Origin of the sequence: Phaeobacter sp. JH20_29, assembly GCF_048056175.1 — a bacterium.
Taxonomy (GTDB): domain Bacteria; phylum Pseudomonadota; class Alphaproteobacteria; order Rhodobacterales; family Rhodobacteraceae; genus Phaeobacter; species Phaeobacter bryozoorum.
In genome coordinates, this window is record NZ_JAYMWO010000018.1 from 57,672 (window position 1) to 171,205 (window position 113,534).

Annotated in this window: 107 protein-coding genes and 1 riboswitch (2 of these 108 cut by a window edge); of the genes, 59 read left to right on the plus strand and 48 right to left on the minus strand. The window is 63.2% G+C overall.

Annotated elements, in window-relative coordinates:
- Positions 1 to 3, minus strand: partial view of a translocation/assembly module TamB domain-containing protein gene (locus VWZ85_RS15205; RefSeq protein ID WP_416588909.1) — the 5' portion only. It extends 3,660 nt beyond the left edge of the window; 3 of the gene's 3,663 nt are visible here — the first part of the coding sequence; the start codon lies at positions 1 to 3; the stop codon falls past the left edge of the window.
- Positions 1 to 1,853: the 5' portion of an autotransporter assembly complex protein TamA gene (locus VWZ85_RS15210; protein ID WP_416588912.1), read on the minus strand. 1 nt of this gene lie to the left of the window's left edge; the window shows 1,853 of its 1,854 coding nt (coding positions 1–1,853); it begins with the start codon at positions 1,851 to 1,853; its stop codon straddles the left edge of the window (only 2 of its three bases are visible, at positions 1 to 2). Before VWZ85_RS15210 ends, VWZ85_RS15205 begins: the two co-directional genes overlap by 4 nt.
- Positions 1,854 to 2,082: 229 nt before the next feature.
- Positions 2,083 to 3,315: a urate hydroxylase PuuD gene (locus tag VWZ85_RS15215; RefSeq protein ID WP_340544549.1), complete on the minus strand. Its 1,233-nt coding sequence runs from the start codon at positions 3,313 to 3,315 to the stop codon at positions 2,083 to 2,085.
- Between the two features lie 228 nt (positions 3,316 to 3,543).
- Between VWZ85_RS15215 and VWZ85_RS15220 the strand changes: the two genes are divergently transcribed.
- Positions 3,544 to 4,521, plus strand: coding sequence for a LysR family transcriptional regulator (locus VWZ85_RS15220; protein ID WP_416588915.1), 978 nt, complete (start codon positions 3,544 to 3,546; stop codon positions 4,519 to 4,521).
- A gap of 87 nt (positions 4,522 to 4,608) precedes the next feature.
- On the opposite strand, the gene uraH is transcribed toward VWZ85_RS15220, so the two are convergent.
- Complete coding sequence (gene uraH, locus VWZ85_RS15225; protein WP_340544551.1) at positions 4,609 to 4,980, minus strand: hydroxyisourate hydrolase; 372 nt, start codon at positions 4,978 to 4,980, stop codon at positions 4,609 to 4,611.
- A gap of 155 nt (positions 4,981 to 5,135) precedes the next feature.
- Here uraH and puuE point away from each other — a divergent pair, with 155 nt between their 5' ends.
- The 3 genes from puuE to VWZ85_RS15240 all read left to right on the plus strand — a co-directional run bounded on the left by puuE (position 5,136) and on the right by VWZ85_RS15240 (position 8,629).
- Positions 5,136 to 6,551, plus strand: a complete 1,416-nt coding sequence (gene puuE, locus VWZ85_RS15230) for an allantoinase PuuE (protein ID WP_416588917.1) — start codon at positions 5,136 to 5,138, stop codon at positions 6,549 to 6,551.
- A gap of 28 nt (positions 6,552 to 6,579) precedes the next feature.
- Positions 6,580 to 7,065 (plus strand): ureidoglycolate lyase, encoded by a 486-nt coding sequence (locus tag VWZ85_RS15235; protein WP_340546280.1) that lies wholly within the window; start codon positions 6,580 to 6,582, stop codon positions 7,063 to 7,065.
- Between the two features lie 136 nt (positions 7,066 to 7,201).
- Positions 7,202 to 8,629 carry a uracil-xanthine permease family protein gene (locus tag VWZ85_RS15240; protein WP_340544553.1) on the plus strand — a complete coding sequence of 476 codons (1,428 nt, stop codon included), beginning with the start codon at positions 7,202 to 7,204 and terminating at the stop codon, positions 8,627 to 8,629.
- An 85-nt stretch (positions 8,630 to 8,714) separates the two neighbouring features.
- On the opposite strand, the gene VWZ85_RS15245 is transcribed toward VWZ85_RS15240, so the two are convergent.
- The 4 genes from VWZ85_RS15245 to VWZ85_RS15260 all read right to left on the minus strand — a co-directional run bounded on the left by VWZ85_RS15245 (position 8,715) and on the right by VWZ85_RS15260 (position 12,171).
- Positions 8,715 to 9,704, minus strand: a complete 990-nt coding sequence (locus VWZ85_RS15245; protein WP_416536326.1) for a type I glyceraldehyde-3-phosphate dehydrogenase — start codon at positions 9,702 to 9,704, stop codon at positions 8,715 to 8,717.
- Between the two features lie 145 nt (positions 9,705 to 9,849).
- Positions 9,850 to 10,338, minus strand: coding sequence for a hypothetical protein (locus VWZ85_RS15250; protein ID WP_416588920.1), 489 nt, complete (start codon positions 10,336 to 10,338; stop codon positions 9,850 to 9,852).
- 117 nt (positions 10,339 to 10,455) lie between these two features.
- Positions 10,456 to 11,286 (minus strand): bifunctional allantoicase/(S)-ureidoglycine aminohydrolase, encoded by an 831-nt coding sequence (locus tag VWZ85_RS15255; protein WP_416542525.1) that lies wholly within the window; start codon positions 11,284 to 11,286, stop codon positions 10,456 to 10,458.
- Between the two features lie 114 nt (positions 11,287 to 11,400).
- A complete protein-coding gene (locus tag VWZ85_RS15260; RefSeq protein ID WP_340544559.1) occupies positions 11,401 to 12,171 on the minus strand; it encodes an IclR family transcriptional regulator in 771 nt (256 codons plus the stop codon).
- 406 nt (positions 12,172 to 12,577) lie between these two features.
- Here VWZ85_RS15260 and VWZ85_RS15265 point away from each other — a divergent pair, with 406 nt between their 5' ends.
- From VWZ85_RS15265 to queF, 8 genes are all read left to right on the plus strand, one after another.
- The gene (locus VWZ85_RS15265) at positions 12,578 to 14,029 is read left to right on the plus strand and encodes a glutamine synthetase family protein (protein ID WP_416540622.1); all 1,452 of its coding nucleotides are present in this window, start codon (positions 12,578 to 12,580) and stop codon (positions 14,027 to 14,029) included.
- Positions 14,030 to 14,252: 223 nt separating this feature from the next.
- Positions 14,253 to 14,333: riboswitch (glycine riboswitch) on the plus strand.
- Positions 14,334 to 14,628: 295 nt separating this feature from the next.
- Positions 14,629 to 14,991 carry a glycine cleavage system protein GcvH gene (gene gcvH, locus VWZ85_RS15270; RefSeq protein ID WP_340544561.1) on the plus strand — a complete coding sequence of 121 codons (363 nt, stop codon included), beginning with the start codon at positions 14,629 to 14,631 and terminating at the stop codon, positions 14,989 to 14,991.
- A 142-nt stretch (positions 14,992 to 15,133) separates the two neighbouring features.
- Positions 15,134 to 17,983, plus strand: coding sequence for an aminomethyl-transferring glycine dehydrogenase (gcvP, locus tag VWZ85_RS15275; protein WP_416588921.1), 2,850 nt, complete (start codon positions 15,134 to 15,136; stop codon positions 17,981 to 17,983).
- A gap of 143 nt (positions 17,984 to 18,126) precedes the next feature.
- On the plus strand, positions 18,127 to 19,365 hold the full coding sequence (locus tag VWZ85_RS15280) for an acyl-CoA dehydrogenase family protein (RefSeq protein WP_416588924.1): 1,239 nt from the start codon (positions 18,127 to 18,129) through the stop codon (positions 19,363 to 19,365).
- A gap of 274 nt (positions 19,366 to 19,639) precedes the next feature.
- A complete protein-coding gene (gene queC / locus VWZ85_RS15285; RefSeq protein WP_416537298.1) occupies positions 19,640 to 20,338 on the plus strand; it encodes a 7-cyano-7-deazaguanine synthase QueC in 699 nt (232 codons plus the stop codon).
- Entirely contained in the window at positions 20,338 to 20,691 is a 354-nt protein-coding gene (gene queD, locus VWZ85_RS15290; protein WP_260075073.1) for a 6-carboxytetrahydropterin synthase QueD, read from the plus strand. Before queC ends, queD begins: the two co-directional genes overlap by 1 nt.
- Complete coding sequence (gene queE, locus VWZ85_RS15295) at positions 20,688 to 21,395, plus strand: 7-carboxy-7-deazaguanine synthase QueE (protein ID WP_340546281.1); 708 nt, start codon at positions 20,688 to 20,690, stop codon at positions 21,393 to 21,395. The genes queD and queE overlap by 4 nt, the downstream gene beginning before the upstream one ends.
- 26 nt (positions 21,396 to 21,421) lie before the next feature.
- Entirely contained in the window at positions 21,422 to 21,886 is a 465-nt protein-coding gene (gene queF, locus VWZ85_RS15300) for a preQ(1) synthase (RefSeq protein ID WP_340544567.1), read from the plus strand.
- A gap of 55 nt (positions 21,887 to 21,941) precedes the next feature.
- Here queF and VWZ85_RS15305 read toward each other — a convergent pair whose 3' ends face one another.
- Positions 21,942 to 22,613, minus strand: a complete 672-nt coding sequence (locus VWZ85_RS15305) for a PAS domain-containing protein (RefSeq protein ID WP_416588927.1) — start codon at positions 22,611 to 22,613, stop codon at positions 21,942 to 21,944.
- Positions 22,614 to 22,787: 174 nt separating this feature from the next.
- Positions 22,788 to 23,561: a tRNA pseudouridine(38-40) synthase TruA gene (gene truA, locus VWZ85_RS15310; RefSeq protein ID WP_340544571.1), complete on the minus strand. Its 774-nt coding sequence runs from the start codon at positions 23,559 to 23,561 to the stop codon at positions 22,788 to 22,790.
- Between the two features lie 145 nt (positions 23,562 to 23,706).
- Here truA and VWZ85_RS15315 point away from each other — a divergent pair, with 145 nt between their 5' ends.
- From VWZ85_RS15315 to VWZ85_RS15325, 3 genes are read left to right on the plus strand one after another with little or no spacing between them, the layout of a single operon-like run.
- On the plus strand, positions 23,707 to 25,122 hold the full coding sequence (locus tag VWZ85_RS15315) for a YcjX family protein (protein ID WP_416588930.1): 1,416 nt from the start codon (positions 23,707 to 23,709) through the stop codon (positions 25,120 to 25,122).
- Positions 25,119 to 25,664 carry a GNAT family N-acetyltransferase gene (locus tag VWZ85_RS15320; RefSeq protein ID WP_416588933.1) on the plus strand — a complete coding sequence of 182 codons (546 nt, stop codon included), beginning with the start codon at positions 25,119 to 25,121 and terminating at the stop codon, positions 25,662 to 25,664. The genes VWZ85_RS15315 and VWZ85_RS15320 overlap by 4 nt, the downstream gene beginning before the upstream one ends.
- Positions 25,661 to 26,698, plus strand: a complete 1,038-nt coding sequence (locus VWZ85_RS15325; RefSeq protein WP_416588936.1) for a YcjF family protein — start codon at positions 25,661 to 25,663, stop codon at positions 26,696 to 26,698. The genes VWZ85_RS15320 and VWZ85_RS15325 overlap by 4 nt, the downstream gene beginning before the upstream one ends.
- Before the next feature lie 107 nt (positions 26,699 to 26,805).
- Here VWZ85_RS15325 and VWZ85_RS15330 read toward each other — a convergent pair whose 3' ends face one another.
- Positions 26,806 to 27,216: a group III truncated hemoglobin gene (locus VWZ85_RS15330; protein ID WP_416588938.1), complete on the minus strand. Its 411-nt coding sequence runs from the start codon at positions 27,214 to 27,216 to the stop codon at positions 26,806 to 26,808.
- Between the two features lie 696 nt (positions 27,217 to 27,912).
- Between VWZ85_RS15330 and ileS the strand changes: the two genes are divergently transcribed.
- Positions 27,913 to 30,843 carry an isoleucine--tRNA ligase gene (gene ileS, locus VWZ85_RS15335; protein WP_416588941.1) on the plus strand — a complete coding sequence of 977 codons (2,931 nt, stop codon included), beginning with the start codon at positions 27,913 to 27,915 and terminating at the stop codon, positions 30,841 to 30,843.
- Between the two features lie 245 nt (positions 30,844 to 31,088).
- Here ileS and VWZ85_RS15340 read toward each other — a convergent pair whose 3' ends face one another.
- On the minus strand, positions 31,089 to 31,424 hold the full coding sequence (locus VWZ85_RS15340; protein ID WP_340544580.1) for a hypothetical protein: 336 nt from the start codon (positions 31,422 to 31,424) through the stop codon (positions 31,089 to 31,091).
- A 262-nt stretch (positions 31,425 to 31,686) separates the two neighbouring features.
- Between VWZ85_RS15340 and VWZ85_RS15345 the strand changes: the two genes are divergently transcribed.
- Positions 31,687 to 32,181, plus strand: a complete 495-nt coding sequence (locus tag VWZ85_RS15345; RefSeq protein WP_416588944.1) for a methylated-DNA--[protein]-cysteine S-methyltransferase — start codon at positions 31,687 to 31,689, stop codon at positions 32,179 to 32,181.
- 60 nt (positions 32,182 to 32,241) lie between these two features.
- Here VWZ85_RS15345 and VWZ85_RS15350 read toward each other — a convergent pair whose 3' ends face one another.
- From VWZ85_RS15350 to fsa, 5 genes are all read right to left on the minus strand, one after another.
- Complete coding sequence (locus VWZ85_RS15350) at positions 32,242 to 32,937, minus strand: CDP-alcohol phosphatidyltransferase family protein (RefSeq protein WP_416588947.1); 696 nt, start codon at positions 32,935 to 32,937, stop codon at positions 32,242 to 32,244.
- 169 nt (positions 32,938 to 33,106) lie between these two features.
- A complete protein-coding gene (locus VWZ85_RS15355) occupies positions 33,107 to 33,448 on the minus strand; it encodes a hypothetical protein (protein WP_416588950.1) in 342 nt (113 codons plus the stop codon).
- Positions 33,449 to 33,545: 97 nt separating this feature from the next.
- Positions 33,546 to 34,481: a tyrosine recombinase XerC gene (locus VWZ85_RS15360; RefSeq protein ID WP_416542517.1), complete on the minus strand. Its 936-nt coding sequence runs from the start codon at positions 34,479 to 34,481 to the stop codon at positions 33,546 to 33,548.
- Positions 34,478 to 35,185, minus strand: a complete 708-nt coding sequence (locus VWZ85_RS15365) for a DUF484 family protein (RefSeq protein ID WP_340544586.1) — start codon at positions 35,183 to 35,185, stop codon at positions 34,478 to 34,480. The genes VWZ85_RS15360 and VWZ85_RS15365 overlap by 4 nt, the downstream gene beginning before the upstream one ends.
- A 233-nt stretch (positions 35,186 to 35,418) precedes the next feature.
- Entirely contained in the window at positions 35,419 to 36,072 is a 654-nt protein-coding gene (gene fsa, locus VWZ85_RS15370; protein ID WP_416544227.1) for a fructose-6-phosphate aldolase, read from the minus strand.
- A 192-nt stretch (positions 36,073 to 36,264) separates the two neighbouring features.
- Here fsa and VWZ85_RS15375 point away from each other — a divergent pair, with 192 nt between their 5' ends.
- Positions 36,265 to 38,460 carry a primosomal protein N' gene (locus tag VWZ85_RS15375; protein ID WP_416588955.1) on the plus strand — a complete coding sequence of 732 codons (2,196 nt, stop codon included), beginning with the start codon at positions 36,265 to 36,267 and terminating at the stop codon, positions 38,458 to 38,460.
- Positions 38,461 to 38,588: 128 nt separating this feature from the next.
- On the opposite strand, the gene VWZ85_RS15380 is transcribed toward VWZ85_RS15375, so the two are convergent.
- Entirely contained in the window at positions 38,589 to 39,653 is a 1,065-nt protein-coding gene (locus VWZ85_RS15380) for a YeeE/YedE family protein (protein WP_416588957.1), read from the minus strand.
- 130 nt (positions 39,654 to 39,783) lie between these two features.
- Here VWZ85_RS15380 and VWZ85_RS15385 point away from each other — a divergent pair, with 130 nt between their 5' ends.
- The 3 genes from VWZ85_RS15385 to VWZ85_RS15395 all read left to right on the plus strand — a co-directional run bounded on the left by VWZ85_RS15385 (position 39,784) and on the right by VWZ85_RS15395 (position 42,450).
- Positions 39,784 to 41,019, plus strand: a complete 1,236-nt coding sequence (locus VWZ85_RS15385) for an MFS transporter (protein ID WP_340544592.1) — start codon at positions 39,784 to 39,786, stop codon at positions 41,017 to 41,019.
- 108 nt (positions 41,020 to 41,127) lie between these two features.
- Complete coding sequence (locus tag VWZ85_RS15390) at positions 41,128 to 42,000, plus strand: 50S ribosomal protein L11 methyltransferase (RefSeq protein WP_340544593.1); 873 nt, start codon at positions 41,128 to 41,130, stop codon at positions 41,998 to 42,000.
- A 105-nt stretch (positions 42,001 to 42,105) separates the two neighbouring features.
- Positions 42,106 to 42,450 carry a hypothetical protein gene (locus VWZ85_RS15395; RefSeq protein ID WP_260086218.1) on the plus strand — a complete coding sequence of 115 codons (345 nt, stop codon included), beginning with the start codon at positions 42,106 to 42,108 and terminating at the stop codon, positions 42,448 to 42,450.
- A gap of 206 nt (positions 42,451 to 42,656) precedes the next feature.
- Here VWZ85_RS15395 and VWZ85_RS15400 read toward each other — a convergent pair whose 3' ends face one another.
- Positions 42,657 to 42,875 carry a DUF1127 domain-containing protein gene (locus VWZ85_RS15400; RefSeq protein WP_340544595.1) on the minus strand — a complete coding sequence of 73 codons (219 nt, stop codon included), beginning with the start codon at positions 42,873 to 42,875 and terminating at the stop codon, positions 42,657 to 42,659.
- A 361-nt stretch (positions 42,876 to 43,236) separates the two neighbouring features.
- Between VWZ85_RS15400 and ruvC the strand changes: the two genes are divergently transcribed.
- From ruvC to folD, 17 genes are all read left to right on the plus strand, one after another.
- On the plus strand, positions 43,237 to 43,734 hold the full coding sequence (gene ruvC, locus VWZ85_RS15405) for a crossover junction endodeoxyribonuclease RuvC (RefSeq protein ID WP_340544597.1): 498 nt from the start codon (positions 43,237 to 43,239) through the stop codon (positions 43,732 to 43,734).
- A complete protein-coding gene (ruvA, locus tag VWZ85_RS15410; RefSeq protein WP_416534705.1) occupies positions 43,731 to 44,420 on the plus strand; it encodes a Holliday junction branch migration protein RuvA in 690 nt (229 codons plus the stop codon). Before ruvC ends, ruvA begins: the two co-directional genes overlap by 4 nt.
- Positions 44,421 to 44,531: 111 nt before the next feature.
- Positions 44,532 to 45,563, plus strand: a complete 1,032-nt coding sequence (gene ruvB / locus VWZ85_RS15415) for a Holliday junction branch migration DNA helicase RuvB (RefSeq protein WP_340544600.1) — start codon at positions 44,532 to 44,534, stop codon at positions 45,561 to 45,563.
- 307 nt (positions 45,564 to 45,870) lie between these two features.
- A complete protein-coding gene (locus VWZ85_RS15420; RefSeq protein WP_416588961.1) occupies positions 45,871 to 46,539 on the plus strand; it encodes a hypothetical protein in 669 nt (222 codons plus the stop codon).
- A gap of 40 nt (positions 46,540 to 46,579) precedes the next feature.
- Positions 46,580 to 46,966 (plus strand): tol-pal system-associated acyl-CoA thioesterase, encoded by a 387-nt coding sequence (gene ybgC, locus VWZ85_RS15425; protein ID WP_416588964.1) that lies wholly within the window; start codon positions 46,580 to 46,582, stop codon positions 46,964 to 46,966.
- A gap of 114 nt (positions 46,967 to 47,080) precedes the next feature.
- Entirely contained in the window at positions 47,081 to 47,776 is a 696-nt protein-coding gene (gene tolQ / locus VWZ85_RS15430; RefSeq protein ID WP_416588966.1) for a protein TolQ, read from the plus strand.
- Between the two features lie 3 nt (positions 47,777 to 47,779).
- Positions 47,780 to 48,268 carry a protein TolR gene (gene tolR, locus VWZ85_RS15435; RefSeq protein ID WP_260114293.1) on the plus strand — a complete coding sequence of 163 codons (489 nt, stop codon included), beginning with the start codon at positions 47,780 to 47,782 and terminating at the stop codon, positions 48,266 to 48,268.
- A gap of 13 nt (positions 48,269 to 48,281) precedes the next feature.
- On the plus strand, positions 48,282 to 49,433 hold the full coding sequence (locus tag VWZ85_RS15440) for an energy transducer TonB (RefSeq protein WP_416588969.1): 1,152 nt from the start codon (positions 48,282 to 48,284) through the stop codon (positions 49,431 to 49,433).
- The gene (gene tolB, locus VWZ85_RS15445; protein ID WP_340544609.1) at positions 49,430 to 50,770 is read left to right on the plus strand and encodes a Tol-Pal system beta propeller repeat protein TolB; all 1,341 of its coding nucleotides are present in this window, start codon (positions 49,430 to 49,432) and stop codon (positions 50,768 to 50,770) included. Before VWZ85_RS15440 ends, tolB begins: the two co-directional genes overlap by 4 nt.
- A gap of 121 nt (positions 50,771 to 50,891) precedes the next feature.
- The gene (pal, locus tag VWZ85_RS15450) at positions 50,892 to 51,401 is read left to right on the plus strand and encodes a peptidoglycan-associated lipoprotein Pal (protein ID WP_340544610.1); all 510 of its coding nucleotides are present in this window, start codon (positions 50,892 to 50,894) and stop codon (positions 51,399 to 51,401) included.
- A gap of 6 nt (positions 51,402 to 51,407) precedes the next feature.
- Positions 51,408 to 52,253 carry a tol-pal system protein YbgF gene (ybgF, locus tag VWZ85_RS15455; RefSeq protein WP_416552964.1) on the plus strand — a complete coding sequence of 282 codons (846 nt, stop codon included), beginning with the start codon at positions 51,408 to 51,410 and terminating at the stop codon, positions 52,251 to 52,253.
- A gap of 53 nt (positions 52,254 to 52,306) precedes the next feature.
- The gene (gene tilS / locus VWZ85_RS15460) at positions 52,307 to 53,512 is read left to right on the plus strand and encodes a tRNA lysidine(34) synthetase TilS (protein WP_416537329.1); all 1,206 of its coding nucleotides are present in this window, start codon (positions 52,307 to 52,309) and stop codon (positions 53,510 to 53,512) included.
- Positions 53,513 to 53,589: 77 nt separating this feature from the next.
- Entirely contained in the window at positions 53,590 to 55,503 is a 1,914-nt protein-coding gene (ftsH, locus tag VWZ85_RS15465; protein WP_340544613.1) for an ATP-dependent zinc metalloprotease FtsH, read from the plus strand.
- 172 nt (positions 55,504 to 55,675) lie between these two features.
- Positions 55,676 to 56,254: an MOSC domain-containing protein gene (locus VWZ85_RS15470; RefSeq protein ID WP_416588972.1), complete on the plus strand. Its 579-nt coding sequence runs from the start codon at positions 55,676 to 55,678 to the stop codon at positions 56,252 to 56,254.
- A gap of 211 nt (positions 56,255 to 56,465) precedes the next feature.
- Positions 56,466 to 58,142 (plus strand): formate--tetrahydrofolate ligase, encoded by a 1,677-nt coding sequence (locus VWZ85_RS15475; protein ID WP_340544615.1) that lies wholly within the window; start codon positions 56,466 to 56,468, stop codon positions 58,140 to 58,142.
- A gap of 57 nt (positions 58,143 to 58,199) precedes the next feature.
- A complete protein-coding gene (locus tag VWZ85_RS15480; protein WP_416588974.1) occupies positions 58,200 to 58,505 on the plus strand; it encodes a chorismate mutase in 306 nt (101 codons plus the stop codon).
- Positions 58,506 to 58,543: 38 nt separating this feature from the next.
- Complete coding sequence (folD, locus tag VWZ85_RS15485) at positions 58,544 to 59,446, plus strand: bifunctional methylenetetrahydrofolate dehydrogenase/methenyltetrahydrofolate cyclohydrolase FolD (RefSeq protein WP_416588977.1); 903 nt, start codon at positions 58,544 to 58,546, stop codon at positions 59,444 to 59,446.
- Positions 59,447 to 59,566: 120 nt separating this feature from the next.
- Here folD and VWZ85_RS15490 read toward each other — a convergent pair whose 3' ends face one another.
- The 16 genes from VWZ85_RS15490 to VWZ85_RS15565 form a co-directional block, all read right to left on the minus strand.
- Positions 59,567 to 59,977, minus strand: coding sequence for a PaaI family thioesterase (locus tag VWZ85_RS15490; RefSeq protein WP_340544618.1), 411 nt, complete (start codon positions 59,975 to 59,977; stop codon positions 59,567 to 59,569).
- Between the two features lie 86 nt (positions 59,978 to 60,063).
- Entirely contained in the window at positions 60,064 to 60,750 is a 687-nt protein-coding gene (gene pdeM, locus VWZ85_RS15495; protein ID WP_340544620.1) for a ligase-associated DNA damage response endonuclease PdeM, read from the minus strand.
- A 53-nt stretch (positions 60,751 to 60,803) separates the two neighbouring features.
- Positions 60,804 to 63,239 (minus strand): ligase-associated DNA damage response DEXH box helicase, encoded by a 2,436-nt coding sequence (locus tag VWZ85_RS15500; RefSeq protein WP_416588979.1) that lies wholly within the window; start codon positions 63,237 to 63,239, stop codon positions 60,804 to 60,806.
- A 75-nt stretch (positions 63,240 to 63,314) separates the two neighbouring features.
- Positions 63,315 to 64,622 carry an ATPase gene (locus VWZ85_RS15505; protein ID WP_340544623.1) on the minus strand — a complete coding sequence of 436 codons (1,308 nt, stop codon included), beginning with the start codon at positions 64,620 to 64,622 and terminating at the stop codon, positions 63,315 to 63,317.
- Positions 64,623 to 64,804: 182 nt separating this feature from the next.
- Complete coding sequence (locus tag VWZ85_RS15510) at positions 64,805 to 65,311, minus strand: A24 family peptidase (protein WP_416537316.1); 507 nt, start codon at positions 65,309 to 65,311, stop codon at positions 64,805 to 64,807.
- 18 nt (positions 65,312 to 65,329) lie between these two features.
- Positions 65,330 to 66,178, minus strand: coding sequence for a tetratricopeptide repeat protein (locus tag VWZ85_RS15515; RefSeq protein ID WP_340544625.1), 849 nt, complete (start codon positions 66,176 to 66,178; stop codon positions 65,330 to 65,332).
- A 40-nt stretch (positions 66,179 to 66,218) separates the two neighbouring features.
- Entirely contained in the window at positions 66,219 to 66,821 is a 603-nt protein-coding gene (locus VWZ85_RS15520; RefSeq protein WP_340544627.1) for a tetratricopeptide repeat protein, read from the minus strand.
- Positions 66,822 to 66,824: 3 nt separating this feature from the next.
- Positions 66,825 to 67,805 carry a type II secretion system F family protein gene (locus tag VWZ85_RS15525; protein ID WP_416534694.1) on the minus strand — a complete coding sequence of 327 codons (981 nt, stop codon included), beginning with the start codon at positions 67,803 to 67,805 and terminating at the stop codon, positions 66,825 to 66,827.
- Between the two features lie 10 nt (positions 67,806 to 67,815).
- Positions 67,816 to 68,784 carry a type II secretion system F family protein gene (locus tag VWZ85_RS15530; RefSeq protein ID WP_340544629.1) on the minus strand — a complete coding sequence of 323 codons (969 nt, stop codon included), beginning with the start codon at positions 68,782 to 68,784 and terminating at the stop codon, positions 67,816 to 67,818.
- Positions 68,784 to 70,226, minus strand: coding sequence for a CpaF family protein (locus VWZ85_RS15535; RefSeq protein ID WP_340544630.1), 1,443 nt, complete (start codon positions 70,224 to 70,226; stop codon positions 68,784 to 68,786). Before VWZ85_RS15535 ends, VWZ85_RS15530 begins: the two co-directional genes overlap by 1 nt.
- A 29-nt stretch (positions 70,227 to 70,255) precedes the next feature.
- Positions 70,256 to 71,488, minus strand: coding sequence for an AAA family ATPase (locus VWZ85_RS15540; RefSeq protein ID WP_416542504.1), 1,233 nt, complete (start codon positions 71,486 to 71,488; stop codon positions 70,256 to 70,258).
- A 204-nt stretch (positions 71,489 to 71,692) separates the two neighbouring features.
- Positions 71,693 to 72,319: an OmpA family protein gene (locus tag VWZ85_RS15545; RefSeq protein ID WP_340544632.1), complete on the minus strand. Its 627-nt coding sequence runs from the start codon at positions 72,317 to 72,319 to the stop codon at positions 71,693 to 71,695.
- Positions 72,320 to 72,338: 19 nt separating this feature from the next.
- The gene (locus tag VWZ85_RS15550; protein ID WP_340544633.1) at positions 72,339 to 73,745 is read right to left on the minus strand and encodes a type II and III secretion system protein family protein; all 1,407 of its coding nucleotides are present in this window, start codon (positions 73,743 to 73,745) and stop codon (positions 72,339 to 72,341) included.
- Positions 73,746 to 73,972: 227 nt separating this feature from the next.
- A complete protein-coding gene (gene cpaB / locus VWZ85_RS15555; protein ID WP_340544634.1) occupies positions 73,973 to 74,833 on the minus strand; it encodes a Flp pilus assembly protein CpaB in 861 nt (286 codons plus the stop codon).
- A gap of 156 nt (positions 74,834 to 74,989) precedes the next feature.
- Positions 74,990 to 75,166, minus strand: a complete 177-nt coding sequence (locus VWZ85_RS15560) for a hypothetical protein (protein WP_340544635.1) — start codon at positions 75,164 to 75,166, stop codon at positions 74,990 to 74,992.
- A gap of 90 nt (positions 75,167 to 75,256) precedes the next feature.
- On the minus strand, positions 75,257 to 75,442 hold the full coding sequence (locus VWZ85_RS15565) for a hypothetical protein (protein WP_040172035.1): 186 nt from the start codon (positions 75,440 to 75,442) through the stop codon (positions 75,257 to 75,259).
- 354 nt (positions 75,443 to 75,796) lie between these two features.
- Between VWZ85_RS15565 and VWZ85_RS15570 the strand changes: the two genes are divergently transcribed.
- Together VWZ85_RS15570 and VWZ85_RS15575 are read left to right on the plus strand one after the other, a co-directional pair.
- Entirely contained in the window at positions 75,797 to 76,726 is a 930-nt protein-coding gene (locus VWZ85_RS15570) for a lytic transglycosylase domain-containing protein (protein ID WP_416588983.1), read from the plus strand.
- Positions 76,727 to 76,934: 208 nt separating this feature from the next.
- Positions 76,935 to 77,363, plus strand: coding sequence for a hypothetical protein (locus VWZ85_RS15575; protein ID WP_416588985.1), 429 nt, complete (start codon positions 76,935 to 76,937; stop codon positions 77,361 to 77,363).
- Between the two features lie 71 nt (positions 77,364 to 77,434).
- Here VWZ85_RS15575 and VWZ85_RS15580 read toward each other — a convergent pair whose 3' ends face one another.
- From VWZ85_RS15580 to tldD, 5 genes are all read right to left on the minus strand, one after another.
- Complete coding sequence (locus tag VWZ85_RS15580) at positions 77,435 to 78,064, minus strand: 3-oxoacid CoA-transferase subunit B (protein WP_340544648.1); 630 nt, start codon at positions 78,062 to 78,064, stop codon at positions 77,435 to 77,437.
- Between the two features lie 12 nt (positions 78,065 to 78,076).
- The gene (locus VWZ85_RS15585; protein ID WP_340544649.1) at positions 78,077 to 78,796 is read right to left on the minus strand and encodes a CoA transferase subunit A; all 720 of its coding nucleotides are present in this window, start codon (positions 78,794 to 78,796) and stop codon (positions 78,077 to 78,079) included.
- Positions 78,797 to 79,124: 328 nt separating this feature from the next.
- A complete protein-coding gene (gene topA / locus VWZ85_RS15590; RefSeq protein WP_416588988.1) occupies positions 79,125 to 81,812 on the minus strand; it encodes a type I DNA topoisomerase in 2,688 nt (895 codons plus the stop codon).
- A 113-nt stretch (positions 81,813 to 81,925) separates the two neighbouring features.
- Positions 81,926 to 83,164 carry a DNA-processing protein DprA gene (gene dprA, locus VWZ85_RS15595; protein WP_416588989.1) on the minus strand — a complete coding sequence of 413 codons (1,239 nt, stop codon included), beginning with the start codon at positions 83,162 to 83,164 and terminating at the stop codon, positions 81,926 to 81,928.
- 285 nt (positions 83,165 to 83,449) lie between these two features.
- Complete coding sequence (gene tldD / locus VWZ85_RS15600) at positions 83,450 to 84,871, minus strand: metalloprotease TldD (RefSeq protein ID WP_340544652.1); 1,422 nt, start codon at positions 84,869 to 84,871, stop codon at positions 83,450 to 83,452.
- Positions 84,872 to 85,070: 199 nt separating this feature from the next.
- Here tldD and coxB point away from each other — a divergent pair, with 199 nt between their 5' ends.
- The 10 genes from coxB (at position 85,071) to VWZ85_RS15650 (ending at position 94,107) form a co-directional block, all read left to right on the plus strand.
- Positions 85,071 to 85,910: a cytochrome c oxidase subunit II gene (gene coxB / locus VWZ85_RS15605; RefSeq protein ID WP_416534684.1), complete on the plus strand. Its 840-nt coding sequence runs from the start codon at positions 85,071 to 85,073 to the stop codon at positions 85,908 to 85,910.
- 122 nt (positions 85,911 to 86,032) lie between these two features.
- Positions 86,033 to 86,974, plus strand: a complete 942-nt coding sequence (cyoE, locus tag VWZ85_RS15610; RefSeq protein ID WP_340544654.1) for a heme o synthase — start codon at positions 86,033 to 86,035, stop codon at positions 86,972 to 86,974.
- 1 nt (position 86,975) lies between these two features.
- A complete protein-coding gene (locus VWZ85_RS15615; protein WP_014873724.1) occupies positions 86,976 to 87,155 on the plus strand; it encodes a hypothetical protein in 180 nt (59 codons plus the stop codon).
- Entirely contained in the window at positions 87,155 to 87,742 is a 588-nt protein-coding gene (locus tag VWZ85_RS15620) for a cytochrome c oxidase assembly protein (RefSeq protein ID WP_340544656.1), read from the plus strand. The genes VWZ85_RS15615 and VWZ85_RS15620 overlap by 1 nt, the downstream gene beginning before the upstream one ends.
- A gap of 24 nt (positions 87,743 to 87,766) precedes the next feature.
- Positions 87,767 to 88,582, plus strand: coding sequence for a cytochrome c oxidase subunit 3 (locus VWZ85_RS15625; RefSeq protein ID WP_340544658.1), 816 nt, complete (start codon positions 87,767 to 87,769; stop codon positions 88,580 to 88,582).
- Between the two features lie 120 nt (positions 88,583 to 88,702).
- The gene (locus tag VWZ85_RS15630) at positions 88,703 to 89,377 is read left to right on the plus strand and encodes an SURF1 family protein (protein ID WP_416552625.1); all 675 of its coding nucleotides are present in this window, start codon (positions 88,703 to 88,705) and stop codon (positions 89,375 to 89,377) included.
- 4 nt (positions 89,378 to 89,381) lie between these two features.
- Positions 89,382 to 90,770, plus strand: coding sequence for a threonine synthase (gene thrC / locus VWZ85_RS15635; RefSeq protein WP_416588993.1), 1,389 nt, complete (start codon positions 89,382 to 89,384; stop codon positions 90,768 to 90,770).
- Entirely contained in the window at positions 90,767 to 92,029 is a 1,263-nt protein-coding gene (locus VWZ85_RS15640) for a M16 family metallopeptidase (protein WP_416540593.1), read from the plus strand. Before thrC ends, VWZ85_RS15640 begins: the two co-directional genes overlap by 4 nt.
- The gene (locus tag VWZ85_RS15645) at positions 92,029 to 92,619 is read left to right on the plus strand and encodes a GNAT family N-acetyltransferase (protein WP_260105589.1); all 591 of its coding nucleotides are present in this window, start codon (positions 92,029 to 92,031) and stop codon (positions 92,617 to 92,619) included. The genes VWZ85_RS15640 and VWZ85_RS15645 overlap by 1 nt, the downstream gene beginning before the upstream one ends.
- A 63-nt stretch (positions 92,620 to 92,682) precedes the next feature.
- Positions 92,683 to 94,107 (plus strand): FAD-binding oxidoreductase, encoded by a 1,425-nt coding sequence (locus VWZ85_RS15650; RefSeq protein ID WP_416588996.1) that lies wholly within the window; start codon positions 92,683 to 92,685, stop codon positions 94,105 to 94,107.
- 18 nt (positions 94,108 to 94,125) lie between these two features.
- Here the strand turns inward: VWZ85_RS15650 and VWZ85_RS15655 are convergent, their stop codons facing one another.
- The 5 genes from VWZ85_RS15655 to VWZ85_RS15675 all read right to left on the minus strand — a co-directional run bounded on the left by VWZ85_RS15655 (position 94,126) and on the right by VWZ85_RS15675 (position 98,258).
- Positions 94,126 to 95,346, minus strand: a complete 1,221-nt coding sequence (locus VWZ85_RS15655; protein WP_416543172.1) for a CynX/NimT family MFS transporter — start codon at positions 95,344 to 95,346, stop codon at positions 94,126 to 94,128.
- A gap of 242 nt (positions 95,347 to 95,588) precedes the next feature.
- The gene (locus VWZ85_RS15660; RefSeq protein ID WP_416539348.1) at positions 95,589 to 96,065 is read right to left on the minus strand and encodes a fasciclin domain-containing protein; all 477 of its coding nucleotides are present in this window, start codon (positions 96,063 to 96,065) and stop codon (positions 95,589 to 95,591) included.
- 218 nt (positions 96,066 to 96,283) lie between these two features.
- Positions 96,284 to 96,823 carry an adenine phosphoribosyltransferase gene (locus tag VWZ85_RS15665; protein ID WP_008563170.1) on the minus strand — a complete coding sequence of 180 codons (540 nt, stop codon included), beginning with the start codon at positions 96,821 to 96,823 and terminating at the stop codon, positions 96,284 to 96,286.
- 244 nt (positions 96,824 to 97,067) lie between these two features.
- On the minus strand, positions 97,068 to 97,928 hold the full coding sequence (locus tag VWZ85_RS15670; protein WP_416545171.1) for an S-methyl-5'-thioadenosine phosphorylase: 861 nt from the start codon (positions 97,926 to 97,928) through the stop codon (positions 97,068 to 97,070).
- 162 nt (positions 97,929 to 98,090) lie between these two features.
- Positions 98,091 to 98,258, minus strand: coding sequence for a hypothetical protein (locus VWZ85_RS15675; RefSeq protein WP_416588998.1), 168 nt, complete (start codon positions 98,256 to 98,258; stop codon positions 98,091 to 98,093).
- Between the two features lie 498 nt (positions 98,259 to 98,756).
- Between VWZ85_RS15675 and VWZ85_RS15680 the strand changes: the two genes are divergently transcribed.
- The gene (locus VWZ85_RS15680) at positions 98,757 to 100,397 is read left to right on the plus strand and encodes a SulP family inorganic anion transporter (RefSeq protein ID WP_416535776.1); all 1,641 of its coding nucleotides are present in this window, start codon (positions 98,757 to 98,759) and stop codon (positions 100,395 to 100,397) included.
- A 99-nt stretch (positions 100,398 to 100,496) separates the two neighbouring features.
- On the opposite strand, the gene VWZ85_RS15685 is transcribed toward VWZ85_RS15680, so the two are convergent.
- Positions 100,497 to 101,138 carry a CatB-related O-acetyltransferase gene (locus tag VWZ85_RS15685; protein WP_416539344.1) on the minus strand — a complete coding sequence of 214 codons (642 nt, stop codon included), beginning with the start codon at positions 101,136 to 101,138 and terminating at the stop codon, positions 100,497 to 100,499.
- A gap of 9 nt (positions 101,139 to 101,147) precedes the next feature.
- Positions 101,148 to 101,753, minus strand: coding sequence for a flavin reductase family protein (locus tag VWZ85_RS15690; RefSeq protein WP_416589000.1), 606 nt, complete (start codon positions 101,751 to 101,753; stop codon positions 101,148 to 101,150).
- A 204-nt stretch (positions 101,754 to 101,957) separates the two neighbouring features.
- Between VWZ85_RS15690 and VWZ85_RS15695 the strand changes: the two genes are divergently transcribed.
- The 4 genes from VWZ85_RS15695 to VWZ85_RS15710 all read left to right on the plus strand — a co-directional run bounded on the left by VWZ85_RS15695 (position 101,958) and on the right by VWZ85_RS15710 (position 104,661).
- Positions 101,958 to 102,467, plus strand: a complete 510-nt coding sequence (locus VWZ85_RS15695; RefSeq protein WP_340546284.1) for a GNAT family N-acetyltransferase — start codon at positions 101,958 to 101,960, stop codon at positions 102,465 to 102,467.
- 96 nt (positions 102,468 to 102,563) lie between these two features.
- Entirely contained in the window at positions 102,564 to 103,343 is a 780-nt protein-coding gene (locus tag VWZ85_RS15700) for an EcsC family protein (protein WP_340544674.1), read from the plus strand.
- A gap of 129 nt (positions 103,344 to 103,472) precedes the next feature.
- Entirely contained in the window at positions 103,473 to 104,006 is a 534-nt protein-coding gene (locus VWZ85_RS15705; protein ID WP_416589382.1) for a DUF1178 family protein, read from the plus strand.
- 13 nt (positions 104,007 to 104,019) lie between these two features.
- A complete protein-coding gene (locus VWZ85_RS15710; RefSeq protein ID WP_340544676.1) occupies positions 104,020 to 104,661 on the plus strand; it encodes an SDR family oxidoreductase in 642 nt (213 codons plus the stop codon).
- 113 nt (positions 104,662 to 104,774) lie between these two features.
- Here VWZ85_RS15710 and VWZ85_RS15715 read toward each other — a convergent pair whose 3' ends face one another.
- Entirely contained in the window at positions 104,775 to 106,565 is a 1,791-nt protein-coding gene (locus VWZ85_RS15715; RefSeq protein ID WP_416589003.1) for a serine protease, read from the minus strand.
- A gap of 258 nt (positions 106,566 to 106,823) precedes the next feature.
- Here VWZ85_RS15715 and VWZ85_RS15720 point away from each other — a divergent pair, with 258 nt between their 5' ends.
- From VWZ85_RS15720 to VWZ85_RS15735, 4 genes are all read left to right on the plus strand, one after another.
- Entirely contained in the window at positions 106,824 to 107,753 is a 930-nt protein-coding gene (locus VWZ85_RS15720) for a glycine--tRNA ligase subunit alpha (protein WP_340544678.1), read from the plus strand.
- 32 nt (positions 107,754 to 107,785) lie between these two features.
- On the plus strand, positions 107,786 to 108,319 hold the full coding sequence (locus tag VWZ85_RS15725) for a DUF6446 family protein (RefSeq protein WP_340544679.1): 534 nt from the start codon (positions 107,786 to 107,788) through the stop codon (positions 108,317 to 108,319).
- A gap of 145 nt (positions 108,320 to 108,464) precedes the next feature.
- On the plus strand, positions 108,465 to 110,693 hold the full coding sequence (gene glyS / locus VWZ85_RS15730) for a glycine--tRNA ligase subunit beta (protein ID WP_416589005.1): 2,229 nt from the start codon (positions 108,465 to 108,467) through the stop codon (positions 110,691 to 110,693).
- 192 nt (positions 110,694 to 110,885) lie between these two features.
- Positions 110,886 to 113,465, plus strand: a complete 2,580-nt coding sequence (locus tag VWZ85_RS15735) for a putative PEP-binding protein (RefSeq protein ID WP_416589007.1) — start codon at positions 110,886 to 110,888, stop codon at positions 113,463 to 113,465.
- The last annotated feature ends 69 nt before the right edge of the window (positions 113,466 to 113,534 follow it).

A 113,534-nucleotide genomic window follows, 5' to 3' on the forward strand; every position in this document is an offset into this window, starting at 1 on the left:
CAAAATGCCTGTCCTATCCCGATGTAGAATTGCAAGCCGTCGTCGCTGCCACCGTCTACCGGATAGGCCAGATCCAGACGGATGGCGCCGATCCCGGCCACGTCGTAGCGCAGCCCGAACCCGGCGCCGGCATGGCGGGCCGAGTCCGAGGAGACAAAACTCTCCGCATCCACCAGCCCGACATCGTAAAAGCCGACAAGGGTGAATTTCTCGCCGATCCGCCCGCGCACCTCGCCCGATAGGGCCAGATAGCCGCGCCCGCCGGAGATCCCGCCCGCCGCAGGCACGCCCAGCGACTGGAATTCCTGACCGCGCACCGATCCTGCGCCGCCGGAGTAAAACAGCAGGGTGGGCGAAACCTCAGACAGCGACGGGCCGATCACCGATCCCATCTGCAACCGCCCGGCCAGCACGATGCGGTCACTGCTGCCAAGCGCCTTATAGGCGCGCCCGTCGAATTTCAGCTGAAGCCCGGATTTGCTGCCATCCACGCCGATAAAGGGCAGGGCGCGGGCATCCAGATAATATCCGCTGGTGGCGCTCAGGCTGCTGTCGCGCCCGTCGTATTCCGCCCGCAGCTGCCCGACCAGATATTTGAAACGTCGCTTGCCGAAGACGTCTTCGGCGAGCACGCTCTCAAAGCCAACGGAGGCCTCGGCAAAAAGCTGGTCGGAATAGACCCGGCGCAGACCGACCGCGCCCAGTCCACGGGTGGCGGTGTAATGTTCTTCGTCCAGCCTCTCGGCCTCAAGCAGGTAGAACTGGCTGTCATCGGGACCAAAAGCGGCAGGCCGGTCCAGCCGCAGCGCCACGCGCCCGTCCAGATCATTTGCACTGCCAATGCCCGACAACCGGGCCTCAAATCGCAGGCGCTCCGCACCGCCAAAGAGATTGCGGTGCATCCAGGAACCACTCACCTCCAGCCCGTCAGAGGAGCTGAGTTCAGCCCCAAAGGTAAATCGCCGGGGCGGCTGATCCTCGATCCTGGCGACATAATCCAGCGTACCGTCGGGATTGGCGCGTTCGGCAGGGCGAATGGTGACAGCGGCAAAAGCCCCGGTGCGGCGCAACCGTGTCGCGGACCGCGACAGAAGATCGGGGTGAAACACCTCGCCTGTCGGGAAGCCTGCGATCCGCTGTATCGCCTCTGCCCGCACATTCGAGGGTGTGGCCAGTTTCAAACGACCAAAACGCAGCTGCGGTCCCGGCGCCAGGCGCAGACTCGCATTCAGTCTGGCGGCCACATGGTTGGCGGTGATCGACTGCGCGCCGACCTTGGCCTGCGGGTGACCGGCATAGCGCCAGTTTTCCACACCCGCGTTTGCGGCATCGCGCAGGACTGCGGTGGTGGCGGTGCGACCGGTGGCAAATTCTTCGGGGATCTCAACCGCTCGTCGCTGTGGGAGGGGGGCAATCTCAGCGGTGCCAAAGGTGAATTTCGGACCTGCCTTGACGGTGATATCTATCTTCTTGATCTCACGCGGAAGGTTCAGGGGCTGGATCCGGGCCGCCTCGCGCCCATCGACGCTTATCTGCACCACCGGTGAGAAATATCCCTGATCGTAAAGCACCTGCACCAGCGTGCGATAATCCGAGAGCGCCGCCGCCATCAGCGGCTGCACACCGGTCTCGCCGCGCGCGCTGGTCGCCAGCGTGGCAGAAGCATCCTGCAGGAGGTCGCGCAAATCGCCGTCCGACCCCGGCGCGACCAGCCGGGCGTCCGCCGCAGACAGCGCCAATGTGCCGCCAAAGAACAAGGCCGTTGCCAGGGCGGCCTTGCGGCCCAGCTGAGCAAAACCCCGAGGTTGAGTGACATGGCAAAGGGAGCGGCGGAAGGATCGGCGATAGAACATGGGACGCTCCGGACAGGCTACAAGATCGGTCCCCGGTCTCGGGCGGATCGGCGCTGACGCCACCGAGACATGTGGACCGGGATCAGACCTAACATAGGGCAAACCCGGTGTGTAACGTCAATGTCGCGTGATAGGTTCCCGCGCCAATTCGTGATCAAGCCTCTGACAGATCGGCGACAGATCGGCGCTGATGCGCGCCCCGGGTTGGAGCTGACGGGCTGACGACCGGCTACATCTGCGCGGCGCGGAACCAGGCCCGGATCGCAGCGCGATCCTCGGGCGCCATATAGGTGATATTGGCAGGTGGCATCGCATGGGTCACACCCGCCTGCAGGTAAATCTCACCGGCGCGGCGGGCCACATCCGCTTCGGTCTCCAGCAAGACACCCTTGGGGGCGGTGCGGATCCCGTCCCAGAAGGGTTCGCGGGCATGGCACATGCTGCATCGGCCCAGAACGATTTCATGCACCTCGGCAAAGCCTTCGGTCTGGGCCATGGTCAGCGCGGTGCCGCTCAGCGCCGCCTCCTCAGGGGCATCGTCGCCCTCATGCTCAAGCCCCAGCGACGACAGGATGATCACGCCCAGGAACAACAGCGCCGTCGCCAGCCAGGTCCAGGTCGGATCACCGGCACGGGCGTGGCGTGTGTTGAAATAATGCCGGATGGTCACCCCCATCAGGAACACCAGCGCCGCGATCAGCCAGTTGTATTCGCTGGCAAAAGCCAGCGGGTAGTGGTTCGACAGCATCAGAAACACCACCGGCAGCGTCAGATAGTTGTTATGGGTCGAGCGCAGCTTGGCGATCTTGCCATATTTGGCGTCCGGCGCGCGGCCTTCCTGCAGATCCTTCACCACGATGCGCTGGTTGGGCATGATGATGAAAAACACATTCGCCGTCATGATGGTGGCGGTAAAGGCACCGAGATGCAGCATCATGGCGCGACCGGTGAACACCTGATTGAGACCCCAGCCCATGGCCACGAGCATCACGAACAACAGCACCATCAGCAGGGTCGGGCGCTCAGCCAGACCGGATTTGCACAGACGGTCATAGACCAGCCAGCCCACCGAGAGCGTCGCGGCTGAAATCAGGATCCCCTGCCACAGCGCCAGATCCGCCTTCGACTGGTCGATGAGATACAGCTCGCCACCGACCCAATAGACCACCATCAACAGCGCAAAACCCGAAAGCCATGTCATATAGCTTTCCCATTTGAACCAGGTCAGATGGTCAGGCATCTCGGCGGGGGCGACCAGATATTTGCGGATGTGATAAAAACCGCCACCATGGACCTGCCATTCCTCGCCATGGGCGCCCACCGGCAGATCCGGTGCCTTGCGCAGCCCCAGATCCAGCGCGATGAAATAGAAGGAGGAGCCGATCCAGGCGATGGCGGTGATCACATGCAGCCAGCGGATGGCAAAGCCCAGCCAATCCCACATCATCAACAGCTCAAACATTCAGATCCGGTCCTTTGTCGCCCAATGCGCATTGCTGCGGCCGGGGCTGGGTTAACAGTCAGTCGCTGCGCGTCCTGCGGGCGCCGATGCCGCCCGGTGGTTCGGGCCGGGCGGGGCGCAATCTGGCCTAGCGCAGCCCTGCCACACTAGGCAAAGCGGGGTTTCTTCGGTATTCCCATATACTGCCAAACTGTATCAAAAAATCTGGAACAATCGCAGGCCTCTGTCATGTCTTACCTCGACAATATCCGCACCTTCGTTCGGGTCTATGAACTGGGCTCGATGTCGGCCGCAGGGCGTGACCTCAGGGTGTCGCCTGCAGTCACCTCGGCGCGGATCTCGCAGCTGGAGGAATACCTCGGCGTGCGGCTGTTCCAGCGCACCACCCGCAATCTGACCGCAACCGAGCAGGGGCGTGCCTTTTATGACGGGGCGGTTGCGGTTTTGGATGCGGTGGATCTGGCGGAGGCCAGGGTGATGCATCTGACCGATACCCCGCGCGGCACCCTGTTTGTGGCGGCACCTCTGGGGCTGGGTCGACGGCTGCTGGCGCCGCAGACGCCGGAATTCCTGGCCACCTACCCGGAGATCAACCTGCGTCTGCGGCTGTCGGACCGTGCGGTGGATCTCACCAGCGAGGGGCTGGATCTGGCATTCTTCCTGGGCCAGCCAGAGGACAGCAACCTGCGCATTCGCAAGATTGCGGATTGCCAGCGGGTGCTCTGCGCCGCGCCCGCCTATGTCGCGCGGCGCGGGTTGCCCGCAGATGGTGACGCGCTGCTGCGGGATGGGCATAATTGTCTGAACCTGCGCTACCCCGGCGCCAGCGAGTTTCAGTGGCTGTTGCAGACCGGCGATGGCCCGCGCCGTTTTGCGGTGAGCGGGCGCTACGAATGCGATGATGGCGATGTGCTGACCGATTGGGCGCTGGCAGGGGAGGGCGTGATCCTGAAACCCCTCTTCGAGGTTGCCGAGCATCTGGCGGCAGGACGTCTGGTGCCGGTCGCCGAGGCCACGCCACCGGTGCCCGTCCAGCTGGCCTGTCTTTATACCCATCGCCGCCATCAGGATCCGAAGACCAGATTGTTCATGGAATATATGACCGCGCGGCTGGCCTCAGTGCTGCGTGTTGATGGGCAGCGTGTCGATGGCGCGCAACCGGGGCGTGCTGCCGACCCCGCGCAGGCAGGAACGCCCGAGACCTGAGCGACCCGCAGCAGCTCCCGCCCGCCCCGGCGCTCCTGTCGGAGCGCCGTGTCCGTTGGGAATGGCCGCGCCAGGGCGCGGCGGCGCTCAGCTGCCGCGATAGGTGGAATAGCCGAAAGGCGACAGCAGCAGGGGCACGTGGTAATGCGCGCTCTCATCGGTGATGCCAAAGCGGATCGGAATTTCGTCCAGAAACAGCATCTCGCCGGAGGCCTGGCCATTGGTGCGCAGGTATTCCCCGGCCTCGAACACCAGCTCGTAGAGACCGGTCACAAAATCCTTCTTCGGCAGGATCGGACTGTCGGTCCGCCCATCGGCATTTGTCAGCATCTGCGCGATCTCGGTGCGCCCGCCTGCATCCAGCCGATACAGCCGGATCGGCAGTCCGGCGGCGGGGCAGCCGCGCGCGGTGTCCAGCACATGTGTGGTGAGATACCCGGGCTCTGTCCTTGTGCTCATTCTTAAGTCCTCCTGCTATGGGGCTACCTCTGCCTGATGGCGGCGGGGCCTGCAAACCTGTGCAATCTGATAGTGTATTCGGGAAAATTTGAAAGATAGCCGTGATCTTCTGCCATAGTAATGACTTGGAGTTGTTTGAAAAGAGGCCCCCGGCAATGAACAGATACCCTCGCAACATGATCGGATATGGCGCGACGCCGCCCGATGCAGCCTGGCCCGGCAATGCCAAGGTCGCGGTGCAGTTCGTGTTGAACTATGAAGAGGGCGGGGAGAACAATATCCTGCATGGCGATGCGGGGTCGGAGGCGTTTCTGTCTGACATCGCCGGGGCGGCGCCCTGGCCAGGACAGCGGCACTGGAACATGGAATCGATCTACGACTACGGCGCCCGCGCCGGGTTCTGGCGGCTGCATCGCATGTTCACCGCTGCGGATATCCCGGTCACCATCTATGGTGTCGCCAGCGCATTGGCGCGCTCTCCCGAACAGGTCGCGGCGATGAAGGCTGCGCAGTGGGAGATCGCGTCACACGGGCTGAAATGGGTCGAACACAAGGATATGGCAGAGGCCGACGAACGCGCCGCCATTGCCGAGGCGATCCGCCTGCATACCGAGGTGGTCGGAGAGCGTCCGCGTGGCTGGTACACTGGCCGGTGCAGTGAGAACACCGTGCGTCTGGTGGCGGAGGAGGGCGGCTTTGACTATATCTCGGACACCTACGACGATGATCTGCCCTATTGGCTGGAGGTCGGCGAACGCGATCAGCTGATCATCCCCTATACGCTGGAAGCCAACGACATGCGCTTTGCCACCGCACCCGGCTACATCACTGGCGAACAGTTCTATCAGTATCTCAAGGACGCCTTTGACCTGCTCTATGCTGAGGGTGAAGAAGGTGCGCCGAAAATGATGTCGATCGGGCTGCATTGCCGCCTGATCGGCCGCCCCGGCAAGGCGGCGGGGCTGAAACGGTTCATCGACTATATCCGGGGGTTCGACGGGGTCTGGTGCCCGCGCCGCATTGATATCGCCGATCATTGGGCGAAAACCCATCCACATCAGCGCCGTGAACGCCCCAGCCAGATGAGCCGCGCGCGATTTGTCGAGGCCTATGGCGGGATCTTTGAACACTCCCCCTGGATTGCCGAACGGGCCCATGATCTGGAACTGGGACCAGCCTATGACCGCGCGGCAGGGCTGCATAATGCGCTGTGCCGGATGTTCCGCTCTGCCAGCGAGGCGGAGCGGTTGGGCGTGCTGACAGCGCACCCGGATCTGGCAGGCAAGCTGGCCGCCGCCAAACGTCTCACGGCGGAGAGCACCAGCGAGCAGGCCTCCGCCGGACTGGATGCGCTGACTGATGCGGAACGCACACGGTTTACGCAATTGAACAGCGCCTATGTGGAAAAACACGGCTTTCCCTTCATCATTGCGGTGCGCGACCACGATAAGACATCGATTCTTGCAGCATTTGAACGGCGTATCGCCAATGATCGCGACAGCGAATTTGCCGAAGCCTGTCGGCAGGTCGAACGTATCGCCGAGTTCCGCCTGCGGGATGTGCTGCCGTGAGGGACTGCCAGCTATGCCGGAGACCGCGATGAAGATGCTTGAGATCCAGCCGATCACAGCCGAGGGCTTTGCCCCCTTTGGCGATCTGATCGACTGCACCGGAGCGCCGGACAAGATCATCAATCAGGGGCTCTGCGGACGGTATCATGATCGGGCCACCATGGAGTTCAGCGCCGGTCGTGCGGGTCTCAGCCTGTTCAACGCCGAGCCGCGTGAACTGCCGATGCCACTGCGGATGGTCGAGCGCCACCCGGACGGCAGTCAGGCCTTCATCCCGATGAGTGAAACCGGATTTCTGGTGATCGTCGCCCCGGATCGCGGTGGTGTGCCGGGACTGCCGCTTGCCTTTGAAACGCAACCCGGACAGGCGATCAACTTCCACCGGGGCACTTGGCACGGGGTGCTGACGCCCCTGACGGCGCCGGGCCTGTTTGCCGTGGTGGATCGGATCGGAGAGGGCGCCAATCTGGAAGAACACTGGTTTGAAAGCCCCTATCAGGTGATCCGACCCTGATCTGACAATCAAAGGCGCAGCGACCCAGCGGGTCTTGCGCCTTTTTCTTTCGCAACAGGCACTCCGCCAAATGAGAGTGTCATCACAATACCGACCAAGACCAACAGAATAAGCAACAACAGAGAGGACCAGATCCATGGCCGATGGCTCAATCGGAACGCCGGCGCAGCTGCGCGATCCCAATTACACTCCACCGCTGGCAAAGGCTGTGCCACTGGGCATCCAGCATGTGCTGGCCATGTTTGTCTCAAATGTCACCCCGGCGATCATCGTGGCCGGGGCGGCGGGATTTGGCTTTGGCTCTAATTCCCCCGATTTTCCCGAACTGCTCTATCTGATCCAGATGTCGATGCTGTTTGCCGGGGCGGCGACGCTGCTGCAGACACTGACCATCGGGCCGATTGGTGCGGCGCTGCCGATTGTGCAGGGCACCAGTTTTGCCTTCTTGCCGATCATGATCCCGCTGGTCGCGGGCAAGGGGGTTGATGCGCTGGCGGCGCTGTTCGGCGGGGTGCTGATCGGCGGGCTGTTTCATGCCGCATTGGGGCTGGTGATCGGGCGTATCCGCTTTGCCCTGCCGCCGCTGGTCACCGGGCTGGTGGTCACCATGATCGGTCTGGCGCTGGTCAAGGTCGGCATTCAATATGCCGCCGGAGGCGTGCCAGCGATCGGGACACCGGAATATGGCTCGCTGCTGAACTGGTCGGCAGCGCTGGTGGTGATCATCGTCACCCTGGGTCTGAAGTTCTTTGCCCGCGGGATGCTGTCGATCTCGGCGGTGCTGCTCGGGCTGATTGTCGGCTATCTCTATGCGATGATGATGGGCATGGTCACGGTCGAGGCCATTGGCACCAGCTGGTCGCGCGCCAGCGCCTTTGCGCTGCCGATGCCGTTCAAATACGGGATCGAGTTTTCCTTTGCCGCGATTGTCGGTTTTTGCCTGATGGGGCTGGTATCGGCGGTTGAAACCGTGGGCGATGTCAGCGGTATCGCCCGTGGCGGTGCAGGCCGGGAAGCCACCGACAAGGAGATTTCCGGTGCCACCTATGCGGACGGTTTCGGCTCGGCGCTGGCGGGCGTGTTTGGCGGGTTGCCCAATACCTCCTTCAGCCAGAACGTGGGCCTGATCGCCATGACCGGCGTCATGAGCCGTCATGTGGTCACCATCGGCGCGCTGTTCCTGATCCTCTGCGGGCTGGTCCCGAAGGTTGGCGCGATCATCCGCACCATTCCGATTGAGGTGCTGGGCGGCGGTGTTATCGTCATGTTCGGCATGGTGGTGGCTGCTGGTATTTCGATGCTGTCGGATGTCGACTGGAACCGCCGCAATATGGTGATCTTTGCCATTTCCCTCTCCATCGGATTGGGGCTGCAGCTGGAACCGGGTGCGGTGCAGCACCTGCCGGATACGCTGCGGGTCCTGATGACCTCGGGCTTGCTGCCGGCGGCGCTCATTGCGGTTGTGCTCAATCTGGTGCTGCCGCAGGAGCTTGCCAGCGAGGCTACGGAAGAGGTCTCTGGTGGCCTGTCAGGACAGGGGCGCGGCAGCCTGCCGGGCGAGTAACCGCAGCTCTTGAGTGTGCAACGAACAGGGGCCGCAGCAGATATGCGCGGCCCCTTTGTTCATGGTCGCAGACAGTCGCCTCTTTTCAGCTCTGCCCTGCCATCAGCGCGGCCATATCCAACATCCGAGCGGAGAATCCCCATTCATTGTCATACCAGCCAAACACCCGCAGCTGGTGATTGCCGATCCGACGGGTTTCCGGTCCGGCAAGGACCAGCGATTCAGCTCGGGCACGCAGATCGGATGAGACCAGCGGCTGCTCGGTCCATCCCAGAACCTGCGAAGCCTCGATCGCAGTGCGCAGGGTGGTATCGGCGAAGTCTGCCGCCATCGGGTGGCTGGTCCTGACCACCAGATCCACCGCAGACACGCTGGCGGTTGGCACTCGCACCGCAGCACCACTGATGCGACCAGCCAGATGCGGCAGTACCTCGTCGATCAGATGGGTGGCAGAAGTCGTGGTTGGCACCATCGACAGCGCCCCGGCACGGGAGCGGGCAAAATCGCCGCGCGGTGCGTCCACCATCGGCTGCGAATTGGTGTAGCAGTGGATCGTGGTCATATGGGCGCTGTCGATGCCCAGCAGCATGTCCAGCAGCTTGACCAGCGGGGCCAGCCCGTTGGTGGTGCAGGAGGCATTGGAGATGATCGCGCCATCGCCCAGATCGGCCTCGTTTGCGCCCAGCACAATCGTGCGTTCGGCGGCGGGCGAGGGGCCGGAGATCAGCACCTTGCGCGCCCCGGCCGTCAGCCCCCGTCCCGCCACATCCGATGTGCGCGCGATGCCGGTGCATTCCAGCACCACATCGACGCCTGTCAGATCCAGCGTGCTGAGGTCGGCTGTCTGGTGGAACCGGATCACCCGGTCGGCAATCCGCAGGTTGTTGCCCTCGATCGCAACCGCGTCGGGATAGGGGCCAAAGGTGCTATCGTATTGAAACAGATAGGCGCACATGTCCAAGGGTGCGATATCGTTGATGCAGACCAGCTCAATCCCGGCACCGCGCGGCGTCGTCAGGATCTGGCGCAGAATAGCGCGGCCGATGCGGCCGAATCCGTTGATTGCAAGTTTCATGGCCAAGCTATGACAGGGCGCGGCGCGCGGCTCAATCCGCTAGAACGGCAATCCTGCTCCGGTTTCGGTCACAATTTCCCGCGCGGTGTTTCAAATCGACGCCTGTGCCGCGGGGCGGGGCCACGCGAACCACGGCGGAGTGCGCCTAGGGGCAGGCCAACTGTGCGAAATACGTCCCATTGATGGAGCGCACCATCGTCTCGACCCGGGCCCGGCACCCGGTTGCAGCGTGAAAGGCGTGCACGGCCTGCCGCGCTGTCAGTACCGCAGGCGGGCGAAACGGCTGTAGCTCCGCGTTCTGGCGCTGCGCCATGTAGCGTCCCGTCGCGCTGCCAGTGTTGCGACCTGTGTCTGTCACCTCCGGGGCCACATGCCAGCTGCGCCCCAGCACATTGACCACGGTCACCTGTGCCTCCGATTCGGTGCCAGCATCAGCCGGACCCGGCAGGGTGAGCAGCAACGGTCCCGTCACCACGGCAAAGGCGATGCCAGCCATCTTGCGGCCAGCGGCCCTGCGCGGGGCGGCGGCAGCGGCGGCGATGGTTGCCGGACGACCCGCACGGGTGCTCAGCACCGCCAGCAGGCTCATCAGACCCAGCGCAAGACCTGTGAACACGATAGATATGATCGACATTGGCGCAGGCTCCATGGCTGACCTCGCGGGGCGAGATCGACCCGCGAGACTGTCTTTCAACATGTCACTTACCTTAGCGCAGCTGTGCGTTCTGGCAATGGCGATGCGCCGCCTTGGTTAGCGCGGTGGGCTTAGTGGCATGTGCCGGTTGACGTCCTTGTATAGCAGGTAACGGAAGCGTCCCGGTCCCCCGGCATAGCAGGCCTGCGGGCAGAAGGCGCGCAGCCACATGAAATCACCGGCCTCAACTTCGACCCAATCCTGGTTAAGGCGGTAGACGGCCTTGCCCTCCAGAACATAGAGCCCGTGTTCCATCACATGGGTCTCGGGGAAAGGGATGACGCCGCCCGGTTCAAAGGTCACGATAGTGACATGCATGTCATGCGACAGATCTGCCGGATCGACAAAACGGGTGGTGGCCCAGCGACCCTCGGTGTCGGGCATGACGCTGGGGGCAATGTCGCGCTCGTTGGTGACCAGAACTGCGGGTTTCTCGACGCCGGGCGCCGGTTCCCAGCGTTTGCGGATCCAGTGAAACCCTGCTGTGCTGTCGCTGCTGTTGTGCAGGGTCCAGGCCGCCCCGGCCGGGATATAGGCATAGCCGCCCGGTTCCAGGTGATGCGCGACGCCATCGACGGTCAGATCCAGCTTGCCCTCCGTCACGAACAGCACGGATTGCGCGGCGCTGTCATGTTCGGGACTGTCGGAGCCGCCATCCGGTTGCAGCTCAACGATATATTGCGAGAACGTCTCGGCAAAGCCACTCAGGGGGCGGGCGATGACCCACATCCGCATCCCCTGCCAACCCGGCAGATATGAGGTGGTGATATCGCGCATTGTGCCTTTGGGGATGACGGCATAGGCATCGGTGAACATGGCGCGGTCGGTCAGCAGCTGCTCCTGACCGGGGTGGCCTCCCTTGGGGGTGAAATAACGCGGCGCGGTCATCGGCGATCCTTTCGTGATGGGTGCCGTATTTATGCGGGCTTGCCGATGGGGGTCCAAGAGGGGCGCTGCGGATAACATCCTTCGCGAAATTTTGAATATCGGATGCGGGCAGCGTTACAGATCTGCCAGCGCCTGGCTCTGGCGCAGCTCCGCCGCGCAGAGCTGCAACGCGCGCAGCGAGATTTCGGTGTCCTGTGCCGGGTTCATCCCCCGCGGGGACGAACTGCCAACCACGATAGGCCGTTGATCGGGGCGCGAGACCGGCACGGCGTAACCGATGATCCCGGTTTCGAACTCACTGTCGGTCACCGCATAGCCCCGCTGCCGCGCGGTGCGCACCCGGTCGAGGATTTGATCCACCTCGGTCAGGGATTGCTCGGTGTGGCGGGGGATATCCGCCGTCGCCAACGTTTCGGCAGCCGCGTCGTCCGACAGGCAGCCCATCAGCATCCGCCCCAGGCTGGTATGGACCAGCGGGATATGAGCGCCGGCGGTAAACCCATAGGTGACCGGTGCATGTTCGACCGTGGATTGCGCCAGCAGCAACACCCGCCCCTGATCCAGCGTCGCAAGCGTAATCTCAGCGCCAAGGCTGCGGGCATGACGGTTCAGCACCGGCTGCACCTTGCGGCCAAACTGATTGGCCTGAAGAAACCCGCCGGACAGCGCCAGCACCTGCGGCGTCAGCGACAGGACCCGGCCCTGCTGGCGCAGATACCCGGCCTGTACAAGCGTCAGCGCCCCGCGCCGCGCCGTGGCACGATCCTGACCGGTGCGCCGTGCGATATCTGCCAGCGTCAGCGTCGGAGTAGCCGCGTCAAACGCCGCCAGAACAGCCAGCCCCTTGGCAAAGCTTGAGGAAATATTACGGTCTTGTTCACTCATCTTCTCATCCAAAAAATACTTGTCAGCGCGCCTGCTTGCACCGGGGGAGGGGATCAAATGGATCGTATCCCGGTAGCACCGACCGCAGATCGAACAAGGTACGGCCCGTGTCCGCATCGGTCTGAGACATCATCGGTGTTCTGTCGGTGCGCTTGCCTCCGTCACCCTGGGTTGTCTGTCAGTTCCAGTCTTCGGCCCTGCGCTGTGCCCTGCGTTCAATTCGCAGCTTTATGTGCCTCGCCTCTGATAAGAGACTGGACCTGAACTAGTTTTTTAGTTCAAGCTTAAATTATCCAGTTGCATAACAAAAACATTGCAAAGGGTGTGATATGGGGAAGACCGACGCAACGTCATGAGCGGCGGAGCACATATCGAAGGCGTGGACAGAAGAAGGTCAGATCACAAGATGACGACGTCACTCATCAAGGGGGCGCTTGCGCGCAAGGGGTTGCTGACAGAGCAGGCCTGTCACGCGGGCGAGGCGGTGCTGGCGCAATGCGAAGCCGCGCGCGTGGAAACCGTGCGCGTCCTCTTTGCCGATCAACACGGCATTCTGCGGGGTAAGACGCTGGTCGCCGCCGGCCTGAGGTCGCTGTTTGAGCAGGGAATCGCGGTGCCGTCGACACTGTTGCTGAAGGATACCGCCCATCGCACCGCCTTCCCGGTGTGGAGCGAAAACCCCGAGGAGGTTGTGACGCCGATGCAGGGCGCCAGCGATGTGCTGCTGGTGCCGCGCCCGGAGACCTTTCGCGTGCTGCCATGGTCCCCACATTCGGCCTGGATCTTCTGTCATGTCGCGTTCCACGATGGCGACGTCGTCCCCTTCGGATCGGCCTATGTGCTGGAACGGGCGGTGGAGACATTGGCAGAACAGGGGCTGAAGACCGTGGTCGGGCTGGAGGTCGAATTCCAGATCTTCGAACGTGTGGACCCGGCGCTGGGCCATGCGCAGCAGGGGATGCCCGGGGCTCCGATCGAGACCCGGAACCTCATTCAGGGCTACCAGTATCTCACCGAAACCCGCTACGGCGAGGCCGAGGCGATTCTGGACAGGTTACGACGCAATGCGCAGGCGCTTGGCCTGCCGGTGCGCACTGTCGAGATCGAGATGGGTCCGAGCCAGTTCGAGTTCACCTTCGATCCGGCCGATCCGATGACGCAGGCGGACGCGATGGTGATGTTCCGCACCATGGTCAAGGAAGTCTGTGCCGCTCAGGGATTACACGCCAGTTTCATGGCCAAGCCGCGGCAGGATCACGCGATGGCCAATGGCTGGCACATCCATCAGTCGCTGATAGATCCCAGCACCGGGCGCAATCTGTTCATGCCCGAGGTTGAGGGCGAGCTGACGGAAGAGGCCAGTGGCTGGATCGCCGGGCTGCTCGCCCATGCCGAGGCGGCCTCGCTGCTGGTTGCCCCTACGGTCAATAGCTACAAGAGGTATCTGCCATACCAGCTGGCGCCCAACCGGATACAATGGGGAGAGGACAATCGCGGCGCCATGCTGCGCGGCCTGATGCGCCCCGGCGATCTCTCCAGCCGGATCGAGAATCGCGCGCCCGACAGCAGTGCCAATCCTTATTTCGCGCTGGCCGCGCAGATCATCGCGGGCAGCGAGGGGCTGGCCTCCGGGCGACGCGCGCCGCCGCCCACGGCATCGCCCTATTCCGACGACGCGCAAAAGCTGCCGCGCTCGCTTGGACAGGCGTTGCAGGCCTTCAGCGGATCCGACCTGTTTCGCGTCGCTCTGGGGGGCGATGTGGTCGACTATCTCGCCCATCTGAAAGAGGTCGAATGGTCCCGCTACCTCGATACGGTCAGCGAATGGGAGCAGGCTGAATACTTTAACCTTTACTGATGTTTGACCGGTTCCGGCAGGGCCGTTGCGCGGTCGGCCGGCGGTGCCTGATTGCGGCGGTTCAAATGCGTTCGAGACCGCGATTGCAGCTTGAACGAGACATCCGTTATTGGTACCGTATACAGGCGTATGCGGGAGAACCATTGCAGCAGGAATTGCCTGCCGACACTGGTGCCGAAGGAGCAACCGCCCCGGAAACTCTCAGGCCAAAGGGACCGTAAACGTGACGTACTCTGGAGAGACCCTGATCACACCAGGGCGCCGAAGGGATAACGATCTCAGGCAAAGGGACAGAGGGGGCATCACATTGCGCAGGTTCTGCCTGCGTGACGATTGGATGCCGGGACCATGCCATCATTCCTGATCGGACCGGCCCTGAACTCATGGGATGGATCGGCATGACTGCTGAGACCAGGCAAATAGGAACGATACCGGCGCCAGTCGGGCTGGCCGGGGCAGTTCCCTGCGGGCGGTGCTTGGCTCCGGCGGCTCGTGCCATGCCCGTGATGCCGCAGATTTTGACACCCAAACCGCAGCCGTCCACCAGGGCGCGCTGCCATAAGCGCTGAGATCGGCGCGATCTCCAAAGGAAGAGACTGATGAAATACACCGAAGAACACGAATGGCTGCTGGCCGAGAGCGATGATCTGATCACGGTGGGCATCACAACCCACGCGGCAGAGCAGCTGGGCGATGTGGTCTTTGTGGAACTGCCCGAGGTCGGCACCGAAGTCTCCAAGGATGATGAAATCGTGGTCATCGAATCCGTAAAGGCAGCCTCCGATATCCTGGCGCCGCTGGACGGCGAGATCGTCGAGGTGAACGACGCCCTGATCGACAACCCCGGCAAGATCAACGAAGACCCTCAGGGCGACGCCTGGTTCTTCAAGATCAAGCCGTCCGATCTGTCCCCGATGGACGATTACATGGATGAAGCCGGCTACAAGGACTTCATCGGCTGATCCTTGCACCCCGCCTGCGCCGTTCCGCGCGGCGGGGTTTTTTGATCGCTGTTCCCGCACCTATCGCGGTGCCAATCCGCACCACCGGGCCAGCCCGCAGTATTCCGCTGCCTTAACCTCCTGTTGCTGAAGAGGGCGACACATGTCTTTTGAACCCACGGACTATCTGCCGTATGACTTTGCCAACCGCCGCCATATCGGCCCGTCTCCCGAAGAGATGGACGACATGCTTGCCGTGGTTGGCGCCGAGAGCCTGGATGCGCTGATTGACGAAACGGTGCCTGCCACCATCCGTCAGGCCGCCGCGCTGGAGTTTGGCCGTCCTCTGTCGGAACGCGAGCTGCTGCATCACATGCGTGAGGTCGCAGGCAAGAACGTTCTGAAAACCTCGCTGATCGGGCAGGGCTACCACGGCACCGTGACCCCACCCGCCATTCAGCGCAACATCCTGGAAAACCCGGCCTGGTACACCGCCTACACGCCCTATCAGCCCGAAATCTCCCAGGGCCGTCTTGAGGCGCTGTTGAACTTCCAGACCATGATCTCGGATCTGACCGGTCTGGAAATCGCCAATGCCTCGCTTCTGGACGAGGCCACAGCCTGCGCTGAGGCAATGACCGTCGCGCAGCGGGTCGCCAAATCGAAGGCCAAGGCGTTTTTTGTCGACCGCGATTGTCACCCGCAGAACATTGCCGTGATCCAGACCCGCGCCGAGCCGCTGGGGATCGAGGTCATCGTCGGCAACCCTGACAAGCTGGAGGCGGATAAGGTCTTTGGCGCTATCTTCCAATACCCCGGCACCTACGGTCATGTGCGCGATTTCACCGACCACATCGCGCAGCTGCACGCGCATAAGGCCATCGGCATCGTTGCAGCCGACCCGCTGTCCCTGACCCTGCTGAAAGAGCCGGGCGCCATGGGTGCCGATATCGCTGTCGGCTCGACCCAGCGCTTTGGCGTGCCGGTGGGGGCAGGCGGCCCACATGCGGCCTATATGGCGACCAAGGATGCTTACAAACGCTCGATCCCCGGCCGGATTGTCGGCGTCTCGGTCGATGCGCATGGCAACCGCGCCTATCGCCTGTCGCTACAGACCCGTGAACAGCACATCCGCCGCGAAAAGGCGACCTCCAACGTCTGTACTGCACAGGCTCTGCTGGCGGTGATGGCGTCGATGTACGCGGTCTTCCACGGCCCCAAGGGGCTGAAAGCCATCGCGCAGCGCATCCATCGCAAGACCGTGCGTCTGGCCCGTGGGCTGGAAGGGGCAGGGTTCAGCGTTGATCCCCGATCCTTCTTCGACACGATCACCGTTGATGTGGGGCCGCTGCAATCGGCGGTGCTGAAATCGGCGGTGGACGAGGGGCTGAACCTGCGCCGCGTTGGCGAAACCCGCGTTGGTATCACATTGGATGAGGTCACCCGTTCAGAGACCATCGAAGCGGTCTGGCGCGCCTTTGGCATCCGACGCAAGGACGAAGACTTCACCCATGAATACCGCGTGCCGGAAAACATGCACCGCACGTCCGACTATCTGACGCATCCGATCTTCCACATGAACCGGGCCGAAACCGAGATGATGCGCTACATGCGCCGCCTCGCGGATCGTGATCTGGCGCTGGACCGGGCGATGATCCCGCTTGGCTCCTGCACGATGAAGCTCAATGCCGCCGCCGAGATGATGCCGCTCAGCTGGCCGGAGTTCGCCAATATCCACCCCTTTGCCCCTGCCGATCAGATGCAGGGCTATGCCGAGATGGTTCGCGATCTGTCCGAGAAACTGTGCCAGATCACCGGCTATGATGCGATCTCCATGCAGCCTAACTCGGGCGCGCAGGGGGAATACGCGGGCCTTCTGTCCATTGCGGCCTATCACCGTGCCAACGGTCAGGGCCACCGCAACATCTGTCTGATCCCGATGTCGGCCCATGGCACAAACCCGGCCTCTGCCCAGATGGTGGGGTGGAAGGTTGTTGTGGTGAAATCCGCAGGAAATGGCGATATCGACCTCGAGGATTTCCGCGAAAAGGCAGAGAAACACGCCGAAAACCTTGCAGGCTGCATGATCACCTATCCCTCGACTCATGGCGTGTTCGAAGAAACCGTGCATGAGGTCTGCAAAATTACCCATGATCACGGCGGTCAGGTTTATATCGACGGTGCCAATATGAACGCCATGGTGGGCCTGTCCCGTCCCGGCGATCTGGGCGGCGATGTGAGCCACCTGAACCTGCACAAGACCTTTGCCATTCCCCACGGTGGTGGTGGCCCCGGCATGGGACCGATTGGCGTGAAGGCGCATCTGCAACCGCATCTGCCCGGCCACCCGGAAACCGGCGGTCAGGAGGGTCCGGTTTCTGCGGCTCCCTTCGGGTCTGCCTCGATCCTGACCATCAGCTGGGCCTATTGTCTGATGATGGGTGGTGCGGGGCTGACGCAGGCGACAAAGGTGGCGATCCTCAACGCCAACTACATCGCCAAGCGTCTCGAAGGCGCCTATGACGTACTCTACAAGGGGCCGACAGGCCGCGTTGCGCATGAGTGTATTCTGGACACCCGCCCGTTTGAGGCCAGCGCCAATGTCACTGTTGACGATGTGGCCAAGCGCCTGATCGACAGCGGTTTTCACGCACCGACCATGTCTTGGCCCGTCGCCGGTACCCTGATGGTGGAACCCACCGAGTCCGAGACCAAGGCCGAGCTGGACCGCTTCTGCGAGGCCATGCTGTCGATCCGCGAAGAAATCCGCGCGATTGAGGCAGGCGAAATGGATGCGGAGAATAACGCATTGAAAAACGCGCCTCACACGATGGAAGATCTCGTTAAGGACTGGGATCGCCCCTATTCCCGCGAACAGGGCTGCTTCCCTCCGGGCGCGTTCCGGGTCGACAAATACTGGCCGCCGGTCAACCGCGTCGACAATGCTTACGGTGACCGCCATCTGGTCTGCACCTGCCCACCGATGGAAGACTACGCCGAGGCGGCAGAGTAACCACTTGCGAAACGGGCCCTTCGGGGCCCGTTTTTCTGTCCTGCGATGCCTATCCATCTGTGACGTCCCGTCACGCGGCTGGACAGCGGCACAACCCCCGCGCCATGCTGCCGCCAAGGGAAACAACACAAAGAGGCGCCGGGATGGACATGAACTTGGGTATGCGCAGCGAAAACCGCGCGCTTCTGGATCGGGTGGCGGCGATGATCCGCGACGAGATCATGCCGATGGAGGCCGAGTATCACGCCGAGATCGGCAAGGGGGATCGCTGGCAATACACCGATCGGCAGGCCGAAATCCTCGAAGGCCTGAAAGCCAAGGCCAAGGCCGACGGCCTGTGGAATTTCTGGCTCACCGACAGTGACAAGGGCTTCGGCCTCTCGACCGTCGAATATGCTTACTTTGCTGAGGAAATGGGAAAAACCCCGCTGGGGGCAGAGGTGTTCAACTGCTCCGCGCCCGACACCGGCAATATGGAAGTGTTTGAGCGCTACGGCACCGAGGCGATGAAACAGCAATGGCTGGCGCCGCTCCTTCAAGGCGAGATCCGCTCGGCCTATCTGATGACAGAGCCGGATGTCGCCAGCTCGGACGCCACCAATATCGCCATGTCCTGCCTGCGCGACGGCGATGACTATGTGCTGAACGGCGAAAAATGGTGGGCCTCAGGCGCAGGGGATCCGCGCTGCAAGGTCTATATCGTCATGGTGCGCACCGGCGGCGACGACCTGCCCAAACACAAGCGCCAGTCGATGATCGTGGTGCCTGCGGATGCACCGGGGATCGAGGTGTTGCGCCCGATGGAGGTCTACGGTCACGATGACGCCCCCCACGGCCATATGCATATCCGCTTCTCAGACGTGCGTGTGCCTGCTGAAAACATGCTGCTGGGCGAGGGGCGCGGATTTGAAATCGCGCAGGGCCGTCTTGGGCCGGGGCGCATTCACCATTGTATGCGCGCCATCGGCCAGGCCGAAAGCGCGCTGGAACAGCTCTGCCGCCGCTCGCTGCGCCGCGAGGCCTTTGGCAAGCCGCTGGCCCAGCTTGGCGCCAACTACGATATCATCGCCGAATGCCGGATGGAGATCGAAATGGCCCGGCTCCTCTGTCTCAAGGCGGCATGGTACATGGATCAGGGCGATGCGCGCGCCGCAGCACCCTGGATCAGCCAGATCAAGGTGGTTGCCCCCCGTGTCGCGTTGAAGGTGATCGACGAGGCGGTGCAGATGCACGGAGGGCAGGGCATCAGCCAGGACACGCCGCTGGCGCAGGCCTGGACCCATGTGCGCACCCTGCGCCTTGCCGATGGGCCGGATGCGGTGCACCGCAGGCAGGTCGCCCGCGCCGAGCTGAAAGCCTACAGTCAGGAGAATCTGGGTTAACGCTAGCCCCCCAATCCGGGCTGAGCGGCGAGGCTCCGACCAAAAAAATAGGCCTCCAGAAATAGTCAGGCGCGCTCCCGGTGGAGGGCGCCTTTCTCATGTTAAGCCCAATGCGTTGAAAGAATGAGATTTCACCGCGTGAACCGGTCAGATCATCGGCTGATCTGACGTCGCGGAAAAATACTGTGGATATCTTGCCGTAGTTAACCGCAGTCGCTATACGCACGCCTTTCCGGTCGCAGCCTACCCGGATATCAAAACAAGGACTGAAAACTTGAAAACACTTGTCATCTGCTCGGGCGGATTGGATTCGGTATCCCTCGCCCATGTACTCGCTGCCAAAGGGCAGCTGTCGCGCCTTGTCTCGTTCGACTACGGACAGCGCCACCGCAAGGAACTCGACTATGCTGCCGCCTGCGCAGAGCGGCTCGGGGTTCCCCACGAGATCATTGATATGCGTTCGATCGGCGCGGCACTCAGCGGCTCTGCCCTGACAGACGATATTGATGTGCCGGACGGACACTACGCCGAAGAGACCATGAAGGTTACGGTGGTGCCCAACCGCAATGCCATCATGCTAACCATTGCCTACGGGATTGCCGCCGCCAAGGGCGACACGGCTGTGGCAACGGCGGTGCATGGCGGCGATCACTTCATTTACCCGGACTGCCGCCCGGCCTTCACCGATGCTTTTGACGCGATGCAGCGCATGGCGCTGGACGGCTATGCCGATGTGGCGCTGGTGACACCGTTCGTGCATCGCTCCAAAGGCGACATCGTCACCGCAGGTGCGGCGGTGAACACGCCCTTTGCCGAGACCTGGTCCTGCTACAAGGGTGGCGAACATCATTGCGGGCGCTGCGGCACCTGCGTTGAACGCCGTGAGGCCTTCGATCTGGCAGGCGTTGAGGATCCGACAGTCTACGCGGACCCCGATTTCTGGCGCACAGCCATCAAGGAAGGGGCCGCCTGATGTTCCGCATTACCAAGGAGTTCCACTTCTCCGCTTCACATCAGCTGACCCATCTGCCAGCCGATCACCAATGCGCGCGGCTGCATGGGCATAATTACATCGTCGTGGTCGAACTGGCCGGCGCCAAGCTGAACAGCGACGGTTTTGTCCGCGATTATCACGAGCTGGCACCGCTGAAGAATTACATCGACGGCAGCTTTGATCATCGCCATCTGAACGATGTGATGGACGGCCCCTCGACCGCCGAGAACATGGCCCGTCATTTCTACGAATGGTGTGTCGCGCGCTGGCCCGAAACCGCTGCGGTGCGGGTATCGGAGACGCCGAAAACATGGGCCGAGTACCGACCATGAGCCTGCGCATTGCCGAAATCTTCGGACCCACGATCCAGGGAGAAGGCGCCCTGATCGGGGAGCCAACCGTCTTTGTCCGCACTGGCGGCTGCGATTACCGATGCAGCTGGTGCGACAGCCTTCACGCGGTTGACAGCAAATACCGCGAGACCTGGATCCCGATGACCACCAGCGATGTCTGGGCAGAGGTCACGCAGCTCAGCGGCGGCCAGCCGCTGACCGTCTCGCTCTCGGGTGGCAACCCGGCCATTCAGGACTTTGCCGAGCTGATCGCACGGGGAAAGGCCGAGGGCTATCGCTTTGCCTGCGAGACGCAGGGCTCGATCAACCAGCCCTGGTTTGCCCAGCTGGACACGCTGGTGCTCAGCCCGAAACCGCCCTCCAGCGGCCATAAGGTGGATTGGCAGAAATTTGACCACTGCCTTCAGGCTGCAAAGGGGTGCGGGCAAACCGTGGTGAAGATCGTGATCTTCGACGACCGGGATTATGACTGGGCGCGGGCCGTTGCAAAACGCCTGCCGGACCTGCCGCTCTACCTGCAACCCGGCAACCCGGAGGTGGACCCGGATAAACCGGTGGACCTGACCGCCGCCACAGAACGTCTGCAATGGCTGATTGAAAAGGTAACCGGAGACCGCTGGTTTACCCCCCGTGTGCTGCCACAGCTTCATGTGCTGGTCTGGGGCAACAAGCGCGGTGTCTAGGCCGAGAGACCTGAGGAGAAAAGAAGATGAGTGACGATATCTACAAGGATCTGAAACAGCTGGGCGGCGCGACCGTAATGCCCAGCAACCCCGACGAAGCAGAGCTGGAGCGGGTGCAGAACCCGCAGGCCGACGTCGCCTACAACGTGCGCTTCACCGCGCCGGAGTTCACATCACTCTGCCCGATGACCGGCCAGCCCGATTTTGCCCATCTGGTCATCGACTACGTGCCGGGCAAATGGCTGGTCGAGAGCAAATCGCTCAAGCTGTTTCTGGGGTCCTTCCGCAACCACGGCGCCTTCCACGAAGATTGCACCGTGTCCATTGCGCGTCGGCTGGCCGATTACCTTGAGCCGCAGTGGCTGCGGATCGGCGGCTATTGGTACCCGCGTGGCGGTATTCCGATTGATGTCTTCTGGCAGACCGGACCGCTGCCGGAGGGCGTCTGGATCCCGGATCAGGGCGTGCCGCCCTATCGCGGTCGCGGCTGAAAACGTCGCTCTGGCCGTCAGCCGACGGCCTGATCACTGAATGCGGGCCGGGTCGTCAGACCTGGCTCGCCCGCGGTCCCAGCAGCGGATCGCGGGCCATGGCGGCGGCATCGACATCCTGCGGCTCCGCTCCCAGCAGATTGCCGCGACGGCGATTGAAGTAGAGATCAATCCGGCTGTAGAGCGTGTTGCGGCGCATCTCCAGACAGCGCATCAGCGCCTTGCGGGCATAGTCCAGCAGCTCATCTTTCTGATCCTGAAGGCCAATCACTTCCTCGGCCCGGTTCGAACCACCATCGCCGGCTCTCTCTGCCTCAGCTTGCGGCGCGCCAGCATCCTCGCGGTTGGCCGTCGGCGGCGGTGATGATGACAGCTGCGGCGACAGCGGAAAGTGACAGCCCAGCAGGACCACATTGCCCGGTGAAACGGTGATCGGGTCGATATAGGTCAGACATTCAAAGGGCTCGCCCTCGGCATTGTAGTTCCACAGCGTTTGCGACCCGCGTCTGCACATATCGCGGGCGTGTTTCAGCAGGCTCACCGAACTTTCCTGAACCGCAGGGCCCTGGAACAGCGGGCACGGCCGGTCGATCACATCCTGCGCCCGGTAACCCGTTGCCTGTTCAAAGGCCCGGTTGACAAAAACCAGCTCCAGCTCCTCGGCTTCGGGATTGATCAGCGACAGCGGCAACGTGGAATGCCGCAGCAAAGTACCAAGAAGTTCCATCTCTTTTTCCACGTCATCACCCACCGATTAAGCATATGATCTGTGACGAAACGCGTAACCGAACGGTTGGTTCCCGTAGGGCGCCAAAAAACTGAAAAAAAAATACGCCGCCCTCCGCAACAGCGGACCGCCGCTGCCGTGAAAGGTGATTTCTGATACTTTTACAGCAGTTTGTCAGGTTGCGGAGAAGGGGTCGTCAGGATATCCGACCCGCGCAAGATAGAGCCCATGCCCCGGGCAGACCGGTCCACAGGCAGCCCTGTCCGTCGCCTCAAGCGCAGATTTCACATCCTCAGGCGCCCAGGCTCCGGCGCCGACCCGCTCCAGCGTGCCGACAAAACTGCGCACCTGATTGTGCAGGAACGACCGCGCCCGCACATGGAAATGGATCTCCGGCCCCGAAAAGCCCTGAACCCGCTCGACGCGCAGCTCGTCTAGCGTCTTGAGCGGGCTGGCCGCCTGGCAGATCGAGGAGCGAAACGTGGTGAAATCATGCTGGCCGATCAGATGGTGCGCGGCCTCCTGCATGGCGTCTGCATCCAGATCATGGCTCAGCTGCCAGACCTGTCCGGCGTCATGGGTGGCAGGCGCGCGGCGGATCAGGATGCGGAACAGATACTGCCGCTCAATGGCCGAGAACCGCGCGTGCCAATCGTCGTCCACACGGGCGCAATCCACAATCGCCACTGGCGCAGGCTTCAGATGGTAATTCAGCGCCTCGGACAGGCGGAAGGGATCCCAGTCCTTTTCCATGTCGCAATGGGCCACCTGACCCAGACCATGCACCCCGGTATCGGTGCGGCCTGCTGCGGCAATGGTATGGGGGCCGGGTTCGAGCCGCGCAAGCGCATCCTCGATCGCCCCCTGAACCGAGGGCTGATCCTTCTGGCGCTGCCACCCGGCAAAGGGTGCGCCGTGATATTCGACTTTCAAAGCAAAACGCGGCATGAGCGGGCAAGTAACGCGGCAATCGCGGCGGCACAAGTCCCGGATGGCGGCCTGCCGGGGTGGTATCATACCCGGTCAGCCCTTATCTTGATCAAATCGAACAAGGATCCGACCCCGCAAAGGGTCGGCAAGACGGGGCAAACCTTTGGGATTATCATCACTGGCAGACGGGGTCTTGCGCAGCTTCGAAGGGGCGGGCGCCGCCCTTTCGGAGAGCCTGTTTGAACCGTCGATCCGCCTTGGCGTCACGGGTCTTGCCCGCGCCGGCAAGACCGTGTTCATCACCTCACTGGTGGCCAACCTGATGAACCGGGGGCGGATGGTGCAGCTCTCGGCGGTGCGCGAAGGGCGGGTCGAGACGGCGTTTCTGCAACCCCAGCCCGATGACACCGTGCCCCGATTTGACTACGAAAACCACCTTGGCGCCCTGACCGGGCCGCGCCCCTTCTGGCCCGACAGCACGCGGGCCGTCTCTGAACTGCGCCTCAGTCTGAAAGTGCAGCCAAACGGTCTGCTGTCGGGCTTTCAGGGACCACGCACCCTGCATCTGGACATCGTCGATTATCCCGGTGAATGGCTCCTGGATCTGGCGCTGCTGGACAAGACATACGCCCAGTGGTGCGATGAGGTGCTGACCCGCATCCGCAGTCGGTCGCAGGCGGTGGCGTTTCTGGATCTGGCGCAGAAGGTTGACGCCACAGCTCCCCATGACGAACCGCTGGCGCAGGATCTGGCCGCGGCCTTTGCCGCCTATCTGCAGGCGGCCCGTGCCGCCGGCTACTATGACTGCACACCGGGGCGCTTCCTGTTGCCGGGGGATCTGGCCGGGTCGCCGGTGCTGACCTTCGCGCCGGTCCCGCTTTGCGATAGCGCCCCGCGCCGGTCGCTTCACCGCGAGATGGAACGCCGGTTTGAGGCCTATAAGTCAAAGGTCGTGAAACCCTTCTTCCGCGATCATTTCGCCCGCATCGACCGGCAGGTTGTGCTGGTCGATGCCCTCAGCGCGATCCATTCCGGCCCCCGCGCGGTCGACGATCTGCGCCACGCGATGACTGATATCCTTGCCGCCTTCCGTCCCGGTCGCAACGGGTTTCTGCGCCAGATCCTGCGCGGCAAGCGGGTGGAAAAGATCCTGTTCGCGGCGACCAAGGCCGATCACCTGCATCACCAGCAGCACCCGCAGCTGACCGCCATCATCGAGGCGCTGACCCGCGATGCCCGCGACCGGGCCCGCTTCGCCGGGGCCGAGACGGCGGCGCTGTCGCTTGCCGCCCTGCGCGCCACGACGGAGGAACTGCGCCATCACAACGGGGTCGAGCTGCCCTGCGTGCGTGGCACGCTTCTGGACAGCGGCAAGCCTGCGGCCTTTTATCCCGGCGCATTGCCGCAGGATCCCTCGCATCTGCTGACCCCGGCCCGGCAGGGCGCAGAGACCTGGCTCGACGGCGATTATCAGGCCATGGCCTTCGCCCCGGCTCCGCTCACCCTGCGTCCGGGCGACGGCCCACCTCACATCCGCCTCGACCGGGCGGCAGAATTCCTGATCGGAGACCGCCTTTGACCTGTGTCGCACAGTCTGATCCACCGCCCGCGCTGCGCCCGGCCCGCAGCACTGACGCAGGCAAGATTGCCGAAATCCTGCACGGGTTCGAAGTCGACACGCCATGGATGCCCAAACGCCATACCGGTGCCGAGGCGATTGGCTTCTGCGGGATCATGATTGATCGCGGCTGGGTCACCGTGGTGCAGATCGGCGGCCGGATCGAAGGCTTTCTGGCGCGGGATGGCGCCACGATCTGTGCGCTCTACATCCGGCAGCGCGCACGCGGGCAGGGGCTGGGACGCCTGCTGCTGGACTATGCCAAATCGGTGCAGTCGCCGCTGCAGCTCTGGACCCATCAGGCCAATGAGGGTGCGCAGCGGTTCTACCGGCGCGAAGGCTTCGGGGAGCAGTCGCGCAGCGATGGGGCCACCAATGATGAGCGCCTGCCGGATATCCAGTATCTCTGGCCGACGCCGCAGCCCGCCGCCGGTCCCCGACCGGCGGCGCAGGCCCGGCCGTCCGCCCCATTACCGTCCGCCCCATCAAAGGACAGAGCATGACCCGCAAGGACGCCGTTCTTTTTGACCTCTCCGACAGCGCCACGGCAGATGCCGCACCGGATGTGGCCGCCGCACCACCGGTGCCTGATCTCGATGGCGCCAGCAGCAACCTGCCACAGCCCGCGCTGGCACAGGCGGCGGAGCTGGCCAGCCGTCGCCCCTCCAGGCTGGCGCGCTGGTTCTGGGCCAGTCTGACGGCCCTCATAGGTGCCGTCATCTCCGTCGCGGCCTGGGATTTCACCACCGGGCTGATCGACCGCCTGCCGCTTCTGGGATGGGCCATCAGCGCAGGCTTTGCCATCGCCCTGCTGCTGGCGCTACTGATGGGTCTGCGCGAACTGGCCGCGCTGTCGCGCCTGCGCCGGGTCGAAAGCCTGCGCGCTGCGCAGCCCCTGCTGGCGGCGGATGCCCGGACCGCCGATGCCACCGCCGATCTCAAGGCTGCGCGCAGCTATGTCTCCGGGCTGGAACGGTTCTATCGCGGCCGCAAGGATCTCGCCTGGGGGCTGGCCCGGCTTAGCGAGCGCAAGGCCGATATCATGGATGCCGACGCGCTGCTGCAACTGGCCGAGGCGGAGCTGCTGGCGCCGCTGGATGCCCGCGCCCTGCGCGTTGTCGAAGGTGGCGCACGTCAGGTCGCGACGGTTACCGCACTGGTGCCGCTGGCGCTGGCCGATGTGGTGACCGCGCTTGTGACCTCATTGCGGATGATCCGCCGCATTGCCGATATCTACGGCGGCCGGTCCGGTTTCCTCGGCTCCTGGCGGCTCACCCGCGCTGTGCTGTCCCATCTGGTCGCCACCGGCGCCGTCGCCGTTGGCGATGACCTGCTGGAGCCGGTGCTGGGCGGATCGTTGTTGTCGAAACTCTCGCGCCGCTTTGGCGAAGGGCTGGTGAACGGCGCGCTCTCCGCCCGCGTTGGCATCGCCGCGATGGAGGTCTGCCGCCCGATGGCCTTCTCAAAGGCGCAGAAGCCAAGCACCCGCAAGGTCATCCAGCGCGCCCTGACCGGCCTGTTTTCCAAGGATCAATAGGCAGGCCTGAGCCTCATGCGCAGCATGAGCCACGCCCAAGGCTGCCAGGTGGGTCTGGCCCCGCCAGAGCGCCGCCGCAGAGGCGGGAGAGCCGCCGTCCTCCGGGATCAGAACAGCTTCGGTGGCGCATCTTTGGGCTGGCGCATGGCGACGATCCCGGTGCGAAACCCCTCGCCAATCCGATCCGCCAGCGCGCCCCATTGCAGCGCCGTCCGTTCCGGCAGCTCCGCCTGCAACACCTCGTGAAACAGCCCCAGCCAGAGCGGGAAATGCTCCGCCTTCACATCCGGCCTGCTGACATGCACCCGCATCGGATTGCCGCTATAGCATTTCTCCCGCAGGATCGCATTGCGCCAGAACCGGCTGATCTTCTCCTCATGCTCGGGCCAATCCTCGACATGGGCGGCAAACACCGGGCCGAGCACCGCATGGGTCCGCACGCGGGAATAAAACATATCCACCACATGAGCGATCTGCTCTGCGGTGATGTCAAATCGTGCAAGCGCGGTCTGGGTCATGTCAAAAGCCACCTTTCCATCCCGTCGCTACACCAGAGCACGCCGCCGGTACAGCCGCCCGGACACAGGCTGCGACCAATTGTGCGGCGACTTGGTGTGGCGTATCTCGGTTAAGAGCCGTCGGGCACGTCGTCGTAGGTTTCGCCCCATGCCTCCAACGCATCTCTGCACCGCTCATAGTCGGGTCAAATCTGCCCGACAGCTGCAAAAGCGCGACCAGAGTTTCTAGGAGAAGCAATGCCCAGACGGGCGATAGGGCGAAAGCATAGCCCACAAGAGGGGTGCGGTTCGTCCACGGGCGATGTCGTGAGCGATTGCCCTGCACAGGGATGGCAAGCCATGCCAGCAAAACAAGCGCGGTAAACCCCGCAACAGCCAGAAATGCAGACAACTGATACTGCGTGAAGAGAAGCGAAACCGTGATGGGATCAGTTGCTGACATCTGTTCACTGTTCAATGATATTTTGTAGATGCCGCTACCATCGCGCACGGTTATCCGCGTGCCAACCTCGATCTGCCGCTTTACCCGCCTGCCGCTCCTGCCTATAAGGCCCTCATGTCCCATGTTGCGGCCATCATTATTCGAATTATATCCCCGGCGCTCTGACCACGTGAGCCGCCGGGCAAAGGTGCTTGAGCCATCGCACCGAACCGAATATCCCAAAATACGACCAGATCATCCAAAGGACGCTGCACATGTGTGCCGACACGCCTCAGACGCCTGAGTACAAAGACACCCTCAATCTGCCCAAAACCGATTTCCCGATGCGCGCGGGCCTGCCCAAGCGTGAGCCGGGCTGGCTGGAGCGTTGGGCGCAGATTGGCGTCTATGACAAACTTCGCGAAAAGGCCGCCGCCGCCAAGGGCACCGATGCCGAGCGCAAGCCCTTCACCCTGCATGACGGCCCCCCTTACGCCAACGGTCACCTGCATATCGGCCACGCGCTGAACAAGACGATCAAGGACATGATCGTCCGCTCGCACCAGATGATGGGCTTTGACGCGCGTTATGTGCCGGGCTGGGATTGCCACGGCCTGCCGATCGAATGGAAGATTGAAGAGCAGTACCGCAAGAAGGGCAAGAACAAGGACGAGGTGAACATCGTCGATTTCCGTCAGGAATGCCGCAAGTTCGCCGAAGGCTGGATTGATATCCAGCGCGAGGAATTCAAACGCCTTGGCATCACCGGCAACTGGGCTGATCCCTATATCACCATGGATTTCCACGCCGAAGCGGTGATCGCGGATGAATTCATGAAGTTCCTGATGAACGGCACGCTCTATCAGGGCTCCAAACCCGTGATGTGGTCGCCGGTTGAGAAAACCGCGCTGGCTGAGGCCGAGATCGAGTATCACGACCATAAATCGCACACCATCTGGGTGCCCTTCGGCTTTGCCAATGCGACCGGCGATCTGGCCGATGCCCGCGTGGTGATCTGGACCACCACCCCCTGGACGATCCCGTCGAACAAGGCCGTCGCCTTCAATCCGAAGGTCGCTTACGGCCTCTATCGTGTGGACGCCACCGAAGAGGAAAGCTGGACCAACCCCGGTGATCTCTATCTCTTTGCAAACGCGCTGGCCGAGGATGCGCTTGGCAAATCCCGCGTCACCGAATTCACCAAGGTCCGCGATGTTGAGGCCTCCGAATTTGCAGGGCTGATCTGTAAACACCCCTTCAATGGCATCGACGGAGCAGATGGCTTCTGGGATTATGACGTGCCGATGATCGACGGCGACCATGTCACCGATGATGCAGGCACCGGCTTTGTCCACACCGCGCCCAGCCATGGTGCGGATGACTATGAGTGTTTCGTCGCGCGCAACTGGATCGACCGGATGACCCACAACGTGGGCGAGGAATCCGAATTCCTGTCGCATGTGCCGTTCTTTGCCGGGCTTCAGATCTTTGACAAGAAGGGCAAGGAAGGCAAGGCCAACACCGCCGTGATCGCCAAGCTGGTCGAGGCCGGCGGCATCATCGCCCGTGGCCGCATCACCCACAGCTACCCGCATTCCTGGCGCTCCAAGGCACCGATCGTGTTCCGCAACACCCCGCAGTGGTTTGCCTCCGTGGACCGCGAGCTGGACGACGGCATGGGCGAGATGGGCGATACCATCCGCACCCGCGCGCTGAATTCCATCGACCAGCTGGTTCACTGGACCCCGCAGACCGGCCGGAACCGCCTCTATTCGATGATCGAAAGCCGCCCGGACTGGGTGCTGTCGCGCCAGCGCGCCTGGGGCGTGCCGCTCACCTGCTTCGTGAAGAAGGGCGTGCTGCCGACAGATCCCGACTTCCTCCTGCGCAATAAACAGCTGAACACCCGCATCGTGGCCGCGTTTGAGGAACATGGCGCCGATATCTGGTACACGGATGGCTTCAAGGAGAAGATGCTCGACGGCATCGCGAACCCTGAGGATTACGATCAGGTCTTTGACGTGCTCGACGTCTGGTTCGACAGTGGCTCCACCCACGCCTTTGTGCTGCGTGACCGCGAGGACGGCACCGAGGACGGTATCGCCGACGTCTATATGGAAGGCACCGACCAGCATCGCGGCTGGTTCCACTCTTCCCTCTTGCAGGCCTGCGGCACCAAGGGCCGCGCGCCCTATCGCAACGTGGTCACCCATGGATTCACGCTGGACGAGAAGGGCAACAAGATGTCCAAATCGCTCGGCAACACCATTGTGCCCGAGAAAATCGTCCAGCAGTATGGCGCCGATATCCTGCGTCTCTGGGTGGCACAGACCGACTACACCGCCGACCAGCGGATCGGGGCGGAAATCCTCAAAGGTGTCGCCGACAGCTATCGCCGCCTGCGCAATACCATGCGCTACATGCTCGGCAGCCTTGCGGATTTCTCCGAAGATCAGCGCGTGGATCCGGCCGATATGCCCGAGCTGGAACAATGGGTTCTGCACCGTCTGGCGGAGCTGGATCACAAGGTCCGCACCGGCTATCAGGCCTTTGATTTCCAGGGGGTGTTCTCGGCGGTGTTCAACTTTGCCACCGTGGATCTGTCGGCCTTCTATTTCGATATCCGCAAGGACGCGCTCTACTGCGACGGCGACACGCTGAACGCCCGTGCGGCCCGCACGGTGCTGGATATCCTGTTCCACCGGCTGACCACATGGCTGGCCCCGATCCTGGTCTTCACCATGGAAGAGGTCTGGCTGGAGCGGTTCCCCGGCGATGACAGCTCGCTGCATCTTCAGGATATCCCGACAACCCCGGCCGATTGGCTGAATGAGCCGCTGGCTGCGAAATGGGCCAAGGTCCGTCAGGCCCGCCGCGTCGTTACCGCCGCTCTAGAGGTGCAGCGCGTCGACAAGGTGATCGGCGCCTCACTGGAGGCCGCGCCGGTGGTGCATGTGCGCGACGCTGAGGTTCTGACCGCGCTGAAATCGGTGAATTTCGCCGATGTCTGCATCACCTCCGATATCGTGCTCAGCGGTGATCCGGCCCCGGCCGAAGCCTTCCGCATGCCCGAGGTGGACGGCGTGTCGGTGGTGTTCGAGAAGGCCGATGGTGATAAGTGCCAGCGCTGCTGGAAAATCCTGCCGGATGTGGGCAACCACAGCCATGCGGGCGTCTGCGGCCGCTGTGATGCGGCGCTTGGCTGAGCCGCGCTAAGACTGGGCGCGGGCGGGTTTGATGTCCGCCCGTCTCGCCTGTGGTGATCACAGATCCCGTCAGGGATCTGCGCGCCGCCCGCTCCTAGATGGGGCGGGCGGCGCGCTTCTTTTGGACGTCCGCGACAGGGGCCCCTGTCAACAAACGCCGGGGGTTTCTATGAAATCTCTTTGTGCTGCTGTTCCGCAGTCGGCGCGGCGGGGCGTGGCTTGCCGGGGTGAACCTCCCGGATGCCTCAGCCGATCACCCGCTGGGCGGCACGATACTGGTTCTGGGCGATCACCTCGCTGACCGGAAGCGGCCCGGCGTGGTAGCCCGACTGCAGATCCTGCAGTTTCTGTTGAACCACTGAACGCAGATACTGGGTGCCTGCCATCATGCTTGCTCCTTCGCTCGGTCCGGTCAAAGCTGCCTGTGTCGATGTGGCTGCCGCTTTCTTGGCGACCGATGCGACACTCTCCAGGCCACCCGTCTGCTCACCGGGCTGGCCCGCCTGCGCGGCCTGCTGCCCATTCATATGTCCGCTCAGCATACGGTACACGCTGACATTTGATTGACCGGTGATCTGCATGGTGACTGACCTTCTTAACAACTTGAGACCCATCTTTACTAAAATTTGGCGAAATTGCATGCGCTCCTGTGGGTAGCCGACAGCGCCGAAGGCATAGGTTCCTATCCAAAAGGTTAGGATCCTGACGGCCCCGGATCGGGCATTGCCTTGACGGCGGTGGCCATCGCGCAGAGAGTCGGCGGATGGGATCAGCAGCCCCTGGTGCTGCGATCCGGGCGGCCAGCGACGTTGAGGCGTGCCGCCGCAGCAAAAAGGGATCATCGTGACCGGGCAGCTCACTGCAACCGCGACACAGCATATCGCTCAGGCCGGTCTCGACACGCCGGTCGGCTGGCTCTGTGTGACCGAGCGGGACGGGGCCATTGTCCGGCTGGACTGGTCAACGGCGCCCGCCGGAGCGTCGGCTTCGGCGCTGACGGAGCGGGCGCTTGCCCAGCTGCGCGCCTATTTTGCCCATGAACTGACGGAATTCGACCTGCCGCTGGCGGTGGCGGGCAGCGATTTTCAGCGCCGGGTCTGTGCTGCCATGTCGGCGATTCCGCTGGGGGAGACCCGCACCTATGGTGAAATCGCGCGGGAGCTTGGCGCCGCCGCGCAGCCGGTGGGCAATGCCTGCGGAGCCAATCCGATCCCGGTGATCATCCCCTGCCACCGGGTTCTGGGCGCGGGCGGACTGGGCGGGTTTTCCGGTGCGGGCGGTGTGGAAACAAAGGTGGCCCTGCTGCGCCACGAAGGCGCGGCCGGCCTGCTGATCTGACCACCGCGGTCATTTTTTGCAAGCATCGCAGGGCGGCATGCCCCCGTCAGCGGCTGAGGCTCAGGCCTCGCGCTCCGGCACGATCTGCTGGGCGATACCGACAAAGATCAGATAGACCGAAGTCAGCACCAGCCCCCAATGTGCCCAGCTCTGCGGGTGGAAATCCACCCAGGCGGCCCAACCGGCAAAGAAGGTCCAGGCCAGCGCCACCGGCAGCGACACCTTGCGCCAGCGTTCGGTGCGGACCGGGTGAATGAACTTCAGCGGCAGGAACATGGCAATCGCCAGGAGGGTGACCAGAACCAGGCTGGTCCAATGGCTCGGCTCTAGCGCAAAGATGACCAGCACCAGCATGTTCCAGCATCCCGGAAAACCGGAAAAGGAGTTGTCCTTGGTCTTCATCCGGGTGTCGGCAAAATACAAGGCACTGGCAAAGGTGATCACGATGAGCGCCATCCAGCCGGTCCAGCCTGCCATCAGGCCGGATTTGAACAGGGCAAAGGCCGGAATGAACACATAGGTGAGATAGTCGATGATCAGATCGAGCAGCACGCCGTCAAACTCCGGCGCATAGCGTTTCACCTCATAGTGGCGGGCCAGCGGCCCATCAATACCATCCACGGCAAAGGCCACGACGAGCCAGACAAACATCAGGCTCCACTTGGCATCAGCCGCAGCCAGCATGGCGAGGATTGCAAACACCGCACCGGTGGCGGTGAGCAGGTGAACGGAGAGGGCGCGAAACTGAGGTGTCATCTGCCCCTGATGGCGAATTTCCCGTTATCTCGCAAGTGGTCAATGGGAAAACGCTGCATCCATAGGCGGAAATTCAGGCCTTTGGTGTCCTCGGTGCCACCTGCTGCCACGGATCGGTTCGGCGTCCATCGCTGGCTGGCGTCCTGCTGTCGCGGCACCGCAATTGGCGTCACTCGTGGTCCGGGTCTTCCATCAGTGCCTTGCGAAACAGCGTCTCGGTCAGGTTGCGGCTGTCCACCAGCTGCGGGTAGGCACTGGCCTCCGATGGTCCGGGGCTGGCGACATATTCGCCACGGGCGGCTTTCCCGGCGCGGTAGTCGGCCCATTCCTGATCGGAGATCTGGCGGTCGCCATCGCTGTCCAGATCCGCCAGCAGCTGTTCATAGAACTGGCTGAAATCCACATCACCGATATCGGAGGTCGTGGCATGGGCGGCACTGCGGTTTGCGGGATTATACGGCGCGCCAAGCGGTGCGCTTTCGGAGGTATGGCTTTGGGATACGATACTCATCACTGGGGATCCTTCTGGATTTGACGCCAGTAATTTCTCCCATGGCCGTTACCGCGGGGTTAAGGCTGCTTACGCAGATGCACCTTTTGCGCAGGTCTCACGCTTTGGGGTGGGCGCGGTTGTAGACATCCATCAAATGTGCCGTATCCACGGCCGTATAGGCCTGTGTTGTCGACAGCGAGGCATGGCCCAGCAGTTCCTGAATCGCACGCAGATCGCCACCGGCCTCCAGCAGATGGGTGGCAAAGCTGTGACGCAGCGCATGTGGCGTGGCACTGGCAGGCAGACCCAGCTGCGCGCGGGCCTGTGCCATGGCGCTGCGGATGATACGTGCGTTCAGCGCGCCGCCGCGTACCCCGCGAAACAGCGGTGCCGCGCGCTCCTGCGGATGCGGGCAAAGCCGCAGATAGCGATCCACCGCATCCCGCGCCACGGGCAATACCGGCACGATCCGCTCCTTGCCGCCCTTGCCGGTGATCCGCAGCACCGCAGGCAGCGGCGCGTCTGCACCTGTCAGACCCAGCGCCTCCGAAATCCGCAGCCCGCAGCCATAAAGCAGCGTCACCACCGCCACATCGCGGGCGGCGACCCAATCGGTGGTGGATTGATGTTCCACGGTCTCGATCACCGCGCGGGCGGCCTCCTGCGCCAGTGGGCGGGGCAGTTTCTTCTGGAATTTCGGACTGCGGGCGGACAGCACGGCGGTGGGTTCAAACCCCTGCCGTTCAGCCAGCCAGGTGTAGAAACTCTTGACCGCCGAGAGCTTGCGCGCCAGTGACCGTGCCCCGGTCCCGGTGGCGCGGGTGGCCGCCATCCAGGCGCGCATGTCGCCGGTGGAAATCTCCGCCAGCGCCCCCAGCCCCTGCGGGCCACCAAAATGCTGTGTCATGAAGGCGAGGAATTCGACCACATCGCCGCGATAGGCGGTGATGGTATTCGCCGCCGCCCCCTGTAGCGCCGCCAGACCGGCCAGCCAGTGTTCCAGCGCATCGCGGCAGGCCGGAGAGATCAGCACTGTGGCCGCTGGCGTCACGACAGCCAGTGGCGCATCGAGCGCTCAAAAACGCCGGCAAAAAACGCCAGCAGGTCAGTACCATGCTGCGGGGTGAACTGGTGCGGATCCTCGGCTCCCAGCACCAGCAGGCCGGGCAGGCGGCCTGCGCCCAGTTCCAGTTTCAGACAGGCCTCCGAGCGGATGAACTCGGCCTTTGCCCCATGGGTGCGGGGATTGCCGGATTGCATCTGGCGCAGCGTGACCTGACGGTCCGGCCCGCTCCGCTGCGGGTTGATATACTGTTCGACAAACCCCGGCTCGACCACTTTCAGAACCTGATCCATGCGCTGCACGGCGGCATCCTGTTCCGGCTGCGGCGATTCCAGCACCAGGGTGATCGAATCCACCCGCAGGATTTCCGCCAGCTCACCGCCAAGATTGCCGAGGTAGCTTTCAAAATCCGTCGGATCCAGCAGGCGCAGGACGGCACGGTGGATCTGATTGGTCCCGGCAAGGTTCTCATAAGCCGCCGCAATCACCGACCGATGGGTGTCCTCCAGCCGGTCCAGCCGGGCCTCCATCCGCTCCATTGCAATGCCGCGCAGGTCCACGATATTGGACCCCATCGCGCGCTCATTGGCGCTGACCAGCGCGCTCATCACGCTTTGGTCCTCCAACAGGGCGTCGGGTTTGGCCAGGATCGCCTGGCGCAGGGTGTCTTCCAGTTCTGCCGTCGTGCTCATGCTCTGCTCTTTTTGACCTCTGATGGGTTTTGCCGGTGTTATAACACGGGTTTCACCCAGGGGTGGCAAAATTTTGGACACCCTTTGCAAAACCCTGCCGATGGAACGCCTCAGATACCGGTCGCCCTGCGATCGCCCGCACAGGCCAGCGGCACAAAGAAAAAGGGGCCGCCCGTCAGGCCGCCCCTTGCTGTCTCTAACGTGTCGTGGCCGTCTATCGACGGTCCCCGGCCTTACAGGATCTTGATGTTCGCAGCCTTGATATCGGCGAGGAAGGCATCCAGACCCTTGTCAGTCAGCGGATGGTTGATCATGCCCTTGATCACGGCGGGCGGTGCGGTGATCACATCGGCGCCGATGCGCGCGCTTTCCAGCACGTGGTTGGCGCTGCGGATGGAGGCCGCGAGGATCTCGGTCTCAAAGCCGTAGTTGTCATAGATGGTGCGGATATCCGCGATCAGATCCATGCCATCGAGGTTGATATCGTCCAGACGGCCGATGAAGGGCGAGATGAAGGTCGCGCCAGCCTTGGCCGCCAGCAGCGCCTGATTGGCCGAGAAGCACAGGGTCACATTCACCATATGGCCATCGTCGGTCAGGGTTTTGCAGGCCTTCAGACCGTCCCAGGTCAGCGGCACTTTCACAGCGATGTTTTCGGCGATCTCAACCAGCTTGCGGCCTTCGGCGATCATGTTCTCGGCATCTGTTGCGGTCACCTCGGCAGAGACCGGACCATCGACCAGATCACAGATTTCCTTGGTCACTTCGATGATGTCACGACCGGATTTCTTGATCAGCGAGGGGTTGGTGGTCACACCATCCACCATGCCCAGATCATTCAGCTCGGCAATGGCGTCGATTTCAGCGGTGTCTACGAAGAATTTCATCGGCTAGGGTCCTCTGGATGGGTTGGCCTTGATTGCGCTAGCCTTTACCTGATGGGGCGGGCTTTAAAAACCCCCCGTAACGCCCGGATCGACCTGAGCAGCAGGCCCGGGCTCAGGCACCAAGGCCGGGGCAGAACCAGCAGGGCGGGGAAACACCCGGCCCCGGCGGATGGGCAGAAGAGGCAGAAACGCGTGCAGGAGCAGGCATTTTTTCACCAAGGCGACCGGGTTGGCGTCCTGACGACACAGCCGCTGGACCGCGTCCTTGACTATCGCGCGCCCGAGGGCGGCTGCCATCTCGGCGCCTATGTCGAGGTGCCGCTCGGCCCGCGCCGTGTGCTCGGGGTGATCTGGGGGCCGGGGGCGGGCGATTTCGATTCGGCCAAGCTGCGCCCGGTGAATAGGGTGCTGGATGTGGCCCCGATGCGCGATGAGATGCGCCAGTTCCTCGCCAGATCCGCCGATTACACGCTGACGCCGCTGCCCGCGATGCTGCGGCTTGCGACCCGCGCACCGGGCCTCTCGGATCCCGTTTCCATGCGCAAGGTGCTGCGCCCCACCGGCCAGATGCCCGACCGCATGACCGATGCCCGCGAACGGGTGCTCTCGGCGGTGGCGGAATACGGCGGCCTGGCCTTCACGGCGAAGGAACTCGCGGATCTTGCCGGGGTCACAACCTCGGTGGTCAAGGGGCTGGTGAAACAGGGCGCCCTGCGCGAAGAGGACGCGCCGCGTGATCTGCCCTATCCGCGCCTCGACCCGGACCTGCCCGGCAAGACCCTGACCGACGATCAGGCCGCCGCCGCCGCCACACTTGGCGAGGGGGTCGCCAGTGGCCGCTACGGCACCACGCTGCTGAAGGGCGTCACCGGCTCCGGCAAGACCGAGGTCTATCTGGAGGCGGTCGCCGCAACCTTGCGCGCAGGGCGCCAGGCGCTGGTGCTCTTGCCGGAAATCGCCCTGACGGCAGAATTCCTGAAACGGGTCGAGCAGCGCTTTGGTGCGACGCCCGCCGAATGGCACTCGGGCGCGACGATGACCGAACGTCGCCGGGTCTGGCGCATGGTCGGGCAGGGCAAGGCGCAGCTGGTGATCGGCGCGCGCTCGGCGCTGTTTCTGCCCTATCAGAACCTCGGCCTCATCATTGTGGATGAGGAACATGACACCTCTTACAAACAGGACGAAGGGGTCTGTTATAATGCCCGCGACATGGCGGTGCTGCGCGCGGCCATGTGTTCGGCGCAGGTGGTGCTCGCGTCGGCCACGCCCTCGCTGGAGACCTGGGCCAATGCCGAGGCAGGCAAATACAGCCGTCTGGATCTCACCTCTCGTTTTGGCGCCTCGGTGCTGCCAGAGATGCGCGCGATCGACATGAGGGCGGAAAAACTGCCCGCCTCGACCTGGATCTCACCAACACTGAAACAGGCAATGACAGCCCGCATGGAACGCGGCGAACAATCGCTCCTGTTCCTCAACCGCCGTGGCTTTGCGCCGGTCACCATCTGCCGCGCCTGCGGCGGCCATGTGACCTGCGACCATTGCGATTCCCGCATGGTTGAACACCGTTTCATGAAGCGGCTGATGTGCCACCAATGCGGCGAGACCAAACCCGTACCGGACGCCTGCCCGACCTGTCAGGTCGAGGGCAAAATGGCCCCCGTCGGCCCCGGTATCGAGCGGCTGGGCGAAGAAACCGCCGCGCTGTTCCCAGAGGCCCGGATCGCGGTCCTGTCCTCCGATCTCTTTGCCTCCGCCCGCGCCCTGAAGCAACGGATCGAGGAGATCGCCGCAGGGGAGGCCGATATCATCCTCGGCACCCAACTGGTGGCCAAGGGGCATAACTTTCCCCTGCTCACACTGGTCGGCGTGATTGACGCGGATCTTGGCCTGCAAGGGTCGGATCTGCGCGCGGCGGAGCGAACGTTCCAGCTGATGCGGCAGGTCGCAGGGCGGGCCGGGCGCGCCGACAGGCCGGGCGAGGCGCTGATGCAGACCTTCCAGCCCGAACACCCGGTCATCCGCGCGATCCTCTCCGGCGATGAGGAAGCCTTCTGGAAGGCCGAAGCCGCCGAACGTCACGCCGCAGGCGTACCGCCTTATGGGCGGATGGCGGGCATCATCCTGTCGGGGCCGGATCTGCCTGCGGTGATGGATCTTGGCCTGACGCTGGCGCGCAATGACATGCCACTGCGCCAGATCGGCGCGCAGGTTTTTGGTCCGGCACCGGCGCCCATAGCGCGGATCCGCGGCCGCCACCGGGTGCGCCTGCTTGTGAAGGCCGACAAGGGGACGCCGCTACAGGATGCAATCGCCCGCTGGATTGGTCCAATACGTCTCAAGGCGGATCTGCGTCTCTCCGTCGATATCGACCCGCAGAATTTCTTCTGAGGAATCCGATGGGGGCGCTGCCCCCGGCCTGCGGCCTCCCCGGGGATATTTCCGGCCAGAAGATATCTGCGGCTTGTCATCTTCTGGCGTCAAATATCCCGGAGCGCGAGGCAGCGCCTCGCATGTGGTCAGGCCAGCGCCGACATCCGCCGCTGATCGGTCAGCACATCGGTCAGCACCGCCCCGACCCACATGGAAAACAGCGCAAGCCAGGCGGTGCCCGCAAAGATCGATCCGCCGGTGACACCCGCACCGATGGCGCAGCCACCCGCCAACATGCCGCCAAAGCCCATCAGGGCCGCGCCAATCATCGCCCGGCGCATCGTGGCAGCGTCGTCAAACGCCTGCAGGCGCATCTCTCCACCAACGGCAGCCGCCAGCATCGCGCCGCCAAAGACCCCTGCAACCAACCCGATATCGAACTCCAGAACCGAGGCGCGATCGAGGAAAAACATCAGCATCCGTGCCGAGGGGCCGGTGAAGGTCGCGCTTTCGATCTGCACCGGATCAAAGGCCACCTGTGCCAGCGCCGAGGTCACCGCCCAGCCAAGCGCCACCGCAAAGCCGACGCCAGAGGCAAAGATCAGCCGACCCGCGCCGATGCGGTTCTGTGCGGACAAACCCAGCGCAAGGAGTGCCGTTAGCAGGCCAATGACCAGCCCGGACCACTCCGGCAGACCGGCTGCGGTCAGCAGATCCAGATTGCGCCCGCCAGAGGTGATCCACAGCCCGGCCAGATAATCCCTCAGGGGCGCCAGATGCCCGGAAAGGCTCATCTGGGCGGTCACGGCAAAGATCAGCCCCGACACCACCGAGCGCAGGTTTCCGCTCGCGGCCAGCACCAGCAGCCGACCCGAACAGCCCCGCGCCAGCATCATGCCGATGCCAAAGATCAGCCCGCCGATGATGGCGCCGGACCAGCTGCCCGGCACCGCCATCATCCGCGCCTCATCGGTATTGATCCATCCCAGCAGCCGACCAGCCTGCACCCAGACCAGCGCGGTCGAAAACGTCAGCAGCCAGACCGCTACCCGGTCTCCCATCCGGCCCCGGGCAAATTCCACCGTGGCGGCCCGCAGGCAGAACCGTGAGCGCTGCGCCGCCACGCCAAAGATGCCACCGGTCAAAGCCCCGAGCAGGGCCGCCGCGCCGGGTTCGCCAACCCATTCGACAAATCCGATAAATCCGTCCACCCGCAGCCACCTTTCATGAAATTCCGCTTTGTGAATATGATTTCCGATACACTCGTGCATTGATGCAGATCAGATGTGCGGGCGGCTTTTTTTCTCGCCAGCGGCGGCCGATCGGCGTAGAGCCGTGGGCATGTTCAAACCTGTCCCCACCGAAGCTGCGGCGTCCCTGCCGCTCTGGCGCCGCCCCACGACCTTGCTGTTTGTGATGGCGCTGACCATGCCGATTGCCTTCAACACCTGGAGCGCGCTGCTCAACAACTTTGTGATCGAGGCCGCGAATTTCGACGGGGCTGACATCGGCCTGCTGCATACGGTGCGCGAGATTCCGGGGTTTCTCGCCATCGGGGTGATCGCGGTGATCCTGTTTGTGCGCGAACAGGTGCTGGGGCTGGTCTCGTTGATGATGCTGGGGCTGGCGACCGCCGTCACGGCGTGGTTTCCCAGCCTTGGCGGGCTGCTGACCATCACGCTGCTCAGCTCGATCGGGTTTCATTACTATGAGACGGTGAATCAGTCGCTGCAGTTGCAATGGCTGCCCAAGCTGCGGGCGCCACAGATCCTGGGCTGGCTGGTGGCGGCGGGATCCGCGGCAACGCTGGTGGTCTACAGCCTGATTGCCCTGCTGTGGGAGCCGCTGGGCCTGACCTATAATATCGTCTTCCTGCTGGCGGGGGGCACCACCACTGCGATGGCGCTGTTCTGCCTGCTGGCCTATCCGCAGTTCGACGCGCCGCATCCGCAGACCAAACGCCTGATCCTGCGCCGCCGCTACTGGCTCTACTATGCGTTGCAGTTCATGGCCGGGGCGCGGCGGCAGATCTTTGTGGTTTTTGCCGGCTTCATGATGGTGGAGAAATTCGGCTTTGCCGTGCATGAGCTGACCAGCCTCTATCTGATCAACCTGGTGGTCAATATGATTGCGGCACCGCTGCTGGGGCGCGCTGTCGCCCGCTTCGGCGAGCGCCGCACGCTGATTTTTGAATACACCGGGCTGGCGTTGGTCTTTGCCGCCTATGGCGGGCTCTACTGGTTCAGCTGGGGCGTGGTTCTGGCGGGGGTGCTTTACGTTGTAGACCATATCCTGTTTGGGCTGGCGCTGGCGCTGAAGACCTATTTCCAGAAGATCGCCGACCCGTCAGATATTGCGCCAACCGCTGCGGTGGCCTTTACCATCAACCATATCGCCGCGGTGGTGCTGCCGGTGACGCTGGGGTTGCTCTGGGTGGTGTCTCCTGCCGCGGTCTTTGCGCTGGCGGCTGGGATGGCGATGATCTCGCTGATGCTGTCGCTGCTGATCCCGCGCCATCCCGAACCCGGCAATGAGACGATCTTTGCCAAGTGGCAAGGCACCGCCCCGGCAGAATGACACGCGCGGCCCGCGCCCCAGTCCCAAAGCGGGGCGGGCAGGGTCACGGCTCTTGACCTGCGCCGCCGACGGGCCTAGGCGCTGTGCAACCATTGCCCGGAGACCGCCATGCCCACCTTTACCGCCCTCACCACCCTGACTGGAAAAGCCCCCGCCGAAGCGCTTGGCGAGGCGATGGAGCGCCTGATCCCGGAACCAACCGGTCTGGGCGTGTTCGAGGTCGAGGACGGCTCCGGCCTGTGGGAGGTCGGCGGCTATTTCACCGAGACCCCGGATGAGGCCGGTCTGGCGCTGCTGGCGACCATGTTCGATGCCCAGCCTTTTGTGATCTCTGAACTGCCCGAGACCGATTGGGTCGCCCATGTGCGGCGCGAACTGGCGCCGGTGGAAGCGGGCCGTTTCTTCGTCTACGGCAGCCATGATGCCGACAAGCTGCCCGCTGATCGCATTCCGCTTCTGATTGAGGCGGCGATGGCCTTCGGCACTGGCCATCACGGCACCACCCTGGGCTGCCTGAAGGCGCTGGACAAGCTGATCGACGACGGCTTCGTCGCCGGGAAAGTCGCCGATATCGGCTGTGGCACGGCGGTGCTGGCGATGGCTGCGGCGCGCGTCTGGGATGGGCAGATCCTGGCCAGCGACATTGATCAGGTCGCCGTGGACGTTGCCGAGGCCAATCTGAAGGCCAATGACATGGAAGGCCGTGTGCAATGTCTGGAAGCCGCCGGTTTCGACGCCCCGGCACTGGCCGAGGCGGCCCCTTACGATCTCATCTTCGCCAATATCCTGAAAGGCCCTCTGGTTGCATTGGCCCCGGATGTGGCCGGCCATCTGCGCGACGGTGGCTATGCGATTCTCTCCGGTTTGCTGAACGAACAGGCCGATGAGGTGCAGGGCGTTTATGCACAGAACGGCATCAATCTTGTGGAACGCACCGAGATTGGTGACTGGACGACGCTGCTTTTGCAGAAAAAGGGCTGAATCGCTCAAGTTTGTTGAGCATTTTAATGACCCGCCCCAAAATGGTCCCATTCCCTACCTAAACATTAATATGTGGATGGTGGGAGCCATTGCAGGGTTTTGGTTATGGGTGAACACAGTAACAATTTCTATGCTCGGCTTGACCGGCTGGAACGCAAACACGGGGCCATGGCGCGCGGCTATACTGCCAAAGTGCGCGCGGATGGGTTGATCGTGGTGGCGCCGCGACGGGTGCAGTCGCGGATCTCCGGCCGATCATTGATCCTGTTTGTCGCGGCGTTTCTGCTGTTCAAGGGCTTCTTGATGGCAGCGCTGGGATTTGGCAGCTACGACTATCGTGTCGACCAGCTGCGGGCGGGAACGGGGCTGGAAAAAGCCGGTGCATTTGTCATGCAGCGGGATCCAGTGTCACAGTTCCTGGCCGAGAAGATCGGACCTGTGCTGCGGTAGAGGGACAGGCTGGCGGGCCATGTGTCGGGCGCTGGGGGGCATCCGACACAATCCGGCCGCGCGGTCATGTCCGACGCAGCAGGGTTACGCCTCGGCATCGACGTGCAGACCAAAGCAACCAGAAAACGCCGCACTCCATCAGGAGGCGGCGTTTTTCATGTCTCTCGGATGATAGGCTCTGGATGATCCAGACCGAGGTGCCAACCTCAGAAGACCGGCTTGCCCTCGGCAACGCGATCGATATCCGCGCGGGACAGGCCGATATCGGCCAGTTCGCGGTCGCTCAGCTGACCCAGCGTCTGGCGGGTGGCGCGCGCGTCGTTCCAGTCGATAGCCGCGCCCAGAAGGCCGGTGATCATGGCGCTGAAGCGGCCAAACAGGCTGCTGGTGCCATAGGTGGTGCGGGTGGTGTCAAATGCAGCCATGTCCTCGTCCTTTCGGAGGTTGAATTGAACTCTTCGCCCTGTGGCGATGGACGGCAATTAGTCATCTGCATGACGGCTGACAATCGCTGAAATTGCATGTGTCATATGCGCTTTTTGCATGGCTTATGATCCATAAAAACAAGGGAAAAGGCCGATTTTTTACCTCTTGGAAAGGAATGTCGGTTTCCCCGCCGGAGAGGGTCGTTTTCGGAACAGGATTCACGTGTTTTTGCGCCACAGGTGCCGCGCGGCATCCCCGCAGGGCACATCGCACAGGCCTGTAAAGCAATTGGACATGTTCGCCTTTTGTGCTAATCCTGAGCAAAATCAGACCTCCACACCGGGCAGGGATAGGGCAGACATGCGAATATTGGGCATTGATCCGGGGTTGCGAAACCTCGGTTGGGGGGTGATCGAATCACGCGGCACTCGTCTCAGCCATATCGCCAACGGCGTCTGCACCTCCGATGGCGATGATCTGGGCGAACGGCTGCTGTCGCTCCACAATCAGGTCATCGAGGTGATCGCGGCCTACCGCCCCGATCAGGCCGCCATCGAACAGACCTTCGTGAACAAGGATGGTGCCGGCACGCTGAAACTGGGGCAGGCGCGGGGCGTCGCCCTGATGACGCTGGCGCAGGCCGGTCTTCCGGTGGGTGAATATGCCCCCAACCGGGTGAAGAAAACCGTGGTCGGCGTGGGTCATGCGGCCAAGGAACAGATCCTGCATATGGTGAAACTGCAACTGCCCGGCTGCCTGCCCAAGAATGCCGATGCAGCGGATGCTCTGGCCATTGCCATCTGTCATGCGTTTTATGGGGGCACGCAACAACGCCAGCTGAAGGAGAAGCGCGCGTGATCGGAAAACTCACCGGGCGTCTGGAGTACCGCAGCAGCGATCACGTGCTGATTGATGTGCGCGGCGTCGGCTATATCGTCTATTGCTCCGACCGCACCATGGCCGCGCTGCCGGGCGTCGGCGAGGCGGTCGCGCTCTATACCGATATGGTGGTGCGTGAGGACCTGATGCAGCTCTATGGCTTCCCTTCGCTGGTTGAAAAGGAATGGCATCGCCTGCTGACCTCGGTGCAGGGGGTGGGGGCGAAAGTCTCGCTGGCCATTCTCGGCGCGCTTGGCCCCGATGGGGTCAGCCGCGCGATCGCGCTGGGGGATTGGGCGGCGGTGAAGGCCGCCAAAGGGGTCGGCCCCAAGACCGCGCAGCGCATTGTGCTGGATCTCAAAGACAAGGCGCCGGGTGTCATGGCGATGGGTGGCACCGTCGTCGACGCCATGGATGGGCCGGGGCTGGATGTGGTCGAACCCGCCGAGCCGGTGAGCACGGCCAGGAAACCCCGCAAAGCGCCACCCAAGGCCCCCTCCGGTGCCGCAGCTGCTTCTGCGGGGGCGCTCTCTGCGCTTGGCAATCTGGGCTATGGTCCCTCCGATGCCGCTGCCGCCGTGGCCGAGGCGGCCGCCACCTATCCAGACGCCAATGAGGCCGAGCTGATCCGCGCCGCCCTGCGGCTGCTGGCACCGAAAGGCTGATTGTGTGAGAGTATTGAAAAAAATAGGACAACGCCCGTCTGCGGGTGGACGGGCACTGTCCGGCCTGCCGACCGGAGTAGGGTTTAAAGAAACCAGATTGGAGTCATCAGAATGATTGACGCCGATCCCACCCTGCGTCCCGCGCCCCTGCCCGAAGACAGCGCCGCCGAAAACGACCGCGCCCTGCGCCCGCAGGGGCTGGGCGAATTCATCGGTCAGGCCGAAGCCCGCGCCAATCTGCGTGTGTTTATCGAAAGTGCGCGCCGCCGCGGCGAGGCGATGGACCACACGCTGTTTCATGGCCCCCCCGGTTTGGGCAAGACCACCCTGGCGCAGATCGTCGCCCGCGAACTGGGCGTCAACTTCCGCATGACCTCCGGGCCGGTTCTGGCCAAGGCGGGCGATCTGGCAGCGATCCTGACCAATCTGGAATCCCGCGACGTGCTGTTCATCGACGAGATCCACCGGCTGAACCCGGCGGTGGAGGAGGTGCTATATCCTGCGATGGAGGATTTCGAGCTGGATCTGGTGATCGGCGAAGGGCCGGCGGCGCGCACCGTGCGGATCGAGCTTCAGCCCTTTACCCTGGTTGGCGCCACCACCCGTATGGGCCTGTTGACCACGCCACTCAGGGACCGGTTTGGCATTCCAACCCGGTTACAATTCTACACCATCGACGAGCTCTTTGAGATCGTCAGCCGCAACGCCCGCAAGCTGGGCGCCCCCGCAGATGACGACGGCGCCCGTGAGATCGCGCGGCGCGCCCGCGGCACCCCCAGGATCGCCGGCCGACTCCTGCGCCGCGTCGTGGACTTCGCTGTTGTCGAGGGCGATGGCACCATCACCCGGGAACTGGCCGATGGTGCGCTGACGCGGCTGGGGGTGGATCAGCTGGGTCTGGATGGCGCGGATCGCCGCTATCTGCGGATGATTGCCGAGAATTATGGCGGTGGTCCGGTCGGGATCGAGACCATGTCGGCGGCCCTGAGCGAAAGCCGTGATGCGCTGGAGGAGGTGATCGAGCCCTATCTGTTGCAGCAGGGTCTGATCCAGCGCACGCCGCGCGGGCGGATGCTGGCGCATAAGGCCTGGACCCACCTTGGGCTGACGCCGCCACGGGGGCAGGGCGACCTGTTGCTATAGCGGCTCATCTGCCGCGCAGGCGCGTCAGTGCTGTCGCGGATTGGCGTCAAAACAGTCTGAAAGTGTTAAGATGGGTTTGAAGAATTGGACTCAATTTTAGCGTATGTTTCGCGTGCGAAACATTTGGTCACGCCTGCTGACCTAAGTGACAAGGCCTGAATGAAGCGCCGCGCCAGACGCGGCGCTGCCTCCGGCGGGGATATTGTGGGCCAGAAGATGCACAGTGATACCCGGTCGCAACCCTTGCCGTTGATCCCGTGAGCGGGCATTAAGTCCATTCAAGACCGCAGTCCGACTAGAGAGCCGCATGATGACCCCAGCCGAGATCGAAGCCCTGTTTACCCGTGCCGATGGCTCTTATGCCTTTGCCCGTTGGGGGCGGCCGATTGCGCCGATCGTCTTTGGCGTCGAGGACAGCACGCTGGCGACCGTCAAGGGCGCGATCGAGGCGGTGGTGACCCTTGCCGGGCATCAGATGGCGGAGACCGATCCCGAGCTGGGCTCCAACCTGATGGTGTTTTTCTTTCGCGACTGGGACGAGCTGATGGGGGTGCCGGATCTGGACCATCTGATCCCGGGGCTTGATCCGCTGCTTGAGCGGCTGAAGGCGGCGGATGCCAGCCAGTACCGCGCCTTCCGCTTTGACGATCAGGGGGCCATTCAGGCCTGTTTCGTTTTTCTGCGCATGGGCGGCGCGATGGCAAAGCTGCCTGCCGAAACGCTCGCCCTGACGCAGGCGGTGCAGGCGATCCTGATGTGGGGCGACAGCGCTTTTGCCAAGACCTCGCCGCTGGCGGTGCTGCCGGAGACGGGCGCCACCATCCTGCGCCCGGATATCGCCGGGGTGATTGCGGCGGCCTATGATCGGATGATGCCGCTTGCGGCATCCGACAGCGCCCATGCGCTGCGGCTCTTTGCCCGGCTGCAGGCACCGATTGAGCCCTCGGCCGACGCCTCTGGTCAGGCCAGCCACTGAGCCGCGCGCCAGCGCAAAACGGGGCAGGAGGCCCGGCAGAATGATCCATCGCTTTCCGGTTCGGGTATATTACGAAGACACCGACATGGGCGGGATTGTCTATCACGCCAATTACCTGCGGTTTATCGAACGGGCGCGCAGCGACTGGGTGCGCAACCTTGGCAATGATCAGAACGCCATGCGCGAGGCGGGGCTGATCTGGGTGGTGCGCCGGATTGAGGCGGATTACCTCGCCCCTGCCAAATTCGACGAAGAGCTGCGGATCGAGACCGAGGTGCAGAAGGTCACCCCTGCGCGGCTCACCATGTCGCAGCGGGTGTTTCGCGGCGAGACGGAGCTGTTTCGCGCCATCGTTACGGTGGTTTGCGTCAATGCCGGGACCGGCGCGCCGACCCGCCTGCCGGCAGAGATTCGCGCATTGCTGTAACAATTCCTGCTGTCACGGCTGTTTCATTGGCTTTTGACCTTGAACTGCGATAGCCTTTTGCCAAATGAAAGCCGGAAAACGGCTGGAAAACGGCCAAAAACATAGAGCAGGTCCATGGAAGCAGAAACTCTGGCGTTGGCGCAGGAGATTGATTTCTCCATGTGGGGGCTATTCGCGCGGGCGACCCTGACGGTCAAATTGGTGATGCTGATGCTGGTTGTCGCCTCCGTTTGGTCCTGGGCGATCATCCTGCAGAAACTGATCAACTATCGTCTGGCCCGTCGGGAGGCGGCGGAGTTCGACTGTGCCTTCTGGTCCGGTGAGCCGCTGGATGGTCTGTTTGACCAGATCGGCCCGCAGCCCAAGGGGCAGTCGCAGCGGATCTTTGCCGCCGGGATGACCGAATGGCGGCGCAGCCACCGCACTGACGGGGCGCTGATTGCGGGTGCGCAGGCTCGGATCGAGCGGTCGATGGATGTGGCGATCGCCAAGGAAAGCGAACATGTACAGAGTGGTCTGTCGATCCTGGCCACTGTTGGGTCCACCGCACCGTTTGTCGGGCTGTTCGGCACCGTCTGGGGCATCATGACTGCCTTTATCGAGATTGCGGAACAGCAGAACACCAACCTCGCCGTTGTGGCGCCGGGCATTGCCGAGGCGCTGATGGCGACGGGGCTGGGGCTGCTGGCTGCGATTCCCGCGGTGATTTTCTACAACAAGCTGAGCGCGGACAGCGACCGGATCATCGGCAGCTACGAAGCCTTTGCCGATGAGTTTTCCACCATCCTCAGCCGCCAGCTGGATTCCTGATCCATGGGCGCCTCGGTTCAACCCAATGCCGCCAACGGGCGCCGCCGGGGACGGCGGCGCAGCCGTGCGCGGCCGATGGCGGAAATCAACGTCACGCCCTTTGTCGATGTGATGCTGGTGCTGCTGATCATCTTTATGGTGGCGGCCCCGCTGATGACGGTGGGCGTGCCGGTGGAGCTGCCAAAGACCGCCGCAGGCGCGCTGCCCGGCGATGAGGAAGAGCCGCTGACCGTGACCATGACCGCCAGCGGCGAGATCCAGATCCAGACCACTGCCGTGGCCCCGGATGAGCTGATCGCCAAACTGCGCGCCATCGCGGCAGAGCGGACCTCCGATCAGGTGTTCCTGCGTGCGGATGGGGCTATCCCCTATGAGGCGGTGATGCAGGTGATGGGGGCGCTGAATGCCGGTGGGTTTTCCAGCGTTGGTCTGGTGACCGATGTGGGTGGTCCAACCCTTGATGGGCGGGCTGTCGAAGACAGCGGGCAATAGGCGGGGCACGGGTGTGCAGACCGGAACCAAGATCTCTGTTGCAGGCCATGCGCTGCTGGCGGGCTGGGTCGTTTTCGGCGCCTGGTTCCCGTCCGAGCCGCTGCCGATGGCGGTGCAGGATGTGTCGATCATCTCGACCGAGAAATTCGCCCGGCTGAGCCAGCAGCGCGCCGCGCCAGTGGTGGCCGATACCGCCGGCGATCTGACCCAGCCTGAGCCGGAACCCGCACCGCAGGTCACGCCACCGCCGGAGCCGGAGCCCGAACCGCAGATCAGCCAGCCTGAGCCGGTGACCCCGCCCGAGCCTGACACCGAACTGGCCGAGCGCCCGGAGCCGCAGCCGGTTGAGCCGACACCGCCGGTGGCCGCGCCCGCGCCGCCCGACGTGCCGGACACGACGACGGTGACACCGCAGCTGGCCGAGCGCCCGCAGCTGCGCCCGCTGGATCGCGTCGCCCCGACCCCGGTGGCACCACCGGAGCCGGACACCCGGATTGATGATGTGGCCCAGCCAGAGGTCTCCGATGAGGTTGGTTCCGAGCCTGCCCAGGAGTCCCAGCAGGCCACGGCAGAGGCGGCGGCCAACGACCGGATCGTGACCGAGGAGGTCGAGGCGCAGACCGAACAGGTGGCCAGCGCTGCACCTGCGCAGTCACTGCGGCCCCGGACCCGGCCAGCGCGGCCGACGCGGCCGGAGCCAGTCGCACAGCCCGAACCGGAACCTGCCACGACTGAGCCGGTCGAGCCTGACCCCGTGCCGGATCGCTCTGATGCGGTGGAGGATGCGCTGGCCGCTGCCCTTGCCGGTGGTGGTGAGGTGGCAGCGCCGGAACCCTCGGGCCCGCCGCTGACCAGTGGCGAAAAGGATGCGCTGCGGGTGGCCGTGCAGCAATGCTGGAACGTCGGCTCGCTGTCATCGGAGGCGCTGCGCACCACCGTGGTGGTCTCGGTCGCGCTGACACCGGACGGCCGGCCCGAGGAGGGCAGTATTCGGATGCTCTCCAGCACCGGCGGATCGGGGGCTGCGGCCAATCAGGCCTTTGGCGCGGCGCGGCGGGCGATTCTGCGCTGCGGTGCGCGTGGTTTCCAACTTCCGTCTGACAAATATGCGCAATGGCGTAATATCGAAATGACCTTCAATCCCGAAAGGATGCGGATCAAATGAGGACATATCTGGCAACGCTCGTGATGGGCGCGACCCTGCTGGGGGCGGCGGTGATGGCACCGGTTTTGCCTGCGCAGGCACAGGATGGCCCGCTGAGGATCGAAATCACCGACGGGGTGATCGAACCCTTGCCCTATGCGGTGCCCGGCTTTGTGCCGGAAACCCCTGCCGCCGCCGAACTGGCGCGTGAGATTTCGCGGGTGATTGCCGCGGATCTGAGCGGCACCGGCCTGTTTCGTGAAGTCCCGGCCTCGGCCCATATCGCCAAAGTCACCGATTTCGATGCGGCGATCGGCTATGCCGACTGGAAAGCGGTGAATGCACAGGCGCTGATCACCGGCGCCCTCAGCGTGAACGGCAACCGGCTGACGGTGCGGTTCCGGGGCTATGACGTCTTTGCCGAAAAGGAGCTGGGCACCGGTCTGCAGTTTTCCGGCACCACCGACGGCTGGCGGCGTATGGCCCATAAGGTGGCGGATGTGATCTACAGCCGCATCACCGGCGAAAGCGGGTATTTCGACAGCCGGGTGGTGTTTGTTTCCGAAAGCGGGCCAAAGGACGACCGGCGCAAGCGGCTGGCGGTGATGGATTACGATGGCGCCAATGTGCAATATCTGACCAACAGCGCCTCCATCGTGCTGGCGCCGCGGTTCTCACCCACCGGCGACCGGGTGCTCTACACCAGCTACGAGAGCGGCTTTCCGCAGATCCATGTGCTGGATGTGGGCAGCGTGCAGCGTCGGGTGCTGTCGGCGGACAATGGCATCATGAGCTTTGCGCCGCGCTTTGCGCCGGATGGGCGCACCGTGGTCTACTCGCAGTCGCAGGGCGGCAATACCGATATCTTCACCATGGATATCGACACCGGCACCCGGACCCGGCTGACCAGCGCGCCGTCGATCGAAACCGCCCCGTCGTTTTCCCCCGATGGCAGCCAGATCGTCTTTGAAAGCGACCGTTCCGGCGCGCCGCAGCTCTATGTGATGGCGGCAACCGGCGGCGAGGCCCGGCGGATCAGTTTTGGCGCGGGGCGCTACGGCACTCCGGTGTGGTCGCCGCGCGGTGACATGATCGCCTTTACCAAGCAGAACAAGGGCCGGTTCCATATCGGCGTGATGCGGACCGATGGCAGCGAGGAACGCCTGCTGACGGCCTCCTTCCTAGATGAGGGGCCGACCTGGTCCCCGAATGGCCGGGTGATCATGTTCACCCGTGAAACCCAAGGGGCCAGCGGCCGGGCGCTGCTCTATTCGGTGGATGTATCGGGGCGCAACCTGAAACCGGTCCGCACCCCCGATGGCGCGTCGGATCCGGCGTGGTCGCCCTTGCAGAACTGAAGTGTCGCGCGCCTGCCATAATGGTCCGGCGCGCGCCCTGTTAACAAAGACCAAAGTGGCAGCGGCATCGGGCCTGTGGTAAATCTGGTGCAACAATTGGAAATGGGACGAGGCGGATATCATGAGCGGTTTGACAAAAGCAGTGCTGGTGGCAGCGGCGTTGGGGCTGAGCGCCTGTACGGGCAACCCCTGGGATGATGCAGCCGGGGCCGGTGGGCCTGGTGCAGGGGCCGGGGCGGGCGCTGCGGGGCAGCTGGATCCCAGCAGCCCGGCCTACTTCCAGCAGACGGTCGGCGACCGGGTGCTGTTTGCGGTTGACCAGTCGACCCTGTCACCTGCCGCCCAGAGCGTTCTGCAGGGGCAGGCGCGCTGGCTGACGGCCAACCCGGATTATGTGGTCACAATCGAAGGCCACGCCGATGAGCAGGGCACCCGCGAATATAACCTTGCACTGGGTGCGCGCCGGGCCAATGCTGCCCGCGAATACCTGATTTCCCAAGGGGTTGCGGGCGGCCGTCTACAGGTTGTCAGCTTTGGCAAGGAGCGTCCGCTGGAGATCTGCTCGAACGAGGCCTGCTACACCAAGAACCGTCGCGCGGTCACCGTGCTGGCGGGTGGCTTGACGGGGTAAGTGACCATGCGACTGCGTCCTCTTGCGATTGCCGCCCTTGCGCTGACCCTGGCAGTGCCGCCGCTTGCCGTCCGGGCGCAGGATCAACAGACCCTTGCCGATATCCGGCAGGAACTCACCGTGCTGCACGTCGAAATCCAGCGGCTGAAGCGGGAAATGTCGACCACCGGCAGCCCGCAGACCAATGTCGCGGGCGACAGTGTGCTGGACCGCGTCAGCGCCATCGAGGCGGAGCTGCAGCGGCTGACCGCGCAGACCGAACAGCTCTCCTACCGGGTCGATCAGGTGGTGCAGGATGGCACCAACCGGATTGGTGACCTGGAGTTCCGTTTGGTGGAACTGGAAGGCGGCGATGTCTCGAAACTGGGGGAAACCAGCACGCTGGGCGGCGGTGAGCTGCCCGCAGCCGGGGCACCTGCGCTGCCCGCCACGCCGCCGGGCGCTTCGGTCGATACGACGTCGGAGCTGGCGGTGGGCGAGCAGACGGATTTCGACGCCGCCAAGGCCGCGCTGGACAGCGGCGCCTATCAGGAGGCTGCGGAGAAATTCGCGGCCTTCACCCTGGCTTATCCCGGCAGCCCGCTGGCCGCAGCGGTGGAATACAATCGCGGCAAGGCGCTGGACGGGCTGGGTGACACCCGCGAGGCGGCGCGGGCCTATCTGGCGTCATTCTCCGGCAACTCCTCAGGAGAGACCGCGCCGAAGGCATTGTACGAACTGGGCGCCGCACTGGGGCGGCTGGGTCAGACCAGCCAGGCCTGCGTGACCCTGGCAGAGGTCGGCAGCCGCTTTCCCGGTGCAGCCGAAACCGCCGCAGCGGAGGCGGAACGCGCAAAACTGGCCTGCAATTGACGCGCAGGGACCGGGATATCCTCGCCATTGTGCAGGAGCAGTTCCGGTCTGCCTTGCCCGAACGGTTGGGCGTTGCGGTGTCAGGCGGCGGCGACTCGATGGCGCTGATGTATGCGCTGCATGAGTGTTTTGCCGATCTGGGCGTGGAAATCTGTGTCGCAACTGTTGATCACGGGCTGCGCGCGAGCTCGGGCGAGGAGGCGCAGATGGTGGCGGATGTGGCTGCCAAACTGGGTCTGGCGCATGATATCCTGCAATGGGTTGACCGGCCTTCTGCGCAGCAGGCGGGCAATCTTCAGGAGCAGGCCCGCAACGCGCGCTATACGCTGCTGACCGCATGGGCGCAGTTGAATGACATCCCGGTGGTTGCATTGGGGCATACGGCCGATGATCAGGCCGAAACGCTGCTGATGCGGCTGGGGCGGTCGTCGGGGGTGTCCGGTCTGGCTGCGATGCCGCGCAGCCGCGCGATCGAGGGGATCACCCTGCTGCGGCCGCTTCTGGAGGTGACGCGCGAAGAGCTGCGTGGCTACCTGCGGGAGCGGGGAGGGCAGTGGGTTGAGGACCCCAGCAACGAGGATCTGCGTTTCGAGCGGGTGCGGGTGCGTCAGGCGATGGATGCTCTGGCGCCGCTGGGGCTGACCGTGCAGCGGCTGGCCGCCGTTGCCCGCAATATGGGCGCCGCCCGCGAAGCCCTGGACTGGTATACGTTCCTGGCCGCCCGCGACATGGCCGAGGTGCGCGATGGCGCGATTGTCATCGACCAGCGCCAGTTTCGCACGCTGCCGGACGAAATTGCCCACCGGCTGCTGGTGCGATCCGTGCAATGGGTCAGCGGGGCGGTGCATCCGCCACGGCGTGAGCCGATGGTGCAGGCCCGCGAGGCAGTGCGTCGTGGCGGATCCTTCACATTGGGGGGCTGCCGGATGATCACCCGCAAACAGCGCACATGGGTCTGCCGCGAATATAACCCGGTGGCCGATGAGATGACCCGGCCCGGTCGGCTCTGGGACGGGCGCTGGCGGGTTTTTGGCGGCGAGGTGAAGGACCATGAGGTGCGCGCCCTGGGCTCTGACGGCCTGCAGCACTGTCCCGACTGGCGCAGTGCCGAGGTTCCGGGCGAGGTGCTTCATGCCACGCCGGCCGTGTGGCGGGGGGGGGAGCTGGTTGCCGCCCCATTGGCAGGATTTGGCAACGGATGGTCCGCAGAACTGGTTCAGAACAGCGAAGAGTTCTTCACAGCTCTTTTATCGCATTGAACCTCACTGAAGTATCCCTATTTTAGAGGCAACGAAGGCGGCCTGCCAGGTGCGCCTCGCATATTGGGAGACTTTCCTTGGGCAACGTACGCAATATCGCCTTTTGGGTTGTTCTGTTTGTGCTCGTCTTGGCGCTGTTCAACTTGTTCAGTGGTTCGGGCAGCACGATGCAGAGCCGAGAGAAGACTTTTTCTGATTTTGTCAGCGCGGTTGAAAACGGCAATGTCAGCACCGTGACGCTGGATGGTGAACAGGTTCGCTATACCACGTCGGACGGGCAGAATTTCATGACCATCAAACCCGGCGACGCCGAGGTGACCGCCCTGTTGATCGACAACAACATTCCGGTCCGCGCCGAGAAGCAGCAGCAGTCCGGGTTCCAGTCGTTCCTGCTGACCCTGCTGCCCTTCCTGCTGCTGATCGGTGTCTGGATCTATTTCATGAACCGGATGCAGGGCGGCGGCAAAGGCGGCGCCATGGGCTTTGGCAAGTCGAAGGCGAAGATGCTGACCGAGAAGCATGGCCGCGTTACCTTTGACGACGTGGCTGGCATCGACGAGGCCAAGGAAGAGCTGGAAGAGATCGTTGAGTTCCTGCGCAACCCGCAGAAATTCTCGCGCCTCGGCGGCAAGATCCCCAAAGGCGCCCTGCTGGTGGGCCCTCCGGGTACCGGTAAGACGCTGCTGGCGCGTGCGATTGCAGGCGAGGCGGGCGTGCCGTTCTTCACCATCTCCGGTTCCGATTTTGTCGAGATGTTTGTCGGCGTCGGTGCCTCCCGCGTGCGCGACATGTTCGAACAGGCGAAGAAAAACGCGCCCTGTATCGTGTTCATCGACGAAATCGACGCCGTCGGTCGCCATCGTGGCGCCGGCTATGGCGGCGGCAATGATGAGCGTGAACAGACGCTGAACCAGCTCTTGGTGGAGATGGACGGTTTTGAGGCCAATGAAGGCGTCATCATTCTGGCCGCCACCAACCGCAAGGACGTGCTGGACCCGGCGCTGCTGCGTCCGGGCCGTTTTGACCGGAACGTGACCGTCGGCAACCCCGACATCAAAGGCCGCGAAAAGATCCTGGGCGTTCATGCCCGCAAGACGCCGCTTGGCCCTGACGTTGATCTGCGCATCATCGCGCGTGGTACGCCGGGGTTCTCCGGTGCGGATCTCGCCAACCTCGTCAATGAGGCCGCATTGATGGCCGCCCGTGTTGGCCGCCGTTTTGTCACCATGGAAGATTTCGAATCGGCCAAAGACAAGGTGATGATGGGGGCTGAGCGCCGCTCGATGGTGCTGACCCAGGACCAGAAGGAAAAGACCGCCTACCACGAGGCCGGTCACGCGGTTGTCGGCATGGCGCTGCCGCTGTGCGATCCGGTCTATAAGGCGACGATCATTCCGCGCGGTGGTGCGCTGGGTATGGTTGTGTCGCTGCCGGAAATGGACCGTCTGAATTATCACCGTGACGAATGTCAGCAGAAGCTGGCGATGACCATGGCGGGCAAGGCGGCGGAAGTCATCAAATACGGCGAAGATCATGTCTCCAACGGTCCGGCCGGCGACATCCAGCAGGCCAGCCAGCTGGCGCGTGCCATGGTGCTGCGCTGGGGCATGTCGGACAAGGTCGGCAACATCGACTATGCCGAAGCGCACGAAGGCTATTCCGGCAATACGGCGGGCTTCTCGGTCTCTGCCAACACCAAGGAGCTGATCGAGGATGAGGTGAAGCGCTTTATCCAGCAGGGCTATGAACAGGCGTTGCAGATCCTCAAGGACAAGAATGAGGAATGGGAACGTCTGGCGCAGGGGCTGCTGGAATTTGAAACCCTCACCGGTGACGAGATCAAACGCGTTATGAATGGCGAGCCGCCGCAGGCAGGCGAGGACGAGGATGATGACACCGATACCGGTAGCGCCTCGGTCACCGCGATCCCCAAGGCCAAGCCGAAGAAGCCTGCGTCGGATGATGGCATGGCACCGGAACCGTCGTCCTGACGGCGGGGCGCTGAACGCCGTGTAATATCAGACCCGGTCACCCTGAGGGTGGCCGGGTTTTTTGATGTCTGAACTGCGCGCGAAAAGCCGAGCGGCGGGGCTGGCCAGAACCGGATGCTGCCCCTATGGTGGCGGAAATTCCTGAATGAAATGAGCCTGATGGAGATGCCCCATGCCAGTGATGCGCGAAACGGAGTTTCAGGGACAAGTGACCTGGATCGGCTATGTTCCGGCTGCCACCGGTGGGCTGCGGTCGGAGCCGCGGGACGCGCTGACGCTGGGGTTTGACGGCATCGAAGGCGAGCGCCACGCGGGCGCCTTGCGCGCCTCCTGTGTGCGGGTGCGCAATCTGCATCCCGAGGGCACGGAAATCCGCAACCTGCGCCAGATCAGCATCCTGTCGGAGGAAGAGCTGGCGCTGATCGCCGCCGATATGGGGATGGAGCGGATTGATCCCGTCCACCTTGGGGCGACGCTGGTGCTGCGCGGGATTCCCGACCTTAGCCATCTGCCACCCTCCAGTCGCTTGCAGGGGCCGGATGGGGTGACGCTGACGGTCGATATTGAGAACCGGCCCTGCATTTTCCCGGCCAAGGAGATCGAGAAGGACCACGCGGGCTTTGGTCCGAAGTTCAAGCCGGCAGCCACCGGCAGACGCGGTGTGGTGGCCTGGGTCGAGCGGCCTGGCGTGCTGAGGCAGGGCGAAAGCCTGCGCCTGTTTGTGCCGGACCAGCCTGCCTGGGCACCCTGAGTCGGGGCATGTCTGCGCCGCCGGTTGCTGATAGGCGTTGACGCGGCACGATTGGCAATCTTTGGATGCCCTAGGGGGAGCGAACGCCGTTTCAATGCCTGATCATGTCGGAAATCACGCGCATGGAATGTCGCAGAAGGGCTAAGTCTTGCGGGAAACCGGCACGGCTGTGCCCATGTAACTCGCGACATCACAATTCAGGAAACCGGCCATGAGCTACAAGAGTGACATCGAAATCGCCCGCGAGGCGCAGAAGCGTCCGATCCAGGAAATTGGCGCCAAGATCGGCATCTCCAGCGATGATCTGCTGCCCTACGGCCACGACAAGGCCAAGGTGAGCCAGGACTTCATCAATTCGGTTCAGGGCAAGGAAGACGGCAAGCTGATCCTGGTGACCGCGATCAACCCGACGCCTGCGGGCGAAGGCAAGACCACCACCACCGTTGGTCTGGGTGACGGTCTGAACCGCATCGGCAAGAACGCGATGATCTGTATCCGCGAGGCCTCGCTGGGCCCGAACTTCGGTATGAAGGGCGGCGCCGCAGGTGGCGGTTACGCGCAGGTTGTTCCGATGGAGGAGATGAACCTCCACTTCACCGGTGACTTCCACGCCATCACCTCGGCCCACTCGCTGCTCTCGGCGATGATCGACAATCACATCTACTGGGGCAATGAGTGCGATATCGACATCCGCCGTGTTGCATGGCGTCGTGTGGTCGATATGAACGACCGCGCCCTGCGCCAGATCACCGCCTCCCTTGGTGGCGTCTCCAACGGCTTCCCGCGCGAAACCGGTTTTGACATCACCGTGGCCTCCGAAGTCATGGCGATCCTCTGCCTCGCCAACGACCTGAAGGACCTGGAAAAGCGTCTGGGCGACATCATCGTGGCCTACCGCCGCGACAAGACCCCGGTTTACTGCCGCGACATCAAGGCAGAAGGCGCGATGACCGTTCTCTTGAAGGACGCGATGCAGCCGAACCTGGTGCAGACCCTGGAAAACAACCCGGCGTTTGTCCACGGTGGTCCCTTCGCGAATATCGCCCACGGCTGTAACTCCGTGATCGCAACCAAGACCGCGCTGAAAGTGGCTGACTATGTTGTCACCGAAGCAGGCTTTGGTGCGGATCTTGGCGCTGAGAAGTTCATGAACATCAAATGCCGCAAGGCAGGCATCGCACCCTCGGCTGTGGTGCTGGTTGCGACCGTGCGCGCGATGAAGATGAACGGTGGCGTGGCCAAGGCTGACCTCGGCGCGGAAAACGTCGAAGCGGTCAACAAGGGCTGTGCCAACCTCGGCCGTCATATCGAGAACGTCAAATCCTTTGGCGTGCCGGTGGTGGTTGCGATCAACCACTTTGTCACCGACACCGAGACCGAAGTGCAGGCGGTCAAGGATTACTGCGCCACCCATGGCGTCGAAGCGGTGCTGTCGCGCCACTGGGAGCTGGGCTCCGAAGGCTCCGCCGATCTGGCCCATAAAGTGGTTGAGCTGGCCGACTCCGGCAAGGCCAACTTCTCGCCGATCTACCCCGACGAGATGCCGCTGTTCGAGAAGATCGAAACCATCGCCAAGCGCATCTACCGCGCCGACGAGGTGCTGGCCGATCAGAAGATCCGCAACCAGCTGAAGGAATGGGAAGCGGCTGGCTATGGCAACCTGCCGGTCTGCATGGCGAAAACGCAGTATTCCTTCTCCACCGATCCGAACCTGCGCGGCGCGCCGACCGGCCATTCGGTTCCCGTGCGCGAAGTTCGCCTGTCGGCGGGGGCCGGTTTCATCGTCGTGGTCTGCGGCGAGATCATGACCATGCCGGGTCTGCCCCGCAAACCGGCATCGGAAACGATCCGCCTGAATGACGCAGGCCAGATCGAAGGCTTGTTCTAAGGCCTGAAATAGGCAATCTGCGGCCCGAGGATCCCCTCGGGCCGCAGGAGTTTAAAGATGAGCGAACGACACCCGCCGCAGGACTGTGCCGACATGCCGGCGCTGCGGCAGCAGATCGACAGGCTGGACCGGGAGCTGATTGCCCTGTTCGCCGAGCGGGCGGGCTATATCGACCGTGCGATCGAGCTGAAGGCGGCCAATAACTGGCCCGCGCGCATACCGGCCCGTGTCGAAGAAGTGGTCGGGAATGCCCGGATGACGGCCAGCACGGCAGGGCTTGATCCCGATCTGGTCGAGCGCCTGTGGCGCCAGCTTGTGGAATGGTCGATTGCCCGCGAGGCACAGATCATTCGCGAGGAGTAACGCGGCCCGGAGCGGCGCGCAGCAAGAGGACAGAAGCAATGGTAGCGAATATCATCGACGGCAAGGCCTTTGCCGCCACCGTACGCGAGAAGGTGGCAGGCCACGTGGCCCGGTTGAAGGAAGAGCATGACATCACCCCCGGTCTGGCGGTGGTTCTGGTGGGTGAAGATCCGGCAAGCCAGGTCTATGTGCGCTCCAAGGGCAAGCAGACCGTTGAAGCGGGCATGAACTCCTTTGAGCACAAGCTGGAGGCCGACACCTCCGAAGAGGACCTGCTGGCGGTGGTCGATCAGCTGAACAAGGATCCCTCGGTGCATGGCATCCTCGTGCAGCTGCCGCTGCCGGGTCATTTGAACGAAGACCTGATCATCAACTCCATCGCGCCGGAAAAGGACGTGGACGGGTTCCACATTTCCAACGTGGGCCTGCTGGGCACTGGTCAGAAAAGCATGGTGCCCTGCACGCCGCTTGGCTGTCTGATGATGCTGCGCGACTATCATGGCTCGCTGTCGGGCATGGACGCTGTTGTCATTGGCCGCTCCAATATCGTTGGCAAGCCGATGGCGCAGCTGTTGCTGGGCGACAGCTGCACCGTGACCATCGCACATAGTCGCACCAAGGATCTGCCGGATGTTGTCCGCCGCGCCGATATTGTTGTCGCTGCTGTGGGCCGTCCTGAAATGGTGCCTGGCGACTGGATCAAGGAAGGCGCCACCGTCATCGACGTGGGCATCAACCGGATCGACGCACCGGAAAAAGGCGAGGGCAAGACCCGTCTGGTGGGCGATGTGCATTTTGAGAGTGCGGCCGCGCGCGCGGGCGCAATCACCCCGGTGCCCGGTGGCGTCGGCCCGATGACCATCGCCTGCCTGCTGGCCAATACCGTGACCGCCTGCTGCCGCGCCAATGGTCTGGCGGAGCCGGAAGGGCTGACCGCCTGATCAGAACCGACCTGCTATCTGCGGATGGCTGAGATCTGCTGCTCCCGTCGGATGCCTCCGGCGGGAGTATTTTTTGGAAAAGTGACAGGTGGGAAAAACCCGCGGATCAGGGCGCGCGGATCAGGCCGCGACCGGCACCATGGTGCCCTGCAACAGGGCGATCAGTTTTTCCTCCTCTCCGGTGATGGCGTGGACCTCGGCGGTGACAATGATCAGACGGCGGCCGGGTTTGATGACCTGGCCCGTGGCGCGCAGCATATCGCCTGCACCCGGTGCGAGAAGGTTGATCTTCATCTCGGCGGTCATCACCTCGCTGTCCTCGGGCATCAGGGTCAGAGCGGCATAGCCTGCGGCACTGTCTCCGATGGCAAAGCTGAGCGCCGCATGGGCGACGCCGTGCTGCTGGCGGCTGCCCGGCAGGATGGGCGCGGAGATGGTGACGGTGCCGGTGCCGACGCTGGCAACCTCGGCACCCAATGTCTGCATCATGCTCTGTCTGGCAAAGCTGTCGCGGATGCGCTGTTCGATCATGGCTGTCCCTTTCGCATGTGCAGCCAGCATAGACCGCGCGTGCTGCGATGGGGAGGTGACGCTGCGCGCAGATCCGCCGCGGCGGGTCAGCGCGGCATCGGGCAGGGCAGCGGACGCGGGCCGGTGAGGATCGCGAGGGCCCGCGGCGCCATGAGATCCGAGAGCGCCGGGTTGGTGGTGCAGAGACCGCCGGTATAGGTGCCAAAGGCGGGCAGGATCAGGCGCTGGTGATCGGCCAGGAACGCAGGCCGGGCGCTGCCGCGCAGACGCGCCTTTGGGTGGTAGTGGCCGGATATCTCGGCGGCAGCTTCGCCCGGGGTCTCAGCGCCGGTGTGGCTCTTGAAGGTGGGGTCGGCGATGTGACGAAACAGCAGCGGGCCGAGGGTCAGGCTGTCACAGGCGTCGCCCGCCAGCCCGCTGGGGGCAGGGTCGTGATTGCCGGTGATCCAGATCCAGCGATGAGCCGCGATCAGCTGGTCGAGACGGGTTTGGTCGGCATCTGACAAGGCGGCTGCCGCCGCGTCATCGTCGAAGCTGTCGCCGAGGCAGATGACCGTTTCAGGACGGGTCTGGTCAAGCACCGCGGCAAGACGCTGAAGGGTATCGCGGGTTTCATAGGGGGGCAGGGCCGGGCCGCCGCGCCGGAGCTGGCGTTCGGATTTGCCCAGATGCAGGTCGGAAACACAGAGCAGCCCCTGCGCCTGCCACCAGAGCGCACCAGCACCAAGCGCGGTGAGGCGCTGGCCTGCGAGGGAGAGATCATAGCCGGTCATGGCTGCCCTGATCGCCGGTTTTGCGGGAGGGTGCAAGACGGCAGATTCAGCCGTCAGGGTGACGCAGCGCCGGGCGGAGCCAGCTCTGCCAGCCCGGCGCTGCGCATCAGCTCTTCGGTTTCGCGTTGCAGCAGCTTTTCCTGGGCGGCACCTTTCACCGGGACCTTGCCTGCCTCCAGCAGCAGCGGCGCGGCCAGCGGTGAGATCTGCTGCAGCCTGTTGAGGGTGATGTTTCCCTTGATGCGGCTGAGCAGTTCCTCGATGCGGCCGAAATCCACCAGCCCGCCAAGCGCCTCCTGCCGGGTGATGTCCAAGAGCAGGTGATCGGGATCATATTTACGGAGCGTGTCGTAGAGGATGTCGGAGGAGAATGTCGCCTGTCGTCCGTTCTTGCGCTGGCCGGGGGTGTTGCGTTCGATCAGCCCCGCGATGGTGGCCACCGCGCGGAAGCTGCGTTTCATCACCGCATTGCCCGCGAGCCAGCCGTCCAGACCCGCGCGCAGCTCGGCAGGATCGAACAGCGGGGCGGGGTCGTCAACCGGGCTGAGTCCCCAGATCAGCGTGGCATAATCGGTGGCGACAAAGCCAAGCGGATCGAGCGACAGCTCTTCCATCCGTTTGGTCAGCAACAGACCGAGGGTCTGCATCGCATTGCGCCCGGCAAACCCGTAGATGCAGAGGTGTTCGCGGCCCCGGAAGGGAAAGCTTTCGAGCAGCAGCTGGCCCCGGCGGGGCATCTGTGAGACCTCGCGCTGTAGCGCCAGCCAGTCGGCGGTGTGCGGTGGCAGATCGGGCCAGCTGTCGCGTTGCAGGATATCGAGGATGCGGGTGCTGAGCTGGGTCGAGGTGGCAAATTTGGTGCCGGAGAAGACCGCGACCTTCGGTTTCCGGCTGGCATTGCGGCTGACCTCGACCGTCATTTCGCGCAGCGATTCATACCGCACGATCTGGCCGCCGATGAGGAAGGTGTCGCCCGGGGTGAGGGTGGCGGCAAAGCTCTCTTCGACCTCGCCAAGCGGTTTGCCGCCGCGGCTGCGTTTGAGTCGGACCTTCAGGAGGTCGGCGTCCTGAATGGTGCCAATGTTCATGCGGATGCGGCGGGCGGCGCGGGGGTCGCGCAGCTGCCACATCCCGTCGGGACGTTGCAGCAGCCGTTGCCACTGGTCATAGACCCGGAGGGCGTAACCGCCGGTGGCACAGAAATCGAGGCAGGCGTCGAACTCAGCCCGGCTGAGGCTGGCATAGGCGCCGGCTCCCGTGACCTCGGCAAAAAGGTCATCGGCGGCGAAGGGACCGGCGCAGGCGCGGATCAGGATGTGCTGACAGAGCACGTCGCGGGGGCCGGGTGTGCGCGGGCTGCCATCAAGCGTGCCTGCCTCCACCGCCTCAAGGGCGGCACGGCATTCCACCACCTCAAACCGGTTGGCCGGCACCAGAAGCGCCTTGGAGGGTGCATTGTAGCGGTGGTTGGCGCGGCCGATGCGCTGGACCAGCCGTTTCACGTTCTTCGGCGCGCCGATCTGGATCACCAGATCGACGTCCCCCCAGTCGATGCCCAGATCAAGCGAGCCGGTACAGACCACTGCGCGCAGCTCTCCGCGCACCATCGCTGCCTCGACCCGGTCCCGCTGCACCCGGTCGAGTGAGCCATGGTGAATGCCGATCGGTAGCGCGTCATCATTGGCAAGCCAGAGGTTGTGAAAGAAGATCTCTGCCTGGGCGCGGGTGTTGTGGAAGATCAGCGTGGTGTTATGCGCCTTGATCTGCTCAAGCACGGCGGGGATGGCATGGGCAGCGCCGCCCCCGGACCAGGGCGGGGCTGCATCCGTGTGCAGCATCTGGATATCGGCGGCGGGGCCGGGGTCGGCCAGAACGATATCGCAGGGATCCGGGTGGCGGGCCAGATACTGCGCGATGGCGGCGGGATCATCGACGGTGGCCGAAAGGCCGACGCGGCGCATGTCCGGACAGATCGCCTGAAGCCGGGTCAGGGCGAGCATCAGCTGGTCGCCGCGCTTGCTCTCGGCGAGGGCGTGGATCTCGTCCAGTACCACCCGTTTCAGTCCCGCAAACATCCGCGGCGCGTCCTCATAGGAGGTGAGCAGCGCGAGGCTTTCAGGTGTGGTGAGCAGGATATGCGGCGGGTCGGCGCGCTGGCTGCGCTTGCGGGAGGCGGGCGTGTCACCGGTGCGGTCATCAATGCGGATGGGCAGGCCCATCTCCTCGACCGGGGTGCGCAGGTTGCGTTTGATATCCGCCGCCAGCGCCTTCAGCGGCGAGACGTAGAGTGTGTGCAGCCCGCGGTGTTCGCCGGTAGCAAGATCGGCAAGAGTGGGCAGGAAACCCGCCATCGTCTTGCCGCCGCCGGTCGGGGCGATCAGCAGCGTTGCCGGATCATCCGCGCGCGCCAGCATCTCCTGCTGGTGCGGGTGAATGGTCCAGTCACGGTCGTGGAACCAGGCGGTGATGACATCGGGAAGACTGCTCATCCGACTTATCTAGGCGCGGTGGCAGAACTTTTCTAAACGTTCTGGCCAAAGTTTATCAAAAAACTTTGGGGTGGCTCATTTGACGATGTGTTCGTCTTTGACGAACATATTGGCCCAGGCGCGGTCGATGAGGTCGGGAGACATCTGATAGGGGATGCCTTCGAAATCGCAGATCGCCTTCATCTGGTCGATCAGGAACACCGGCTGATAGTTGGCGTAGATATTGTCGATGGTCGGATATTTGCGTTTCAGAAGATGCACCAGCGCCGCCTCGTCCAAGGGCACGCCTTTCTTCTGGGCGACCATGGCAAAGATCTTGAGGAAGTTTTCCTGATTTGGCCCGTCGATCTTGATCTTGAAAAAGATCCGCCGCAGCGCCGCCTGATCGAAGATCTCATTGGGGTGGAAGTTGGTGGAGAAGATCACCAGCGTGTCAAAGGGCACCTCGAATTTCTCGCCCGATTGCAGCGAAAGGATATCGCGGCCCTCTTCTAGCGGCACGATCCAGCGGTTGACCAGCGCCTGCGGTGATTCCGCCTGGCGGCCGAGGTCATCGACGATAAAGATGCCGCCGGTGGATTTCAGCTGCAGCGGCGCCTGATAGGTGCGCGCGGTTGGGTTGTAGACCAGATCCAGCATCGACAGGGACAGCTCGCCCCCGGTCACCACCGTGGGCCGTTCGCAGCAGACATAGCGGCTGTCAAAGCGGCGGGCGCGGCGCAGGCTGTTGGGGTCGTCCTCGGGCAGCGGCACGGCAGTGTGCACGATGGGATCATAGACCGTGATCACCTGACCGGCATATTCAATCGCGCGCGGCACGTAGACGTGATCCCCCAGCGCGTCGCGGATGCCGTTGGAGATGGAGGATTTCCCGTTGCCGGGCGGGCCATACATCAGGATCGAGCGGCCGGCGCTGACAGCGGGGCCGAGGTGGTCTAGCAGGCTGTCGGGCAGGACCAGATGGCCCATCGCACCGAGCAGTTGCTGGCGGGTGACCAGAATATTGCGGATTGACTGGCGTTTGACCTGTTCGCGGTAGATGTGCAGCGGCACCGGCATGGCGCCGTAATACTCGGACTGGCTGAGCGCATCCAGCGCGCGGGCTTTGCCCGCCTCGGTCAGCTGATAGCCCATTTCATTGCCGCTGTTGGCGTTGAGCGTACCGGTTGCCTCCAGCAGCTTTTGTTCGCGGGCGATATCGACCAGTTCCTGCGTCACCGGGATCGGCAGGCAGATGGCAGCGGCGATTTCGCTGACGTTTTCGCAGGTCTTGCGGAAAATGGTCTTGAGCAGGATATCCCGCATCATCACCATCGGGAGCTGCATCTGCTCCAGCCCGCGCGGGGTAGGGGGTGCCACTACGGCGGATGTCTGCATGTTCATGCTGCGGCCTGCCTGTCTCGATTGTTCAATGTTGCGCCCGGTGGCGCCCGACTGTTCAGACAAGAGTTTATTCAGCACTGTGGCACAAGCGGGGCAAAGCTGGTGCATTTCCGCGAAGGGGCCGACCACATGCGGGGCATTTTAGGAAATTGTCAGTCGGGGGCGATCTGGACCGGGATGCCTCAGACCGGGGCGCTCTGACCCAGCTGGCTGCCGAGCAGCAGATAGGCGACCAGCGTGCCGCCAAGGCAGAGGCCCATTGGAAACTTGCTGCCGACCTCCCAGCTCTTCCAATGCGGGGCAAGACGGCGCAGGGGGGTGTATTTCGCGATGCGATGGGTGAGGAACCCGGCCAGCAGCATGGCGGAGAAGATCATCACCACCACCGAGAGATCGCCAAACACCACAAAGGGGGCTGCGGCACCGGCGAATTTGGCGTCCCCTGCGCCGACCATGCCCGCGCTGTAGCACAGGAAGCCAAGGCCGATGCCGATGGGCAGATGCAGCAGCTGCCAGCCATAATCCGTCCAGCTCATCAGGAAGGGGCCGACAAGGACAAAGATCACGGCCAGAAGATCCACGGTCCAGTTCGGGATCCGCATATGGCGCAGGTCATTCAGCGCGACCACACAGCAGAGCGGCACCACAAAGGGCAGGAACCACAGGGCGACATGGGCCGAGATCAGCATGGGGTGGGGGCTCCGGTCTTAGCCGTTTTCCAGCGCAGCAAGTGCGCGCGCCGCCGCGTCGAAATGCTGCGGATGGGTCGAGATCGCCTGCCGCAGCAGGCTTTCGCCGGTCTGCACGTCGCCCTGTTTTACAGCCGATAGCGCCAGCGTGTGCAGCAGCTGGGCGCGTTCGACCTGATCCATCGGGATCACCGGCAGCGTGTAGTTGCGCTGCGCGCCACGGGCCAGCACCAGATTGTTCTTGGCGGTGAACAGCGACTGATCCTGGCGGATGGCATCGCCGAACAGGCGCTCGGCCTCGGCGTAATCGCCACGGGTCAGTTTCGAATAGCCCCAGTTGTTCATCACGCGGGCGGGCTGTGTCGTGAGGCCGACGGCGGTCTGGTAAAAGCTGTCGGAGCGTTTCCAGTCCTGTTCCGAGTCGGCGACCATCGCCTCCAGCCGGTAGCGTTTGTAGGTCTCATGGGTGGGCGGCACCTTGTCGAGGGTGGCCTTGGCCTCGTCCCAGTTGCTGGTGCGGATCAGCGCGTCGGCCAGTTCGATACGGTCCTCATCGGTGGCCTCGGGCAGCGAGACGACTTTTTTCCAGGCGGCGACCGCTTCGGTGTTGCGCTTGGCGCGGATCAGCGAGATCGCCAGCCCGCGGTTGAGGTCGATCCGGTCGGGTGCGGATTTGACGGTGCGCTGAAAATAGGTGACGGCTTCGTTCGGATCGGCAACCGTCAGCATCACATCGTTGAGATTGCTCTCGTCGACCACATTCACCTCCTGAAAGGCGCGGTCCACGGCTTCGGTGTCGTCCTTGGCGCAGGCCGACAGGACAAGCCCACCGACCAGACATGCGGATACGAAAATCTGCTGGCGCATTTTTTGCGTCCTCTGTGCTGCTCTGCCTCTAGGCCTTGCGTCACTGGGACGTGCGAATCAGGTAGCTGCCCCCTCCGCGTTGCACCAGTGCATAGCCTTTTTGTTGCGGATCACTATGCGTGTTCTGATCAAGTTTTGCGAGGGCAAGGCGGAAATTTTCACGGATTGCGTCACTTTCGCCATTATCGAGGGCGAAGGCGCGGCGCAGGGTCTGTTCGGCCTCCGGGTATTTCTGCCGCTCCATCAGCACCACGCCGAGATTGTTCATCGCCGCAGGCCAGTCGGGATCCTTTGCGACCGCGCGGCGCAGCTGGGTTTCGGCCTGACCTAGACGGCCCAGCCCCAGATTCGCGGTCCCGAGGCCAGAGAGCACCTCGGCGCTGAGACCCTCTTCCAATGCGGCGCGGGTAAAGGCATCCAGCGCCAGCTCATACTCGGCGGCGGCCATCAGACGGTGCCCGACAATAAGCCCGCTTTCGGCGGTGCCACGGGGATCAACGCCGGGCAGGGCGGGCGCGCCAAGGGGATCCTTTGGATCCGGTTTTCCGCCCGGCGACATGCAAGCCGCCACCAACGCAAGCGCGAGGGTGGCGGGGATCAGTCGATAGAGACGGGAGGGGATGGCCCAACCCAATGTCATCATGTGTTATTTGCTCATATTGCCCAGATTGGCGATGCCCTGTGCCGAGGGTCCGACCAGAATGATCAGCAGCGGCGGCACCGTCAGGGTCATTGTGGCAAGGGTCATTTTGGTTGGCAACTTGTTTGCGGCCTCTTCGGCGCGCATGACGCGCTTGTCCCGCATTTCGCTGGCATAGACCCGCAGTGCCTCGGCAATCGAGGTGCCGAAGGTGGCGGATTGGATCATCACGGTCACAAAGGAGGACACATCCTGCACGCCGCAGCGGGTGCCCATGTCGCGCATGACCTTATCCTTGTCCTTGCCGGCCTTCATCTCCTGGGCGACCACCTCGAATTCCTCGGCCAGCGCCGGGTAGGAGGCATGCAGCTCCTTGGCCACGCGCACAATCGCCTGATCCAGCGACTGACCTGCCTCGACGCAGACCAGCATCATGTCCAGCGCGTCAGGAAAGCCCGAGGTGATCTCCTGTTTGCGCTCCTCGATGCGGCGGGTGATCCAGTATTTCGGCAGCATATAGGCGGCGGCACCGGGGCCGATGATGCGGATCACCATCTGCTGGCTGTCATATTCCATGTCCGCATTCAGCACGTAGACATAGAACAGACCCGCGGCGAGACCGATGAGGCCAAGGGCAAACTGTGCAAAGTGGAAAAAGCGGACCGAGTCCTTGGACTGGTAGCCGGCCTGACGCAGCTTCAGCTCCATCTTGGAGAGTTCGGCGGCGTCCTGCGGCTCCAGAAAGGAGGCGAATTTCTGCAGCTGCTCGTTGCGATCGGCCTGCCGCAGACGTTCCTTTTTCGGTTTGGTCTGGGTGCTGGCCGACATGCTTTTTTGCAGCTTCTTCAGCGGATCCTCGGGCTGGTTCAGCAGCAGCGGAATCGCCAGCAGGATCATGAAGAGGCCGATCATCCCGACCACCAGAAGCGGGCCGAAGGGGCCAAGATGGGAGGTCAGCAGGTCGTTGATATCGCTCAGGGATGTCATGATTATTGCCTCACACCTTGATGTTCGTCAGCATCCGCATGACGAAGAGGTTGACGGTCAGCATGGCGCCCACAACAAAGCAGGCGGGAATGAACCAGGGATGGTCGATCACGCTGTCGTAATAGCCCGGATCCTTAGCCAGGATGCCGCCAAGACAGAACAGCGGAAAGCCGGAGAGGAATTTGCCGGACCACTGCGCCTCGGCGGTGATGGCCTTCACGCGGCGGAACAGGCGGAAGCGGGCGCGGATCACCTTGGCCAGACCGGCCAGCACCTCGGCGAGGTTACCACCGGATTGCTGCTGGATGGTGACGGCCACGGCAAGGAAGCGCATGTCCTGCATGTCCAGACGTTCGGCCATTTCCTTCAGCGCCTCGCCGACATCGCGGCCATAGGCGCTTTCGTCGGCGATCACGCCAAATTCCGTGGCCAGCGGGTCTTCGACCTCATTGGCGACGATCTGCACGGCAGAGGAAAACGGATGGCCGACGCGCAGGGAGCGCACCATCAGTTCGACCGCATCGGGCAGCTGTTCTTCGATCATCGCCATGCGTTTGGCGGCTTTTTTGTTGACCCAGAAGAACACGGCGCCGACGCCGATGATCACCGAGGCCAGCAAGCGCAGCGGCAGTTCGGCGCTGGTGCCGACGCTGAGACCGACAAAGGCGATGGCCGCGACGCCGCCCATGATCATGATCAGCTGGCGCGGTGAGAAGGCGATGGCCGCCTTCTGAGCGCGTTCAGCCAGCAGCGAATAGAGCGGGATCGACTTGGCGCTCATATGCTGGCGCATTTCCTTGCGCAGCTGTTCCAGCACCTGTTCGCGGTTGCCGCCCTTGTCCATCATTTCCAGACGGCGGTTCACGCGGCTGTTGAGGCTGATGGATTTTCCGAATGTCACCAGGTAGAGACCTTCGACCAGCACCAAGACGCCGATGAAGATCAGGCCGTAGATGATCGGTTCTGCACTCAGTTGCATCAGCGGGCCTCCATCACGGTGGGTTCATAGATCGACGCGGGCAGGTCATAGCCCCAGAGGCGGAAGCGCTCGGAGTAGTGGCTGCGCACGCCGGTGGCGGTGAAATGGCCGATGATCTTGTTGTCGGGTGTCAGACCGACGCGCTGGAAGCGGAAGATTTCCTGCATCGAGATCACATCGCCCTCCATGCCGGTGATTTCGGTGATCGAGGTCATGCGGCGCGACCCATCCTGAAGGCGCGAGGCCTGCACGATGATGTTGACCGCCGATGCGATCTGGCTGCGTACCGCCTTGATCGGCATTTCGATGCCGGCCATGGCGATCATGTTTTCCAGGCGCGAGATGCCGTCGCGGGCGGAGTTGGCGTGGATCGTGGTCATGGACCCGTCGTGGCCGGTGTTCATCGCCTGCAACATGTCGATGACCTCCTCGCCGCGGGTCTCGCCCACGATGATCCGGTCCGGGCGCATCCGCAGGGCGTTCTTGAGACAGTCGCGGGGGGAAACCTCGCCGCGACCCTCGACGTTGGGCGGGCGGCTTTCCATCCGGCCCACATGGGTCTGTTGCAGCTGAAGTTCCGCCGTATCCTCGATGGTCAGGATACGTTCGGCATTGTCGATGAAGGACGACAGCGCATTGAGCGTGGTGGTCTTACCAGAGCCGGTCCCGCCGGAAACGATGACATTCAGGCGCGTGGAGACAGCGGCCTGAAGATAGGCGGCCATCTCTTCGGTGAAGGCGCCGAAGCCGACCAGATCGTCAATGCCCAGCTTGTCCTTTTTGAATTTACGGATCGACACCAGCGAGCCATCGACCGCGACGGGCGGCACCATGGCGTTAAAGCGCGAGCCGTCGGCAAGACGGGCGTCCACGTAAGGGTTGCTTTCATCGACACGGCGACCCACGGCGGAGACGATCTTGTCGATGATCCGCATCAGGTGCTTTTCATCCTTGAATGTGACATCCGACATCTGCAGCTTGCCGTCGCGTTCGACAAAAACCTGATGCGGGCCGTTTACAAGGATATCGTTGACCGTATCGTCCTGAAGCAGGGTTTCCAGCGGGCCAAGGCCGGTGACCTCGTCATAGAGCTCCTTGGTCAGGGTCTGGCGGTCCTCACGGTTGAGAACGATGCCTTTTTCCTCAAGGATTTCGGTGGCGATGGAGGAAATCTCGGCGCGCAGTTCCGCCTCGCTGGCGCGTTCCAGTGCTGCGAGGTTCAGGTTGTCCAGCAGCTCGCGGTGGAGCTGGATCTTGATCTCACCCATCCGCTCCTTGCGCTTGCGTTCCTTGTCCGCCGGGGCGGCCTCGGCGGGAGTGCCGACCATTGGTCGGCGCATGGAGACGGCCGGGGCGGCTTTTTGCGGGGCGGGCGTGGCCACGGGCGCCGGCTGCGCCGCAGCGCGGGGGGTGGCGGATTGTTTTTTATACTTCGAGAACATGAAAGGAACGCCCCTGGTTAAATCTGGGTTCAGGCCGCCGCAGCGTCGCTTTGACCGAGGTCATGCAGCGATTGGGCCAGTTTCAGAACTTCCTTGCGTAGCGGGTTCTTGGCGGCCGAGCTGGCCAGCGGGGTGCCGTGGTCGCAGGCCTGCGCAACCTGTTTGCCGCCGTCGGGCAGCTGCAGGTCGATGGAAATGCCCAAGGATTCCGCCATACGCTTGACGCGGCTCTTGCCGCTGAGGTCGGTGAACTTCGGTGCGCGGTTCAATGCGAAGCGCAGCTTTTCAAACGGCAGCTCCTCCGATTGCAGAGCGCGTTTCAGGCGCAGCGCATTCTGCGCCGACCGCATGTCCAGCTCGACCATGGAGAAGTAGACATGCGCCATATTGAGAACGGTTTCAGACCATTGCACCAGCGTGCGGGGCATGTCGATGACGACAAAATCAAAATGGCTGCGCGCCAGCGTTACCACCCGCTCGATATCTTCGGGGGTGATGAATTCCAGCGGGATCATATCCACCGGCGCCGTCAGCACCTGTAGTTTGTCCTCATAGGTGACCAGCGCCTGGCCAAAGATGTCTTCGTCGAGATTCTCGGTATCGCTCAGCATCTCCATCACCACCTCGCGGCGCGGCAGGTCGAGATAGGTTGCGACGGACCCGTATTGCAGGTCAAAATCCAGAAGGCAGACGCGCGGGGTCTCCGATGTGGAAAGCTGCGCCAGCTCCCAGGCGAGGTTCACCGCCAGCGTGGTTGAACCGCTGCCGCCGGCCAGACCGTGGCAGACGATGACCGCGCCGTCGCGCTGGCTGCCGGTTTTCAGCGCGTGCTGCGGTTGGGCGGTGCGTTCGGCCTCGGCCAGGCGCAGCCGTTCGATGGCGGCCTGCAGCTCCCCCTCGGGCAGCGGGTAGGGGATGAATTCATCAGCCCCCTGGCGCAGCAGGCTGTGGAGTGCGGCGGGGGTCACGTCCTCGGCAATCAGGATCACCTTGATATTGCGGGACTTTGCCTCGGTGATGATGGTGCCCATCAATTGCAGATTGTCTTCGTCGGCGCTGTCCAGCGCCAGCGCCACAAATTCCAGCGCCTCGGCTTCGCTCTGGTTGAAGAAGGCCAGCGCCTCGGTAAAGCCGAGATCGCCCCAGGCTTCGCCCATGGTGGCTTCCATGTCTTCGATCAGCAGGTCAAAGTTCTGCACGTCGCGGCTGATCGTGCAGGCAACAATCGCGTTCGCTTCTGTCTGCGGCATACCGCTGCTCATCACCGTAATCCTTCTCTCGGGGCGTGTCGCACCATGTTGGCCAGAGCACGCTAGCACGCACGTCCGGCATTTGGACGCACATTACCTCTTGAGAACAATGTCGGTGAAGATCTGGGCGAGATTGGGGCCAAGGCGGCCCATTTGTGGGGAATTCCTAATGAAGCCTGAACAGGGTTAACCGCGGTCAACCCTGTCGTCCTGCGCTTATTCCAGGGTGGTCCTGATCGACCGTTCGCTGGTCAGAGACGTGCGTGGCACCGCGCTTTCGACATATTCGCGGTAGATGATCTGCGCATATTTTCCATCCAGAACAGTGGGATGGCGCTTCAGGAAACCGCTGACCTCAGTCACGGTGCGACGGTTGCGGCGTTCGCGGTCGGAGGTGGGGATCAGAGGCTGCGTTTCGCCAAAGGACACGACTGCCTCCAAGCGACTGCGGCTGATGCCCCGCGAGACGAGATAGGCGACGGCGGCACGGGCGCGGCGCAGGCCCAGGGCCTTGTTGTAGCTGGCAGAGCCGACGGCGTCGGTATGGCCGAAGACACGGAATCGCACCTCCGGGAACTGTCTGATCCAATGGGCCTGCTGATCCAGCACGGCGCGGGCGTTGCCATCCAGCTGCGCGCTGTCAAAGGCAAAGGTGATCGTATTTGGCACTTCCTCGGCAAACCTGGTGGCGAGCTGGATCGCAAAGTCGCGCTCTCCGGCCATCACGGCGGCGTTGGAATTGGTCGCATTGCCAAAGACCGAGCGGTCCAGCGGTTCGCCCGCTTCATATCCGCAGGCGGCCACTGTCAGGGACAGGCCAAGGAGTGCTGCATATCTGATCATCTGCCCCATGTTCCTCTGCTCAATCCATCACATAGCCGTAAGAGCCGTTGAAGTCCTGCTTGGCGACCTCGCTGGCGGGGCCTTTTTGTCCCTTGGCTACGCGACCCATCAGGAACAGCTCGCTTTCGCTGGGTGGGCGGATCCGATCGGTGGGCAGGCTCAGCGCCTCGCCCCGTGTCGGCGTAACCAGATGGGCGCTGACAATGATCACCAGTTCAGTCTGCGCGCGCTGGTAGTTGGCACTGCGGAACAGCGAGCCGAGGACCGGCACGTCGCCAATCCATGGCAGCTGCGAAGAGTTGTCGCGGAACTCATCACGGATCAGGCCGGCAATCGCAAAGCTCTCGCCGTCGCGCAGCTCCACCGTGGTGGAGGTTTCGCGCCGCGAGAAGGCGGCGATATTCAGCCCGTTCAGCTCAATCGAGTTGGTGGGATCAATAGCGGAGACGGCGGCCTTCATTTCAAGGTTGATGACATCGGCGTCCACCACCCGCGGAACGAAGTTCAGCTCGATCCCGAAGGGTTTGAATTCAATCGTAATAATGCCGTCTTCCTGTGCGACGGGAATGGGGTATTCCCCCCCGGCGAGGAATTTGGCTTCCTGCCCGGACAGGGCCGACAGGTTCGGCTCAGCCAGGGTGCGCACGACACCTTTCTGTTCCAGCGCCTCCAGCAGCAGGTTCACCTGAAAGGCCCCGGCGTTGAAGCCAAAGACAAAGGCACCGGTGTTGTCGTTGCCCGCAGGGATATTGCCGGACAGGCTGTTGGTCAGCGCGCCTTGGGTGTTGAGTGTGCTGGTGCCGCCGTTGACGCCGACGCTGTTGCCGCCCTTCACGCCAAGCGAGGCGCTGAGCGACTTCGAGACGGTGCGCTGCATCTCGGCAAAACGGACCTTCAGCATGACCTGCTGGACACCGCCCACCGACATCAGGTTGCTGACCCGTTCCGGGGCGTAGCGTTCGGCCAGATCAAGCGCCCGCTGCAATCGCGACGAGCTGGAGACAACGCCGGACAGGACAATACCGTCATTGGCGGTACGGACCTCGATCCGCTCGCCGGGCAGGATCTGCCGCAGCCGTTCCTTGAATTCGCTGACATCCGCGGCAACGCGGACGTCGACATTGGTGATCAGACGACCGGAGGCATCGAGCAGGGTCAGCGTGGTTAGACCCGGCGCCTTGCCCAGCACGTAGATTGTGCGATCCGAAAGCGAGGAGATATCGGCGATGCTGGGATTGGCGATGCTGAGCTCGGAGAAGGGCACATCGCTTTCGACCACGACCGCCCGGTTCATCGGCACCTCAAGATTGGCCGCCGTGCCCTTTTTGACCACGCGCAGGCCATTGCCCCAGGCCGCATCCGCAACCGGGAAACACACCAGCGCGAGCCCGGTGAGGGCCGCCGCTACATACCGTCTAAAAGCCATGTGACCTGCCTTTCCGATCACGCCTCAATACAGGGTCTTATTGCCCATTGTTTGGGACACTCTGCGCGTATCGGCGAATTTTTGCAAGAATCAAAGGCTTCCGGGATGCAGCGACCGTGGCTGACCTGTGGGGTGACAGCAACAATCACATAAAAACGCCGCCCCGGAGGGGGCGACGTTCGATCTGTTATCTATCTGAAACCTTTGCAGGAAAGGCGCGGTGCTGATCAGTTGGTGCAGGGAATCGGGATCTCTACCACCTCGGCGCCGCGACGGGTGCGGATGGTGCAGACTTTTTCCTGCTCGGCCTGCTGCGGCGCTTCGATGGCGCTGAGCCCCAGCAGGCTGCGCTGATCAACCTCGATCACCGATGCAACCGTGTCGTCACCAGCCCCCACAAGGGAGAGCGACAGACGGCCGGTGGACTGGGCCTGGGCGAGGGCCGCAACCTGCTCGGGGCGGACAGCGGCTGTGACAGTGCGGGCAATCACGGCACCATCCAGATCGCCACCTGCAGTCTGATCCACGGCAATCAGTTCGATATTGGTCTGGATCAGACGGGTGAATTCACCATTGCGGCCACCGGCCTGATCATTGAGCGATCCGGTCCAGTAGACATCGACACGGTCACCGGGACGCAGGAAGCCGGACACGCCGGAGGAGACATCGACGCGGATGGCAAAGGCGCGCATCCCCTTGGACAGGCGCGAGGTGATGCCTGCGTCCTCACCGGGTTTGGTGACTTTGACGGCCAGAATCGCCTCGTCCTTTTCCATGCGGCGCAGCACCACGCGATGATCATCGGGGTATTGCGGCGGGAACAGCGCATCCATGGTCAGGAAGGCGCCTTCGGGAATCGCGTTTTCGGGCCAGCGAACGGAGCGGATATGTTCCTTGGTCAGTCGCTCGCCGTATTTCAGCTGGTCATTGGCGACAAAGATATCGACCAATGGGATGTTTTCCCCCCGCGAGGCGCGCTCACGGGCGAGTTCGTTCTGGTAAGCGCTGATATAGTTCTTGGCCATCATCACAGCCCCCCCGGCGAGGGCGACTCCGACAATGAGGACAAGTCCGAATACTGCACGCATGGTGGTACCTCTCATCAGTTGCGGCCGGCATTGCAGACGCAATACCGGCGCCTGGGTCGGTCAAACCGTTGCCTAAGGCGGACGTTCTGTCCTGTTGCGCGCCTGGCGCACCTTAAATCTCTGTCTGGCTGCCGAGTTGCCTCGGCCACTACCGGATCAGCTGAACGACCAGTTGGTCATATAGGCGGCCAGCAGATCGGCCAGCCCCAATGCGCCATCCTCCATGGAGGCGGCGATCAGAACGACCAATCCGACAATCGCAGCGGTCAGAACCACCCAGTCAACGGTGACTGCGCCGTCGTCTTTGGCAATGAAATGCTTGAACCTGTTCATAATGGACCTCGTAAGCCGAAGGTTCCTTGGGCAAAGGGCCGCGCCTTAGGCAAAAGGCGCGGCCCTCGAACTCGTCAGGTCATAAGCGACTTAGGAGTCGGACGGACCTTTGGTGCCCAGGTAGGAGCCGGTTGCCGAGGTCAGGTTCGACGCGCCGTCTTCGATCGAGGTGTAAACAACACCCGCCAGAGCGGCCACAGCGGCGGTCAGAACAACCCAGTCAACGGTCACGGCGCCAGAGTCGTCTTTACGGAAGTTTTTGATGAATTTGATCATGGTGCGTCCCTCCAAAGGATCTAAAAGTGTGTTTCGACCTTGTCGTCCGTTGTGAGCCTGCTCTCTCCTGCTCGGCTCTGTTCGACTTGGTGTGAAGCTATATAGCCAGCGGAGCGTGGCAGGATTTGGGCTGAAACGCGGACTCATTTGCCCTACTTTAACTTTTTGCCGAGTATTCGGGTAAGGCATTGAATTTTAACGCTTATTAATTTTACCTCATGTCAATACCCGTGGCTTCGAGGCGGCAGATCTTGGTAAATATGGCAAATCTGCCAGAATCTGAGGCGCGAAACTGGATTTTTGCCGGGGCTTCGGCGAGTCTCATCTGCGAAAAAGGAGAGGCAGAGCAGCCCCATGAGTCTTCTTCAGTCCATTCGCCGCCGTCTGGTCCGTCTTATTGCGGCTCAGCGGAAGGGCATGAGCCAGTTGTCGGGCCTGCCAGTCGCGGGCAGCGCAGTCATCTGTGGCAATGTGGCGACGCTGGTGATTCTGGCGGTGCTCTGGGCTGGCAGCGCGACGCCCGCCCGGTCGCAGGAGCCGGGTAAGGTGACCCCGGCGCCCTTTCCTGAATTTGAGGCCAAACGCGTGCGCCCGCCGAAACCGGGAACCAAGCAGCGGATTACCATCCAGATTGATCCGCCTGCCGCACCGGTTGCGGCGCCTGCCAGTGGCGGCGCGGTTCCGGCTGCTGCTGCGGACAGCGGGCGCTACACCGGTTTCTGGCAGGACATCTCAGACAAGCTGGAGGACAGCGGGCCGGGGCGGCTGGCCAAGGCGCTGCGGGCGCTGGATGGCGACACCCCGGTTGCCGCCCCCCGGTTGCAGTTGATGCAGGACATTGCCAGCGCGCGGGGAGTGCAGATCCTGACGGCCAGTGTCGGCACGGATGTGTCGCCCGCGCTGGTCCTGGCGGTGATCGCGGTGGAATCGGCAGGCCGGTCCGACGCGGTCAGCCGCGTCGGCGCGCAGGGGCTGATGCAGCTGATGCCGGACACCGCCGCACGTTTCGGCGTTGGCGACGCGCTGGACAGCGCAGAGAATATCGCGGGCGGAGTGAAATACCTGAACTGGCTGATGGGCGAATTCAACCGCGATCCGATTCTGGTTCTGGCGGGATATAACGCGGGCGAGGGCGCTGTGCGCAGCCATGCCGGGGTGCCGCCCTATGCCGAGACGCGCGATTACGTGCCCAAGGTGCTGGCGGCCTTTCAGGTGGCGCGGGGGCTTTGCATGACGCCGCCGGAGCTGATCACCGATGGCTGTGTCTTTCGCCGGATGAACTAGCCGGATCCGATCCCGCCAAACTCTGCGCAGGTCAGGATCAATTTATCGAAAAATATTCGCGCTCTGCCGATGGGATCATTTTTCTGCCCGAATTGGCTGATTTATCGCGCCCGTATTCTACCTTGAGTTATTTCGGAGATAGGCATTGGATTTAGGGATTGATCCGACGGCTTTGGCCGCGGGCTCGCATGTTGTGACGGGTAATATCATGATGTTCGGCACCATCGCATTTGTCGGTTTTTTCGGGCGGCTGGTCTTTGTCGCCTTTGGTCCGGGGTTGGCGCAGGTCAATCCGCTCGGACATCTGTCCGGCTTTGGGCATATTCTGGTGGCAGTGGCGCTACTTGCCGGGGCGCTGCATCTGTCGGGCAAGACCGTCAAGGCGCAGGTCCTGTTCAAACGTCATCTGGTCGATCCGGTCATCGTCACCCTGCTGGGGCGGGACAGCTGCGATCCGCAGGGGGAGGCCTATTGTGTCATGGTGTTTGAAGATGGCCGCGAGATGAGCGTCAACTGGCATGACACGCGAGTTCATATGTATGAGCTGCTGAACCCTGTGGAGCTGCCGCTGTGGTCGTCGCTGCGGCCGCGCGAACGCCCGGAGGCGGGCACCACAGAAGCGCCAGCCGGCGTCTGAAACCAGACGGCCCGCCAGCGGAACTGGCGGGCCGTCTCATTCTATATGCTTTGGAACCAGCTTTGCAGCGATCAGTTGACGATGGTCGCCTCGGTGGCGGCGCGCAGCTCTTCCTCGCTGACGCCCTCGGCGGTCTCGACGATCTTCAGGCCGCCCTCGACCACATCCAGCACGCCGAGATTGGTGATGATGCGGTCGACCACGCCCTTGCCGGTCAGCGGCAGGGTACATGCTTTCAGAACCTTGCTGTCGCCATGTTTGTTGGTGTGGTCCATCACCACCACCACACGGCCGACCCCTGCGACCAGATCCATCGCGCCGCCCATGCCCTTCACCAGCTTGCCGGGGATCATCCAGTTCGCCAGATCGCCGTTTTCGGCCACTTCCATCGCACCAAGGATCGCCATGGCGATTTTGCCGCCACGGATCATCGCAAAGCTCTGTGCCGAGTCGAAATAGGCGGTCTGCGGCAGTTCGGTGATGGTCTGCTTGCCGGCGTTGATCAGGTCGGCGTCCTCCTCGCCCTCAACCGGGAAGGGGCCCATACCCAACATGCCGTTTTCCGATTGCAGCGTCACGTTGACGCCTTCGGGGATGTGGTTGCTGACCAGCGTCGGAATGCCGATGCCGAGGTTCACATACCAGCCGTCCTGCAGCTCCTGTGCCGCGCGGGCGGCCATTTGATTGCGGTCCCATGCCATGTCGCGGTCTCCTTACTTTGCTGCCGGGCGCGTGGTGCGCTGTTCGATGCGTTTCTCGTGATCGCCCTGAATGATGCGGTGCACATAGATGCCGGGCAGGTGGATCGAATCCGGGTCAAGGCTGCCGGTGGGGACGATTTCCTCAACCTCGGCCACGCAGATCTTGCCGCAGGTGGCGGCGGGCGCGTTGAAGTTGCGCGCGGTCTTGCGGAACACCAGATTGCCGGTCTCGTCCGCTTTCCAGGCCTTGACGATGGCGAGGTCGGCAAAGATGCCTTCCTCCATGATGTAATCCTCCATCGCGCCATCGGGGCCGGTGGGGAACTGCTTTTCCAGCTTGCCCTCGGCAATCACGGTGCCGACGCCGGTCTTGGTGAAGAAACCGGGGATGCCCGCGCCGCCGGCGCGCATACGTTCGGCCAGCGTGCCTTGCGGGTTGAACTCCAGCTCCAGCTCGCCGCTGAGATACTGGCGCATGAATTCGGCGTTTTCCCCCACGTAGGAGGAGATCATCTTTTTCACCTGTCGGGTCTGCAACAGGATGCCAATGCCGAAATCATCGACGCCGGCGTTGTTGGAGGCAAAGGTCAGATCCTTGGTGCCCGCATCCTTGATCGCCTGCAACAGCAGTTCCGGAATACCGCAGAGCCCGAACCCGCCTGCGGCGATGAACATGCCATCGTGCAGAACACCGTCCAGCGCTTCGGCAGCGTTGGAATAAACCTTCTTCATATCCATCTCCCTTGATCATCAGCCAGGTTGGCAAAGTTCTGACCTCCGCCGCAGGCAGAGTCAACGATACGGAGAAAGACAGGTATTTCTACGGAGCGGCCCGCGCCACGGGCCGCCCGGCGCTGCCGACGCCTGCGGCTGCATGCCCCCGGGCGCCGCGCCAGCGGCGCTATGCCCAACGGGTCGAGGTCCGTCGTCAGACGGGGCTGACCGGGCGGGAGCAGCTGCGATCGGGCCTCGGCACCAGACCGGGCCGACCGGGGGCGCTGATGGCCGCCGCAACAATGGTCGGGCGGCTGCCACAGGATCCCGGCACCGGCGGAAAGGATCAGCCTTCGTCGCTGCTGGCTTCGGCGGCTTTCTTCTTGGTGGTCTTTTTGGTCGTGGTTTTCTTCGCGGGGGTCTTCTTTGCCGCCGCTTTCTTGGCCGGAGCCTTTTTCTTGGCACCGGATTTGCCGGCCTTCTCGCTGATCAGCTGCAGCGCCATCTCGACCGTCACATCCTTGGGCTCGACATCCTTCGGGAGGGTCGCATTGACCTTCTCCCATTTGATATATGGCCCGTAGCGCCCGTCCATGATGCTGATGGCGCCGCCGCTTTCCGGGTGCTCGCCAAGCTCCTTCAGCGCCTTGGCTGCGGCGCGACGGCCGCGACCGGGGTTGGCGCGCTTTTCCGCCAGCATTTCAACCGCGCGGTTCATGCCGATCTCAAACACATCGAGTGTCTCCTTGAGATTGACATAGACCGGCTTGTCCTCATCCGGTTTCTGATGCGCGATATAGGGGCCAAAGCGGCCCAGATTGGCCTGAATCACGCCGCCTTCGGGATGTTGACCAACCTCGCGGGGCAGGGTCAGCAGGGTCACCGCCTGTTCCAGCCCGATCTCATTCGGGCCCCAGCCCGGCAGGAAGTCGCGCCCCTGTTTGGGCAGCGACGAACGCGGCGGCTTCTTGTTCTCAGGCGTCGCCTCGCCGCGCTGCACATAAGGCCCGAAGCGGCCGGATTTCAGGTGGATCTCATCACCGTCGTCTTCGCCCAGGATCCGCTCATAGCCTTCGGCACCCTCGCCGGAGATCGGGCGGGTGTAGTTGCATTCGGGATAATTGCCGCAGCCGACAAAGCCGCCGGTGCGCGAGGTCTTGAGGTGCAGCTGGCCTGCGCCGCATTTGGGGCAGATACGCGGATCGCCGCCATCCTCACGCGGGGGATAAAGCTGCGGCGCAAGTGCTGCGTCCAGCACATCCAGCACCTCGGTGATGCGCAGATCTGAGGTTTCGGCAATGGCTGCCGAGAAATCGCGCCAGAATTTGCCCAGAATATCCTTGTAATCGCGCTGGCCGGCGCTGACGTCATCCAGCTCGCCTTCCAGATTGGCGGTGAATTCATAGCCGACATAGGTGCGGAAGAAATTCAGCAGGAAGATGGTGACAATCCGGCCCTTGTCTTCGGGGAACAGGCGGTTCTTGTCCTTGCGGACATATTCGCGGTCCTGAATCGTGGTGATGACAGACGCATAGGTGGAGGGGCGCCCGATCCCCAGCTCTTCCATGCGTTTGACCAATGTCGCCTCGGTGAAGCGCGGCGGTGGCTGGGTGTGGTGTTGCAGGCCCAGCACGGATTTGCTGTCGGAGAGGATGGCGGCACCGGTATCGGCCTTTTCCGCCTGTGGCCCCAGCGTGGGCGCGAACTTCAGCGCCTCTCCCTGCATGATCTGGGGCAGGCGCTTGTCGTCTTCGTCCACGACATCGTCGCGGCCCTCTTCATAGACCCGCAGGAACCCGTCAAACAGCATCACCTGACCGGTGGCACGCAGCACCACCTGCGCGTCCTTGGAGCCGATATCAACCGTGGTCCGTTCGAGACGTGCGCCTTCCATCTGGCAGGCGAGGGTCCGCTTCCAGATCAGGTCATAAAGCTTGCGCTGATCATCTTCGGAGACCTTCAGGCTCTTGGCATCGCGGCCCATCTCGGTGGGGCGGATACATTCATGCGCTTCCTGCGCGTTCTTGGCCTTGTTCTTGTAGATGCGTGGCGATGACGGCACATATTCGGCGCCGTAGCGTTTGGCGATTTCGGCGCGGGCCTCCTGCACGGCCTCGGGCGCCATGTCGATGCCGTCGGTTCGCATATATGTAATGTAGCCTGCCTCATAGAGACGCTGTGCTGCATTCATGCACTGCTTGGCGCCCATGCCGAATTTGCGGCTGGCTTCCTGTTGCAGGGTCGAGGTCATGAAAGGCGCGGAGGGGTTGCGGGAGGCGGGTTTAGCCTCGACCGACTGCACCACCATGTCGCGGCTGGCAACTGCCTGAACGGCGAGTTCGGCGGCGGTGGAATTGGCCAGGCTGTATTTGTCCAGCTTGTCGCCGCCCAGAACCGTCAAACGGGCTTCGAATTCCTGGCCGCGCGGCGTTGCTAGGCTCGCCTTTACCGACCAGTATTCCTGCGGGTTGAAGGCTTCGATTTCCAGCTCGCGCTCAACGATCAGGCGCAGGCAGACCGACTGCACGCGCCCGGCAGAGCGGGCACCGGGCAGCTTGCGCCACAGCACCGGCGACAGGTTGAAGCCAACAAGATAGTCCAGCGCGCGCCGCGCCAGATAGGCCTCGACCAGCGGCATATCCACCTGACGGGGGTTCTTCATCGCCTCGGCGACCGCTTCCTTGGTGATCGCATTGAAGGTGACGCGGCTGACGGCGGTGTCCTTCTTGATCGAGCGGCGCTTGGTCAGCGCTTCCTGCAGGTGCCAGCTGATCGCCTCGCCTTCGCGATCGGGGTCGGTCGCGAGGATCAGGGCGTTGTCGTCTTTCAGCGCGTCGGCGATGGCCTTGATGTGTTTGCGGCTGTCGGCGCCAACCTCCCAGGTCATCGCAAAATCATCGTCCGGTTCGACCGATCCATTCTTTGCAGGCAGGTCGCGCACATGTCCGTAGGAGGCCAGAACCGTGTAGTCTGAGCCAAGATACTTGTTGATTGTCTTGGCTTTAGCTGGGGATTCTACAACAACAACGGGCATAAATTCGAAAACCTCTATGGGACGGGCTGCGGGCGCTCTATGGCGGGGCAACATGTGGGGTGCAAGGGGAGATTGTCAATCCGGCATCGAATGACCGGGGGCTGATGCGTCAATCAGCGCTGGGGCTTGGGCATGGCCGTGCTGTCTGACGTCACATCGAAATCACTGCGAACCAGCATTCCGCCCGCCGCGCGGGCCACGGCGCCGGACAGCTCCAGATCGGTGAGCGCCGGTGCCAAATCACGCGAGGGGATCGCCAGATCGCGGACCAGCTGATCCTCCGCCGTCGGGGCGGGGCCGAGCCGGTCGAGGATCTGTTGGTGCAGCACTGCGGTGTCGCGCAGATTGCGCCGCTCCTTCGGTGGTGGCGGCAGTTCGGTGAGGCGGGCGCTGGCGGCAGCCTCTGGCGGTGGCACCGGGCGATCCGACAGTTCCGCCACCACACGGTGCGACAGATCCATTGGCGGCAGCGCCTCGATCACGTCCTGCGCGTTGCGCACCAGCTGGGCGCCGTCGCGGATCAGCATGTTGCAGCCAGCCGCGCGGGCATCAAACGGATGGCCGGGCACGGCCAGCACATCACGGCCCAGATCCAGCGCATCGCGCGCGGTGATCAAAGAGCCGGATTTGGCGGCCCCCTCGACCACCACCACGGCCTGTGCCGCCCCTGCGATAATGCGGTTGCGGGCCGGAAAATGCCGGGCTTTCGGTGACATGCCCGGCGGGTGTTCGGAGATCATCAGCCCCTGTTCGGCAATATCCCCGGCGAGGCGGGTGTTTTCGGTCGGGTAGATGACATCAACACCACCTGCCATCACAGCGCAGGTGCCGGTGCGCAGGGCCGCCATATGCGCGGCGGTGTCGATCCCGCGGGCCAGCCCGGAGATGATGCAATAGCCCGCTTCGCCCAGGTCCCGTGCCAGCGCGCGGGCCATGCGCACCCCCAGGGAGGAGGCGTTGCGGGCGCCGACGATGGCGATGGTGGGCTGGTGCAGCAGGGCCGGATCGCCAACAGCCCAGAGCAGGGGCGGGGCGTCGCGCAGCGCGGCCAGATGTGAGGGATAATCAGCCTCACCAAAGCACAAAAGCCGCGCATTGGCGGCTTCTGCGGCCTTGATTTCGGCGAGTGCCGCATCGACAGAGCATGTTTCATACCCTTTAATGCCAGCGGCGCGTGCCATTTCAGGCAACGCGGATAGCGCGTTCTGCGCTGACCCATATTTCGCGAGGAGACGGTGAAACGTCACCGCGCCAACACGTCTTGAGCGCAACAGGCGGAGCCAGGAAATCCGAATATCTTCCGTGGTGGGTGGGAGTGGGGGGTGAGTGGAAGAATGTGCTTCTTCGGTCATCCTGCGCTCCGCCTTGTTGCAAGACTATGATTAGCTCTTGAGTGGTTAACAGGTGATGAACATAGAGAATTAAAGGCAATATTTTTAAAAAACTCAATTCTAACACGTTCTACTGCAAGTAAAATTTCGCAACCTTTGGGCGTTTGACCGTGCTGCGGGGGGCCTTGCAGGGCCGCTGTGAGACCGCTGCAAATCGTAAAATCAACGAAAAATGCCGCCGAGTCGGTTGGTTAGCGACACGGCGGCGATTCTGATCTTAGGTCTGATGCGTATGGGGGGATGAGGTCAGGTGGCGGAACCGCCAACGGTCAGCCCGCCCATCAGGACCGTGGGTTGCCCCACGCCGACCGGCACCCATTGCCCCTGCTTGCCGCAATTGCCCATGCCGGGGTCCAGCGCCATGTCATTGCCAAGCGCGCGGATCTTGTTCAGGGCCGTGGCGCCATCGCCGATCAGGGTTGCCCCCTTCACCGGTGCGCCGACCTTGCCGTCCTTCACCCGGTAGGCCTCGGTGCAGGAGAAGACGAATTTGCCATTGGTGATGTCCACCTGACCGCCGCCAAAGCCGACTGCCCAGATGCCATCCTTGATGGAGGCCACCAGATCGTCCGGGTTGGCATCGCCGCCCAGCATATAGGTGTTGGTCATCCGTGGCATCGGCGCATGGGCATAGCTCTGACGGCGCCCGTTGCCGGTGCTCTCCACCCCCATCAGCCGGGCGTTCTGTCTGTCCTGCATAAAGCCGACCAGCTTGCCGTCCTCGATCAGGGTGGTTTTCTGGCTGGGGGTGCCTTCGTCATCAATGGTGATGGAGCCGCGTCGGTCCGGGATGGTGCCGTCATCCAGCACGGTCACGCCCTTTGCCGCGATCTGCTGGCCCATCAGACCTGCGAAGGCCGAAGAGCCCTTGCGGTTGAAATCGCCTTCCAGCCCATGGCCGATGGCCTCATGCAGGAGAATACCGGGCCAGCCGGGGCCAAGCACCACATCCATTTCCCCGGCCGGGGCGGGCACCGCCTCAAGGTTCACGCAGGCAATACGCAGCGCCTCGCGGACCTTGGCCTGCCAGTCTGCGGGCGCGACCAGACCATCCAGCCCGACGCGGCCACCGCCACCGGCAGAGCCGCTTTCGCGTCGACCGTCCTGTTCCACGATCACCGAGACATTGAGCCGGGTCATTGGGCGCACGTCCCGCACCCGGGTGCCATCGGCGCGCAGGATCTCCACCTCCTGAAGCGAAGCCGCCAGCGCGGCAGAGACCTGCACCACGCGCGAGTCCTGATCGCGGGCAAAGGCGTCGATCTCGCGCAGCGTCTCTACCTTTACGGCAAAGGGCATAGCGCCAATCGGATCATCCTCAGTATAAAGTCTGGTGTTGGTGCGCACCGGCGGCGGGGCCATGGTGCCGCCGCCATCGCCCACGGCGAGCCGCGCGGTCTCGGCCGCGCGCTTCAGACCGGAGATCGAGACATCGGTGGAATGGGCATAACCGGCCACCTCGCCATTGACGGCGCGCAGTCCGAACCCCTCGGCAGCGTCATAGCTGGCGTTGCGCAGCCGCCCATCGTCGAACACCAGCGCCTCCGACTTGCGCCGTTCGACGAAAATCTCGCCATCATCGGCCCCCGCGAGCGCCTGACGCAGCACGCCCAGGGCCTCGTCCTCGGGCAGGGTGGTTTCAAACGGGCGGAAGGCTGCGGTATCCATGGTTTGACCTCGGTTTTTTTGATCTAAATCAAGAAAGCGACGCTTTGACGCGAGCATTCCTCTTTAACTGCACGATGGAATATGATTTTTAGCAGCGTCAAAGACAACGGGTCCGGCGCGTTTTGTGGAATCAAACTTCCGACATAGGACGTCGGCGCAGGAATAACTCGATCAACCGATCAACTGATCAGGACATGACATGAAGAACGCTTTGATGCTTTCAGGCCTTTTTTCGGGCCTCTCGAGCCTTCCAGCTATCGCGCAAGACGGTCTGGAAACCATTGGCAAGCCGGTTGACGGCGGCCTCGGCTTCCAGCCCGCGGCGACCGAGCTTGCCGAAGGCATCCATTCTCTGGATTACATGATTCTGGTGATCATCACCGCTGTTTGTGTGTTCGTTGGCGGGCTGCTGCTCTATGCGATCTTGCGCTTTAACCGTCGCGCCAACCCGAATGCGGCGCAGTTCACCCATAACACCCCGATTGAAATCGCCTGGACCGTTGTGCCGATCCTGATCCTGGTCTTCATCGGGTCCTTCTCGCTGCCGGAACTGTTCCGTCAGCAGGAAATCCCCGAGGGCGACATCACCATCAAGGTGACCGGCTACCAGTGGTACTGGGGCTATGAATATGTCGACCACGAGTTCGGCTTTGAAAGCTTCATGCTGGCCAAGGAAGATCTGGCTGCCAACGGCTATGCCGAAGACGAGTATCTGCTGGCCACCGACACCGCCGTTGTTGTTCCCGTTGGCAAGACCGTCGTGATGCAGGTGACCGGCGCGGACGTGATCCACTCCTGGACCATCCCGGCCTTTGGTGTGAAGCAGGATGCGGTTCCGGGTCGTCTGGCCGAACTGTGGTTCAAGGCTGACAAGGAAGGCATCTACTTTGGTCAGTGCTCCGAACTCTGCGGCAAGGACCACGCCTATATGCCGATCACCGTGAAAGTGGTGAGCCAGGAGGCTTATGACGCCTGGCTGGAAGGCGCGATCGAAGAATACGCCGGTCTGCCCCAGTCCTATCAGGTCGCCTCCAACTGAGCGACACGACAGGCGCTTGCCTTCGGGCGGGCGCCGCCTAGCTATCACGTGAAATCGGATCGGGCCGCGCCACGTCGCGCGCCCGCTTTGGCAAAGATTGTTCACGATCAAAAGAGAGCACCATGACTGACGCAAGCATCAACGCCAGCACCGTCCAGCAGGGGGACGCGGAGTTCGGGGATTATTTTGCCCTGCTCAAACCGCGTGTCATGTCCCTGGTGGTATTTACGGCGCTGGTGGGTCTGCTGGCCGCGCCGGTCGGGGTGCACCCTGTCATCGGTTTCAGCGCCATCCTGTTCATTGCCATCGGCGGCGGTGCCTCCGGCGCGCTGAACATGTGGTGGGACGCTGATATCGACCAGGTGATGAAACGCACCAAGAGCCGCCCGATCCCCGCAGGCAAGGTCGAACCGGGCGAGGCACTGGCGTTGGGGCTGGCGCTGTCGGGCCTGTCGGTGATCATGCTGGCGCTGGCGACCAACGTGTTTGCCGGGGCGTTCCTCGCCTTCACCATCTTCTTCTATGTGGTGATCTACACCATGTGGCTGAAACGGGCGACGCCGCAGAATATCGTCATCGGCGGTGCCGCGGGGGCCTTCCCGCCGGTGATCGGCTGGATTGCGGCGACCGGCAGCATGGCCGTTGAACCCTGGCTGATGTTTGCTCTGACCTTCATGTGGACGCCGCCGCATTTCTGGGCGCTGGCGCTGTTCATGCGCTCGGATTATGACGATGCGGGCGTGCCGATGCTGACCGTGACCCATGGCCGCAGGTCGACCCGCAAACATATTCTGATCTACACCGCCCTGCTGGCCCTGCTGGCTGTTGGCACCGCCTTTTCCGGCGTTGGTGGCCCGATCTATCTGGTGGTGGCGCTGGTGCTGAACGCGCTGTTCCTGCATGGCGCCTGGAAGATCTCGCGCCGCGATGAAGACGACAGCGAGGCCGACAACTTCAAGGTGGAGCGCAGTTTCTTCAAGCTGTCGCTGCTCTACCTGTTCCTGCATTTTGGCGCGATCCTGGCCGAGGCGGTTCTGAAACCCTACGGATTGGGAGGCTGGTAATATGAGCCTGCGCAAAGAACATGAGCTGCACCAGAGACGTAAGGGACGCAATATCGGTGTCGGCGTTCTGCTGGGGTCTTTTGTGGTGCTGGTGCTGGCGCTGACCATCGTCAAGGTCACATCGGCGGGGTTCAAATTCCCGAACACCTCCGCCGCAGAGCAGAGTGAGGGGCAGGGCTGATGGCATTGCAGGGACCACAGAAAACCGTCGTACAGCTGGTTGGTGTTGTTGTCCTGATGGGCGGCCTCGCCTGGGCATCGGTGCCGTTCTATGACTGGTTTTGCCGGGTGACCGGCTTTGGCGGTGTGACGGGCGTTGCCGAGAAGGGGTCGGATACCGTTCTGGATCAGACCATCACCGTACGCTTTGACGCCTCCAAGGAACGCAACATGCCGTGGGAATTCACCCCGGTTGAGCGTGAGATGAAGATCAAGATCGGCGAGACAGGGCTGGCTTTCTACGAGGCCTACAACCCCACCGACCGCCCGGTCGCGGGTCAGGCATCCTATAATGTGACGCCTTATTCGGCTGGTGCCTTCTTTGAGAAAATTGCCTGCTTCTGCTTTGAGGAGCAGGTGTTGCAACCGGGGGAGCGGGTCGAAATGCCCGTGACCTTCTTTGTCGATCCCGAAATTGTCGAGGATCGTGACGGAAAATACGTGCATACGATCACGCTGTCGTACACATTCTATGAAATCGATCTGCCAGAAGGGTATGCCGCCCTTGAAACCGGTGATACAGCCGGGGCAGGCACAAACACGAACTAGGCCGCTTTGGTGAGGGACACTTAAATGGCGCACGCTAAAAACCACGACTATCATATTCTTCCGCCGTCGATCTGGCCTCTGCTCAGCTCGCTTGGCACGTTCATCATGCTGTTCGGTGCGGTTCTGTGGATGCACGGGATCACCGCCTATGCGTTCTGGGGCGGCTTTGTCATGGTGGTCTACAGCGCCTATGCCTGGTGGGCAGAGGTTGTCGCCGAGGCACGCCAGGGGGATCACACCCCGGTGGTGCGGATCGGCCTGCGCTATGGCTTCATCCTCTTTGTGATGTCCGAAGTGATGTTCTTCTTCGCCTGGTTCTGGTCGTTCTTCAAACATGCGATCTACCCGATGGAGACCTATGTCGGCACCGCCTATGCAGCGCCCGAGATCTACCCGGTCGATGCTTTCCACCTGCCGCTGATCAACACGCTGGTGCTGCTGCTGTCGGGCTGTGCGGTGACCTGGGCGCACCACGCGCTGGTTCACAACAACGACCGCAAGGCGCTGATCCAGGGGCTGGCCATCGGCATCGTTCTGGGCATCTTCTTCACCTTCCTGCAGGGCTATGAATATGCCCACCTGCTGCACGAAGGCTGGCAGTTCGGCGGCGATGAGTTCTACTCGAACTTCTTCATGGCGACCGGTTTCCACGGTTTCCACGTGATCATCGGCACCATCTTCCTGACCGTCTGCCTCATCCGCGCGATGAAGGGGGATTTCACCCCCGAGCAGCACGTGGGTTTTGAAGCCGCCGCCTGGTACTGGCACTTCGTTGACGTGGTCTGGCTGTTCCTCTTCGTGGCGGTCTACGTCTGGGGCACCGCCGGCCTCGCCCACTAAGGGCATCGCCCGAATTGTAACGGGTACAGGTTTAAGGTTTCGAATCCCGACCTGACCCCGTAAGACATGCAGCGCGCGGAGCCATGCTCCGCGCGCTTTCTCATTCGCAAGGACGGCGCGATGCGACGGTTGATCTTTCTCTCCCTTGTTGGCGGTCTGGGCCTCATGGCGCTGCTGTCGCTGGGGATCTGGCAGATCCAGAGACTGGAGTGGAAAGAAGACCTGCTTCAGACCATCGAGGCGCGCATCGCCGCTGCGCCGACGGCGCTGCCGCTGACCCCGACCGAGGAAGACGACCGTTACCGTGCCGTCACCGTCAGCGGTCGGATCGAGCCGGGCGAACTTCATGTCTTCTGGGTGACCAAGGCGGCAGAGACCGGCTATCGCATCATCGCCCCTCTGGTGACGGAGGAGGGCCGCCGCCTGCTTCTGGACCGCGGGTTCATTGCCTCCGCCGCCAAGGAGCGCGCGCGCGCGTTTGGTCCGGTCACGGTTACCGGCAACCTGCTGTGGCCGGATGAAGGCGACTGGACCACACCGGCCCCCGAAGTTGACACCAATATCCTCTATGCCCGCGATCTGGCCTATATGGCAGAGCGGCTCGACACTGAACCGGTGCTGATTGTGGCCCGCAGCGTCGCCCCAGATGCAGCGGTGACACCACAGCCGGTGACCACGGCGGGCATTCAGAACAATCACTTGCAATACGCGATCACCTGGTTTTCGCTGGCCCTTATCTGGGCCGCGATGACCACTTATTTCCTGTGGCGCTCGCGCCCCAAATCCGAAGGCTGAAGCGATGAAATATATCTCGACCCGGGGCCAGGCGCCCGAGCTGACCTTTGAAGACGCCATGCTGACCGGGCTTGCCCGTGACGGCGGTCTTTACGTGCCCGCGGAAATCCCGACCATGTCGAAGGATGAGATCGCGGCCCTTGCCGGTCTCTCCTACGAGGAGGTCGCCTTTCGCGTGATGCGCCCCTTCCTTGGGGATTGCTTCACGGATGAGGAATTCCGCGGCATCATCGCCCGCGCCTATGACGGCTTTGGCCACGCCGCCCGCGCGCCGCTGGTGCAGCTGGCGCCGAACCATTTCCTGCTGGAGCTGTTTCACGGCCCGACGCTGGCGTTCAAGGATTTCGCGATGCAGCTGATCGGCCAGCTGTTTGAAACCGCCCTGAAACGGCGCGGCGACAGCGTGACCATCGTCGGCGCCACCTCCGGCGATACCGGGTCGGCGGCGATCCAGGCCTTTGGTGGCTTGGACGCGGTCAATGTCTTTATCCTCTATCCGCATGGCCGGGTGTCCGAGGTGCAGCGCCGCCAGATGACCACGCCCACCGATGCCAATGTGCATGCGCTTGCCGTGGATGGTGACTTCGACGATTGCCAGGCCGCGCTGAAGGATATGTTCAACGACTTCGACTTCCGCGATGAGGTGAAACTGGCCGGCGTGAACTCGATCAACTTTGCCCGCGTGCTGGCACAGGTGGTCTATTACTTCACCTCCGCCGTGTCGCTGGGCGCGCCGGAGCGCAAGGTCAGCTTCACCGTGCCGACCGGCAATTTCGGCGACATCTTTGCAGGTTTCATCGCCAAGCAGATGGGCCTGCCCATCGACAAGCTGGTGGTCGCCACCAACCAGAACGATATCCTGCACCGCTGCCTGAGCGGGCAGGGCTACCACAAGGGCGAAACCATTCCGTCGATCTCCCCGTCGATGGATATCCAGGTCTCGTCTAACTTTGAACGCGCGCTGTTCTATGCCTACGGGCAAGATGGCGCGGCAGTGGCTCAGCTGATGGAGGAGCTGAAGACAGGCGGTTTCGAGGTGAGCCAGGGCGCCATGCAGGCCCTGCAGGAGCATTACGTGTCCGGTCGCTGCTCTGAGGAGGAAACCTCCGCCACCATCAAATCCGAACGCGCCGCCTCGGGCGAGCTGCTCTGCCCGCATAGCGCCATCGGCGTGAAAGTCGCCAATGAACAGCGTGACACATCGGTCCCGATGGTGACTCTGGCCACCGCCCATCCGGCGAAATTCCCGGCTGCGGTCGAGGCTGCCAGCGGCGTTCATCCGCCTCTTCCCCCGCGCATGGCAGATCTGTATGACAGATCGGAGCGGGTGACGCGGATCGCCAATGATCTGACCACTCTTGAGACACATATCAGAAAGCACATCGCGAATTGACAGTTCAACAGCACCAACTCGCCAACGGGTTCAGGATCGTCACCGAAACCATGCCGGGGCTGCAATCTGCCGCCATCGGCATCTGGGTGACCGCAGGCGGGCGGAACGAGCGGATCGAGCAGAACGGCATCGCTCATTTTCTTGAGCATATGGCGTTCAAAGGCACCAAGCGGCGCAGCGCGCTGGAGATTGCCGAGGCGATCGAGGATGTTGGCGGCTATATCAACGCCTACACTAGCCGCGAAGTGACCGCCTATTACGCCCGCGTGTTGCAGGAGGATGTACCGCTGGCGCTGGATGTCGTGGCCGACATCGTTCTGAACCCGGTGTTCGACCCGCGCGAGATCGAGATTGAGCGTGGCGTGATCCTACAGGAAATCGGTCAGGCGCTGGATACGCCCGATGATGTGATTTTCGACTGGCTTCAGGAAGAAAGCTATCACGATCAGCCCATTGGCCGCACCATCCTTGGTCCCGCCGAGCGGGTGCGAGCCTTTGGCCGCGAAGATCTGGAACGCTTTGTCTCGGAACATTATGGCCCCGGCCAGATGATCCTTGCCGCCTCCGGTGCGGTGGATCACGATGCTATTGTCAAACTGGCCGAAGAGCTGTTTGGCAAAATGCCCCCCAAGACGTTGATTATGCCCGCAGCGGCCAGCTTCACGGGCGGTGAGGCGCGCCATGAGAAGGCGCTGGAACAGGCCCATATCGCGCTGGCGTTTGAGGGGCCGGGCTACCGCGACGATGCGATCTACACCGCGCAGATCTACTCCAGCGCACTGGGGGGCGGCATGTCGAGCCGCCTGTTCCAGGAGGTGCGTGAAAAACGCGGGCTGTGCTACACCATCTTTGCCCAGACCGGCGCCTATGCCGATACCGGCACGCTGACGCTTTATGCAGGCACCTCCGGCGATCAGCTGGATGAATTGGCCCAGATCACCATCGACGAGATGAAGCGCGCCGCCAGCGATATGAGCGACGCCGAGGTGGACAGGGCGCGGGCGCAGATGAAGGCGGGGATGCTGATGGGGCTGGAAAGCCCCACCAACCGCGCCGAACGGCTGGCACGGCTGGTGCAGATCTGGGACAAGGTGCCGCCGCTTGAGGAGACCGTGGCACGGATCGACGCGGTGACCACTGCCGATGTGCGCGCCATGGCCGAAGAGATGGCCCACCGGGCCTCGATGGCTTTGGCGCTCTATGGTCCGGTGGGCGACGCCGCCCCGCTGGCCGCTCTGCAGGAGAGGCGCGCGGCCTGATGTTGCTGACCGGACGCAAGGTGCGTATCGAGACCGAACGCCTGACCCTCAGGCCGCCGGTTCATGCGGATTTTCGCGACTGGGCGGCGCTGCGCCAGCACAGCCAGGGCTATCTCACCCCGTGGGAACCGAGCTGGGCGGCGGATCACCTGAGCCGCAAGAGCTTCACCAATCGGGTCTATTGGGCGCGCCGGGCGGTCAGCTCCGGTTCGGCGCTGCCGCTGTTCCTGATCCGGCGCAGCGATCAGCTGCTGATCGGGGCAATTACCCTCGACAATATCCGTCGTGGGCCTGCGCAGGCGGGCACATTGGGGTATTGGACCGGTCAGCCCTTTGCCCGCCACGGCTATATGCGTGAGGCGATCGGGGCGGTGGTGCATCACGCCTTTACCAAGCTGGACCTCAGCCGGATCGAGGCGGCCTGTCTGCCGGAAAACGCCGCCTCGCGCGGGCTGTTGGAGAGTGCGGGCTTCAAATATGAAGGTGTGGCGCAATCCTATCTGCAAATCAACGGGCGCTGGCGCACACATGTCCTATATGCGTCCTTGCGCCATGATCGGCGGGGACGCACGCAGGTCGGCCAGGCCTGAGGCCGCGGCGCGCGCGGTCAACGCGAGGGCCGACCCCACAGCACGGCATTAGGAGAGATGCGTATGACCCTGAACCCTGCGGACACCGGTTTTGTCGACCATCTGCGCGCGGTGCTGCCTGCCGATACCCTGCGCCCGGCTGAACCGCGTTATCTGGAAGAGCCGCGTGGCCGCTATCACGGGCAGGCGGGGGTCATCGCCCTGCCGCGCAGCACCGACGAGGTCGCGACGCTGCTGCGGGCAGCCCATGCAGCCCATGTGCCGGTGGTGCCCTATGGCGGCGGCACCGGGCTTGTTGGCGGGCAGATCATGGGGGCGGAGGGGCCGGCGCCGCTGGTGATTTCGCTGGAACGGATGACCGCCCTGCGCGGAGTTTACCCGCAGGAGAACGTTATCGCGGTTGAGGCGGGGATGATCTTGGCCGACGTGCAACGCGCCGCCACCGAGGCGGGCCGACTGTTCCCGCTGTCACTCGCCGCCGAGGGCACCGCCCGCATCGGCGGCACCCTGTCGACCAATGCGGGCGGCGTCAATGTGCTGCGCTACGGCAATGCCCGCGATCTCTGTCTGGGACTGGAAGCCGTGCTGCCAACCGGCGAGATCTGGCAGGGCCTCAGCCGCCTGCGCAAGGACAACACCGGTTATGATCTGCGCAACCTGCTGATCGGGGCCGAGGGCACGCTGGGCATTATCACGGCCGCGTCGCTGAAACTCTCCGCGATTCCGGCCGAACAGGGCACCGCGATGCTGACGGTGGCCTCGCCCGGGGCGGCGATTGATCTGCTGGCGATGGCGCGGGAGCAGCTGGGCGAGACGATCAGCGCCTTCGAACTGATCCACCGGCAGGGGCTTGAGTTCCTGCGCGAAACCCTGCCAGATCTGCGGCTGCCGTTCAGCGACCTGCCGGACTGGTGCGTGCTGATTGATCTTGGACTGCCGCAGGGCAGCGCCCCGCAGGATGCCTTGGCGCAGCTGTTTGAGACGGCGCTGGCAGCGGGGCTGAGCAGCGATGGCGTCATCGCCCAGTCTGAGGCGCAGCGGCAGGCGCTATGGTCGGTGCGCGAACATATCCCGGAAGGCAACCGCCGCATCGGCTCGGTCTCTAGCCATGATATCTCGATCCCGATTTCGCGCATCCCCGATTTCATTGTCGAAGGTGGCAAGCGTCTGGCGGCCCTGGGAGATATGCGGATTAATTGCTTTGGCCATCTGGGCGACGGCAATCTGCATTACAATGTCTTTCCGGCGCAGGGGCTGGACCGCAGCGCCTATGAGCATCTGCGCGATGAGGTGAAACGCTGCGTCCATGATCTGACCCATGATTACGGCGGCTCGGTCAGCGCCGAACATGGCATCGGGCGGCTGAAGGTCGCCGATCTGGCGCGATATGGCGATCCGGTCAAACTGGCGGCAATGCGGGCGATCAAACAGGCGCTTGATCCGCATGGCATCATGAACCCCGGCGCGGTGGTGCCACTGGCAGATTAGGCAGTGGTGGTACCGTCGTTAGGCCAGTTGCATCCGGGGCCGCGCCGGTCGGCTGCGCATCAGCAGCAGCACCATGATCGCGATGTTGAGCCCGTTCCACAGGATCCCGTTCACAAAGGCCAGCTGATAGGACCCGCTGACGTCGTAGATCCAGCCGGACATCCAGCCTCCCAGCGCCATGCCGAGGATGGTCATCATCATTACGAAACCAACTCGCGTTCCGGCTTCCTCCGGGGGCATGTATTCCCGCACCACCAGCGCATAGCTGGGAACGATCCCGCCCTGCGCCAGGCCAAAGATGGCGCTGACCAGATAAAGCGAGACCATGCCGTCATAGGGCAGGTATAGAAACAGCGCGATACATTGCAGGATGGAGCCCACCAGCAGCGTGCGTACGCCGCCGAACCGATCCGCGACCAGCCCCGAAATCACCCGGCTGACCACGCCGCCCAGCAGCATCAGCGACAGCATCTCGGCGCCCACCGTGGGGCCGTAGCCCAGCCCGACGCAATAGGCCACGATATGGACCTGCGGCATCGACATGGCGACGCAGCAGCCAATACCGGCTAGACCCAAAACCCACTGGAGCTGGCGCGGCGAGAGCCCGGCCCGGGCCGCGTTGCTGGCGGATGCGGCTGCGCTGTGGCCCAGGGCGTCCACCGGGATACGCCGCCGCAGCACCACGGACAAAGGCACGACCACCAGCAGCGTGACCATTGCCAATGTGGCGTAAACGCTGCGCCAGCCGCTTTCGGCCAGCATATCGGCAAGGGCGGTCGGCCAGATCGCCCCGGAGAGGTAGTTGCCACTAGCCACCAGCGCCACCGCGATGCCGCGCCGCCGCTGGAACCAATGCGAAATATCGGCGATCAGCGGACCAAACCCCGCTGCCGTGCCAAGCCCCAGAAACAGATGCGCCGCCGACAGCCAGAGCATATCCGGCGCCAGCATCGCCAGCCCGTAGCTCACCGCACTGAGCGCCGCCGCCGCGCAGAGCGCCAGCGTGATGCCAAACCGGTCTACCAGACGGCCAATCACCAGATTGCCAACGGCAAAGCCGATCATCGTCAATGTATAGGGAAGCGACGCCGCCGCACGGCCTGCGCCAAACTCGGCTTCGACCGCAGGCATCACCACAATCACCGCCCACATGCCGACATTTGCGACGGTGGCAATGGCCAGCGTCACCAGAAGTCTGGTCCAGGAGTAGCGGCTGTCGAGGATTGCGGATGTAGACATGTCGGCACGCTAGGAGACGCGCCGACATGCTGCAACGATAATAACGCCTGTTACCGGGGGAGAGAGGCCTAAAGGCTGCTATCGTTGCAAAGGGTCTCGGCAGCGACGTCTCGGGCCGCCGCTGCCGATGGTGGCGCTGAGGCATCCCGCGATCCGAAAGGAAAAAGATCGCCGGGCTGCGTTCACGCCACCTGTGGGTGGTGGCCGCGCGAACCGCTTCGCTGGCCGACCCACCCGTAGGCTCAGGGCATGATCACGGTATCAATGACGTGAATGACGCCGTTTTCTGCCTCGATATCGGCGGTCACCACCTTGGCCTCATCGACCATCACGCCGCTGTCCAGATCAATGGTGATTTCGCTGCCCTGAACGGTGGCGGCCTTCATGTCATCGACCAGATCACCGGACATCACCTTGCCTGGCACCACGTGGTAGGTCAGGATCTCGATCAGCTTGTCCTTGTTTTCAGGCTTCAGCAGTTCTTCGACGGTGCCCTCGGGCAGGGCGGCAAAGGCGGCATCGGTCGGGGCAAACACGGTGAAGGGACCGTCGCCTTTCAGGGTGTCGACCAGGCCAGCAGCTTCAACAGCGGCGACCAGGGTCGAGAAATCACCGGCACCCGCAGCCGTGTCGACGATGTCCTTTGCGTGACCACCGGCAAAAGCCGAGGTGGTCAGGGCGAGCGTGGCGGCGGCGGTCAGAAGTGTCTTGCGGATCATGAGTACAGTCCTCTGTCTGGGTTACCTGCCTGTGTCGGCATTGACGGTATTACGGCGAGGTCTGCGGTTTGGATCTGGCGGGTTTCCGCCACCTGCATGTTGACAAGAAAAGCGCGCCGCCTAAGCCGCGCGCTTTTAGAATTTCCACTCACAATTATGTGATTGAACGCTGGATGCTCTTTGCAATTAAGGGGTGATCCAACCCTATTTGCAGAGGCTCAGGCGCCTTCGAATTCGCAGAGCACGGTGACATCCATGCCCAGATCTTCGAGCACCTTGCGGCCGCCAAGCTCCGGCAGGTCGATGATGAAGGCACAGGAGACGATCTCACCGCCAAGCCGCTCGATCAGCTTGATGCCCGCCGCCGCGGTGCCGCCGGTGGCCAGAAGGTCATCGACCACCAGAACCTTCTCTCCGGGCTGGATCGCGTCGTCATGGATCTCCATGATCGCCTCGCCATATTCCAGCTTGTACTCCTGGCTGATGGTGGTGCCGGGCAGCTTGCCCTTCTTGCGGATCGGCACAAAACCGACGCTCAGCTGGTGGGCGATGGCGCCACCAAGGATGAAACCGCGCGCCTCAAGCCCGACAACCTTGTCGATCTGCTCGCCCGCATAGGGGTGCAGCATCTGGTCGATCGCCATGCGAAACCCGCGCGGATCGGCAAACAGCGTGGTGACATCGCGGAACATGATGCCCTCATGGGGGAAATCCACGATGGTGCGGATGTAGTCTTTGACAGCAGTCTTGCGGGCCATGGGGTGTCCCCTTTTTGGTCGTCTGGAATGGGTCGTCTGATCTCTGGCGCCTGCGGCCCCTAGCGGGCGACGCGACCAATGATATGTCGCTGATGCTCTTGGCGCAGGCAAGGGGGCGGATGGGGTGGCTGCTCTCAACCGGCGCGGCTGTGGCCTTTCGGAACCAGCGGCAGAGGCGATAATCAACCGTTACCAGACCGGGCGGTCGGTATGCCTAGGCCGCCTCGGCGGCCCCGGCAGCCGGTCAGCCCAGAACCCGTGCGGCAACCGCATCCAGTTTGGCCAGAAGCGCGGCATCGCGTTTTTCCGGCGCCGTCATGATGGCATGTTCCAGCGCGCGGTCGCAGCCATGCGGGCAGGCCTCGCGGGTCGCCCCCAGCAGCGCAGGCAGCCGCTGCACCAGCGCACGGCCCTTGGCGGAATTGCCGGTCAGGGTGGCGATGATGTCGGTGATCTCCACCGCGCCATGATCCGGGTGCCAGCTGTCGAAATCCGTCACCATGGCGATGGAAGCGTAGCAAAGCTCAGCCTCGCGGGCGAGCTTGGCCTCCGGCATATTGGTCATGCCGATCACGTCGCAGCCCCAGCTGCGGTACATCTTGCTTTCGGCCATGGAGGAGAACTGCGGCCCTTCCATACAGAGATAGGTGCCGCCGCGATGCACAGTGATGCCCGCGTCCCGCGCCGCGGTCTCTGCCGCATCGGACAGCCGCTCGCAGGTCGGATGGGCCACGCTGACATGCGCCACGCAGCCGGTGCCGAAGAAGCTCTTGTCGCGCGCGAAGGTGCGGTCGATGAACTGATCGACAATGACAAAATCCCCCGGCGCCATCTCCTCGCGGAAGGAGCCGCAGGCGGAGATCGAAAACACATCCGTGACGCCGAGCCGTTTCAGCGCGTCGATATTGGCCCGGTAGGGCACTTCGGTCGGCGAATGCACATGGCCGCGCCCGTGGCGGGGCAGGAAGGCCATTTTCACACCATCGAGGTTGCCGGTCAGGATCTGATCCGAGGGCGCCCCCCAGGGCGTCTCAACCGAGACCCATTCTGCGTTTTGCAGCCCGTCGATGTCATAGAGGCCCGAGCCGCCGATGACGGCAATCATTGTTTCCTGTGTCACGTGTTCTGTCCCCTGAAGCTGGTCCTTGCCGTTCTGCCCGAGGAGGCCCCGGTTTGACAAGCGCGACGGGGGATTTGATTGCTGCCGCCCTGTGGGCGGTAGCAAGGCCTTCGGCGAGAGTATTTGGAGAAAGATGACAGGCGGGCGCTATTCGCGCCGGATGATCCCGGTCAAAGCCGCCGCGCCAAGGGCGGTGACGATCCAGCCTGCAAGGGTGAAGGCCCAGCGTGCCCACCACAGGATCACACCCGCCGGGCCACGGGTGGTGGAGGGTGCCCAGGCCTCGGTCTGGCCGAAGTCGATGATCGGAACCACGACGTCGGCGGCATAGGCGATCGCTGAGAAGCTTTCCCAGTCGCGGCCGGGAATTTTGTGATCACTTCAATGACCGGCGGGCTTCGCAGATCGCTCACCGCGGATGTGAGGGTTCAGATCGCACATAACACGATCTGGTGAAGCTCGAGAGCTGGCGGCGATGCGCTTTTCATCTGCTGGGGAAAGCTCGCCTTCCTGCATCGTCCTTAAATCCGTTATCTTGTTGGCGCCTTGCATCACATATTCTCCAATTCCAATGATGAGAACCGTCCGATGGATTGTGGGCCAATCAAAGCGAGGCGAGTGGTTAAGTGCTGCTAAACGCTTAAGTTTAATGTCAGCAGCGCTGCCGCAATGTTTCGCGTGCGAAACATTTGGACAGGAGGGCTGACCCATTGGGCGCTGAGCGGGCGGTAACGGGGGCTGCCCTTGCCCCACTGGCGGAATTCCGCTAGGGGCGGGCGCTAACGATACCCTTTCCCGATCACAGGTGACCCCATGACCCGCGGCATAATGGCGACGCTCGCCAAACAGATTTCACCGCCCAATCTCTCCATCATGCAGGACGAGGGCTTTACCGTGGGCCGTGTGCGCACCGAATTGCTGTCGGGCCTGACCGTGGCGCTGGCGCTGGTGCCGGAGGCGGTTGCCTTTGCCTTTGTGGCGGGGGTGCACCCGCTGGTGGGGCTTTATGCGGCCTTTATGGTCGGGTTGATCACGGCTGTCTTTGGCGGCAGGCCCGGGATGATCTCCGGCGCGACGGGGGCGCTGGCGGTGGTGATGGTGGCGCTGGTGGCCGAGCATGGGGTCGAATACCTCTTTGCCACGGTGGTGCTGATGGGGATCTTGCAGATCTTTGCAGGTGTCATGCACTGGGGGAAATTCATCCGGCTGGTGCCGCATCCGGTGATGCTGGGGTTTGTGAACGGGCTGGCGATTGTGATTTTCCTGGCGCAGCTCACGCAGTTCAAGGACCCGGACAATACCGAGGCCTGGCTGGCAGGGTCGCAGCTGATCATGATGCTGGGGCTGGTGGGGCTGACCATGCTGATCATCTGGGGCACGCCCAAGATCACCGCCATCGTTCCGGCGCCGCTGGCCGGGATCGGCATCGTGGCGGCGCTGGTGATTGCGCTGGGCATTGACGTGCCGACGGTGGGCGATATGGCCTCGATCAAGGGCAGTTTCCCCTCCTTCCACAATCCGTTTGGCACGGGTGAAGGCCTTTACGGCACCGCGCTGGCCCCCTTCACGCTGGAGACGCTGTGGATCATTCTGCCCTATGCGGTGATCCTCGCGGCGATCGGCCTGATCGAGAGCCTGCTGACGCTGAACCTGGTTGGTGAAATCACCGGCAAGCGGGGCGGGGCAAGCCAGGAATGTATCGCGCAGGGGGCCTCCAATGTGGTCACAGGCTTCTTTGGCGGCATGGGCGGCTGTGCGATGATCGGCCAGTCGATGATCAATGTGAAATCCGGCGGTCGGACGCGGATTGCTGGCATTGCTGCGGCGCTGTTCCTGCTGGCGTTTATCGTGGTGGCCTCGCCGCTGATCGAGCAGATCCCGCTGGCGGCGCTGGTGGGCGTGATGTTCATGGTGGTGATCGGTACCTTTGCCTGGAACAGCTTCAAGGTGATGACCAAAGTGCCTATGATGGACGCCTTTGTCATTGTGCTGGTGACCGTGGTGACGGTGATGACCGACCTTGCGATTGCGGTGGTTGTCGGCGTGATCGTCTCGGCGCTGGCCTATGCCTGGAACAACGCCCGCCGCATCCACGCCTATACCCGCGAATCCGCCACCGACAAGGGCGCCAAGGTCTATGAGATCGAGGGGCCGCTGTTCTTTGGCTCGACCGACGGGTTCATCGAGCTGTTCGATGTGGCGAATGACCCGGATCATGTGATCGTGGACTTTGCCCGCAGCCGGGTGGTGGACCAGTCGGCGCTACAGGCGATCGAGGCGCTGGCGGGCAAGTATGAGGCCGAGGGCAAGGCGCTGGTGCTGCGGCATCTGAGCCGCGATTGCCATCAGCTTCTGACCAAGGCCGGGCATCTGATGGTCGATAGCGACGATGACCCTGACTATGCGCTGGCGGTGGACTACTCGGTCAAGACCGGGATCCTGGGTGGCCACTAAGCTGTCCCGTGGCATCTGAAAGAAGAAACCCGCGCACCATCGGCGTCGCGGGTTTTCTCGTTTTACGGTGATTGAACGGCGCTCTTGGGCAAAGCTTGGTCAGTCCGGTGCCAGGGTCTCCAGCATGTCGAGGTCACCGGACAAGAGCGCAGGTTCAGCGCGCGAGATCAGGTCGGCGGGCCAGTCCCACCATTTCAGACCAAGCAGGCGCGCGATCTGCGGTTTGGTGAAGCGGTAGCTGTGGACGGTGCCGGGGTTGCCGGTCACGATGGCGTAGGGCGGGATCGACCCGCGCACCACCGCACCGGCACCGATGATGGCGCCATCCCCGATCCGCGCCCCCGGCAGGATCATCGCGCCATAGCCGATCCAGACATCATTGCCGATCACCGTGTCGCGGGTATCGGGCTGAAATCCGGTCATCTGCGTCTGATCGAACACCGGGAAAGGATAGCAGCTGAGCCCGTCCTGCGCGTGATTGGCAGAGGCGGTGATGATGCGCACGCCCTCGGCGATCTGGCAGAATCTGCCGATCACCACCCGCTCGCGCGATCCGGCAAAGAGATAGGGCGCCAGACGGCTGGCCCAGTCCGACGGCGGTTCAAAGGCGGAGGCATAGGTGAAGGCGCCGATGGTGAAATTCGGGTGATCAATCGCCTCCGACAGCATCACCGTGCCGGCATGGGCGCTGCCATCGGGCAGGGTGATCGGATGGCGTTTCTTTGGGTCGGGTAACGGCATTTCTGGGCCTCATTCATCCGGGCGGGTGAGGGAAAACAGATCCCGCACCACAGAGTAGTCACGGTAGCCAAGGCGCGCCAGCGGCTGGAAGCGGGTCACATCGAAAGTCCCGTCGATCAGGCAGCTGTCGTCGAGATGGACGCCGACCACCTCGCCAAAGACCACCTTGTTGGCGGCGCCGGGAAGGGTCACGATCTGCGTCAGGCGGCATTCCAGCGCAGCCGGGGCGGCGGCGACACGACCGCAGGGAATGGTTTCGCAGGCGGCCATCTCCAGACCTGCGTGGGCAAATTCATCCACCCCCTTGGGCAGGGCTGCGGAACTGGCGTTCATTGCATCCCGCAGCGCGTAGGAGACAACATTGACGCAGAACACGCCGGTTTCGGCGATATTGGCCACGCTGTCCTTGGTGCCGTCCTGATCGTCCTTGGCCGAGGTGGAGGCAAACATCACCTGCGGCGGTTCATAGGCGACGGCATTGAAGAAGGAATAGGGCGCCAGATTGTTGGTGCCATCGGCCGCACGGGTGGAAATCCAGCCAATGGGGCGCGGGGTGACAATGGAGTTGAACGGGTTGTGCGGCAGCCCGTGGCCGCTCTCGGGTCGGTAGAACATATGCTGGTCTCCAAGTCTGAGCCGGAGCGGTAGCCTGCTGGTATTGCTTGCGGATCCGGCTGCCGGGGTTTGCCCAAGGCTTACGCCCGTGTTAGGGCGATGACCAGCCTGCGTGAAGAGTTTGCAGCGCGCTGTGGGGCAAATCCCTCGGTGGTGCTGGGCTGGTCAGCGGGCGGTGACGGCGACGGGCGTGGAGGCGGGCGCGTGATTGAGTTGAAGGCAGAGCAGCCCGAGGACCGCTGGGAGGTCGAGGCGCTATATGACCTGTGCTTTGCGCCCGGTCGCGAGGCGCTGTCGTCCTATCGTTTGCGCGACGACGTGCCGCCGGTCAGCGGGCTGAGCCAGGTGGCGCGCGATCAGGGCGGAATTCTGGCCGGGGCGATCCGCTTCTGGCCGGTGCGGATTGGTGAGGCGGGCCTGCCGGCGCTGCTGCTGGGGCCGGTGGCGGTTCACCCGACCCATCAGGGCGAGGGGCTGGGCGGCGCCCTGATCCGCGACAGTCTGGCCAAGGCGGAGGAGCGCGGCTGGAGCAGGGTGCTGCTGGTGGGCGATGCGCCGTATTACCGGCGCTTTGGGTTTTCGCTGCTGCCCGCGGTCGAGATGCCGCCGCCGACCAACCCGGAGCGGGTTTTGGGTCTGGATCTGGCGGCTGGCGGCTGGGCCGATGTGCGCGGCAGGGTTCTGCGCTGGAGCGGGCCGCAGATCCCCGGCTGATCGGGGCTGATCGGGGTGGATCGCAGGCGCAGGTTACCGAGATCTTGAAATACGGGCCGGGAAGACAAACATTTTTTTGGCAACATGAGGTATGCCATGACCGAGATCCTGACTCCTGATACTGCCCTGACCACGCCGCTGGACGCTGCTGCCGTGGAGGCGGAGCTGGAGGCGCTGGCCAAGCGTTACCGCGCCGCCGGTGGGCTGGGCATCCAGATCCTGAACCTGCTGGGCGGCTCGGTTGACGGGCTGCTGGACAAATTGCCTGCGCCGGTGCGGAGCCGGTTGAACGGCGCCACCGAGCAGGCGCTGCAACTGGCGATGCAGGGGGCCAGCGGATCGCGCCGGGTGGTGCCGGATCAGCCGGCGGCGGTCAACCGCGCGGTCAGCGCCGCGATGGGCGCGGCGGGTGGCATGGGCGGTTTGCCCGGAGCATTGGTCGAGCTGCCCGCAACCACGGCCTTCCTGCTGCGGAGTATTCAGGGGGTGGCGGCAGAAGAGGGCTTTGACCCGGAGGCCGAGGGCGTGCGCTTTGACTGTATCCGGGTGTTCGCTGCTGCCGGTCCGCTGGCGGCTGATGATGGCGCGGATCTGGGGTTCCTGTCACTGCGGCTGGGGCTGACCGGGGGGGCGGTGCAGAAACTGATCGCGCAGGTGGCACCCCGTTTCAGCATGGTTTTGGGCCAGAAGCTGGCCGCGCAGACACTGCCGGTGCTGGGGGCCGTGGCCGGGGCCACGACCAATTTCGTCTATTCGGGCTATTATCAGGAAATGGCGCGGGTCCATTTTGGTCTGCGTCGTCTGGCGGTGGCGGCGGATCAGCCACATGAGACATTGGTTGCGCGCCTGCAGGACCGGTTGCTGGCACCACGGTAGCAACCCGCCCCCGAAGGCGGTTGCCGATCTGCGGCGGTCTGATGTGGAACACCGGCAGCGGGCGCTTCTGCCCTTGCACTTGTGGGGATTGCAGATTTAATCATCCCCTCCTGATGAAGAGTGATGACGATGATACAATACGCTCTGAAATGCGCTGAAGGACACAGTTTTGACAGCTGGTTCCAGTCGGCAGCCGCTTTTGACAAGCTGGCAGCGGCGGGGATGGTGGCCTGTGCGCAATGTGGATCCAGTCAGGTGGAAAAGGCAATCATGGCGCCCCGCGTGCGCCCCGGCCGTACGGCGGTTTCGCCGGTCGGTGAGGCAGAGTCGCGTGCCGCTGCGGGGGCTGTCGCGCCGCAGCAACCTGCACCACAGGCGGCTGGAACGCCGGGCGCGCTGCGGGCGGTTCCACCCGGTGCGGGGGCGCTGAGCACCCCATCGGGAGAGCTGGAGGCTGCGGTGGCGGAGCTGCGGCGCAAGGTTGAGAAGAATTCAGATTACGTCGGTAAGGATTTCGCCAATGAGGCGCGCGCCATGCATCTTGGTGATGTGCCGGAGCGGGCGATCCACGGTGAGGCCCGGCCGGAAGAGGCGCGGGCGCTGATCGAGGAGGGCGTGCCGGTGCTGCCGCTGCCCTTCCTGCCCAATAGAAAAACCAATTGAAGGAAGAGCATGTATGCATGTCGTCGTGACAGGAACCAGCCGGGGCATTGGCCGCGAATTGGTCGCGAAGCTGCGGGAGGATGGTCACGAGGTGACGGGCACGTCGCGCGATCATTCCTCCGGTGTGCGGCTGGATGTGACCGATCCCGGCCAGCAGGCGCGGTTTGCCGCCCAGCTGAAGGGGCGACCGGTTGACCTGCTGGTGTGCAACGCCGGCGTCTATCTCGATAAATCAATGGCGCTGGAGGATTACTCTGCCGAGGTCTGGGGCAAGACGCTGGCCGCCAATGTCACCGGGGTCTTTTTGACGGTGCAGGCGCTGTTGCCGAACCTGCGGCTGGCGGCGGATCCGAAGATCGCGATCATTTCGTCACAGATGGCGAGCCATGCCCGTGCGCCCGGCGGCAGCTATGCCTATCGCGCGTCAAAGGCGGCAGCGCTCAATATCGGGCGCAATCTGGCGACGGATCTGCTGCCGGAGGGCATCGCCGTCGGGATCTATCATCCGGGCTGGGTGCGGACGGATATGGGCGGCGAAGAGGGCGACATCTCGGTGCAGGAATCGGTCGCCGGGCTGCTGCATGAGTTTGACGTGCTGAGCACGGAGACCACGGGCTGTTTTCACACCTGGGATGGCCGTATCCACGCCTATTGAGCGTGTGAGTGAAGACCGGCTGAACAGATCGGCGCGGAAACGAAAAAGGCCGGAGCATTCGCTCCGGCCTTTTTGGGTTTGCAGAGCCCCGCAGGGCGGTGGCTGGCCGTGGCTCAGTCCCAGCAGCTGACCAGAACGGTCATGCCGCTGGCCTGACGGGTCAGCGCCCCGACCGGCAAGGCGGTCGCCTCAGCGCTGGCGTCAGAGGCGGTGACCCCGGCGCTGCTCAGGGCGGCGCGCAGGGTATCGGCATTTGCCGCAAAACTGACCCCTTCTGGCAGCTGGGTGGCGCCTTTGGTCTGGCTCAGCAATATGCCCTGCACGGCGCCATCGGTGGTCAGCACCGGGCCGCCCGCATCGCCCGGCTGGCTGCTGAGTTGCAGACGCGAGACACCGGGGTTGCCGGACAGATCCTTTACATCCTGCAAGCTGCCCCAGCTGAGGCTGGGGGCGCCGAGGACGCCCTCGTAAGAGAAGCCGGAAACCGCGATATCGGACTGAAGACGGGCGGAGGCGCTGGCCAGTTTGGCGACGGCCATCGGGGCCAGCGCCTCAACCGGGCGCAGCACGGCGATGCCGGTGGCGGTGTCGGTATAGGCGACCTCGGCCTGGTAGTCGTGATCCAGTGTCACCCGGGTGCAGCCTGCAACCACATCGGCGGTGGTCGCCACGCTGCCCTTGGCATCGACATAGAAGCCGGAGCGCGACAGGCGCGGCTTGCGCACGTCAAGGCCCGAGATCAGATCGACATTCTGCGGGGCATCGGCACCGGCGGCGGGATCCAGAACGCCGTCGATGCGTTCGAAGCTGGCCGACATCGCTGCCAGCACGCGGGCGCGCCGCTCGTCGTCACCGGTCGGCCAGACCAGCGTGAAGCCCTTGATTTCGCCATTGGCGAGCCGGGCCTCGGTATAGGAGACGATGCCATTTCCGCGGCCTTCCAGGGTGAAGCTGTCGCCGCTGCGCTGGCGCGGACCGTCCAGAGGGACGATCTCCAGCGTCTGCATGATGTCGTAGAGACCGTAGAGCGTGCGCCGGTCACCGGGCTGGCTGATCAGCAGCAGCTGCGCGCCGAGATCGCCGCTGCTCTTGAACAGGGCAAAGGGAGATTCGTAGCGATCAAAGGTCACTTCACCTGCGGGGATCTGCATCGAAATCCCGGCTTTGGTATCGGTGAGGGGGGCCATGCCAACCGAAATCAGCGGCGCGTTATATTCATCCATCAGCGCCTGACGCTGGGCGGTGGTCAGCACACCGGTGGGCGCGTAGCCACGGGCCGACTGCCAGTCCGACATGGAGCCACGCGTGCCGCGACCAAAGGCGCCGTCGATGGTGGAAGTATAGAAACCGGCGGCCTTGAGCGCGATTTGCAGATCCATGCGTTCTTCACGGGTGAGACGGGATTCGCTGCGGCGCGCCTCAGCCGGGGTCTCATCGGGGAGCACAGTTTCGACCGGTTCCGCCGGGGCCTGGGTCACCACTGCGGGGTCGATCGGCTCCAGAACCGGGCTTTCGACGGTGGCCTGTGGTTCGGTATTGGCGGTGGCGGCTGTCGGGTAGAACTGATTGCCGAGGTTGCTGCTTAACGCGATGAAGCTGTCGCGCGGGATCTGCCGTTCGGCGCGGTAGACCTGAAGCACCCGGTCGGCATCGCTGCGGGTATAGGGGCCAAGCAGAATGCCATACCAGCCACCGCCAAGCGAGAAGCCGGAGACATCGGGCAGCCGCGCGGCAAATTCCTGCGCTTCGGCCTGGGCTTCGCGCAGGGAGGCGCGGGCGGCAACCTGGATCCAGACCGTCTCCTGCGCGGATTGTTGGGTGCCGGTCTGGGCGGTGGCAACACCTGTAAAGGCGGATGCCAGCGCCATCAGGGACAGTGCCAGCGTAGCAATCAAACTCTTCATCAAAAGGCCTCTATCGGGGTGATCGGTCGTTGGCGCGCACATAACCACTTTCGCGCCGCGAAGGGAACTCCTCTTCGCAGGGGGAAAACCCGGCGGATGGCGCCAAATTCGGCTGATGTGGCCTCAGGGACGCGCTGGAGGGCGGGGGCTGCGTGTTTCAGCGGGGCCGGAGCCGCTGAGGCTGCGATGCGCCGTTGACCCTGCGCCGGGGCTTGCATAGGAAGAACCCCGGATTTGCTGCCCCCATAGGGAAGAAACATGACCGACACCAAAGGCGCTCCGCGCTCGTTCCAAGAGATCATTCTGCGGCTTCAGACGTACTGGGCCTCCAAAGGCTGTGCCATTATGCAGCCCTACGACATGGAAGTCGGCGCGGGCACCTTTCACCCCGCGACCACGCTGCGCGCGCTGGGCAGCAAGGCCTGGGCGGCCGCCTATGTGCAGCCGTCGCGCCGTCCGACCGATGGCCGCTATGGTGAGAACCCGAACCGGTTGCAGCACTACTACCAGTATCAGGTGCTGATCAAACCCTCGCCGCCGAACCTGCAGGAGCTGTATCTGGGCAGCCTCGAGGCGATCGGCGTCGATATGGACATGCACGACATTCGTTTTGTCGAGGACGACTGGGAAAGCCCGACGCTTGGCGCCTGGGGCCTGGGCTGGGAGGTCTGGTGCGACGGTATGGAAGTCAGCCAGTTCACCTATTTCCAGCAGGTCGGCGGCTACGATTGTCACCCGGTATCGGGCGAGCTGACCTATGGTCTGGAACGTCTGGCGATGTATATTCTGGGCGTCGATCACGTGATGGACATGCCGTTCAACGACCCGGACGCGCTGATCCCGCTGAGCTATGGCGATGTGTTCAAGCAGACCGAGGAAGAATACGCCCGCTGGAACTTTGACGTGGCCAATACCGAGGTGCTGCTGCGCCATTTCGAGGAGGCCGAGGCCGAATGCGCCGCGATCCTCGCGCAGGAGCATATCGACCCCAAGACCGGCAAACGCATCATCATGGCCCATCCGGCCTATGACCAGTGCATCAAGGCCAGCCATGTCTTTAACCTGCTCGATGCGCGCGGCGTCATTTCCGTCACCGAGCGGCAGGCCTATATCGGCCGGGTGCGCGCGCTGGCCAAGCAATGCGCCGATGCCTTTGTGCAGACCGAAGCCGGCGGTCACGCGGCGTAACTCGAGGCTGATTGCCAATAGGAGTCCACGGTATGGGCAAGTTCCTTTCGCTGATCCTGATTTGCTCCGGCCTCGCGGCTGGGGCGGCGATGTATTACCTGCAGGTCTACGGCTTTTACGAGGATGTCGAGCTGCAGCCGGGCAAGGACGTGATGCTGACGCCGCTTGGTGGTGGCGCGGCGCTGCCGATCCGCTACAGTGGCTTTGAGGCGATCGACGCGGAGAGTTCTCCCATTCGCTATCGCGCCTGTTTCGCTACCGATCTGAAACCCGAAGAGCTGGCGCAACTGTTTGTGCTGTCGGATCAGAAAGAGCCGCGCAATGCGCCGGGCTGGTTTGACTGTTTTGATGCCGAAGCCATTGGTCAGGCGCTGGCCGAGGGACGCGCCGAGAGCTTTCTGTCGGTCAAGAATATCTCTTACGGGGTGGACCGCATCGTAGCGATCACCGACGCAGGGCGCGGCTATGTCTGGCATGAGCTGAACGATTGCGGCCAGAAAGCCTATGACGGCACGGTTGTGGGCGAGGAATGCCCGCCCCGGCCAGAGGCGGTCGGAGGCGAATGATGCTTGCCTTTCTGAAGAGTACCGCCCCTCTGGGGCGGCGCAATAGCGCCACCCCGCGGGACGGCGCAGCCCTTCGTTCAGAAGCGGCTCCGTTCCGTCAACACGTATTTTCCGCGCCGCGCGCGGCCATCCGTAAGGACATCTGATGCCTGATCTTCTGATTGAACTGTTTTCCGAGGAAATTCCGGCCCGTATGCAGGCGCGTGCGGCGGAGGATCTGAAAAAGCGCGTGACCGATGGTCTGGTCGAAGCGGGGCTGACCTATGCCGGTGCCCATGCGCTATCGACGCCGCGCCGTCTGACGCTGGCGCTTGAGGGGCTGCTGGAGCACTCCCCGACAGTGCGCGAGGAGCGCAAGGGGCCGAAAGTGGGCGCGCCGGACAAGGCCATCGAAGGCTTCCTGCGCGGTGCGGGCCTCACACGCGAGCAGCTGGAAGAGCGCGACACCCCGAAGGGCGCAGTCTATTTTGCGCTGATCGAAAAGCCGGGGCGCCCGGCGGCAGAGATCATTGCAGAGGTGCTGGAAGACACCATCCGCAATTTCCCCTGGCCGAAGTCCATGCGCTGGGGATCGGGCGCCCTGCGCTGGGTGCGCCCGCTGCATTCGATCCTCTGTCTCCTGTCCAAGGAGGATGGCGCCGAGGTTGTGCCGCTGGATATCGACGGAATTGCATCGGGCAAGACCACATTTGGCCACCGTTTCATGGCGCCGGATCAGATCACCGTATCCAGCTTTGACGATTATGCCGCCAAGCTGAAGCGGGCGCATGTGGTGCTGGATCCGGCCGAGCGGGAAGCGGCCATCTGGCAGGAGGCCACCAATCAGGCCTTTGCCAGCGGGTTGGAGGTTGTCGAGGACAAGGGTCTTCTGGCCGAGGTCGCTGGTCTGGTGGAATGGCCGGTGGTGCTGATGGGCGCCATCGACGATGAATTCCTGGCGCTGCCGCCGGAGGTCTTGCAGACCTCGATGAAGGAACATCAGAAGTTTTTCTCGGTGCGCAATCCGAAGACCGGGCGGATCGAGAAATTCATCACCGTCGCCAACCGCGAGACCGCCGACAATGGCGCGACCATCCTGGCGGGCAACCAAAAAGTTCTGTCAGCACGGCTGGCGGATGCGAAGTTCTTCTGGGAGAATGATCTGCGCACGGTGACCGAGCAGGGGTTTGAGCCCTGGGTTGCGAAGCTGGGCAATGTGACCTTCCACAACAAGCTGGGCACGCAGGCGGCGCGGATTGACCGTATTGCCGCGCTGGCCCGCGAGATCGCGCCGGTTGTCGGCGCCGATGCCGATCTGGCAGAGCAGGCCGCACGGGTGGCAAAGGCCGATCTGAGTTCCGAAATGGTCTATGAGTTCCCGGAATTGCAGGGCCTGATGGGGCGCTACTACGCGGAGGCGGCTGGCCTGCCGCAAGAGGTGGCCAATGCCTGCGAGGCGCATTATTCGCCGCTTGGCCCGTCGGATGATGTGCCATCCGAGCCGGTCTCGGTTGCCGTGGCGCTGGCCGATAAACTGGACACGCTGACCGGGTTCTGGGCGATTGATGAAAAGCCCACCGGGTCAAAAGACCCCTTTGCTCTGCGCCGTGCCGCGCTGGGGGTGATCCGGCTGGTGCTGGACAATGATGTGCGGATGCGGCTGGACGGCGCAATTGATGCCCATCTGCTGCGCCATGAAATGGCCCAGAACGGTGGTGACCCGGTTGCTACGGGGCTGATGCAGGACATGCTGAACGAGATCGCCGATCACGGTGTCTTTGGTTCTGCCGTGCGCACGGTGCTGGATGCCTTTGACGGGGATCTGCCCAAACATATCGAGCGGCTGAAGACGCAGCTGCCGGATGTGTCGCGTGACCTCCTCTCCTTCTTCCACGACCGGCTCAAGGTGTTCCTGCGTGATCAGGGCATCCGTCATGACGTGATCGACGCCTGCATCGCGATGGAGGGCAACGATGACCTCACGCTGCTGGTGAAACGCGCCCGTGCGCTGGAGGAGTTCATGGCCTCCGAGGATGGCGAGAACCTGTTGCAGGGCTTCAAACGGGCCAACAATATCCTGGCGCAGGCCGAGGAGAAGGATGGCGTAGAATATTCCTACGGCGCGGATAAGAAATTCGCCGAGGATGACAGCGAAGTGGCCCTGTTCGATGCGCTTGCGCAGAGCGAGGGGGCGATCTCTTCGGCCATCGAGGCCGAAGATTTCGCGGCTGCAATGGGCAGCATGGCCGCATTGCGCGCCCCGGTGGATGCGTTTTTTGAAGCGGTGCAGGTCAATTCCGACAATGAGGTGGTGCGCCGCAACCGCCTGAACCTGCTGAGCCAGATCCGCAAGGTCTGCGGGCAGGTCGCCGATCTGACCCGGATCGAGGGCTGAGCCCCGCAGGGCCGTGATCTGACCGCGCAGTCCGGGCAGTCCGGGCAGGCAAAACAACGAGAAACCGGGGTGATCGCAGGGTCGTCCCGGTTTTCTCCTTTTGGTCCACGTGCTTTTCCTTGCGGGAATGGACGACAGGGCTATGCTGCATAGCAAAGGAAAGGCGCCGCAGTGCAGAAAAATGATCGAGACATGGCTCGTACCCCACAGGATGAGACGCCGGATTCCGTGCTGATCACGCCGGTGGCACCCATTGCCAATCACACCCATGGCGGGCGGGCGAAATGCCTGCAACGTCTGGTGCGGTTGGATCTGCCGGTGCCGCGCACCGTGGCGCTGTCGTTTCAGGCGGTGCACGGGATCGCCCAGGGCGAGATGCCCGATATGGCGGCGATTGTTGACGCCTTTCCGTCGGATGCGCTGCTCTGTGTGCGCCCGTCGTCACAGGATCCCGATTGGGGCGGCCCCGGTGCGATCCTCAACATCGGCATGAATGATGCGCGCTATGTCGACCTTTGCGACAGTCTTGGGCGCGACGGGGCGGCGGCCTTGTATCTGCGGTTTGTGCAGTCTTATGCGGTGCATGTGGCGCGGCTGGACCCGGATGTCTTTGACGATGTGGAGGATGGTGGGCCTGATGCGCTGAGCGAGGTTCTGCACGCCTATGAGGCGGAGACCGATGAGCCGTTTCCACAGGATCCGGCGGAGCAGCTGGCGGCGGTGTTGCGGTCGATGGCGCGGGCCTGGGAAGGCACCTCGGCCCGGCTGTTGCGGCAGGCCAAGGGCGCGCCTGCGGATGCCGGGCTGGGTCTGGTGGTGCAGGAGATGGTGCCGGGCTTTGGTCAGGGCGAATGCGGTTCGGGTGTGTTGCAGCTGGTCAATACCAAGACAGGTGAGCCGCAGATCACCGGGCGGTACCTGAGCCAGAGCCAGGGGCGCGATGCGCTGGGGGCGGGGGCCGAGGCGCTGTATCTGGAGCGTGACCCGCGCGGGCCATCGCTGGAGGAATCGGCGCCCGAGGCCTTTGCCGATCTGAAATCCCATGCCCGGCTGATGCGACAGCGTCTGCGCGAAGAGATGCAGGTTGAATTTGTGATCGTGAGCGGCGCGGTGCATATCCTGGACGGGGTGCGGGTCACCCGGTCGGCACAGGCGGCGGTGCGGATCGCGGTGGCGCTGGCCGAGGATGGCATTATCCCGCGGCAGGAAGCGGTGATGCGGGTCGACGCGCATATTCTGACCGAGCTGCTGCACCGGCAGGTGGCGCCGGGGGCGACCCGTGATGTGATCGGAAAGGGCATTGCCGCCAGCCCCGGTGCCGCCACCGGGCGGCTGGTGTTTACCGCTGCGGAGGCGCAGGCCAGTGCGGCGCGCGGTGAGCCCTGCATTCTGGTGCGGCGCGAAACGTCGCCCGAGGATGTGCGGGGTATGCACGCGGCGGTCGGGGTGCTGACGGAGCGCGGCGGGATCACCAGCCATGCGGCGGTGATCGGTCGCGGTCTCGGGCTGCCATGTATCGTCGGGGCCTCTAACCTGAAGTTCCACAGTCGGCGCAAGCAGCTGGTGGCCCAGGGCGACCGGGTGTTCAGCCGTGGCGATATCATCACCATCGACGGCAGCAGTGGCGAGGTGCTGGCGGGCGAGCCGGAGATGCTGGAGGCGGCGGAGGACGGCGCCTTTCAGACCCTTCTCACCTGGGCCGATGAGGTGCGCGATATCGACATCCGCGCCAATGCCGACACGCCGGAGGATGCCGAGACCGCGCGCAAGTTCAACGCGCAGGGGATCGGCCTGTGCCGGACCGAGCATATGTTCTTTGATCCCGGCCGGTTGACGGTGATGCGGGAGATGATCTTTGCCGAGACCTCGGAGGGGCGGGCTGCGGTGCTGGCGCGGTTGCTGCCGATGCAGCGGGAGGATTTCTTTGCGCTGTTTCGCATCATGGAAGGGCTGCCGGTCTGTATTCGGCTGTTCGACCCGCCGCTGCATGAATTCCTGCCGACCTCCAAAACCGGGCAGCGGGAGCTTTCGGAAGCCTTGGGTATCCCGGTGAGCGATGTGACCCGCCGGGTCGAGGAGATGGAGGAATACAACCCGATGCTGGGCCTGCGCGGCGTGCGGCTGGGGGTGACGGTGCCGGAAATCTACGACATGCAGGCACGGGCGATTTTCGAGGCCACTCTGGATGCCTCCAAGGAGGGCGATCCGGTGGTGCCGGAGATCATGATCCCGCTGGTCTCGGCCAAACGTGAGGTGGAGCTGGTGAAGGCGCGCATTGATGCCGTCGCGCTGGCGGTGAAGGCCGAGCGTGGCGAGGATTTCACCTATCGTCTGGGGGTCATGGTGGAGACCCCGCGTGCGGCCCTGCGCGCGGGTGAGATTTCGCCGCATACCTCGTTCCTCAGCTTCGGGACCAACGACCTTACCCAGATGACCTATGGCATGTCGCGGGACGATGCGGGGCGGTTTATGTCGGCCTATGTCAATCAGGGCGTCTTTCCAGAGGATCCGTTCCACGTGCTGGATACAGACGGGGTCGGCGAGCTGCTGAAACTGGGGGTTCAGCGGGGCCGTGCAGAGAACCCGCAGATCACGCTGTCGATCTGTGGCGAGCATGGCGGCAACCCCGAATCGATTGCGTTCTGTCGCGAAGCCGGGTTCGATTACGTCTCCTGTTCCCCGTTTCGGGTGCCCGTTGCACGGCTTGCTGCCGCGCAATTGGCGATTTCCAGCCAAACCGGAGATTCACCACGCGAATCTCTAAAATCGTAAAGAAAACAAGGGGCTTTCGCAGGGGTAGCAGAAAGCAGCGGATTGGCGCTTAACCAAGGGGCAGCGGGG

Excerpts from the sequence above, each read along its gene's own strand:
- gcvP (WP_416588921.1), top strand. The coding sequence starts at position 15,134 with ATGTCTTTTGAACCCACGGACTATCTGCCGTATGACTTTGCCAACCGC.
- VWZ85_RS15505 (WP_340544623.1), bottom strand. The coding sequence starts at position 64,622 with ATGAACATGCAGACATCCGCCGTAGTGGCACCCCCTACCCCGCGCGGG.
- ruvB (WP_340544600.1), top strand. The coding sequence starts at position 44,532 with ATGATTGACGCCGATCCCACCCTGCGTCCCGCGCCCCTGCCCGAAGAC.
- queD (WP_260075073.1), top strand. The coding sequence starts at position 20,338 with ATGTTCCGCATTACCAAGGAGTTCCACTTCTCCGCTTCACATCAGCTG.
- VWZ85_RS15545 (WP_340544632.1), bottom strand. The coding sequence starts at position 72,319 with ATGATCAGATATGCAGCACTCCTTGGCCTGTCCCTGACAGTGGCCGCC.
- VWZ85_RS15265 (WP_416540622.1), top strand. The coding sequence starts at position 12,578 with ATGACGACGTCACTCATCAAGGGGGCGCTTGCGCGCAAGGGGTTGCTG.
- VWZ85_RS15350 (WP_416588947.1), bottom strand. The coding sequence starts at position 32,937 with ATGACACCTCAGTTTCGCGCCCTCTCCGTTCACCTGCTCACCGCCACC.
- tolR (WP_260114293.1), top strand. The coding sequence starts at position 47,780 with ATGGGCGCCTCGGTTCAACCCAATGCCGCCAACGGGCGCCGCCGGGGA.
- VWZ85_RS15215 (WP_340544549.1), bottom strand. The coding sequence starts at position 3,315 with ATGTTTGAGCTGTTGATGATGTGGGATTGGCTGGGCTTTGCCATCCGC.
- VWZ85_RS15665 (WP_008563170.1), bottom strand. The coding sequence starts at position 96,823 with ATGGCCCGCAAGACTGCTGTCAAAGACTACATCCGCACCATCGTGGAT.
- VWZ85_RS15470 (WP_416588972.1), top strand. The coding sequence starts at position 55,676 with ATGCCAGTGATGCGCGAAACGGAGTTTCAGGGACAAGTGACCTGGATC.
- cpaB (WP_340544634.1), bottom strand. The coding sequence starts at position 74,833 with ATGCGTGCAGTATTCGGACTTGTCCTCATTGTCGGAGTCGCCCTCGCC.
- pal (WP_340544610.1), top strand. The coding sequence starts at position 50,892 with ATGAGCGGTTTGACAAAAGCAGTGCTGGTGGCAGCGGCGTTGGGGCTG.
- VWZ85_RS15525 (WP_416534694.1), bottom strand. The coding sequence starts at position 67,805 with ATGACATCCCTGAGCGATATCAACGACCTGCTGACCTCCCATCTTGGC.
- puuE (WP_416588917.1), top strand. The coding sequence starts at position 5,136 with ATGAACAGATACCCTCGCAACATGATCGGATATGGCGCGACGCCGCCC.
- VWZ85_RS15550 (WP_340544633.1), bottom strand. The coding sequence starts at position 73,745 with ATGGCTTTTAGACGGTATGTAGCGGCGGCCCTCACCGGGCTCGCGCTG.
- VWZ85_RS15585 (WP_340544649.1), bottom strand. The coding sequence starts at position 78,796 with ATGAAGAAGGTTTATTCCAACGCTGCCGAAGCGCTGGACGGTGTTCTG.
- VWZ85_RS15580 (WP_340544648.1), bottom strand. The coding sequence starts at position 78,064 with ATGGCATGGGACCGCAATCAAATGGCCGCCCGCGCGGCACAGGAGCTG.
- gcvH (WP_340544561.1), top strand. The coding sequence starts at position 14,629 with ATGAAATACACCGAAGAACACGAATGGCTGCTGGCCGAGAGCGATGAT.
- queE (WP_340546281.1), top strand. The coding sequence starts at position 20,688 with ATGAGCCTGCGCATTGCCGAAATCTTCGGACCCACGATCCAGGGAGAA.
- VWZ85_RS15705 (WP_416589382.1), top strand. The coding sequence starts at position 103,473 with ATGATACAATACGCTCTGAAATGCGCTGAAGGACACAGTTTTGACAGC.
- tolB (WP_340544609.1), top strand. The coding sequence starts at position 49,430 with ATGAGGACATATCTGGCAACGCTCGTGATGGGCGCGACCCTGCTGGGG.
- VWZ85_RS15250 (WP_416588920.1), bottom strand. The coding sequence starts at position 10,338 with ATGTCGATCATATCTATCGTGTTCACAGGTCTTGCGCTGGGTCTGATG.
- VWZ85_RS15420 (WP_416588961.1), top strand. The coding sequence starts at position 45,871 with ATGATGACCCCAGCCGAGATCGAAGCCCTGTTTACCCGTGCCGATGGC.
- VWZ85_RS15565 (WP_040172035.1), bottom strand. The coding sequence starts at position 75,442 with ATGATCAAATTCATCAAAAACTTCCGTAAAGACGACTCTGGCGCCGTG.
- VWZ85_RS15395 (WP_260086218.1), top strand. The coding sequence starts at position 42,106 with ATGGGTGAACACAGTAACAATTTCTATGCTCGGCTTGACCGGCTGGAA.
- VWZ85_RS15575 (WP_416588985.1), top strand. The coding sequence starts at position 76,935 with ATGATGTTCGGCACCATCGCATTTGTCGGTTTTTTCGGGCGGCTGGTC.
- dprA (WP_416588989.1), bottom strand. The coding sequence starts at position 83,164 with ATGACCGAAGAAGCACATTCTTCCACTCACCCCCCACTCCCACCCACC.
- VWZ85_RS15305 (WP_416588927.1), bottom strand. The coding sequence starts at position 22,613 with ATGGAACTTCTTGGTACTTTGCTGCGGCATTCCACGTTGCCGCTGTCG.
- ybgF (WP_416552964.1), top strand. The coding sequence starts at position 51,408 with ATGCGACTGCGTCCTCTTGCGATTGCCGCCCTTGCGCTGACCCTGGCA.
- VWZ85_RS15520 (WP_340544627.1), bottom strand. The coding sequence starts at position 66,821 with ATGATGACATTGGGTTGGGCCATCCCCTCCCGTCTCTATCGACTGATC.
- VWZ85_RS15560 (WP_340544635.1), bottom strand. The coding sequence starts at position 75,166 with ATGAACAGGTTCAAGCATTTCATTGCCAAAGACGACGGCGCAGTCACC.
- VWZ85_RS15235 (WP_340546280.1), top strand. The coding sequence starts at position 6,580 with ATGAAGATGCTTGAGATCCAGCCGATCACAGCCGAGGGCTTTGCCCCC.
- VWZ85_RS15280 (WP_416588924.1), top strand. The coding sequence starts at position 18,127 with ATGGACATGAACTTGGGTATGCGCAGCGAAAACCGCGCGCTTCTGGAT.
- coxB (WP_416534684.1), top strand. The coding sequence starts at position 85,071 with ATGAAGAACGCTTTGATGCTTTCAGGCCTTTTTTCGGGCCTCTCGAGC.
- folD (WP_416588977.1), top strand. The coding sequence starts at position 58,544 with ATGGTAGCGAATATCATCGACGGCAAGGCCTTTGCCGCCACCGTACGC.
- uraH (WP_340544551.1), bottom strand. The coding sequence starts at position 4,980 with ATGAGCACAAGGACAGAGCCCGGGTATCTCACCACACATGTGCTGGAC.
- ileS (WP_416588941.1), top strand. The coding sequence starts at position 27,913 with ATGTGTGCCGACACGCCTCAGACGCCTGAGTACAAAGACACCCTCAAT.
- VWZ85_RS15715 (WP_416589003.1), bottom strand. The coding sequence starts at position 106,565 with ATGAAGAGTTTGATTGCTACGCTGGCACTGTCCCTGATGGCGCTGGCA.
- VWZ85_RS15365 (WP_340544586.1), bottom strand. The coding sequence starts at position 35,185 with ATGAGCACGACGGCAGAACTGGAAGACACCCTGCGCCAGGCGATCCTG.
- VWZ85_RS15645 (WP_260105589.1), top strand. The coding sequence starts at position 92,029 with ATGTTGCTGACCGGACGCAAGGTGCGTATCGAGACCGAACGCCTGACC.
- VWZ85_RS15245 (WP_416536326.1), bottom strand. The coding sequence starts at position 9,704 with ATGAAACTTGCAATCAACGGATTCGGCCGCATCGGCCGCGCTATTCTG.
- VWZ85_RS15680 (WP_416535776.1), top strand. The coding sequence starts at position 98,757 with ATGACCCGCGGCATAATGGCGACGCTCGCCAAACAGATTTCACCGCCC.
- VWZ85_RS15260 (WP_340544559.1), bottom strand. The coding sequence starts at position 12,171 with ATGAGTGAACAAGACCGTAATATTTCCTCAAGCTTTGCCAAGGGGCTG.
- VWZ85_RS15385 (WP_340544592.1), top strand. The coding sequence starts at position 39,784 with ATGTTCAAACCTGTCCCCACCGAAGCTGCGGCGTCCCTGCCGCTCTGG.
- VWZ85_RS15400 (WP_340544595.1), bottom strand. The coding sequence starts at position 42,875 with ATGGCTGCATTTGACACCACCCGCACCACCTATGGCACCAGCAGCCTG.
- tolQ (WP_416588966.1), top strand. The coding sequence starts at position 47,081 with ATGGAAGCAGAAACTCTGGCGTTGGCGCAGGAGATTGATTTCTCCATG.
- queF (WP_340544567.1), top strand. The coding sequence starts at position 21,422 with ATGAGTGACGATATCTACAAGGATCTGAAACAGCTGGGCGGCGCGACC.
- VWZ85_RS15540 (WP_416542504.1), bottom strand. The coding sequence starts at position 71,488 with ATGAGCAGCGGTATGCCGCAGACAGAAGCGAACGCGATTGTTGCCTGC.
- VWZ85_RS15615 (WP_014873724.1), top strand. The coding sequence starts at position 86,976 with ATGAGCCTGCGCAAAGAACATGAGCTGCACCAGAGACGTAAGGGACGC.
- VWZ85_RS15220 (WP_416588915.1), top strand. The coding sequence starts at position 3,544 with ATGTCTTACCTCGACAATATCCGCACCTTCGTTCGGGTCTATGAACTG.
- VWZ85_RS15390 (WP_340544593.1), top strand. The coding sequence starts at position 41,128 with ATGCCCACCTTTACCGCCCTCACCACCCTGACTGGAAAAGCCCCCGCC.
- thrC (WP_416588993.1), top strand. The coding sequence starts at position 89,382 with ATGAAATATATCTCGACCCGGGGCCAGGCGCCCGAGCTGACCTTTGAA.
- VWZ85_RS15625 (WP_340544658.1), top strand. The coding sequence starts at position 87,767 with ATGGCGCACGCTAAAAACCACGACTATCATATTCTTCCGCCGTCGATC.
- VWZ85_RS15735 (WP_416589007.1), top strand. The coding sequence starts at position 110,886 with ATGGCTCGTACCCCACAGGATGAGACGCCGGATTCCGTGCTGATCACG.
- VWZ85_RS15480 (WP_416588974.1), top strand. The coding sequence starts at position 58,200 with ATGAGCGAACGACACCCGCCGCAGGACTGTGCCGACATGCCGGCGCTG.
- VWZ85_RS15720 (WP_340544678.1), top strand. The coding sequence starts at position 106,824 with ATGACCGACACCAAAGGCGCTCCGCGCTCGTTCCAAGAGATCATTCTG.
- VWZ85_RS15340 (WP_340544580.1), bottom strand. The coding sequence starts at position 31,424 with ATGCAGATCACCGGTCAATCAAATGTCAGCGTGTACCGTATGCTGAGC.
- VWZ85_RS15685 (WP_416539344.1), bottom strand. The coding sequence starts at position 101,138 with ATGCCGTTACCCGACCCAAAGAAACGCCATCCGATCACCCTGCCCGAT.
- VWZ85_RS15660 (WP_416539348.1), bottom strand. The coding sequence starts at position 96,065 with ATGATCCGCAAGACACTTCTGACCGCCGCCGCCACGCTCGCCCTGACC.
- topA (WP_416588988.1), bottom strand. The coding sequence starts at position 81,812 with ATGCCCGTTGTTGTTGTAGAATCCCCAGCTAAAGCCAAGACAATCAAC.
- VWZ85_RS15710 (WP_340544676.1), top strand. The coding sequence starts at position 104,020 with ATGCATGTCGTCGTGACAGGAACCAGCCGGGGCATTGGCCGCGAATTG.
- VWZ85_RS15325 (WP_416588936.1), top strand. The coding sequence starts at position 25,661 with ATGACCCGCAAGGACGCCGTTCTTTTTGACCTCTCCGACAGCGCCACG.
- VWZ85_RS15700 (WP_340544674.1), top strand. The coding sequence starts at position 102,564 with ATGACCGAGATCCTGACTCCTGATACTGCCCTGACCACGCCGCTGGAC.
- VWZ85_RS15240 (WP_340544553.1), top strand. The coding sequence starts at position 7,202 with ATGGCCGATGGCTCAATCGGAACGCCGGCGCAGCTGCGCGATCCCAAT.
- VWZ85_RS15490 (WP_340544618.1), bottom strand. The coding sequence starts at position 59,977 with ATGATCGAACAGCGCATCCGCGACAGCTTTGCCAGACAGAGCATGATG.
- VWZ85_RS15630 (WP_416552625.1), top strand. The coding sequence starts at position 88,703 with ATGCGACGGTTGATCTTTCTCTCCCTTGTTGGCGGTCTGGGCCTCATG.
- tldD (WP_340544652.1), bottom strand. The coding sequence starts at position 84,871 with ATGGATACCGCAGCCTTCCGCCCGTTTGAAACCACCCTGCCCGAGGAC.
- VWZ85_RS15655 (WP_416543172.1), bottom strand. The coding sequence starts at position 95,346 with ATGTCTACATCCGCAATCCTCGACAGCCGCTACTCCTGGACCAGACTT.
- pdeM (WP_340544620.1), bottom strand. The coding sequence starts at position 60,750 with ATGACCGGCTATGATCTCTCCCTCGCAGGCCAGCGCCTCACCGCGCTT.
- VWZ85_RS15515 (WP_340544625.1), bottom strand. The coding sequence starts at position 66,178 with ATGCGCCAGCAGATTTTCGTATCCGCATGTCTGGTCGGTGGGCTTGTC.
- VWZ85_RS15255 (WP_416542525.1), bottom strand. The coding sequence starts at position 11,286 with ATGACCGCGCCGCGTTATTTCACCCCCAAGGGAGGCCACCCCGGTCAG.
- VWZ85_RS15355 (WP_416588950.1), bottom strand. The coding sequence starts at position 33,448 with ATGAGTATCGTATCCCAAAGCCATACCTCCGAAAGCGCACCGCTTGGC.
- VWZ85_RS15670 (WP_416545171.1), bottom strand. The coding sequence starts at position 97,928 with ATGATTGCCGTCATCGGCGGCTCGGGCCTCTATGACATCGACGGGCTG.
- VWZ85_RS15690 (WP_416589000.1), bottom strand. The coding sequence starts at position 101,753 with ATGTTCTACCGACCCGAGAGCGGCCACGGGCTGCCGCACAACCCGTTC.
- ruvC (WP_340544597.1), top strand. The coding sequence starts at position 43,237 with ATGCGAATATTGGGCATTGATCCGGGGTTGCGAAACCTCGGTTGGGGG.
- VWZ85_RS15725 (WP_340544679.1), top strand. The coding sequence starts at position 107,786 with ATGGGCAAGTTCCTTTCGCTGATCCTGATTTGCTCCGGCCTCGCGGCT.
- VWZ85_RS15510 (WP_416537316.1), bottom strand. The coding sequence starts at position 65,311 with ATGCTGATCTCGGCCCATGTCGCCCTGTGGTTCCTGCCCTTTGTGGTG.
- cyoE (WP_340544654.1), top strand. The coding sequence starts at position 86,033 with ATGACTGACGCAAGCATCAACGCCAGCACCGTCCAGCAGGGGGACGCG.
- truA (WP_340544571.1), bottom strand. The coding sequence starts at position 23,561 with ATGCCGCGTTTTGCTTTGAAAGTCGAATATCACGGCGCACCCTTTGCC.
- glyS (WP_416589005.1), top strand. The coding sequence starts at position 108,465 with ATGCCTGATCTTCTGATTGAACTGTTTTCCGAGGAAATTCCGGCCCGT.
- VWZ85_RS15475 (WP_340544615.1), top strand. The coding sequence starts at position 56,466 with ATGAGCTACAAGAGTGACATCGAAATCGCCCGCGAGGCGCAGAAGCGT.
- VWZ85_RS15500 (WP_416588979.1), bottom strand. The coding sequence starts at position 63,239 with ATGAGCAGTCTTCCCGATGTCATCACCGCCTGGTTCCACGACCGTGAC.
- fsa (WP_416544227.1), bottom strand. The coding sequence starts at position 36,072 with ATGAAATTCTTCGTAGACACCGCTGAAATCGACGCCATTGCCGAGCTG.
- VWZ85_RS15650 (WP_416588996.1), top strand. The coding sequence starts at position 92,683 with ATGACCCTGAACCCTGCGGACACCGGTTTTGTCGACCATCTGCGCGCG.
- VWZ85_RS15330 (WP_416588938.1), bottom strand. The coding sequence starts at position 27,216 with ATGACCCAGACCGCGCTTGCACGATTTGACATCACCGCAGAGCAGATC.
- ybgC (WP_416588964.1), top strand. The coding sequence starts at position 46,580 with ATGATCCATCGCTTTCCGGTTCGGGTATATTACGAAGACACCGACATG.
- VWZ85_RS15620 (WP_340544656.1), top strand. The coding sequence starts at position 87,155 with ATGGCATTGCAGGGACCACAGAAAACCGTCGTACAGCTGGTTGGTGTT.
- VWZ85_RS15570 (WP_416588983.1), top strand. The coding sequence starts at position 75,797 with ATGAGTCTTCTTCAGTCCATTCGCCGCCGTCTGGTCCGTCTTATTGCG.
- VWZ85_RS15530 (WP_340544629.1), bottom strand. The coding sequence starts at position 68,784 with ATGCAACTGAGTGCAGAACCGATCATCTACGGCCTGATCTTCATCGGC.
- VWZ85_RS15535 (WP_340544630.1), bottom strand. The coding sequence starts at position 70,226 with ATGTTCTCGAAGTATAAAAAACAATCCGCCACCCCCCGCGCTGCGGCG.